This is a genomic window from Bacteroides eggerthii (assembly GCF_025146565.1).
Lineage (GTDB): Bacteria > Bacteroidota > Bacteroidia > Bacteroidales > Bacteroidaceae > Bacteroides > Bacteroides eggerthii.
This window is the reverse complement of the sequence record NZ_CP102258.1, coordinates 1-115,343: the sequence shown is the minus strand read 5'-3', so window position 1 is coordinate 115,343 and position 115,343 is coordinate 1. Positions and strand designations below refer to the sequence as shown.

Sequence of the window (115,343 nt, the reverse complement as noted above, 5' to 3'; positions counted from 1 at the left end):
CCGGAATATGAATATAATCTGCCTTATTTGTTCAATTTCTCTCCTGATGGTCTTTCTCTATGTATCAAGTCCGTACAGGGACTGAGTTTGGATCGCTTCGACGCTATTTATTTTACGATATTAGAGAAGTGGGACGATAAGTATTGTTTGTCGGATTTGCTACGACTACAGTTCAGAAAGTTGAATTGGACAAAGGCTAAGGTCGTTGTATTGGATACTCCTACAAGCTGCCAAGCAGAGACGGTGTATCAGACAATAAAGCGTGAAAATATAGAAGGGTGTATTTTTATTAAGGATGCCGATGGCTATTTTACCAGCGACTTTACTTTGTGCAATAGCATTGCAATTTATCCTCTGGATCGGCTCGAAATGGTAAATCCCGGTAATAAGAGTTATGTAGAACTAGATGACCAATTCTATATTACGAATATTATAGAAAAGAAGATAATCAGCAGATACTTTAATGCGGGCGCCTATATTTTTGAAGATAGCACTGTGTTTTGCAGGTATTTTGAAAAGCTGTCTTGTTATAAAAATCTTTTTATGTCACATGTCGTTTATTTCATGCTACTTGACAAAATACTATTCAGACCCTTTATCGTGAAAGATTTTGAAGATTGGGGAAGTAATAAAGCGTATAACTATTTTGTAACTAATAAATGATGAAGGTATTAATAACAGGTGCTGCTGGTTTTATAGGAAGCCAACTGGCGCACAGATTGTGGAAAGACGGAGTAGAACTCGTACTGATAGACAATTTCTCTTATGGTTCCGATGATAATCTTAAATTTGAGGATCATGATTTTACTGACGAGGTTTTAAAGATTGATATTAGGGATAGGGAGCAGATAGCCGGTATCTTTAGGAACGGACAGATAGACTACGCGTATAACATAGCGGGCATAGCTCCGTTGCCCGATTGTCAATTGAACCCTCAAGAGGCGATAGATGTAAATGTGACAGGGTTTGTAAATATTCTGGAGAATGCCCGTATCTATGGAGTCAAGAAAGTCATTCAGGCAAGTACAAATGCCATGTATGAGAACGAGCTAGAATTTCCTACGGTCGAGAATGAATTTAAGCAGCCTACACTTATTTATCCCAATACTAAATATTGTGCGGAACTGTTTGCCGAGTCTTATTGCAAAACTTATGGAATGAATGTCACCTGTCTTCGTTTTGCTAATGTGTATGGTCCACATATCGATTGCCTGCGTAAACAGCCGCCTTTTGTAGGATATATGATAAGGGAACTCTATTATAATCGCATTCCGGTGTTTCATTCGGATGGTAAGCAGAGACGTGACTATATTTATGTAGATGATCTTATAAACCTTGCCATATTAGTGCAAAAAACAAAAGGATTTGATTGTGTGAATGTTTCTTCAAATCAAAATTATTCCGTAAACGAAATGTATGACATCACCCGGCAAATAATGAATAAGGATATACCTGCTACCTACACTGATACAGGAAATTATTGGTGTAAATACCCGGAGCTGTATGAAGGTGCTTTCCCGATAAGGAATGAAATTCTGGAGCATGAGGTTAATAAGTATTCTTTATGTGATAATACATTGGCACGTGAGAAGTATGGATGGGTTCCTCTTGTAGATATGAAACAAGGTTTAAAAAATGTAGTAGAGTACATAGTACAACTTTTATCAACAAAAGTTGGTACCAATAGATAGCTATGAAAAATATCCCTGAAGTTGTATTGACAAATGTATCTAACAGGATTGATTATTATCAATGGTTTCTTTATGGCTTTATGCTAATGGAGAAAAAAGGGAAAATCGTCTTGAAGTACAGAACCTCAATGACGCAACGGATGCTTATGAGCAATCTCTTTTGGCCATTGGCAAAGTTGGTTTATAAATTGCGTTTTATCGTAATGAAGAGGCTGGGAAAATATGATCCGAAAAATAAAAGTTTGTTGAGGGGGTATGTAAAGATTAGAGATGAAAGAAAGTCTTTTTGTATAGATTCTGCTGATGCTCCGTTTTTATTTTCAAGTAAAGATCTGAGGGAAAGAGATATATATTTCAAGATACAGTGCCCTGAAGAATTTAGTAAAGAGGGCTTTTATTTGGGTAATGTATGTATTCCTTGGACTGATTATGATTATGTAGAGGGGATAAATAAATATTCTTTAAGAGGTGAACGAAAAAAATGTCCTGAGGTTATAGTATATAAGAATAAGATAAAACCATTACTTTTAGCAGTGAGGAGTATGGGGCGAGGGAGTTCTTTCAAGGCTCTTGATGCTGCGTACAAAAATCTTTTAGCGGCACGTAATGTTCCACAATCAGGTAAAGCAATGTGCTATTTTGGAAATGCTAAAGGGCCGGAACCTTCAGGGTGTAAAAAGAATCCGGATTTTGATTGGGAAGCAGATATTCTTTCGGTTTATGGCGAAAGGATGAACCATCCCAATGAGAAACGGGCAAAAATAGCTACCATACTGGAGGCCTTGGGTGAAGGTTATGACGCCCGAATTATAGAGCGTGGCTTTTCGGACAAGGGGAACAAGATACAGTCATCACTTGTGATTCCTTTTGAGGATTTTTCTAAACATGTGGCAAAGTTTCAGTATAATATTAATATTTCAGGTTACCGCATGAGTATTCCTGGACGTTTCATGGACAGTTTCGTATGTGGTACGGCCATTGCTACAGATAATCTTTCCGTTAAGTGGTATCGCCCATTTGGTGATGAAGTAGTGGAAATGGGGGCTATGGGATATTTACCTGATGCTGAAGTTGACTATGATGCCATAAAAGAAAGGATTAAGTCACTTCCTCCTATTAGAAAGCAAGCTATTATTGATAAATATGAAGAATATTGGGCACCGGAAAAATGTGCTGAATATATTGTGGAAATGGCATGCATGAGATAATTGCCAGATTAAATAATAGGGAGCTTTTTTAAAGCCCCCTATATTCCGTCACCGCATCGAAGCAAGGACATTCTTTCATCGGATTCAAGTCGTGATGTCCCACCACCAACACATTCGGAAACATTTGTTTCAGCTCGCGCAGCAGAGCTACCAGTGAGGCTTTCTGCGGTAGTGTGCGGGTGTCGGAGGGTTTATGGTTGCTGTCCAGTCCTCCTTCGTAGCAGATACCTATCGAATGTCTGTTGTGACCTTGGCAATGCGCACCGATTTTGTCCAACGGACGTCCGCGGTGAATTTCTCCGTCGCGTGTCAGGTAGAAGTGATAGCCGATGTCGCGGAAGTTGCGGTGGAAGATGTGGTCGTGGCGGCAATCTTCAAAGCTCAGGCTCACGCCCTGAGGCGTGGCCGAACAATGAATGATGATAAGCGTGATGATTCTCATCGGCCCATGCAGGAAGTAAGACCGAATACTCCGGCCAGCGCGGTAGCCACTGCTATGATAGATTTGAGGACGATGCCCCATACTGATTTTGATTTTGTTGCCATAATGATTTGATTTATAAATTATAAACTATTGTATGCTACGTTTGTCCTAAGGACGGAAGGCCTATCCCAGCGGATTTTCTTCTTCTTCACCGTTCCCGCCGGGGGTGCTTCCGCCGTTTCCGGAACCGTTGTCCGCGTTGTATTTGAAGGCCTCTTTCAGTTGGCCTTCCAGATTGATTTGGGCGTTGCTCAATTCGCCGGTGGCACGTGCGCGGAGTTTCAGCCCTTTCACGTTGTTGGCGAGGGTGAATTCGGCAGCCGAGGCGGCGCCTTTCTTGCTGACGATGCCTACGGAGAAGATGGCGAGGTCGTCCAGTTTCACGTTTTTGCCGTCCAGAATAAGTTCTTTGGTACAGGCAATCATGTCGGTGAGCACCCCTTTGATTAATCCTGCCGAGTAGGGAGTGTTGTGGTTTGCCATGTGTTTGGCAAGCATTTCGGTGTCGAAGGTTTCTTCAATGACGGGACGGGCATACCACAAACCTTTCAACGGGTGGTTTTCGCCGGTAAATTGATACTTTTTGTAACGAATCATGTTCTTTCGGTTTTTAAATTTCAGTTCTTGGTTTTCAATTCTTTTGTGATCACGATGCGAAGATACAACGGGGTGCAAGCCGGGTTGTCCGTAATGGTTCGTTACGGTTCGTTTCTATCTGTTATATACGCATATAGTGGCTGAAATGTGAATATTTTTGCCTATCTTTGTGACACTAAGAACTTCAAAAACAAAGAGAAATGGAACCTTTCAAAATACGCACTTACGGACGAACGGAACTCGCCCAACTCTATTGTCCGGGACTTTGTCCGCAAGCCGCTTTCCGCAAGCTGAACCAATGGATAGATTTTCATCCCACATTGCGGAGCGAGCTTCATGCGCTGGTTCCTTCGGACAAGGTGCGGACATATACTCCTGCACAGGTGCAACTCATCTACAATGCACTGGGAGAACCATATTGAATGGAGGATCGGGAGTTCTAAAGTTCTACTTCCGGATTGTGGAATAGAACTTTAGAATTGTAGAATGGAACTTTGCGGAAACATGCCTGTGATGCGAAAAAATGCACCCGATGCAGAAAATGCAGTGCAGACGTTTTCTCACACACGCACGTACGCGTTATATAATAATAGCCTGTCCGCGCTGCATAGCATCAGGTTTTGCGATAATGGCCTTTGCTTGCCATTTCTTGCACTGCACCATGTTTCAGTAGGCGATGCAGCCAGCTTTGTGCGGTGTTGGCGTTGATGCCCGTCTCCGTAGCATGTTCCAACAGTTCCGCACGACTGAAGGTGGGCGGCATGCCGTTGAAGAAACTGTCGCGGTCGGCGTTGGTACGGCGGTTTATTTCCGTTGGAGGCAGGAAGGAAAGGATGTGTGCGGCATGGATGTAGAGAGGTTCCACAAGTCCGATTACGGCTTTGAAGTCGGCAGGAGAGAGGTGGATGTCCCAACGGGTAACGATGCCGTCTTTCAGGTTGTCGGCGGACAGTTCGGCATCGGGGGTGAGGTCTCCCCGCAATAGCCCTACAATGGTGGCTATGCGGCAGATGTTTACTGCCATGCGTGCTACGGAGCTGCTCATTTCATCGTTTTGGTTTGTATGGGCATGCAGGAAAAGGGCGGAGAAGAGTTTGTTGAACTCATTTTGTTGCTCTTCGGTGAACTTCAGGGTGTAGAGCCCTCCTTGTTTCAGCGCATCCAGTTGACGTTTCCATTCTTCGCCCATAGCGGTAAACAGTTTTTCCATGTCGGTGTTGTGCGTACCAAACTGGTCCTGCCACTCGTGTATGGCGGGCATGTAGTAGAAGATCTGGCGGGAGAACAGGCCGTTCTCTGCCGAGGGTATGAGCGGCTTCACCTGCGCCGGAGTACCGGAAATGAGGATGGAAAGATAGGACTTCTTGACTTCGCGGTATTCTTGGTCCGTACGTCGGTTGTACGAGAGGAAGTCATGGTCGAAAGCCCTGCGCAGCGTGTGGCTCCAATGGCCGTAGTCGGTGCCGATGGCGGTGGATATGGTGTCCGCTTCCGTTTCAAAGATGATTCCCGTTCCGTTGGAATCCATGATATTCTGCAGGATGCCTGTACCTGTGTTGTTGCCCGATATGATGAACATCCTGTTGGGCGGCATCTCCGGTTCTTCCACCTTGCTGCGCTCCTTGCCCATGGCATTGTAACTGCTTTTCGCCTTTTTGTAGGCGCTCATTTGTTGTTCCACTTGCCGGCGTATCTCGTCGTGTATGGGCTCTATCAGCAGACGCACAAAGCCCAGTATGCCCTTGCCGGCTGCGGACGGGGCTACGACGAATGTCTGGAGACAGGGCGACTGCATCTTTCCGCCGTAAAGGCAGCGGGCGTTGCGCTCCATGCAGGCTCCTAAGACGGTGAGCGCTCCGAGCAGGAGCACGTCGCGCTGTGCTCCTGTGGCGCCGTAGCTGCGGATGTGTTGCAGGGGCTCCGGCCATTCGGCTTCGGGCAGCAGTGGAAGAGGGAGCAGCGGTTCGCTTCCTGAAAGTTTCTCTTCCCGGCAATCCGCAGTGTCGGTTGTGTCCGGTTGTCCGTTTCCGTCCGCATTATAAGATACGTGTGCGTGTGTGTGAGAAAACGGCGGTACTGCATTCTCTGCATCGAGTGCATTTTTTGTGTCTTTTGCCCGCTTTTCTTCGCGGATGTCCACACCTGCTGTTTGGGCCAGGTGAAATGCTGTGCCCAGGTGCACGTTGCCATGTCCGTTTTTCAGGGCGTTGGTGTAGAGACGGTCGGCATGCGACGACTGGTACTTGGGTGAGAAGCTGCAGATGCGGTGGAAGTCGGCCCGGCCGCCTTCGCCGCAGTCGGTGGCTATCGCCATGGCGAGTTGTACGTATTCGGCATAGGAGGGCGCAATGTCTGCGCAGGCTGCTTCGACGGCAGCCGTAAGTTTTTCTAATGATTCAAACATGTTGTGATTTATAAGTTGTGATTTATGGGGCATGGAAGAGGGTTTTTCTGTTCTCTGAACAAGGCTTCGGGATCATGGCACAGGAAACAGGCACGCACGATGTCCTTGCCCGAAGTGTCCACGCCTTTGCCTGTGGGCTTGTCTTGCGTATCGCCTCCGTAGGCCATCTCTACGTAGTTCATTGCCCAATACATGCTTTCTGCGGCATTTTGTGCGGCATCGGCGGCATGTTCCTGCCGATAGGGCACAAAGGCTTTCACTCCCCGTCCGCCGGGACTTACAAAGCAGAGTACGGGACATAGGAACGGATCATCGAAGAGTGTCCGGCGCATCTGCTCGGCCTCTTGGAGGGAGTCCAAATGGTCGATGTCCACCACTACCAGTCCGGAGATTTTCAGCAACGAGCGGCAGTTGCGGCGGGTGAATACGCCGCAGGGAGTGACGTAGGGCAACAGGGAGGCTTTGGCGGCGCGTATGTCGGCGGCGTTCCGCACCTGTAAGGTGGCAAGGCGCAACGGTTCGTTGCAGGTGATGAGTTGATACACATCGGCAGGAGTCACCTCCATGGCGGGAGTCAGTGTGGCAGCTTTTAGGATTCGTCCCTGCGGGTCTCGCTGGGGTGCGATGGGGTTTTGGAACAGTGACATTTTACATTCGTTCATTATTTCTTTTGGTTTTGAAATTTCCGGCGAAGTTAGAGAGAATAATCCGTAGTGGATTACACGTATAGGTGTAATCCTGATACAATAATTTATTATAATTTAATAACGTTAACATGAAACAACTAACAAATGATGTCATTACCCCTCTTAACTGGGGAAAAAAGATTGAAGCAGTGCGTAACCGTTTGGGTATTCACCAGATTGACTTATGCATAGAAGCAGGGATAAGTCCCTACACCTACCAAAAAATAAAAAGGGAAGAGGGTCGAGGCACGACAGCCTGCTGCGACTTTTGGCATGCCTGCGCCGCGCAATGACGGAAGAAGAATTCAGGGAGTTCTGGATGGGGCTGGTAAAGGGATAGCGATAACTGCGAAAAAAGATAGATTGATTGTAAATGGAATTGTGATGCTATGATACCTAAAGTTATTCATTATTGTTGGTTCGGAAGAAATCCTCTTCCACCGTTTGCAGTGAAGTGCATTGAGTCGTGGAAGAAGTTCCTTCCCGGTTATGAGATAAAAGAGTGGAACGAAGATAATTTCGATGTAAACATCATCCCCTATACCCAAGAGGCTTATGAAGCCCGGAAGTATGCTTTTGTGAGTGATTATGCAAGGTTCTATATTTTGTATCATCATGGTGGAATATATTTCGATACGGATGTGGAGGTGATTAAATCTATTGATGATATTATAGAACGTGGAGCGTTTATGGGGTGCGAGAATGAAGCGAAGCCCGGAGCGACTGCGTTAGCAGTCGCTCCGGGCCTTGGCCTGGGCTGCAATCCGGGCCTTGGCCTGGGCTGCAATCCGGGCCTTGGCCTGTATGCGGAAATCCTCGGCCTGTATGCCGGACTTCATTTCTTGCGTTCCAATGGAGGGCTGAATCTCAAGACAGTGGTAGAATATACAACGGAATTGCTCTCGGCAAAGGGGCTGAAGAATGTGAATGAAATGCAATGTGTGGCGGATGTGTGGATTTATCCGAAAGAATATTTTTGTCCGGTAAACTATCAAACAAATGAGATGAATATCACTGACAATACGCGGTCTATTCATCATTATGCGGCATCGTGGCATGGTACAAGGCAAATACTTTTTAAACTTGTGTCAAAGATTGTGGGAAAGGATGTTGCACATAAGATTTCTGCTATTGTAAAATCTTTTAATCTGATCAAGTAAGGGTGGAATCATTCCGATTATCGCTATGTGTTTTTTCTCTTTGCTTGCTGAATGTTAGAACTTTTGTAGGTGGCATAGGAGATAATGATACGCTTATTCTGACACTTACCATAAATTTGTTGCTTCTTTTGGCAATAGATTATAGCCATTACCTGAAAAAATTCCTTTTTGTTGGGTTATTGTTTCCTATAATGATATACAATAGGGAAATCTTGGCATTGTTGGATATATTCCTTTGTGTTTATCTTTTTCGTAAATTTCCGATTAAAACTCTTGCATTCATAAATTTGTCATTACTGTTAATTGGCTTTTTGTTTTTGACATTGTTGAGAGAATTGGATATTCTGACTATCAATCAAGAAATTTGGTATTTAACCGGAAAAGGTGCTGCCCGAACTTATGGCTTTAATAATCCTAATACATTTGGCGGATTTATATTTTCATTGATAGTAAACGCTTATATCATCTTTATAAGTTTTAAGAGAAATTCTCTGTTAGTATTATTTTTACTTTGGATAGCTATCATCTCCTATAATTACTGCTTATCACGAATGATGTTGATAGGGAGTATTGTTTTGATATTGGTTCATTTTATGGTAAAATGGAGAATATTTAAAAAGTGGATGCGTTATTGTGTAGCATTTCTGCCGGTGTTGTTTTTTCTTGTCAATTTTTATTTGATAGCAAATTTGTCTGATTTTAAAGATATAGATGTCCTTACCTCTGGCAGACTTGGCATATATGCCGGTGTCTTGGGAATGATGACAAAATTGAACTGGTTGATAGGAGTACAGCTTCCGGATGGGCCTATGGATGGTTCTTTATGGATGCTTTTTTTTACAGGAGGAATTACAGGACTATTATTCTTTTTTGTCAATTTCTATTTTAGCGTCACTCGCTGCTTTAAAGAACTATACATCTACTTTCCCGTCATTTTAGCTGTTTTGGTTAGTGGGTTTGTAGAAAACACATTCTCGTCTGTTGGTGGTGTGTCTATTATTTTTTGGTTATTAGTATGTCGTTTCTACACTCAAAAATCCTATAATTTATGAATTTAGAAGTTTTGCTCTCTTGTATGTATCAAGAGGACATGAGCATTGCTTTGCGCACACGTATTCAGTCTGACTTATTGATTATAAATCAATGTAATAAAGATGAATCTGTGGAAAATATATGTGACGGACACCGCATCCGTATGATCTCATCAACAGAACGGGGGCTCTCCAAAAGCCGCAATATGGCATTGGAGAATGCTTGCGGTGACATTTGCCTGATTTGCGATGATGATGAACGCTTAGTTGATAATTATAGCGGAATAATATTAGATGCTTTTGAAGCTCATCCTGATGCAGATATAATTGCTTTCAACTTTAAGAATCCTTATCGCACGTTTCCTTTGAAACAAAAGAGAATAGGATATATAGGAGCTTTACGGTTGGCGAGTTGGCAAATTGCATTTAGGAAAAAATCTATTATAGATAATCACATCAGGTTTGATGAAACGATGGGGGCAGGAGTCACTATGGGCGGTGGAGAAGAAAATAAATTCCTGCTGGATTGCCTGAAAAAAGGTCTTTCGATCATTTATCTTCCCATTTATATAGGTTCTGTCAGTCAGGAGGCGTCTACTTGGGATTTGACTAAAGAAAATGCTGTTTCTTACTTCCAAGATAGAGGGGAAGCCTACGGAAAAATTATGGGGAAGTGGTTGGGAGCTGCGTATATTATCTATTCTTCTATTCGTAAATATGGTTATTATACTCAATATGTCAGCTTTATGAATGCTTTTATCTTGCAGTTCAAAGGGCTTTATAGATAATCCTTGAATATGAAATACACTATTGTTATTTTGACTAAAAACGAAAATGATATTATATCGAAATGTTTGGATGCCATACCGTACGGGGTCGATTGTTTTGTTTTGGATTCAGGAAGTACAGATGGTACAAAGGAGACTGTTCTTTCTAAAGGCTTTCATTATTCGGAACATTTAATGTCTGAATTTATAATTTCTGAACAAAGAAATTGGGCGTTGAGAAATTTGGAAATAAAGACTGAATGGGTGTTGTTCTTGGATGCGGATGAGTATATCTCTAATGAGTTGCATGAGAAAATATTGTCTGTGATAGAGAATGGTACGTTTAATGCTTATAGGTTGACCCCTAAGTTTATTTTTTGGGGGAAATGGATGAAGAGGTTGCAAGGCTATCCTAATTGGCATGATCGTTTATTGAAAAAAGATGAGGTCTCTATTGTTGGAGGAGTATGGGAATCATTTGACCAGTCCGCCAAAGTCGGATATATTGATATTCCTTATGATCATCATGCTAATATAAAAGGCTTTAAATACTGGTTGGAAAAGCATGATAGATATTCATCGTGGGATGCCCAGAATACGTATAAATTCCTTTATGAGGGAAAGGAATTTAGTACAACTCGGAAAGTTAGAATGCGGAGAATGGCTGCCCGGTTATGGTGGATAAGACCATGGGGTAGATGTTTTTATATGTACTTTATCCGTTTGGGGTTTCTCGAAGGGTGGAGGGCTTTTTATCTCGTATTATTATACTTCATCTATGAGTATATGATTGTGATTAAAATCATAGAACTGAAAAGATTGAATTCTCATAAAGATTTATAGTTTAAAGTGGTTTCTATTATTACTCCTTCATATAATTCTTCTGCATTTATTTCCCAAACGATAGAGTCGGTGTTGGCCCAAACATTCATGGACTGGGAGATGCTGATTGTAGACGACTGTTCTACGGATATTTCTCCGGCAATTATAATGGAATATGCGAAAAGGGACAAGCGTATCCGTCTTTTGCAGACAGAGCAGCCTTCGGGGAGTCCCGCAGTTCCTCGCAATATTGGAATTATGAGTGCGCAAGGCCGCTATATTGCTTTCTTGGATAGTGACGATGTATGGCTACCGAATAAATTGGAAGAACAATTAAAGTTGTTTGAAGATGCGGACACAGCCATTGTGTATTCCAATTATGAGAAAATCAATGAAGACGGAGAACGGGGACAACGAATTGTGACAGTTCCGCCACAGGTTTCCTATATGGAGCTGTTGAAAGGAAATGTGATAGGCAATCTGACCGGAATCTATGATACGGAGAAAGTAGGTAAGGTTTATTGCTCTAAGATACACCATGAAGATTATGTATTGTGGTTGTCTATTTTGAAGAAAGGGTTTGTCGCGAGGAATACGAATGTGGTTCATGCGTTGTATAGAGTGAGAAAGCAGTCTGTGTCTGCCAACAAATTAGCTGTTATTTCTTGGCAATGGAATATCTACAGGAATGTTGAAAAAATAGGCTTTTTAAAGGCTTGCTATTATTTTATTCATTATGCTTGGCGTGCATTGTTGAAAAGTAAAAAATAAAGGAATATGGATTACAAAGCTATTGACACCCGGAGAATTATTGATTATATCTACTCTTTTCCCGGTTCGGTTATTGGAGTGGAAGATATTATTCAGAATGCCGGTGCGGACAAACTGCGGGTATATCCCGCCTTGTTTGAACTGGAACAGGCCGGATATATCGAAGTAGTGGAGTGTGAGGAACTCGGAGCGCCGTTGGCGGTACGCAGGAGAAGAGACGCTTCACAATTTCTGCATGACAGTATGTGAGCGCAATACGAAATTGATAAACGACAGATAACAGCGGTTATTTTGTTTTAGGCGCAGCCGGGATTGCTTGATGAAGCGGTCCCGGCTGTTTTATTTTAGATTCAAGCTCTCTTGCTTTTTCAAATATCTCAATGATAATTCTATAAAATGAATGTTGGAGTAAACTCAATACCCAAAGCACGAGCAATACGAAAGAAGCTTGACATTGATAATATGACATTACTGTTATCAATCGCAAATAGCACCGTCCGATATTCATTTGAACAAACAGATACACGCATCTCATACAAGTTTGTTTTTATATACTTTACAGGTAAAGCATATACAGTTTGTACAAGTCCAAATGTATATTCAAACTTATCCTTTACTCTTGTATTCAGACTATTGTAGATTTTTTCAAATTCTTCTGTTCTGAATATGATTCTTACATCGGTGGTTTTACCGTCAACTGATGTTATTGCATAAATATAACTAATTAGTTATAATGTGGCAGCAAACAACTTATCTATTTATATATTTAATCATTGCTTAGTTTGAGCGGTTACGCAATATCATTTTGTAATATTAATACATGACTTTTGGTGCCGGACCAGCACAGCTTTTCATGTTGCCAGGCAAAGGCTTGCCACCTGGAACGAGACAGGCGTGCTGCAAGGTGTAGCGCACCCGCTCGGCCTGTTGGGGTGTGATACCCGAGTAGATCACGATGTCGTAGTCCATCACGTTGAGCGCCGTATAAGGCTCTGCGGAAGCATCGATCGGATAGCGCAAATAGGTGTCGATACCCGGAATGTACTGTTCTGTGCGGTACCGTGCCCGGTCGTACTGCGGAGTGTCGTCACACCAGTCCTCCTCGAACACATGGTCTAGGCCCAGGTAGTGTCCCGCTTCGTGGGCAAACACGACTATCCCGGAATTGCAGTACCCGTTACCTACTACCTCCTCCAGGTTCAAGAATATACCGCTGAAACAGCCCGGGACAGCGGTATTGCACCCTTGCAGCATCTCCTCCGGAGCGAAATAAGGCAGGAAGGTGAATCCCGCTGTACGAGTATCTTCGGAAACGATATCGTCGTTAATGAAGGGAGATACCCATACATTGATAACCTCGGTCATTTCCCACAGGTTGTCGCCGACCCATTGCCTCAGCTCTTCGTAGGATATATCGCGGTCCAGTTCGTAACGCTCGTCAAGATAGTGTATACCCGGTGTGGACAGTGCAGTACCGTCGGGGGTGTGAGTGGCCGGGACGAACCGGATGCCGGCGTCGGCTAGCCCCGGCAGGGGCCAGACGTTCCGGTACAGGCGGTTGGCGCACGCGAGCATCTCGTCAAAAAAGTAGGGATGCGGATAGGTGCCGTCCTTACGAGGCATGACATGGAACACGACCGGTAGCACCCGGTCCTGCGGACCCGGCGTGTAACCGGGCAACCCGTCCGTATTTATCGTTACGGTATTGGAGTAATAAACCGCCTTGTTGGTTCGGACTACACCCTTGAAATAATAGGTCTTGCCGGGAATTGGCAGGTCGATCCATCCGGCCGAATAGATCAACTCCTGCGTCCAGTCCCACCCTTGGATCAGCTCGTCGTCGGCGCAATCGTGGATGAACGTATAGTCCGATCCGTCGGGATTGGGGTTCTCCGGGGAGTAATAGCCTCCGAAGGCGAGCAGTTTTTCGCCTTCGGGCAAGCCGCTCATCACTAAGTAAGGAACAAACAGGGAGGGCCCCTGAGGATAGCTGTCGAAATAGGTTTCGTGGATCACGTTGTCGATCCGCACCTTAAAGGTCGAAGGCGGCGTATCTGGCCCTAGTTCCGGGTCTTTGGAGCATGAGGCGAATACACTCAGCAAAAAGATAAATAATAAATTGCGATATTTCATAACTTAATTAAGTTTCTTCCAAAATCCTGTTATCTAACATCCGCCCCCCACATCATCTTATTCCGCAGTGTATCGAAAAAGATGTGATTGAAGCGTTTCACCACCTTTATGGAATAGTCTGCGCGTGAGATCGTGAGTTGTGTGGTTTCTTTGCATGACTCACTCCGCCCGTCAATGGCGACGAGGAAGTTGTGGCTGCGGCTTTCTACATCGAGCGTGATTTCCCAGTCGTCGCAGATGACGATGGGCCGTACGTTCAGGCTATGAGGGGCAACGGGTGTAATGGCAATCGTTTTGCTGTGGGGAACGATGACCGGACCGCCGACGCTCAGGGAGTAAGCCGTAGACCCGGTGGGAGTGGCTATGACCAGGCCGTCGGCCTGATAGGTTGTGAGATGCGCTCCGTTGATGGCGGTATGGATGCTGATCATGGACGAACTGTCGCGTTTCAACACTGCTATTTCATTAAGGGCGTATGGAGACGCCATTAGTTTCTCGTCGTCACACTTCAGCTGCAACACGCTGCGTTCCTCTACCTTATAGTGGTTGTTGTAAATTTCGTCAATCGTTTCTTCCATTTCTTCGGGCGATATGTCGGCCAGAAAACCGAGACGTCCGGTGTTGATGCCCAAGATGGGAATGTTCTTTTTGCCCACGCGGCTGGCAGCTTTCAGGAATGTGCCGTCGCCTCCGATGCTGATGACCATATCTGCGCAGAAATCGTTGCCGTCGAACAAATCGGCGGCGGGAATGTTGAGGTGCAGGTCGGAGGTCAGGAAATTGTAGAACTCGCGGCAGACACAAAGTTGTGCTTTGCGTCCGGCAAGCAGGCGGAAAAGATTTTCGGCATGCGATGACTTTTTCGCCTGATAGGTATTTCCAAATATGGCAAATTTCATAATTGATTTCTGTTTTTGTAGGTTGCAAAAATAGTTTTTTTCTCAGAATACTGCCAACATATTGCTATTATTTGTACTTTTGCCCCAAACTATAGGCCGATTTATGACTAAATTAAGTGTAAATATCAATAAAGTAGCAACGTTACGTAACGCACGTGGAGGAGAGGTCCCTAATGTTGTGAAAGTAGCGCTGGATTGCGAGAACTTTGGCGCCGACGGCATAACGGTGCATCCGCGCCCCGACGAAAGGCATATCCGCAGGAGTGATGTCTATGATTTGCGTCCGTTGTTACGTACGGAGTTCAATATAGAAGGGTATCCCGCACCCGAATTTATCGACTTGGTGCTGAAGGTGAAACCGCATCAGGTGACACTGGTGCCGGATAGTCCTACGCAACTGACCTCCAATTCGGGGTGGGACACGAAAAACAATCTGGAGTTCCTGACCGAGGTGCTGGATACATTCAATAATGCAGGTATCCGTACATCCGTATTCGTGTCTACCGACGTGGAAATGATAGAATATGCAGCCAAAGCCGGTGCGGATCGCGTAGAACTCTATACCGAGCCCTATGCTACGGCTTTCCCTAAAGGACGGGAAGCTGCGGTGGCTCCTTTCGTGGAAGCAGCCAAGATGGCACGAAGCTTGGGACTGGGACTGAATGCCGGCCATGACCTGAGTCTGGAGAATCTGAATTATTTCTATACAAACATACCCTGGCTGGATGAGGTTTCTATCGGTCATGCATTGATTAGCGATGCATTGTATCTGGGATTGGAACGCACCATTCAGGAATATAAAAATTGTCTCCGCTGATGAATCTTATGTTATTATTAGCCCAAGTGGCTCCGGCGTTGGCCGATTCTATTGCCGGTGCCAATCCGGTACTTACTCCCGTTGCTGCTCCCGATGAAATGAATCTGTGGAGCATGGCTGTCAAGGGCGGTTGGATTATGGTGGTTCTCGGAGTGCTCTCCGTTGTCTGCTTCTATATCCTGTTTGAGCGTAATTATGTTATCCGTAAGGCGGGCAAAGAAGACCCGATGTTCATGGATAAGATCAAGGACTATATTCTGGGGGGCGAGATTAAGGCGGCCATTGCCTATTGCCGTAGTGTCAACACGCCCTCTGCTCGTATGATAGAAAAAGGCATCAGCCGTTTGGGACGCCCGATGAACGATGTACAGGCAGCCATAGAGAATGTCGGTAATATTGAGGTGGCAAAGTTGGAGAAAGGATTGACTATCATGGCCACTATCTCCGGTGGCGCACCGATGATTGGGTTCTTGGGTACGGTGACCGGTATGGTGCGTGCCTTCTTTGAAATGGCGAACGCCGGCAATAATATTGATATAACACTGCTTTCGGGCGGTATATACGAGGCTATGATTACGACGGTAGGCGGCTTGATTGTGGGTATCATTGCCATGTTTGCCTATAACTATCTAGTGACTCTGGTGGATGGCGTGGTCAATAAAATGGAATCCAAAACAATGGCATTCATGGACCTGCTGAACGAACCCGCTAAATAATAATAAGTAAATTAGTAATTGAAAAGTGTTACAACGTAGAGCCAAAATATCGCCTAATTTCAGTATGGCATCCATGACGGATGTTATATTTCTGCTGTTGATTTTCTTCATGATAACGTCTACGGTAGTATCACCGAATGCAATCAAGGTATTGCTTCCGCAGGGGAAACAGCAGACATCTGCCAAACCGCTGACAAGGGTCATCATCGACAAGGATTTGAATTATTATGCTGCTTTCGGCAATGACAAGGAGCAAGCCTTGACTTTGGACAGACTGACACCTTTCCTGCAATCGTGTGCGGCGAAAGAACCCGAAATGTATGTGGCTTTGTATGCCGATGAATCAGTTCCCTACCGGGAAATAGTGAAAGTGCTGAATATCGCTAATGAGAATCACTTCAAAATGGTGCTGGCCACACGTCCGCCCGAAGGTAAGTGAGCGCAGTCATAAACAGCTAAAATCGTAAATCGAAACAGTGGATCGGAAGAAGAAAGGAAAATACGTAGGATTGGCAGGGGCGCTGTTGGTGCACGTGGTTGTCATTGCCCTTTTGATACTGGTGGGATTTACGTTGCCCGAACAGTCCGAGGAAGGTGGTGTGCCTGTGATGATGGGTGAGGTGCCCGATGCATGGGGAGCTGCCGATCCTTCTTTGGTGGAAGTGGATGTGATGCCGGAAGAAACCGCCCCGGAAATGCCGGAGGAGGTGGAGCAGGACATGCTGACACAGGAGGAGGAAGAAACAGTTGCCATAAAGCCTAAGGCTGAAGAAAAAAAGAAAGAAGCGAAGAAGCCGGAGAAGACCGCAGCGGAAAAAGCAGAGGAGGCCAGAAAGCTGGCTGCCGAGAAAGCGGAACGTGAACGGAAGGCTGCGGAGGAAGCTGCCCGCAAACGTGTTGCGGGAGCCTTTGGCAAGGGTGCGCAGATGGGAAGTAAGGGCACTACGGAAGGGGAAGGTGTGCAAGGAAGCCCTACCGGAAATTCTTCGTCCGGAGCGACTGCCGGAACCGGGGGATATGGAACTTTTAATCTTGGCGGACGTTCTATAGGGGAAGGCGGATTGCCACGCCCTGTATATAATGTGCAGGATGAGGGGAAAGTGGTGGTTACCATTACTGTGAATCCGGCAGGACAGGTCATTGCAACCAGCATCAACCGACAGACCAATACGGTGAATCCCGCTTTGCGGAAGGCTGCGGAAGATGCGGCAAAGAAAGCGCGGTTCAATACGGTAAGTGGCTTGAACAACCAGACAGGAACGATTACGTATTATTTTAATTTAAAATAAGAGGAGATATTTTTATGGGTACAGTTTATGTGTTTTTTGCAGACGGATTTGAAGAGATAGAGGCTTTCACTTCTGTTGATGTGATGAGACGTGCAGGATTGAAGGTCGAGATGATTACGGTGACTCCTGACGAGATTGTGACGGGTGCTCATGGCGTACCGGTGCTGTGCGATAAGAATATTGTGAACTGTGATTTCTTCGACGCCGATCTGATAGTGCTTCCGGGCGGTATGCCAGGTGCGGCTACTTTGGGAGAGTGTGATGATTTGCGGAAATTGATTGTACGTTTCGCGGAAGAAAACAAACCTATTGCCGCCATTTGCGCCGCTCCTATGGTGCTTGGCAAGTTGGGACTGCTGAAAGGCAGGAAAGCTACTTGCTATCCGGGCTTTGATAACTTTTTGGAAGGTGCTGAATACACCGCGGCAATGGTGGAAAAAGACGGTAATATCATCACAGGCAAAGGCCCGGGCGCTGCAATGGAGTTTGCTTTGGCTGTGGTGGAACTGCTGCAAGGCAAGGATAAGGTCGCTGAGTTGAGAAAAGCGATGATTGTTTAATTATGAATGAAGAACCGTTCGTAATTCAAAATTAAAAAAACAAAATGGTTCAGTATGCTCTGATTGTTGCCGGTGGTAAAGGGTTACGCATGGGATGTGAACTTCCCAAGCAGTTTCTTCCGATAGGGGGGAAGCCTGTGCTGATGCGTACCATAGAAGCCTTTTATGCTTACAATGCGGAGATACGGATAATACTGGTGCTTCCGTATAGCCAGCAGGCCTACTGGAATGAGCTATGCAGGAAGCATCATTTTTTAATTCCTCATCATATTGCAAACGGTGGGGAAACACGCTTCCATTCGGTGAAGAACGGACTGGCATTTGTTACAACGCCGGGGTTGGTCGGGGTGCACGACGGCGTACGCCCTTTTGTGGCCCGGGAAGTTATAGCCCGTTGCTATTCGCTGGCTGCCGAAAAACAGGCGGTGGTTCCTGTGACAGATGTGGTGGAGACGGTGCGCCATTTGGTCGGGGAGGGAAGCGAGACGGTTAGCCGCGACGAATATAAACTGGTGCAGACTCCGCAGGTGTTTGATGCGGATTTGCTGAAACAGGCTTACGAACAGCCTTATACCTCGCACTTCACAGACGATGCTTCGGTTGTTGAAGCATTGGGCAAGTCTGTTTATCTGACAGAAGGTAACCGGGAAAATATTAAAATAACAACTCCTTTTGATTTAAAAATAGCTACCGCCCTTTTGGAATCATGTTCGATCTGACTACGCGTGACATAAAATATTTGTCGGGCGTCGGGCCGCAACGTGCTTCGGTGCTTAATAAGGAACTGGGCATCTTTTCCTTTCACGACCTGTTGTATTACTTCCCTTACAAATATGTGGACCGTAGCCGTATCTATTACATTCAGGAGATTGACGGGACGATGCCGTATATTCAGTTGAAAGGCGAGATACTGGGTTTTGAAACGGCGGGCGAAGGACGACAGAGAAGGTTGATAGCCCATTTCTCGGACGGAACGGGTGTGGTTGACCTGATTTGGTTTCAAGGCATCAAATATCTGATTGGGAAGTACAAGGTCCATCAGGAATATATCGTATTCGGCAAGCCTTCTGTCTTTAATGGCAGGATAAATATAGCTCATCCGGATATCGACCCGGCTTCCGAATTGAAACTGTCGGCTATGGGGCTGCAACCCTATTACAATACGACGGAGAAGATGAAGCGGAGTTCGCTCAATTCGCATGCCATAGAGAAGATGATGAAAAACATCGTTCGGCAGTTGGATGAACCTTTGCCCGAAACGCTTTCTCCCGCTTTGCTGGCAGAACACCACCTGATGCCTCTGACGGAGGCTTTGATGAATATCCATTTTCCGGTCAGTCCGGATGTACTGCGGAAAGCGGAGTACCGCCTGAAATTTGAAGAATTGTTTTATGTCCAGTTGAACATTCTGCGCTATGCCAAAGACAGACAACGCAAATATCGAGGGTATGTCTTTGAGAAAGTGGGTGATACGTTCAACGGTTTTTATTCCCGTAACCTTCCTTTTGAGTTGACGAATGCCCAAAAACGCGTCCTGAAGGAGATACGCCGGGATTTAGGTTCGGGCAGGCAGATGAACCGTCTGTTGCAGGGGGATGTAGGGAGTGGAAAAACATTGGTTGCCCTGATGAGCATGCTGATGGCACTTGATAACGGTTATCAGGCGTGCATGATGGCGCCTACCGAGATATTGGCGAATCAGCACTACGACACAATTCGTGAACTGCTGTATGGAATGGATGTGCGGGTTGAACTGCTGACCGGTTCGATAAAGGGAAAACGACGGGAAGCCATTCTTTCCGGTTTGCTGACGGGGGATGTACAGATACTTATCGGTACGCATGCGGTGATTGAAGATACGGTGAATTTTGCATCGTTGGGCTTGGTCGTGATCGACGAGCAGCATCGCTTTGGAGTGGCACAGCGCGCCCGCTTATGGGCAAAAAGCACGCAGCCGCCTCACATACTGGTGATGACGGCAACTCCCATACCGCGGACGCTGGCAATGACGCTCTATGGTGATTTGGATGTATCGGTAATTGATGAACTTCCGCCGGGAAGAAAGCCGATTGCTACTATTCATCAGTTTGACAGTCATCGTGTCAGCCTGTATCGTTCTGTGCGCAAACAGATTGAAGAAGGACGGCAGGTTTATATTGTCTATCCTTTGATCAAGGAGAGTGAGAAGATTGATCTTAAGAATTTGGAGGAAGGCTTCCTGCATATCTGTGAAGAGTTTCCCGATTGCAAGGTTTGTAAGGTGCATGGAAAAATGAAACCGGCGGAAAAGGATGCGCAGATGCAGTTGTTCGTCTCTGGTGAAGCACAGATAATGGTTGCTACTACGGTAATTGAAGTGGGCGTGAATGTGCCCAACGCTTCGGTGATGATAATAGAGAACGCCGAGCGTTTCGGTCTCTCCCAGCTCCACCAGCTCCGCGGTCGTGTGGGGCGTGGTGCGGAACAATCCTATTGTATTTTGGTCACCGGATATAAATTGGCGGAGGACACCCGCAAGCGTCTGGAAATAATGGTGCGTACGAATGACGGTTTTGAAATAGCCGAGGCGGATTTAAAGCTGCGTGGCCCTGGCGATTTGGAAGGGACGCAACAGAGCGGCATCGCTTTCGATTTGAAGATAGCGGATATAGCCCGCGACGGACAACTTTTGCAGTATGTACGTGGAGTTGCCGAAGCCATTGTGGATAAAGACCCGAATGGTGAGCTTCCCGAAAATGAAATATTGTGGCGGCAGTTGAAGGCTTTGAGGAAAACAAACATCAATTGGGCGGCCATTAGTTGAAAAACGGTTAAACATACGCTTTATTTGCGGTTTTATGTTGTTAAACATGTTTGCGGTGTAATATTCTTATTATTAATGGTTTGAAGAATGCTATTCTCCTTTTTTGATCCACCTGCTTCAAAAAAATAGTTAATGAGAAAGACGCCTTTTCGGAGAGAAATGTTACCTTTGGAAGAATTTTTGAAAATAATCTGGATATTCGCATAAGAATTAGGTGTGGTTGATGCGCCGGATATGCTCTACGGATATCAAAATGAATGACGAAACGGAATGAATTTTAATTGGATTAGAACGGCTTTATTAGCGGCAGCGGCAATGGTCAGCCTGAACTCTTTCTCTCAGGATCTGATTGCCCGTCAAGCTCCTGTTGATAGAAAACTCAAAAGTGTGGATTCATTGGCTTTGCAGAAACAGATTCGTGCGGAACAGGCTTTGTATCCGGGACTGGATTTGTATCCAAGCTGGAACAATGAATTGGTGCAGGCTTATGGCAACGCTATTGTGCCGGAAAGTTATACATTTGATTTGAAAAGTTTCTGTATGCCTACTGAACATACCCGTATCACTGATGTATTCGGTTACCGTCCTCGCAGAAGAAGAGCGCACTATGGCCTGGATATCAAGGTGTATGTAGGCGATACCATTCGCGCAGCTTTTGACGGCAAGGTGCGTATCGTCAAGAATCAGGGGCGCCGCGGATATGGAAAATATGTCGTTATTCGCCATGATAACGGTTTGGAAACAGTGTACGGACACTTGTCGAAACAGTTGGTTGATATAAACCAGTTGGTAAAGGCAGGAGAGCCGATTGCACTTGGAGGTAACACCGGACGTTCTACCGGTTCGCACCTGCATTTTGAAACCCGTTTCTTGGGAATTCCTATCAATCCTGCATTAATGTTCGATTTTGAAAAGCAAGATATTGTTGCCGACTCTTATACTTTCCGTAAGACAAAAGGTACTTCCGGTACGGCTCGCAGCATGGCATCGGGTGAAGGCTTGTTCTATAAAGTGAAGAGAGGTGATACTTTGTCTAAGATTGCAGCCCGTCAGGGGACGAGCATTGACAAGCTTTGCAAGCTGAACCGCATCACCCGGAAGACTATTCTTCGTCCGGGACAGGTGTTGCGTTGTTCATAAAAAACGAAAATACTCTCTAAACGTAAACAATCTCTATAAGGAGGGCACTTTAATATAATTTAGAGTGCCCTCTTTTCTTTTTTCTTTAATTATTCCTAACTTTGCGGTCTATTTGTAAGGATATGAAAGATACCAAGCAACAATTTGAGCATGTCATTGCTATTTGTCGTGATTTGTTCTTTAAGAAACTTCATGATTACGGTCCGGCATGGCGTATTCTTCGTCCGGCTTCCGTAACCGATCAGATATTTATTAAAGCCAATCGTATTCGGAGTATTGAAACTAAAGGGGTGACTTTGGTGGACGAAGGTATTCGTTCGGAGTTCATAGCCATTGTCAATTACGGTATTATCGGTTTGATACAGTTGGAATTGGGCTATGCCGAGGCGGCGGATATCACGAATGAAGAGGCAATGGCCTTGTATGATAAGTATGCAAAAGAGTCGCTGGAACTGATGCTTGCCAAAAACCATGATTATGATGAGGCTTGGCGTAGCATGCGTATCAGTTCGTATACGGACTTGATACTGATGAAGATTTATCGTACGAAGCAAATTGAGAGTCTGTCCGGTCAGACGTTGGTTTCGGAAGGTGTTGATGCCAATTATATGGACATGATTAATTATTCGGTCTTTGGTTTGATTAAGTTGGAGTTTGGAGACTGAGAGAAAACATATCATAAAGCTTGTCTGGGTCAATGCCTGCCGTTTTTTATTGGCTGCGCTGTTTATTTTCTCCGGATTTGTGAAGGCTGTCGATCCGCTCGGCTCTTTTTATAAGATTCAGGATTATCTGACGGCATTCGGTATGATTTCATGGTTTCCTACATACCTGCCGTTGCTTTTCGCCATAATTTTATCATCGGCAGAGTTTTGTGTAGGCGTTTTCCTCTTTTTTGGCGTACGCCGGAAGGTTGCATCTACATTGGCACTCTTTCTTATGGGAGTAATGACTCCGTTGACTCTTTACCTTGCTTTGGCAAATCCCGTATCCGACTGCGGATGCTTTGGCGATGCCTGGGTATTGACGAACTGGCAGACATTCGGGAAAAACATCATATTGCTGATTGCGGCTGTAATCGTATTCAAAGAGCGGAAACTCATTATCCGTTTTATCACTTTGAAAATGGAGTGGATGGTGTCTTTATATACCATATTGTTTGTCTTTGCACTCTCTTTTTATTGCTTGGAGTATTTGCCGGTGCTGGATTTCAGGCCCTATAAGATTGGCGTGAATATAAAAGCGGGTATGGAGATACCCGAAGGTGCGAAGCCGAGTGTTTTTGAAAGTCGTTTTGTCTTGGAAAAAGACGGCAGGCAGCAGGAATTCACATTGGATAATTATCCGGACAGCACGTGGACTTTTGTTGAAACGCGTACCGTATTGAAGGAAAAAGGCTATGAACCGCCCATTCACGACTTTTCCATGATAAGTTTGAGTACGGGAGAAGATATAACCGATAGTGTGTTGACGGATAAAGGATATACTTTCCTGTTGGTAGCTCATCGGACAGAGGAAGCGGATGACAGCAATATTGATTTGATCAATGAAATCTATGATTACAGCATAGAACATGGTTATGGCTTTTATGCACTGACCTCTTCGCCGGATGAGGAAATTGAAGCATGGCGTGACAGAACCGGTGCGGAATACCCATTCTGCCAGATGGATGATATTACGCTGAAGACGATTATACGTTCCAACCCCGGTTTGCTGCTGATAAAAGACGGCACAATTCTGAATAAATGGAGCGATAGCCAATTTCCCGATGAATATGTACTGAACGATAGTCTGGACAAGCTGGAATTGGGACAGCAAAAACAGGAAAACAATTTGCATACTATCGGTTACGTGTTATTATGGTTTATCGTACCTTTGATGCTGGTTCTCGGTGTAGATATTCTGGTAATCAAACGCAGGGAGAAAAAGAATAAGAGTGATTAATGATTTGTTGATAATGTGAGTTGCGCTATTATGCTGAGAGGCTGTGCAAATCACCAGTCATTAACCGCCAATAACTAAAAACATACATTAACCCTTTTAATAATTAAAACAAAATGAGAAAGAACATTGTTGCAGGAAACTGGAAAATGAACAAGACCCTTCAAGAGGGTATTGCTCTTGCAAAAGAACTGAATGAAGCGTTGGCTAACGAAAAGCCTAATTGTGATGTAGTTATCTGTACCCCGTTTATTCACCTTGCATCTGTTACTCCGCTGGTGGATGCCGCTAAGATCGGTGTAGGTGCAGAAAACTGTGCAGATAAGGAATCAGGTGCATATACCGGTGAGGTATCGGCAGCTATGGTTGCTTCAACCGGTGCCAAGTATGTAATCCTCGGCCACTCTGAACGTCGCGCTTATTACGGTGAAACAGTGGAAATCCTGGAAGAAAAGGTGAAACTGGCTTTGGCCAACGGACTGACTCCGATTTTCTGTATCGGTGAGGTTTTGGAAGAACGCGAAGCTAACAAGCAGAATGAAGTGGTTGCCGCCCAGTTGGCATCTGTATTCTCTTTGTCTGCTGAAGATTTTTCTAAGATTATCTTGGCATACGAACCGGTTTGGGCCATTGGCACCGGTAAGACTGCTACTCCGGCACAGGCACAGGAAATCCATGCATTCATCCGTTCTGCCGTTGAAGCAAAGTATGGTAAGGAAATCGCAGAAAACTGCTCTATCCTTTATGGTGGTAGCTGCAAGCCTTCCAATGCAAAGGAATTGTTTGCAAATCCTGATGTGGACGGTGGCCTGATTGGTGGTGCTGCTCTGAAAGTTGCCGACTTCAAGGGTATCATTGACGCGTTCAATTAATAAATAACAGAGAGTTGGAGGTTGTTGCATCCGATATGATGCAGCCAACTTCCAACTCTTGATGCTTAAACCTTGGTGTGGACCATTCGGTTCTCAGCTTCAAGGATTTAAAATCTGTTTTTTAAAACTGTATAAAGACACCCTTTTATGAAGAAACTTGGTTTGCTTTTAATTGCATGTTTTTCTTTTACCCTTGTATCCGTAGCGCAGAATAACATCGTAAAGAGTTTGGAGCGTAATGTACCGGGACAAGGCAAGGTATCCATTCATCAGGATGCCCGCATTGAAGCGCTGATAGGTTCAGAGTATATTCCTACCGGTTCGGAAGACCAGAAGGTGATTAAGAGTTCGGGTTATCGCGTACAGGTGTATGCCGGTAATAATACCCGTCAGGCCAAGAACGAAGCCTATTCGGTAGCTTCCGATATAAAAGAGCGTTTTCCTGATCTTCCCGTTTATACATCTTTCAATCCGCCCCGCTGGTTGTGTCGTGCGGGTGACTTCCGAAGCATTGAGGAAGCGGATGCCATGATGCGCCAGCTGCGTGCAACCGGTGTCTTTAAGGAAGTGTCAATTGTGAAAGACCAGATCAACATTCCTCTATAATTCATAACTCATAAATCATAAATCTTCGCATGTTAGGAAAAGAAGAAATCGTATCTCCTTCATTGGACGAACTGAAAGAACATTATCACCGTATATTGACTTTGTTGGGTGAAGACCCCGAACGCGAGGGCTTGCTGAAAACCCCGGAACGAGTGGCAAAAGCTATGCTGACGCTGACTAAGGGCTATTCCATGGATCCGCACGAAGTGCTCCGTTCCGCAAAATTCAAGGAAGATTATAATCAGATGGTGATTGTGAAAGACATTGATTTCTTTTCTCTCTGCGAACACCACATGCTGCCATTCTATGGAAAAGCGCACGTGGCCTATATTCCCAATGGCTATATTACCGGCTTAAGCAAGATTGCCCGCGTGGTGGATATTTTCTCTCACCGCCTGCAAGTGCAGGAACGCATGACGCTGCAGATAAAAGAATGTATTCAGGAAACACTGAATCCTTTGGGCGTGATGGTGGTGGTAGAGGCCAAACACATGTGCATGCAAATGCGCGGTGTGGAAAAACAGAATTCAATAACTACTACGTCCGACTTTACGGGAGCTTTCAATCAGGCTAAAACGCGCGAGGAGTTCATGAACCTTATCCGTCATAATTCATAATTGTCAGGGGAGCACCACCCGGTCTCCCAATCGTTTTGCCATAATTCTTTGCACTTCACGCATTTCGCTGTAACGCTTCATGATAGCATTGCATTTCTCTTCGTTGTTGGCTACGGCGGGGTCTTGCAAGGCGGACATCATGTGCTTCAACTCTTCGCTGACGATGGCATATTTGAAATTAATCATTAATGCCGGGACCAGTTCATAAAGACGTTCCTCGTCCGTTACTATCTTCTGGCTTTTTGAATGGTACTTGCTCAGTTGATAGCGGTTGCTGATGAGTTCCACACTTAGTTTGCTGATAGCTGCCTCAGGATGTGCCAGAAAATAGCGTTCGGCAGTGAAGCCCTCGTCATGTATATGGACGGCGGCTTCCGTCAGTATCTGGCGGTGCAGCGGGTTATGGAATGACAGTTCGTCCTCTTTCAGGTCGTTGATGACGTATTCAATCACACTGATAGGGACTTCCTGTCCCTCGTCATTGGTGGCGTTACACATAATCTTTTCACCATAGCGCACAATCATCTGGAGAATCAACCGTTCGTATTTATAGAACTCTTGCCCTTCTTTTCCCTCTTGCGGGATGAAGGAAATATAATTGTCTTCCGGTGGAAAAGGTGCATTCGTGTCATATCCGGCGGCTTCTCCGGTGGGTAATGCAGTTCCGTTTGTTGTTGTCGGGGTAGCGGGATTCGAACCTTCAACTTTTGGCGTATTGGGTGCACCCTCTGCCGACCTCACCGCATTTCTGCGCTCACGTTCTGTTTGTTCGGCGCGTTTTTCGGCTTGCATCTCACGCCGCTTGGCAACTTCCGAAACCAGCAGTTTGTCTTCTACGCGCAGCAGTTGGGCGCATTCTTTGATGTAAACGTCGCGTACAATCGCTTCGGGGATGACCGAGATGCTTTGTACAAGGTTGCCGATCAGTTCGGCGCGCTTGATGGGGTCTTTGCCGGCATCTTCCAGCAACAGGTTGGTTTTGAAACGGATAAAGTCGGTTTCATGTTCTTGTATGAACTGCTGGAACTCGGTAGAGTTGTGCTTGCGGGCAAAAGAGTCGGGGTCGTCACCGTCGGGCAGGAGACAGACTTTGATGTTCATGCCTTCTTCCAACAGCATGTCAATTCCCCGGATAGAAGCCTTGATACCGGCTGCATCACCATCGTAGAGCACAGTCATATTATTGGTGAAGCGATGAATCAGACGGATTTGTCCCGGTGTCAGTGCGGTGCCCGAAGAAGCCACTACATTTTCTATGCCGGACTGGTGCATGGATATAACGTCCGTATAACCTTCCACTAAGAAGCAACGGTCTTGCTTTACAATGGCTTGTTTGGCAAAGTAGATGCCATACAGCTCATTGCTCTTATGGTAGATTTCCGATTCGGGTGAGTTGACGTACTTTACTTTCACCCCTTTGGTGGCGCTGGCAAGCACACGACCTCCGAATGCCACTACCTTGCCCGACAGCGTGTGCACAGGGAAGATGACACGTCCCCAAAAGCGGTCGCGCAGGCGATGATCGTCCGTCTCGTAGCAAAGTCCGGTCTTGATGAGGAATTCTTTCTTATATCCTTTTTTCAGCGCCTCTTGCGCCATGGCATCGTGGCTTTCGGTGCAATAGCCCAGTTGGAATTTCTCGATGATGTCGTCGCGAAAACCGCGGTTGCGGAAGTAGGCCATACCGATGCTACGGCCGTCTACGTGGTTGCGCAGGATATCCTGGAAATAATCGCGGGCAAACTGATTGACAATGAAGAGGCTTTCGCGTTCGCCCTGAACCAGTTTTTCTTCGTTGGACAGTTCCCGTTCCTTGATTTCGATACCGTATTTTTTGGCAAGGTATTTCAAGGCTTCGGGATAGGACATCTGCTCGTGCTCCATGATGAAGTGTACGACATTGCCGCCTTTTCCGCAGGCGAAGCACTTGCACAATCCTTTGGCAGGCGATACGTAGAACGACGGTGTTTTGTCGTCATGGAACGGGCATAGACCTACATAGTTCACCCCGCGCTTTCGCAGGGTGACAAAGTCCGATACCACATCAACGATTTGTGCGGCATCAAGTATGCGGTCTATGGTGGCTTGGTCTATCATAATTCGAACACAAAGTTACCTATAAAAAATGAAGAACTAAAAAAAAATAGTTCTTCATTAAAGGGCTGTTTAAAATTAGCCCTGTATTGTCCTGAAGGAAAACCCCGGCAAGAGTGCTTATTTAATCTTTTCCCTGATTTTCGTCAGGTATTTCTTCATCCCTTCGGCATCCTTATTGGTGATAATCTCCAACAGCCGTTTCAGTTCCAGGCGGATGTTCTCCACCTGTCCGGGGGTGCGGGGATTGAACAGGATTTCCTGAAGCAGGTAGTCGTCCTCGCTCAGCAGACCTTTGGCGATGGCCATGTGCTTTTTGAAGGTTGTTCCCGGAGCTTCCTGATGTTTCATGACTGCTGCAAACACAAAGGTCGAAACGAAAGGAATGGACAGGGAGTATGCCACCGTCTCATCGTGTTCGTCGAAGGTGTACTCAAAGATATTGAGTTTCATGGTCTGGTATAGATCCTTAAAGAAGATTTTTCCCAGATGGTCTCCTTCGCTGATGATAATGGCATTTTCCGTATTCAGATTGCTCAGGCTGGCAAATGTGGGTCCGAACATGGGATGTGTCGAGACATAACGGAAACCGCTTTCTTCATAGAACTTCTTCAAGCTTGTCTTTACCGAAGCGATGTCGCTGATGATGCAGTCTTTGGGTAGCACAGGCAACACCTGGCGGAAGGCCTCAAGGGTGTATTTCACCGTAACGGCATTGATTACCAGCTCCGGTTCAAATTCCTTGATTTCCTCCAGCGTGGTGAAACGGTAGGTGTTGTAGACAAAACGCAACTGGTGCGGGTTGACGTCAAACACTGCCGTCTCGTGTTGAAAACTTAAAGTATCCGTAAAGAAAGAGCCCATTTTGCCGGCTCCGAGTATTAATATTCGCATAATTCAAAAATTAATCATCATTTGTTGATTATCTCCATTTGTTGTCTCACACTCTCTTCGTGTATTGCCTCGAAAACTTTCTTGATGAACTCCGGATCCATGCCGCAGAGTGCGCCTTGCGAACCGCGTTTTTCGAGGATTTCGTTGTAGCGTCCTGTTTGCAGAATCGTCATATCGTGTTCTTTCTTGTATGTGCCGATTTCGCGTGCCACACGCATCCTCTTGGCTAATTCCTGAATGAGGTTGTTGTCGCATTCGTCAATCTGCTTGCGCAATTCGCTGAGGTTTTCGGTGCTTTGCGTGTCCTTGCGTATCACGAGCAGGTTGAGGATGTAATCCAGCACATCCGGTGTGACTTGCTGGGCGGCATCGCTCCATGCGCAGTCCGGATTGCAGTGGCTCTCCACAATCAGCCCGTTGAATCCTAAGTCCATTGCCTGCTGGCAGAGGGGTGCAACCAGTTCGCGCTTTCCGCCGATGTGGCTTGGGTCGCAGATGATGGGCAGGTTGGGGATGCGGCGGCGCAATTCAATGGGGATGTGCCATTGGGGCAGGTTGCGGTAGAGCTTTTTGTCGTAGCTGCTGAAGCCGCGGTGAATGGCTCCCAGACGCTTCAGTCCGGCGTTGTTGATACGTTCCAAAGCGCCGATCCACAGTTCCAGGTCGGGATTTACAGGGTTCTTCACCAATACCGGAATGTCCACGCCTTTCAGGGCATCGGCTATTTCCTGTACGGCAAAGGGATTGGCGGTGGTGCGGGCACCCACCCAGAGTATGTCTATTCCGGCTTTCAGACATTCATATACGTGTTTGGCAGTGGCCACTTCGGTGGATACGTACATGCCTGTTTCCTTTTTCACTTCTTTGAGCCAGGACAAGCCTTCTACGCCGATGCCTTCGAAGCCGCCCGGTTTGGTGCGGGGTTTCCAGATTCCTGCGCGGAATATCTTCATTCCTTTAGCAGACAATTGCTTGGCTGTGTCCATTACTTGTTCTTCTGTCTCGGCACTGCATGGGCCGGCAATGACTAAGGGACGTTTCTCCTCGATGCCCGGCAATAAAATAGATTCTAATTGAAGTTCCATATTCTTGATTTGTTTAATTATATTCTTTCTGTATAAATGTTTCTCGGTCTTTCTTCTCCCAGTGAAGAGTCCTTCCTGAGCCCGGTTGCGGAATTTACTAAAACGGGACGGACGTTTTAGTAAATCTTTGCCGGAGTTTTAGTAAATCTCCGGGTCTGTTTTAGTAAAACGGATACCGCCTTTATCCGGACAGAGACCTTCTGTAAAGATATTACTTCATCTCCTTGATGCGCTTCAACGCTTCTGCCAGCTTGCCGTCCTTGCAGCAAAGCGAGATGCGGATGTATCTCCTGCCATTGCTGCCGAAGATGAATCCCGGAGTGATGAACACGCGGGCTTCATGCAATACGCGTTCGGTCAGTTCCTCTACATCGGCGTAGCTGTCGGGAATCTTTCCCCAAAGGAACATGCCCACTTGGTTTTCGTCGTAGGTGCATCCCAGCTCGTGCATAATCTCGCCTGCCAGCCGGCGGCGTCCGCGATAGTTCCTGTTGTTGCCTTCGTACCATTCTTCACCGGCTTCGAGGGCAGTGGCGGCGGCCAGTTGCATGGCGCGGAACATGCCGCTGTCTATGTTGCTCTTCACTTTCAGTATCCATTGGACGAAGTCGGCATTGGAGGCGAGCATGCCGATGCGCCAGCCCGGCATATTGTGGCTTTTGCTCATGGAGTTGAACTCGATGCAGCATTCCTTTGCGCCCGGCACACTGAGGATGCTGAGGGGGTGTTCGTTCAGGATGAAGCTGTACGGGTTGTCGTTGACGATGACAATGTCCTTGCGGCGTGCAAAGTCCACCAGTTTCCGGTAAAGTTCCGGCGTTGCGTTTGCTCCTGTGGGCATGTTGGGATAGTTGGTCCACATCAGTTTGACGCGGCTCATATCCATCTTCTCCAGTTCGTCGAAGTCGGGCATCCAGCCGTTTTCTTCTTTCAGGTTGTAGTTGATGACTTCGGCCCCCAATATTTTGCTCAATGACGTATAGGTGGGATAGCCGGGGTTGGGAACCAGCACCTGCTCGCCGGGGTTGACGAAAGCCAGTGTGACGTGCAGGATACCTTCTTTGGAACCGATGAGCGGCTGTATCTCCGTATTGGAGTCCAGCTCCACGCCGTACCATTTTCTGTACCAGCCGGCAAAGCTGCGGCGCAGTTCGGGAATGCCTACATAGGGCTGGTAGCCATGCCCGTCGGGGTTGCGTGCCGCATCGCAAAGTGTCTGTATCGTATTCTCCGAAGGCGGCATGTCGGGGCTGCCGATGCCCAGGCTGATGACATCCTTGCCTTCGGCGTTCATCCGGGCCACTTCTTTCAGTTTCTTGGAGAAGTAGTATTCGCTTACGCTTGCCAGCCGGTCGGCGGGCTTTATTTTAGATATTTGATTTTCCATCTTCATATTCTCCTAATATTTTAAGTTCTTTGGTCAGTGGGGTGATAGCCACGATGGACTGTTTATACTTCAGTACATTGTCGAAAACTACGTCTACGTAGAATTGGTATTCCCATTCGCGTCCGATGATGGGAAGTGATTGTATCTTTGTCAGGTTGATGCGGTAGAAAGACAGAATGGACAATACCTGCGAGAGGCTTCCTTCCGTATGCGGAAGTGTGAATACCATGCTTGCCTTGTTGACCTCTTTGTTGCGGTGGCGGTTCAACTCGTCCACTTGCCAGGGATCGGCCACAACCAGAAAGCGGGTGAAGTTGTGCTTGTTTGTTTCGATGCCTTCCTGCAACACTTTCATGCCATAGCGTTCGGCAGCGGCTTTGGAGCAGATGGCGGCATGTCCTCTCAGGTTCTCTTTTTTGATGATCTCCGCACTGAGGGCGGTGTCTTCGCCTTCCACCACTTTGATGTGGGGATGCTGTCCGAGGAACTCGCGGCATTGCATCAGGGCGATGGGGTGGGAGTTCACTTCCGTAATGTCGTCCCAGTCTTCTTCGGGCAGGCAAACGAAGCTGTGGGAGATGCGCAACTTGTATTCGCCCACAATCTGTGCACCGCTTTGGCGGAGCAGTTCGTTGTTGTGCAGCAAGCTGCCTGCAATCGTATTTTCGATTGCCAGCATACCTATGGTCTGGCTGTCTTTCTTGACAGCGGCAAACACATCTTCGAAGTTGGCGCAGCAGATCAGCTGTATTTCCTCTCCTTCGAAGTACTTGTGTGCGGCAATGTCGTGATACGAACCTAATGTTCCTTGAATGGCTACCTTTTTCATTCCTGACTATCTTTTTTCTTGGTTTATGCTATAAAAAAATCCCGCTTCCATACAATGGAGCGGGATTCTATATATTACTTAGTTCTCTATTCAGTCCTTAAGCATCACTGTCACTTGATACATACAAACTCCCGCTCTACTTTCTGGCTAAAGTAAAAGTAAAAAAAGAAGTAATATGCATAAGTAAATGATTTCATTCTTGCTTTTCGTTTTGAATTACGCGACAAAAGTAACACTTTTCTTTTATATGCAAATAAAAAACGATGTTTTTTTTGATATTTGCGTCAATTTATAGAAAACTTCCCTATAACCCTAATATATTTGTCGTATTATTGCCGGGTTGGTTGGCATATTGTCCGTTGAATTCTTGTATGTCTTTGGGATTCAGCTCCAGCCCGCGTTTCATGTCTGCCACAGAACCTTCTTTGTCACCGTTCAGCAGCTTGGCCCGGCCGCGCTCATGGTAGGCTTGGGCAAAGTTGGGGTTCAGTTCGATGGCTTCGTCAAACAGTTCGATGGCTTCGGTCAGCTTTTTCTGGCTGATGTACAGTTGCCCCAGATAGAGGAACGCCTGTTCGTTGAAGGGGTTCAGCTCTGTGATATGGAGATAGTCGGCTTCCGCTTCGCCCTCGGTGCCGGTTGCTTCTTTTATTTTTCCGCGGAGCAGTATGGCGCTTTCGTCGTCCGGGTCTTGGGCGAGTATGGCGTCGATGTCTTCCATCGCTTCTTTGTATTGGTGCATCTTCGTCAGGGCTTCGGCACGCAGAAGACGGGCTTCGGTAAAGTCGTCTTTCAGCACGATGGCTTTTGTGAGATGGGCGATGCACATGATGCCGTTGTTTTGCCCGTTGCCGGCTTTGCCCAGCAGATAGTGCGCCATGGCGTTGCCTTCTTCAATGGCAATGGCTTTTTGGGCGGCTTCTGCCATGGCAGTGTAGTCTTCTTGCATGTAGCAGACATTGGCAAGGGTCAGTAGGGTGGAGGTGTGTTCCGGTTCTATCCGGATCATGCGCTCCAGCAGTTGGTGCGCTTCGTCCAGCTCGTTGGACTGGATATACACCTGTGCGAGATACCCCATTGTCTCAAAGTCCTCTTGCAGCGCCAGGGCTTCGGTGAAGCACTTTATGGCATAGTCGGCGCGTCCCATGCGTTGGGCGCGCATACCGTCGTACTTGAATATCTCGAAGTTTTTCTGATTATTTTTTTGTTTTTCCTCTTCCGGGTTTGCCGGTTTGCCGGAGAAAAAAGATTTAAAGAATCCCATGGTTGTGATGTTGTTTTAGTTATGTTGTTTAATCGTTTGACAGAATTGATGTGTCGTCAATGCACCGTACAAAAATAATGATTTATTTTTTGATTTGCAGTATTCCGTCGACGACAATAATTTTCCCTTCATCCAAGAGCCGGTGTAATGCTTCGGTCAAAAGCTCTTTTTCTATCGGAAGCTGTTCGAGCAGTCCGGCGGGAGTTTGCGGGGCGCCGGACAGTATCTCATGGATCTTTTCATAAAGTTCTTCTCTGTCCGGTTGGCAGGTTGCCGTTTGTTTACGTAAACCGATGCAGGTGTCGCATAGCCCGCAGTTGTGTTCGTTTTTCTCTCCGAAGTAGTCCAGCAGCATGCGGCTGCGGCATAGGGTGTCGTTGGTCACATACTCCAGCATGGCGTTGATGCGTGTTTCATAACGGGCTTTCCGTTCTTCATAGATTTCCGGGGAGATGTGGATGAGTTGTGCTTCTATCCGTTCGCGCGTGTATATTATATAAGGTGTCTTTTTGCGGGGAATGTAGCTCACGATGCGCAGTTTGGCGAGGTGAACCAGCTGTTCGTAGATTTGCCGGCGGGTGAGCCCTGTGCGTATGGCAAGTGAATCTTCGTTGATGTAGGTGTAGTCTGTGAATACGCCTGTGTAGGAACGGAGGACGGTTTGGATGAGCTTGTCCATGTCATCACCCATTTCGCGCAGCCTGTAAAGTTCGTCCCGTTGTATGGTGAAGAGGAGGCGCGAGGTGTTGTCCTGTTCGCCGGTATATTCCAGGTATCCTGCTTGCGTCAGGATTTTCAGTGCGCTGTCCACCGGGACGGGAAAATACTTGAATTTGCGGCAGAAGTCTTCGATGTTGAATTCGCGTACGCAGTCCAAGCCGTCTCCCATTGCCATTTGGTAGTAGTATTGAAGGTGCTCGTACACGTCTTTGATATATTCTTTTTCAGGAAATGTATCCGGTATGCGCTTGTGCAGCGTGGTCTTGTCTGCCTTGGCATATAAAATGACGGCATAGGCTTTTTGTCCGTCGCGCCCTGCCCTCCCGGCTTCCTGAAAGTAGGCTTCTATGGAATCGGGCAAGTCCATGTGGATGACGATGCGCACGTCCGGCTTGTCTATTCCCATGCCGAAAGCGTTGGTGGCCACCATGACGCGGCTCCCGCCGGATTGCCAGCGGTGCTGGCGGATGTCTTTGGTGGCATCGTCCAGTCCGGCATGGTAGAAGTCGGCTGTTATGTCTTCGTTGTTCAGCAGTTCGGTGATTTCTTTGGTACGTCGTCGGTTGCGCACGTACACGATGGCACTGCCGGGCATGCTGCGCAGGATGTGTAGCAGTTCGCCGGTCTTGTTGTCGGTCTTGCGGACAATGTAGGCAAGGTTGCTCCGTTCAAAGCTCATGCGGAAAACGTTCTCCCGGCGGAAATGCAGGCGGGCCTGGATGTCTTTCACTACTTCCGGGGTGGCGGTGGCGGTCAGGGCCAGAACGGGGACGTCCGGCAGCAATTCACGTATTTCTGCGATTTTCAGGTAGGCGGGACGAAAGTCATATCCCCATTGTGAGATGCAGTGGCTTTCGTCTACCGTAATCATGCTGACCTTCATCTTCCGGAGTTTGGTGCGGAAGATCTCCGTATCCAACCGTTCGGGGGAGATGTAGAGGAATTTGTAGTTGCCGAAGATGCAGTTCTCCAGGGTGGTGATGATGTCTTGCCGGCTCATGCCGGAATAGATGGAGAGTGCTTTGATTCCCCGCTTTCTCAGATTCTGGACCTGGTCTTTCATTAGGGCTATCAGGGGGGTGATGACGAGGCACAGACCGTCTTTGGCAAGTGCCGGAACCTGAAAGGTTATGGACTTTCCGCCGCCGGTAGGCATCAGTCCCAATGTGTCTTTGTTCTCGCTGATGCTGTTGATGATCTCCTCTTGGATGCCCCGGAAGCTGTCATATCCCCAGTACTGCTTCAAGAGTTGGGCGTTGAGTGTTGAAAGCTGGGAGTTGTCGGATTGAGCGGGCATGATTGTAAAGTTGAAAAATGAAGAGGATGTGCCAGTTCGGATTTCCGGCACATCCTTTCACGCTTAGTTAGGTTTTATATCTTCAATCTGCAACTGCACTTCTCCACGTTTGTGGGTGTTTTCTTCAATGGTATAGCAAATGTCGAACGAACGCTTGGTCTTGATGTAGCGGACGTGGGAGCTTTGCCCGAAGGCAATGCCGTTCATGACGTTGTTCGATTTGTTATCCACCAATTCCAGTTTGATGTGCTCCTGGTCGCGTCCCACCACTTTGCTGGTTCCGTAGTCGTAGACATTATGGGTGCAGAACACAGGTTTGGTATTGTCGGGGCCGAACGGGTTGAACTTCTTCAGGTCGTTACAGAATTTCGGGGTGATGTCCCGGAAATCAATCTCGGCATTGATGTCGATTACGGCGCTGGTCTGCTCCGGCAGGATGTGCCGGGACACGAACTCTTCAAAACGTTGGGTGAAAGCGGGAACATTTTCCACTTTCATGGACAATCCGGCTGCATAGGTGTGACCGCCGAAGTTTTCCAGTAAATCCCGGCAGTATTCAATGGCTTTGTACACATCGAACCCGGAGACAGAGCGTGCCGAACCGGTTGCCATGTCGTCGGTGCGCGTCAGCACTACGGCGGGACGGTAATATACCTCCGTAAGACGGGAAGCGACGATACCGATGACTCCTTTGTGCCAGTCTTCGTTGTACAGGACGATGGAACGGCGGTCGGCAAGCCCTTCCAGTCCGGCAACAATCTGGTTGGCCTCTTCGGTCATGGTTTTGTCGAGATCTTTGCGGGTTTCGTTATACTGGTTGATTTGTCCTGCCTTTTCCAAAGCAAGCAAGAAGTCTTTCTCCGTCAGCAGGTCTACTGCTTCCTTGCCGTTTTGGATGCGTCCCGAAGCGTTGATTCGCGGACCTATCTTGAATACGATGTCGCTGACGGTAATCTCTTTTTCCGCCAGCCCGCATACGTCGATAATGGCTTTCAACCCCACGCTCGGATTGCTGTTGAGTTGCTTCAAGCCATGATAGGCAAGGATGCGGTTCTCTCCCATAATCGGTACAATGTCCGAGGCTATGCTGACTGCAACCAGGTCTAATAAAGGTATCAGATGATGAAACTCGATGCCGTTGCTGATGGCGAATGCCTGCATGAATTTAAAACCTACTCCGCAACCTGAGAGGTGCTCGTAGGGATAGGTGTTGTCTTCGCGCTTGGCGTTCAGTATGGCTACGGCGGGAGGGAGAACTTCATCGGGCACGTGGTGGTCGCAGATGATGAAATCAATGCCTTTTTCTTTGGCGTATGCTATTTCGTCTACGGCTTTGATGCCGCAGTCCAGCACTATAATCAGGCCTACACCGGTTTCGGTGGCATAGTCCACGCCTTTGGTCGAAACTCCATACCCTTCATTGTAGCGGTCGGGTATGTAATAGTCTATATTAGAATAGAACTGTTGAATGAACTTGTAGACCAGCGCTACGGCAGTAGTTCCGTCCACATCGTAATCTCCATAAACCAGAATACGCTCTTTCTTTCCCATTGCCTTGTTCAGGCGTTCTACGGCCACGTCCATATCCTTCATGAGGAACGGGTCGTACAAATCCGGTAGTTGCGGGCGGAAAAACTTCTTGGCAGCAGCAGCTGTCGTTATTCCCCGTTCCACCAGCAATTCCCCAAGTATCGGGCTAATCCCTAATTCTTGGGCCAGTCGTTGGCTTGCTTCTGTCTGTTCGGATGTAATGGGTAAATAATTCCATTTGTGAGTCATTTTATATATTATTTTTTCTTTTTCTATCGCAAAATGCCGGAGAATGAAAGGGGATTTTCGCTATCCGCTTGCTATATGCTATTTCTCCAACAAGCTGTAAAGGTATGAAAAACTCTTGAAATCGGCGTGAATTATATAGAAAATATTCTTAACGATGTGTATTCTCTCCCAAAAACCTTTTATTTTTGTATTGTCTAAGAGCCTGTCTGAACTTTTCTCCAAACTTGCTTTCAAGATAATGCCGGATGAAATCCCAACAGGTTCTGAAGTAAATAAATATGCCTATGCTCACTTTTATCTCTTGTGCCAAAACCATGGCATCGCGTTGCTCTTTGGATGTACCCGAAATGACGGTTCCGCATTTTGAGGCGGAAGCTGTGCGGAATGTGTTGGAAATGTCGCAGATGCCTGTTGCGGAACTGGAAAAAATCTTGAGGGTGAACGCAAAGATTGCAGCGGAAAACAGACTGCGTTTTCATGACTTCTGCTCGGAAGACAATCGTCCCATGCCGGCAATCGGCGCGTATACGGGGGCTGTCTTCAAACGTATTTTGCCGAAAGATTTTACTGCCGATGATTTTCGTTATGCGCAGGAACATCTCCGTATAACTTCTTTTCTTTATGGTTTGCTTCGTCCGTTGGACGGTATCAAGCCTTATCGTCTGGAGGGTGATGTGTGTCTGCCCGAAAAAGGGGGAGTGTCCATGTTCGATTATTGGAAACCGCTGTTGACAGACTGTTTCATTGCGGAAATCAAGCGTCAGGGAGGTGTGCTGGTGAATCTGGCAAGTGGCGAGATGAAAGATTTGTTTGATTGGAAACGGGTGGAAAAGGAAGTGCGGGTTGTCACTCCTGAGTTCCGGATTTGGAAAGATGGTGGGCTGAAGACCGTTGTCATTTATGCAAAGATGTGCCGGGGAGAAATGGTGCGCTATATAATTAAAGAGCGTGTGGATTCTCCCGAAGGTTTGAGGGGCTTTTCATGGGAAGGCTTTGCTTTCGATGAAAAACGCAGTACGGACGATCATTTGCTGTTTACGCCGGGATAAGATTCCGCTGTTATGATTTTTTGCGCAAATCTCGCCCTTCGTATTTGCAGATAGCCTCAATCCATTCTTCCGTCAGCGGTTTGGATTCGTGTTTGCTAAGGTCGTAAGTCACCATGACGGAGGTGCAGGTGCATTTCACTTCCTGCGTCTCTGTATCAATAACGCGTTGCGCAAGATTGAAACTCTTTGTGCCGATCTTAGTCACAGCAGTCTGTACGGCAATGTGGTCGGAACCGTAAATCTGTGCAAGAAAATCAGCTTCTATATGGACTACGACAATTCCGTCTTTCTGCCAATCGACGTGCGGGCATACGGAAGCAAAATATTCTGTCTTGCCTAAATCGTAGAAAGAGAAGTAAACGGTATTGTTGACATGACCGAATTTGTCGACGTCGTTAAAGCGCAGTTGTATGGGTAATGTGTGGTTAAATTTAATCTCTTCTTCCATTGTTTTCTCTTAAACCTTGTTTGTCATATCTGTTGTGCAAAAGGCAAAGTTTGCCGTTTGCGAAAATAGAAATAATCAATGTCTTAAAAAGACGACAAAAGCATATTGCTAATTTTGAGCAAAGATAGAGCTTTTTTGTGAGTAATTATATCTGTGGGAACCAAAAAATATTAGCTGCTTGGGCTTTTGTCATTTGTGCGTGCGGATAAAGGTTTGTCTATACCGCTCTCCTTTCTATGAAATGGGAAAGAAGCGTTTATTTGCCGGTTTTTAAGTATATTTAGTGAATGATGTAACAACGGGAAATAAATGTGTAACATGATCCTTAAACCGATAAGGGGTAATGCCGTACATTTGCGACATAATATTTACATACTTATTAATTATCATGAAAAACAAATCGGTAATATTGCTTTTATTTTTGGCTATATGCGGACTCACGGAGGCAAAAGCAGTAGCTAATGACGAGGGGGCAAACACCTCTAATTTCATTTACCGGGGAACGGGCAATCCGTATCTGCCGTTGTGGGAACATCTGCCTGATGGCGAGCCGCGCGTTTTTGAAGATCCCGATAATCCGGGAAAATACCGCGCTTATATCATCGGTTCGCATGATGTCCGCTTTAAGAGCTATTGCGGGGCTGATATAAGAATGTGGTCGGCACCTGTGGAGGACTTGTCCGCTTGGCGTGACGAAGGACCGATTTTTACGTATCAGATAGGCGGGAAGTGGGATGTAATGTATGCACCCGATCTTGTTGAGGTGAGAAGAAAAGACGGTAAGAAGGAATATTATCTGTATCCTCATAGCCGCGGCAGACACCGGGAAGCGATGGTCGCTAAGGGAGAGCGTCCCGACGGACCTTTCACTCCTATCAACCTGACAGCCGACGGAACGAAGACTTTGCCCGGAAGTATCATGGGTTTTGACCCTTCTGTTTACATTGAATATGTTACGGATCCGGATGATCCTGACTATGAAATCGGTTTTAGGGCATACGGCTACTGGGGATTCCAACGTTCGTTGGCAGCGCAGTTGGACCAAAAGACAATGTATTCCGTACGTCCCGGCACTGATGTCATTCCATATTTTATGCCGGCAGGCCGCAGAAACGGAATGGTGCGCGATTCGATTTCATATCCGCACATTTATCCGGGGGAAGATCTTGGAGCGTTTAACTTCTTTGAGGCTTCTTCCATCCGTAAGATCGGGAATAAGTATGTCACGATTTACAGCGGATATTCCGGACGCGAATATGGACTGGGCATGACCAACTCCACTTTGCGCTATGCCTATGGCGATTCACCGTTGGGCCCCTGGAAAAGCGGGGGAGTATTGGTGGATTCACGCGCACCGGTGCTGAATCAGGACGGCACCCATTTGGAAACAAGCAATGCCGCTCATAATACCCATGGCAGTATAGAGCAGATCAACGGACAGTGGTATGTGTTTTATCACCGCCCACCCCGGGGATTCGGAAATGCACGCCAGGCAATGGTGGCTCCGATCCATGTGGAATGGGATGAAAAGGCTGTGTCGGAAGGAGGAAAAGTCTCTATCAAGGGGTATGACCCGTATGCAAAAGATGGCATTTGGACAGCTAAGGATGCGCAGGGAAACGAATATAAGGGTGCAGAAGTCACTTCGGAAGGATTCCATATTTTCGGCCTTGATCCTTATCAATATTATTCGGCAGGATTTGCATGTTATCTTTCCGATGTAGCTCTTCAGCAAGATGCATGGGATATTTGGAATAACCATGCATCCATCACAAATGTAAAGAATGGTAATATAATAGGATACAAATATTTCGGGTTCGGCGGCTTGGATAAAGATAAGTTGGGCTTGAAAGCGTTTAAGGGGACTCAAAAAGGGAATAAGACCGCATTTAATCTTTTCCTCACACCGAAAACATCAAAAGCGTTCAAGGTTAACGTATGGTTGGATGGCCCATGGAGCAATGCGGTTTGGAAAGGAACAAAAATAGGTGAGATAAGCGTTCCGGGTAATTCGGCACAGGAGATAACCCGGTTTACGGTTGATGTATCTAAGTTCGTCGACCACCTGGATAAGAAACATGCCATTTTCCTTGTTGCCGAAGGCGAAGGGGGAGAAGAACTTTTTGATCTGATCGGTTTAGGGTTTAGCTCAAAAAAGAAAGATATAGCCCGTCCGGTTGTTCCCGAAGTGAACATAGCTGTTAATGGGAAACAGATTGAGTTGCCGGCAACTCCCGTACGTTCTACTGAAAGCAACGGTGTTTTGGGATATGACCTGTACGAAACGGTTTATGAACTTCCGTCAAATGCAGCCGGCTTGCCGAAAGTGTCGGCTACAGCAACGGATAAGAGTGTGAAAACAACGATTACACAGGCCGATTCGAACTCAAAGACAGCTGTTGTGAAATTTGATTATAAGGGTTTGGTGAAAACCTATAAGATTAAATTTAACGCCTCCATGCCGTAAAGCTCGTTGAGTCACAGCATGAATGGTTAGTTTCATGGAAAGCGGCCTGCTCCGTTGGGAGGGGCCGTTTGTTTGTTGGTTTTGTCTCCTTTCTAAATTAAATAGGTGTTTGATAGGTAATAGCAAAATAAAAAATACTACTTTTGCGTATTAATCACTGTATTTATATATCAAGAAATGATAGAAGACATTAAAAAAGCCTGCCAAGTGATGCGGGAGGGCGGGGTGATTTTATATCCCACCGATACCATTTGGGGAATCGGTTGTGACGCTACCAATGAAGATGCGGTGCGTCGTGTATATGAAATAAAGCAACGTCAGGACAGCAAGGCGATGCTTGTGTTGGTGGATTCTTCCGTAAAAGTGGATTTCTACGTTCAGGATGTGCCGGAAGTGGCGTGGGACTTGATAGACTTGGCAGACAAACCGTTGACTATTATTTATTCGGGTGCACGTAATCTGGCGGCAAACTTGCTGGCGGAAGACGGCAGTGTGGGCATCAGGGTGACAAACGAGGATTTCTCGAAACGCCTTTGTCAACAGTTCCGCAAAGCTGTTGTTTCCACCTCAGCTAATATAAGCGGGCAGCCCTCTCCGAGAAATTTCAGTGAGATAAGTGAGGAAGTCAAGTCGGCGGTAGATTATATTGTGGGCTATCGTCAGGAAGAGATGAGTAATCCGAAGCCCTCCAGCATAATAAAGTTGGATAAGGGTGGTGTGATTAAAATAATCCGCGAATAAAGAAGATGGTTGGAGAAGAAAGAGGGTGGTTGCAGCGCTTTATCATTTGGCGTGAGAGGAATATTAAGGAGAAACGGTTTATCCTGCTCCTTAGTTTCTTGGTTGGCATCTTTACGGCATTTGCTGCATTGATATTGAAAGTGTTGATACACTGGATACAGAATTTTCTTACGGAGAACTTTGATACGACGGAAGCTAATTACCAGTATCTGATATATCCGGTGGTAGGAATCTTTTTGGCAGGGCTGTTTGTGCGCTATGTCGTAAAAGATGATATCAGTCATGGGGTCACCAAAATACTGTATGCCATATCCCGTAGGCAAGGGCGCATCAAGCGGCATAATACGTGGTCGTCCATTATAGCCAGTTCCATAACAATCGGGTTCGGTGGTTCGGTCGGGGCAGAGGCACCGATTGTGCTCACCGGTTCGGCTATCGGTTCCAATCTGGGAAGTTTGTTCAGGATGGAGCATCGCACGCTTATGTTGTTGGTGGGGTGTGGCGCTGCCGGCGCTGTGGCGGGCATCTTTAAAGCTCCGATTGCGGGACTTGTGTTTACGCTGGAAGTGTTGATGATCGATTTGACCATGTCTTCACTGCTTCCGCTGCTGATTTCGGCGGTGACGGCGGCAACTGTCTCATATATCGTGACAGGTACGGAAGCTATGTTTAAGTTTCATCTCGATCAGGCTTTTGAATTGGAGCGTATTCCGTATGTGATTATGCTGGGAATTTTCTGTGGACTGGTTTCCCTCTACTTTACTCGTGCCATGAATTCGGTGGAAGGGTTGTTCGGCAAATTGAAACTCCCTTATAAGAAACTGCTGGTAGGCGGTTCCATGTTGAGTATCCTGATATTCCTTTTCCCACCGCTTTATGGTGAAGGCTATGACACGATAGAACTGCTGTTGAACGGTACCAGCAATGTGGAGTGGGATACAGTGATGAACAACTCCTTCTTCTACGGACATAGCCAATTGCTGTTGTTGTATCTGATACTGATAATCTTGTTTAAGGTATTCGCATCGAGTGCGACAAATGGCGGTGGCGGTTGCGGCGGTATTTTTGCGCCTTCTCTGTACTTGGGATGTATTGCCGGATTCGTATTCTCCCACTTTAGCAATGATTTTGAGATGACCGCTTTCTTGCCCGAAAAGAATTTCGCACTGTTGGGCATGGCAGGGGTGATGAGTGGTGTCATGCATGCACCGTTGACGGGAGTATTTCTGATTGCCGAGCTGACGGGAGGCTACGATTTGTTCCTTCCGTTGATGATTGTTGCGGTCAGTTCCTATCTGACGATTATTGTTTTCGAACCACATAGCATCTACTCTATGCGTCTGGCAAAGAAAGGAGAGTTGCTGACGCACCATAAGGATAAGGCGGTGTTGACACTGATGAAAATGGAAAACGTGGTGGAGAAAGACTTTGTGGCGGTACATCCGGAAATGGATCTTGCCGAATTGGTGAAAGCGATCTCCGCTTCGCACCGTAATATTTTTCCGGTGACGGACAAGGAAGATAAACTGATAGGTATCGTCTTGCTGGACGATATACGAAATATCATGTTCCGGCAGGAATTGTATCATCGCTTTACGGTAGGTAAGCTGATGACTTCTGTTCCGGCACGTCTTTATGATACGGACAGCATGGAGCAGGTGATGCGTACTTTCGATGATACGAAAGTGTGGAACTTGCCGGTAGTGGATACGGAAGGCAAATATCTCGGATTCGTTTCCAAGTCAAAGATATTCAATTCGTACCGTCAGGTACTGGTGCATTTTTCAGAAGATTAATAAAGAGATGGTTATGAGAAAAGAAGATTTGCGGATTGTATATATGGGTACTCCTGAGTTTGCGGTGGAACCTTTGCGTTGTCTCGTAGAAGGAGGATATAATATAGCAGGAGTGATTACCATGCCCGACAAACCGGCAGGACGTGGGCATAAGGTACAATTTTCCCCGGTGAAACAATATGCACTGGAGCATGGCCTGCCGCTTCTCCAGCCGGAGAAACTGAAGGATGAAACCTTTGTTGAGGCTTTGCGTGCCTTGAATGCGGATTTGCAGATTGTGGTCGCTTTCAGGATGTTGCCGGAGGTGGTATGGAATATGCCGCGGCTGGGGACTTTCAATTTGCATGCTTCGTTGTTGCCGCAGTACCGGGGGGCTGCACCTATCAATTGGGCGGTGATCAATGGTGATACGGAAACGGGTATCACTACTTTTTTCTTGAAGCATGAAATAGATACGGGCGAGGTCATTCAGCAGGTGCGCGTGCCGATTGCCGATACGGACAATGTGGGTATTGTGCATGATAAGTTGATGATGCTTGGCGGTCGTTTGGTTGTGGAGACGGTGGATGCCATTATTGCCGGTAAGGTGAAACCTGTTCCGCAGGAGGAAATGGCGGTAGTGGGCGAGTTGCGTCCGGCTCCCAAAATATTCAAGGACACTTGCCGTATTGATTGGAACATGCCTGTCAAACGGATTTATGATTTTATCCGCGGTTTGTCTCCTTACCCGGCTGCATGGACGGAACTGGTGCAACCGGACGGAACGGTGGTGGTACTGAAAATCTTTGAGACGGAGAAAATGGAACAGCCGCATCGGTTTTCTCCGGGAACTTTGCAGACCGACGGTAAGACATACATCCGCATATCCGGTACGGACGGCTGGATTAGTGTGCGTGCATTGCAGCTTCCCGGCAAGAAACGGCTGAAAACCGACGAACTGTTGCGTGGCTTTAAATTGACCGAAGATTACAAGGTGCGTTAATTACTTATCTGAAATCTTTTCGCTATATTTGTTTGTTGTAATTCATGTAACCTGATAGAGTATAACTGTTATGAAACCTATAATATCGCCTTCCATACTGTCTGCCAACTTTGCATATTTGGCAAATGATATTGAAATGATTAACGGTAGTGAAGCCGGCTGGGTGCACATCGACATTATGGACGGTGTGTTTGTGCCCAACATATCTTTCGGCTTCCCTGTGCTGAAATATGTGGCAAAGCTGGCGGAAAAGCCGTTGGATGTACATCTGATGATAGTACAGCCGGAGAAGTTCATTCCTGAAGTAAAGGCTTTGGGTGCGCGTATAATGAATGTACACTATGAGGCCTGCCCGCATCTTCACCGGGTGGTGCAGCAGATTCGTGAAGCGGGAATGTTGCCTGCGGTTACTATCAACCCGGCTACTCCGGTGGCTATGTTAAGAGATATCATAAATGATGTCTATATGGTGTTGGTGATGAGTGTGAATCCGGGATTTGGCGGTCAGAAGTTTATTGAGCATACCATTGATAAGGTACGTGAATTGCGTGAATTGATAACGGTGACCGGTTCGGAAGCTCTGATAGAGGTTGACGGAGGTGTAAACTTGGAGACCGGCGCCCGTCTGGTAGCGGCCGGAGCTGATGTTTTGGTGGCCGGTAATGCAATTTTCTCTGCTCCCGACCCGGTAGAAGCGATCCATGCTTTGAGAAATCTGTAATATTTATTGATAACAGACAGCTTACAGCGGCATCCTTTCCTGCGACTCCTGATGCCGTTGGCGGGTGGAATAGTATATGGGGACAAATATCCTTATATATTACCTGTCGGCTTGTGGGTGGCAGGAGCTTTATTGTTGATAGGGGCGTATATCCTTAGCCGGAGGTATTATGTCCTTTGCCGGTTTTATGGAGTTGTCGTGTTCTTTTCTCTTTTTGTCTTGGGAGGGGCTTTAGTCAGCTTGCAGTTAAAACAGGCTGAATACCAGTTTCCGGATACGGAAACCCTTTCCGTCTATCAGGTTTCTCTTGCTGCGAAGCCTGAAATCAAGGCAAACAGCATTTTGTTTCGTGCAGTCTTGAAAGGAGAAGTGCGGGACGATACACTTTTGCACACTTCTTCTGAAAAGGTCTTCTTATTCTATTTTCCTAAAGATTCGGCGGCGGATTCCCTGAAGAGAGGGGACGAGCTGCTGGTACGTACTCGTTTGTCTGCACCGGTAAGCAATGGAAATCCGGATGAGTTTGATTATGCCCGCTATTTGCTTCGGAAGGGAGTGTGCGGAACTGCTTATGTGCATGCCGGGCGATGGCGGGTGATTGGTTGTGACAGCTCTTCTACTTTTCGTCAACAGGCTTTGGACTGTCGGGACATGGTAGCCGGTTTATATCGGGATATGGGTTTGCAAGGAGATGAACTGGCCGTACTTTCTGCACTGACAGTGGGCGATAAGGAGGAATTGAGTGAGCATATAATTGAAACCTACTCGGTTGCCGGAGCCAGTCATGTACTGGCGCTTTCCGGACTGCATATTGGCTTCATTTCCGCCTTGCTGCTGTTTTTCCTTTCTCCATTGTGGAACAGATGGCGGGGCTTGAAACCACTTCTGCTGTTAATGGTAATCGTATTCTTATGGGGATTTGCCTTCCTTACGGGGTTGTCTCCTTCTGTGATACGTGCCGTTATCATGTGTTCGTTTTGGTTGCTCTCCACTCTTTTTTCAGCTTGCGGCAAGATGGCTTTGAACACATTGGGGGCTACGGCTTTTCTGATGTTGTTGTTCAAGCCCGTATGGTTGTTTGATGTAGGTTTTCAACTGTCTTTTTCGGCTGTTGCGGCAATCTTGCTTCTGCAACCCGGACTGTACGGATTGGTGTCGGTCAAGAATACGGTTCTACGGAAAATATGGGGGCTGGCAACTGTTTCTGTTGCTGCTCAGGTAGGGACGGCGCCTTTGGTTATGTTCTATTTCTCTCGATTCTCTACTCATTTTCTTTTGACTAACCTTTGGGTGATCCCGTTGGTGTCATTGATTGTATATGCAGCTGTCGTACTGCTTGTACTGACTCCTTTTCCCGGTTTGCAACAAGTTGTTGCGGATATGGTGGAAGGATTGGTTCGGGTGCAGAATCTGTCGCTCCGTTGGATCGAGCAACTCCCTTGGGCTTCTATTGATCATGTTTGGGTTGATATGTGGGACGTCGTTCTGTTTTATTTTTGCCTGTTGCTGGTCTGCCGCGTTTGGGCAAGGCGTACGGCGCTGAATGTTTACATTGCTTTGTCAGGCTTGCTGCTTGGCGCTGCTTATCATTCGTATTCATTCGTAGCGGATGCTCCCCGACGCAGTATTGTTTTTTATAATGTCCGCGGATGTCCTTCCGTACATTGCCTGGCGGATAATTCCCGTTCATGGCTGGTCTGCGCCGACAGCTTGTCCGATACGTCCTATTTGCAGCGTGCACTTTCTCCCTATTGGAATCGCCTGCATCTGGAGTGCCCTGCCGTTATTGCAGGGGATTATTCGGCTCCGGATATTTCCGTTCGTAACCGGATAGTCTTTTATGCCGGAAAACGCATCTGTTTGCTGTGCGATGACCGTTGGCGCAATAAAGTGTCCGGTGCAACAGTCACCATTGACTATCTGCATGTGTCCCAAGGATATAAAGGAAGCATAAGAGAGTTTGTTTCTTTATTTGACGTGGGTACGGTAGTGGCCGATTCATCTCTTTCCGGTTATTATCGGAACAGGCTGATTGATGATTGCATCAGTTTGGGAATTCCTTATCTTCTTCTTTCGGAAAAAGGTTCTGTCCGCATATTATTATAAATCATAAACTTTTTCGTACTTTTGCCTTTCCAATTGTTATGGATAATCGGAACTTTTCCGTTTGTTCTGAACGTAAAATCGTAAAGTAGCAGATAAACTATATGTTGACAAAAGTAATAGAGCAATCTAAGATAGACCACTTTGCCAAGTGGATGGAGCGTGCGGATAAAATTGTAATTGTTGCTCATGTGGGCCCCGATGGAGATGCAATCGGTTCCTCTTTGGGATTATGGCATTTCCTCAATACGCAGGACAAGGATGTGAACATCATTGTCCCCAATGCTTTCCCTGATTTCTTGCGTTGGATGCCCGGTAGTAAAGACATACTTTTGTATGATCGTTATAAAGAGTTTGCCGATAAGTTGATAGCGGAAGCGGACGTGATATGTTGTCTGGATTTCAATGCTATCAGCCGTATTGATGCTATGGCTGAGGCCGTATTGGCGTCTCCGGCGCGCAAGATTCTGATCGATCATCATTTGAACCCGGAAGACTTCTGCAGAATTATCATTTCCCATCCCGAAATATCTTCCACTTCGGAGCTTGTTTTCCGTTTGATTTGCCGTATGGGATATTTCGATGATATCACGAAGTCGGGGGCGGAGTGTATCTATACCGGTATGATGACCGATACGGGTGGTTTCACCTACAACTCCAATAATCGTGAAATATACTTTATAATCAGTGAGTTATTGTCAAAAGGCATTGATAAGGATGATATTTACCGGAAGGTATATAATACTTATTCCGAGAGCCGCTTGCGTCTCATGGGACATGTGCTGTCGCAGATGAAGGTGTATCCGGACCATCGTGCAGCTTTGATTACGCTGACAAAGAAAGAACAGAGTCATTTCAATTATATTCGCGGAGACAGTGAGGGGTTTGTGAACATTCCATTGAGCATCAAGAACGTCGTTTTCTCTTGTTTCTTGCGTGAAGATACGGAGAAACCTATGATAAAGGTATCCTTGCGTTCGGTTGGAAGTTTCCCTTGCAACCGGTTGGCAGCTGAATTCTTTAACGGCGGTGGACACTTGAACGCTTCCGGCGGGGAATTTTATGGAACGCTGGGGGAGGCTAAAAAAGTATTGGAACTTGCCTTGGAGAAGTTCAAACCGCTGCTTAACGCCAAAGGCTGAAAGCGACAGTTGAAACGGAGATATCCTTAAGTGAAAAGATTGAAATCCCTTGATTTAACTTTCCGTTTGCATACGGAAAAGTAAATCAAGGGATTTCATTTGAACAGATTATAATAATATGTACGGACAGGCTACAACTCATAACTGAGTGTACGCTTCCGACCGTTTACGTTTACTTCTACTTTCATTCTATCTGTAGTTGCATTCTTGATGGATGCCGATATTTTCATAGACTTCTTCACCTGCTCCTGCGGATAAATAACAGTGACATAGCGGATGGTTTCACCGGTGCTCTTTTCTGCATTGAATGTCACTGCTGGCCGTTTTGTGCGCTGGCGGTAGGCAATGGAGTACCAGCCTTCTTCTTCCTCTATCTGTAAGTTGTCTGGGCCAAAGCAACGGAGTACTACATTGCTATTGCCCGGGTAGCGTGTGCAGAGTAGCCCTTTAGACTTGTCAAGTTCTACTTTACCATCGCAGAGTTGATAGTGAAGGTTCACAATGCCGAGAGCATTTCCAATGGCTTCGTCTACGATGACAAAATAGCTGTTGTCTACAAAAAATACGGAACGGCGGTGTGTCAGGTCCTTATAACTTGAATTTTCGGTTACAAGTACTTGGGCATCGGGCAGTGTCTTCCATAACTTGGTGACGGACTGGGTGGTTTCAATGTTTTTGTTGTCAAGCGTTAGCGTGTTGTGCACTGCTGTCTGACGAAACCAGTTGCGTTGTTTCCACACTTCTTCATCACCACCATAGATGAACGCGCCTGAGTCTGGAAAGAGGTTTTTGCCGTTGAACCATAGTTCGAAGGTACCGTTGTCCGGTTGACAATGCCATTCAGCTTTAGGACCTGCTTTCAATATCATTACGGTGGCATCTTGTCCCCAACCATTGCGGAAAGTGAAAAAACCGGAGTTGGCGGAAGCATGGCAGAGCCAAGTGGGTTGTTTGCCTTTCTTGCCTTGTGTGGCAAAATAACGCAGTTGCTCATCCTCGGGGAAGAGTTCTGACCAACGCTGATAGTTGCGCACAAGGCTGAACGGTTTTGCGCGTTTGGCATCGCTGAAACAAGGAAAAGTATAGTCGGGGAAATAGGTGTTTATTGAGAACATCATCATTTTTTTTATGGTGTTGGCATAAGAATCGGGAAACTCTTTACCATAGCCATTCACTTTAGCCATGTTGAGCGCATTGCTGAAAATGCCGATGCAGCCTCCATGGTAGCCTAAATCCAGTTCATACTGTCCGCCATCATCGTACACTTGTTTCTTTATCTCGCGGTTTAGTATGTCAATACCGCTTTTGCGCCAGTTGGGAGCTTCGATAAACTCAGGAAAGAAAATCCCTGCACAAAGTACATATTCGGCCTCAAACAGAAGGTGGTTGCCTTGTTGTGAGTAGTTGGCTATGGTGTGGTGGGCATGTTTGGAATAATTTACCAAAAAGTCTGTAAGGAACGCAGGGGTAAACGCCTGAGAATGCAGAAAAAGAGTAAACTGATTCATTTGGTCTTGTAAACGGCCGCTCGTTTCCAATGGGCGCCATGCGAAGCGCACGTTTTCTGCTGGACCTTTCACACCGTCTATGTCATAAACTTCGTAAAGTACGGGGTCAATCTGTTGCAGAGGATTTTTCTTTATCCAGTCAAGATACTGATAGACCCATTCCTTGGCATACTTCTCGTCCTTCGTCAGCCAATAGGCTTTTCCCATAGGGGTGAACCATTTATGCCGATGAAGTTGCCAGCGCAGTTCGTTGTCTCTCACCGGCCAGTATTGCCAGTCGATGTCTTTTCCGTAATTATACGACGGTTGATAACCTTTATGAACGAAGAAAGTATGCTGCATGGCGTCATCCGCCCATCCTTGTTCGATCGGGGTGATGGTGACATTTGCTAAATCAAGGAAAGGATTGACTACGTGTGTCCGCTTGCGGTAGTACTTCAGCAACTCATTAGCGGCTGTTTCCAATTTGTCTTCATAATAAGCCCTCTTTACCTGCTCCAAACCGGGATAATTCAGGTTAAGCAAGTTGAAAACCTCTTTATTAAGTATTTGAGCTTGCACAATCGCGCAATATAAAAAACTAACGAATAGAATGATTGTACTCTTCATAATCTGTTGCATTGTTCCAATTTACTTCTTTTGGGATTCTTTATCGGCATCTACTATTTCGTAGTTGCTTTGGTTCATTGGCCTGATTTTAAATCGGGGAAGCTGCTTGTCGAATTCAACCTTTATTACCGACACATACTTGTCTGGAGCGTATTTCGGAAGATCAATGTAAATGCCATCATGGGTGTTTTTAAACTTTAAAGTTTGTCCGTTGTGTAATAATTTGGCGGATATAGCCTTTTCATACAGACGGAACAGTAACTGTTGGTCTTCCGGCCAATCAATTACGTGCAGGTAAACATAGGTTTTGTTTCCTACGATTTTCTGTGTACAGCGTCCCCACATCGGCTGAGATGTCTTTACACGTTCTGTTTCATAAATTGACTCTCCGTATTTTTTCATCCAGTTTCCTATCTCTTTCAGTCGGTGGTAATTTATTTCAGGAATTCCTCCCTCACCGTCCGGAGCAATATTTAGTAGGTAGTTTCCCCCTTTAGACACTATATCTACTAGGTTAAGAATCAGGGTCTCCGATGTTTTCCATACACAACCTCGTTTCTTGTATCCCCAACTGTCATTTAAAGTCATGTTGGTTTCCCAGTCGGTACCGTCAAGTTGCTTGACGGTGGGAATTATTTGTTCAGGAGTCTTATAATCACCAGTATATTTTTTGCTACCTCTGATTAGGCGGTCATTGGTAATGATGTGCGGATAATCTTTAAAGAGATCATTTATTTTTTTTGCATACTCTTCTGTCATTCCTGTAGGGGTGTCCCAAAAGAATATAGCAATGTCTCCATAATTGGTGAGCAATTCTTTGATTTGGGGAATAGCTATATTGTTGAAGTATTCTTTGCGAGTAGCCGTTTGTTGTAAAGGATCCCAACTACCATTGTGTGCTTGGGTATACTCATCTATTTCGTTTGCTTTCGGATTGGGCCATCCTTGGTCCATGGTTCTTCGACCGGTAGTTCCTCCCGGATTATTCCAATCCTGTATTTGTGAATAGTAGAAACCTAATTTCATATCGTGTTTACGGCACGCCTTTGCTAAAGCATCTAGCACATCTTTACCATATGGAGTAAAATCTACAATATTATATTTGCTGGCTTTAGTTTTAAACAAGGCAAAACCATCGTGATGCTTGGCAGTGATTACTAAATATTTCATGCCGGCATCTTTCGCCATTTTTACCCACGCTTCAGCATCATATTTCACTGGATTGAATGTTTTGGTTATTTCCTGATATTCTTTTACAGGAATTTTGCATCGATTCATTATCCATTCTGTACCTCCTACTCGTTGTAGATAGTCATTATAAACTCCTCCTAAAATAGAATATGGTCCCCAATGGATAAACATTCCGAAACGTGCTTCGCGCCACCACTTCATTTTTCTGTCATGTTCTTCGGTTTGTGTGAAACCATTTTGCAGAAATAATGTAAGTGTCAATAATAATAGTATTTTTTTCTTCATGTTGATTATTATGTTTTATTGGTTATACAATACTGTACATTTACAGGAAAGATATCGTAATAGTTTACCTATGCATCTGTTCTGGATATTGATTGTAACAAATTTGTTTTTTTGTAGTATCTTTCAGTATTGTTTTTGTAGGTTGAACATCGAGGGACGTTTTTGTCGTTTTGATATTCATTTTTGCAGGTTTAGTTGGACTCATTTCTGCAGAAATTGTAATATCTCCTAATCTTATTTCTCCTTTATGATTAGGGTGGATAGGTGTTAATTTATCCCCATTCTCTCCTAGTTGCAAAATAGCAAGGTAACGCATTCTTTTAGACTTTTTAGCTGTTTTATAACTTATGTGATATTGATTGGGAACTTCTTTATACTTTTTCTTAAAATCAATGGCTGGAGAAAAGAACTGGTTTGTGCAAAAAGGTTGTATGAATGAGGAACCAAAAACATTGACACAAGCGGTATTTAGAGGAGTAACTACACGCAAAGTGCCTGATTTCTCAATTGTGGGTTGCTGATCTTTCATGGTATGTAACAGAAAGGTCCAATTACAATCTTGTTCTGACTCTAATACATCATAGATGACTATTAGATTTGGGCGAATGAAGGCTAAATGCCGTTCAAAAAGTTTTAATTTTGAATCACCTACTCCATATGCTTGGGTCTCTTTTATACCGTTTTCGGCATTCATCGTTAGAAACTGTTTGTCCGTAGTAGGTTTATAAGCCGCAGTGGCATCACCGCAAACATAAGTTATTTCTTTACCGGCAAGAAAACGTTTGATAAATCCGTATCCTTCATGCCCAAAAGCTTGTCCGCAATCATTTACTAAAATGGTATTAGATGCCCGAGTGTTTCGATAAGAAGTCATCGAATGTGGATCTGCAAAAGATGTATAATATCCACTGGAATAAAAAATTCGTTCTCCTTTCCTTGCTATGTTAAAACTATTTTGGTTGGCATGCATGTGCCCTTTGGCTCCAAAGGGAGAAGAACGGAAATAGACAGATGTTCCTTTATCTACATTTTTTATGTCCGTATGCATTGCTGCTAAACCGGTACTGTAAAACACTTTTTCATTGGGCATTGAGTCAGGAAGTACCAGCTTTTCAGAATTAAACTGTATGGAATTTACCATCTGATACCAAGGTTCAATACTATTAAAGAAAGTGGATTTATTTTCTGCTGCCTTAAATTGAGACAGTAATCGATAATTAGCAGATGGATAATGGGATTCACACGATAATATAAATGAAATCGAAGTTCCCTCTTTATTTCCATTTTCCTTGCGTTCATGTGAATCTCCAAAACCTTCTATCTGCCCATTTACAGGAGCAAAGTATATGTAATAATCGGACAATTTTTTATACCAAGGCATATGAAAAACATCTACACCTGCAATTTTTTTCATCCATAATGCCATATTAATTATACAACTGTTATTTACTGCAAAGTATCCCATTCCTTCAGCCCATCCACCATCATATTTGGTTGATAGATTTGGGAAACGTGCTATAAATAACTCATATGTGTATTTTAACATCTCTTTTGCTATTTCTGAATCATGAATAGTAGCGAGAGCCGCACAAAAATTGCCAGAGATTTCCATTTGCCAAAAGTGATTTTCTACTTGTTTTGTTTCTATTACTCCTGGCCATTTTTCCAAGCCACTACACATTTGCTGCTCAATTTTTTGTAATATCTGTTTTTTCAAGTTTGCAGGTAATTCATTGTATAAGGCGTCATAACCTAAAGATAAAGCTGTTAATACCTGAGAACCCAGCAAATCATGAGTAGGCCAAGTTAATAAGATATTAATTCTTGATAATAGATTATCTAAAAGTTTTTCTTCTCCAGTGAGTACATAACATTGTAATATGTCATGATAACGTTTAAATTCAATGGAATGTATCTTTTGTAATCTTTTTTCAACGGCAGGGTTCTCGTCATAGTATGGCCCTTGATATACTTCGAATTCTAACGCATTCATGGCGTTATTCACAATCGTATTATATGCCGGGTAATTTTTCATCTGTTTCCGAACAGAGTTAATATCATTACCTTGGTTCATTATACGAGGATGATTTTTACTGATATTATTTGCAAAATCAGTAAAACAAGGGGATTCGAAAGTAATGGTTTTTGGTGGGACAACAAAGGAATATATCCCCTTAGTTTCAATTTTATCTTTATCTACAATATCATATTTCCAATACCAAATGCCGGCATCCAATATTTTGTGAGGATTATAAAAACATGTTCTTTGATTTTTGCTAACAAAAGTTGTAGTTTCGGGAAATAGGGAATCGCGACTTAAATAGACATTGTACACAACATCTCTTCCTTCCCAATATTTTACTGATGGCCATAGTAGCTCTGTCGGGTTTATTTTAATTTCTTTGTTATTTATAGGAGAAGATACTTTTCTAAAATCCTCATATAATCTTTGGGGATATATTACATGTTGAGATTGGATATGACTGATACAACAAATAGACAAGTACGATAAAAGTACACACCTTATTACATTATTCATAACTTTGTATTTTATATTATTCTGATTTTATTCCTAGAGGAGCTTCAGGGATAGCACCTGCCCGATATCGTTTTTCAATCAGCTCAGGGTCTTCTCCTAATTTACATATTAGTTCTTGATGTAAATCCTGGATTAGCATCTTGTATTGATTATCCCGAGCCAAATTGGTTAACTCTTCTGGGTCATTATCCATATCGTATAATTCGATTTCCGGACCATGGTTTTCATCCATTCTTGCATGATAGACATACTTCCATTTACCTTGGCGATACATCGTTATTCCGGAAGCTATATAACCTGCGTAATATTCACAGATTGCAAAGTCTTTCCAGTTATAGGTTGAGTCCTCTAAAAGAGGTAACATGGACTCGCCGTCCCAATCGTTTGGCACTTTTGTACCCCCTAAATCGGCTATTGTCTGAACCAAATCTACTGATTCTGTGTTTTTGCTTCTTGTTTGTTTTCCTTTCCAACGTTTAGGGTTACTAATGATTAATGGAACTTTGGCAGAACAATCATATAGACAGTTTTTCCACCAAAGACCATGTTCTCCCAGATTTTCCCCATGGTCACTTGTATATATTATGATTGTGTTATCTGCCATTGGAGATTCGTTTATTGTTTTGATAATCTTACCGATTTGGCTATCTGCCCATTCTACGCGTGCATAGTAGCATTCTCTTGCTTTTTTGACAATCTCTTTTGGTACATTCTCAAGCTTACGCGTGTTTCTTAAGTGCTTATAGTTTAGTGGTAAGTTTTCTATATATCCTTTGGGAATTTTGGGCATAGGAATTTTATCTTTATATTTATCAACCAGTTCCTGCGTAGCTTGCAACGGATAATGCGGAGCCATCAATCCGACAAGTAAGAAAAAAGGTTGTTTTACATGAGCTCTATTCTTTATGTATGCTATTGCATCCTGGCTTCTTTGTATGTCTGTAAATAAATTCATGTCAGTAGCTCCCATTGGAGTAAACTCTTTGCCTATATCTTCCTTGTTATTCACAAATACTCCGGCCTTTATACGTTCACGTTTTTGGGCTATGTCAGTGCCCGCCTTTTTTTTCTTATCATATGCTATTTTATATCCGTCGTTTGCTTTATATGAGTTCCATCCATAATTCAATCCGTTATATTTCATACCTCCAGTTAATACGGTTTCATAACCTTGCTGTTGCATGATGCGAGGTAATGACGTAATATCATTAGGACATCCGACCGTATTCCCCCACACATTATGATGTGATACATATTTTCCAGTAGTAAGAGATTGGCGTGACGGACCGGAAATCGGTGAAGCACAATAATGAGATTTAAACAGTATACCGTTTTCAGCCAACGCATCTAAATTAGGAGTATGTATATACGGATCCCCCATACATCCCATTATATTTCCATTATGTTCATCCGAAATTATTAATACTATGTTGGGACGGCAGTTTTCCTGTTTCGCGTTTTGGGCAATAAGATCGATAGTTCCTCCGATTGTATATCCTAGAATACTTATGCCAATCTTTATACCCATCTTTTGGGTAAAATAAGAATGTAAGACATTTTTCATAAAGGTAAAAAGATAAATTAATAAAAAGGCTGTCCAAAAGTCTAATAGATATGGCATCAGCTTTTCTCAAAATGACAAGACAGAGTGTTAGCTGATTTTGGCTTTTGAACAGCCCTTTGTGTTTTAAAAGTTTTCACTCTTCATTAAAAAGACCGAATTTTAGTCATAGCCAGGGTTGTTCTGATTTTCTAATGCAGCATTGGACTGTATTTCTGCCAAAGGAATAGGATACAGTTCATGTTTGCCATCCACAAAAGTATGTCCAGCTACATAGTTGCTTGAGGCCCAAGTAACTGGATTCCAAGTGTCTAATGTACCTTGATCAATATGTTCTTCCGGCCCTGGTTGCCAAGTTTCAAGATATGACTGGGTAGCCCTTAGTGCATCACCCAGAATGCCCCAACGTAGTAAGTCATATTTACGTTGACCTTCATAACAGAGTTCAAAAGCGCGTTCCCAATAGAGAGCAGTACGGAATTTTCCGGCGTCATCCCCATCCGCTATGAATGGTAAATCATATACTTTGGGGGCTTTAAGCAAACTTGCATAGTTTGAATTGTTGATGGGTGTCGCTTTAGCACGTCTACGTACATCATTCAATAAATTCCAGGCTTCCGGTGTGTTTCCGGTTTCGTTATAGGCCTCGGCTGCCATTAACACCACATCAGCATAACGTAGCGGACAGTAATTGACACCAGTGTTGTTAGGGTTGACAAATCCAAGCGCCATCCATTCTCTGCGCCATTTACCAGGATATCTTCTCAAACTTTTTGCTATTTCATCGCATGTATATGATTTATAGTGCATTTCAGAATTTTTATCCCATTTATAGAAATAATCCACAAAATTTACATCACGACGTATATCTTTGGAAGTATTGTTTGCATTAGACTCATAAAAGGATTTCCAATACGGCAATACTATAATATAACCGTTGGCACGCCCCATATAGTTGCTTGTTCCGGAATACTTTCCGGGCGCATCTACTTCGGGTCCCATCCACGTTGCCCATGCACCTGAGTTATCGGCTTCCCCTTGGTTTGGTTCAAATGCAATCTCCCACAAACTTTCCTGATTGTTTAATACCAATTGAGAATAGTTTTTAAAGAGCTGCTCATATCCACCATTATAGAAATTGTGATAATTCTCTGTTTTAAAAGTTTTCCATTCTTTTATTACTGCCTCAAAATAAGTTTTGCGTTCGGTATCTGACGGACGAGTTAATGTACGAGTCTTACGATCTAAACTATATCCTGCCCGCTGAAGATAGATACGCATTAATAATGCACGGGCTGCACCCTGACAGGGGATTTCAGAGGAAGCCATATCGTTTCCTGGCTTCAGATGTGTTTTGGCAAAATCTAAATCATTAATGATCTGATCATAAATTAGTTCACGATCGGTACGGGGTTTTGAGGTCATGTCATAACCACTGGTAGGTTCCGTAGTAAAAGGTACGTCTCCCCAAAATTTGATCAAATCAAAAGTAATGAAAGCACGAAGAAATTTGGCTTGTGCCACCAGTTCTTTCAAAATCTCGTTCTCCTCGTACCCTACCATTTTTTCAATGTTGGTTATAGCCAAATTGGCACGATCAATTCCCTGATAGGCATATTGCCAAATCGTAGTAAGCCAGGTATTGGATGCGGAACACTTATAATGGGAAATATCTCGCCGGGTACCATCGGATCCCACTCCCTTTATCATAAAAATATCATCAGAACCAAAGCAGGCCATTGCATATTGTCCATAATACTTGCCTGTTTCCAAACAGTCGTATATACTCACTACTGCCATTCGGGCTTTCTCCTCTGTGGTAAAATAAGTATCCTTTTCATATTTTGAATCAGGATTTTCCGTAAGTTCACAAGAAGCGAATCCTACTGTTATCAGTGCGCAAAGCGCATATATCAGTTTATTTTTCATTGTATTCTCTTTTTTAAGTCTGATTAAAATGCTACGTTAATACCAAATACAAAAGAACGACTTTTAGGATAAGCTCCAAAGTCAACACCCGGTGTCAAGGCACTGCCCATAGTGGAAACTTCCGGGTCGAATCCGGTATAAGGTGTCCAAGTCAAAAGGTTATTGCCTGTAGCATACAAGCGTAATTTACTTAAACCAATTTTACTGATAACCTGTTTTGGGAATGTGTAACCTAATGTGATATTACTCAACTTTAGGAACGAAGCGTCCTCTACCCCCCAAGAATGTATATAGGTATTATTCATATCACCAAAATGAGCAATCGTCTTTCCTCGGTTTACGGCATCCAATTCATCAGGATTGGTGATCCTTTCTCCATTGTTGTTAATTGTCACCCAACGGTTAGCCTCATTAGCTATAGCTAAAACATTTTTGTTGGTATTAGCGGTTTTTGTATTGGTCATTTTGGTTGCATTCAGTACTTCTGCACCATAACTATAAGTTAGGAAAATACTTAAATCGAGGTTTTTCCATGTGAAAGTATTATTAATACCGCCATAGAAAGAAGGGGAAGCATTGCCAATTACTGTTTTGTCATTTTCCGTAATTAAGTTGTCTTCACTTCCATCTACATTTTTAAATTTCCAATATCCAGGTTGAACGTTGGACTTATCACCACGATAAGGTATGCCATCCTTTAATGTATATTTATTAGAGGTTGCATCATAATTAAAGTCACTGATTTGATACAATCCGTCTGTTACATAACCATAAAACTGTCCGACAGGTTGGCCAACACCAATCTGATGTGAGGCACCGGCACCATCATATCCAAAATTGGCTAAATATAGTTGAACATCTTCACCTGTGAGTTTGTTAACTTTATTCTTATTATGCGAGAAAGTTACAGAAGTTCCCCATGTAAAGTTTTTATTGGTTATATTGATTGTATTAACGGTCAAATCAATACCTATATTTTCAGTTTCACCTGCATTAATCACCATGCTCTTGTAACCGGAAGAGTAGGGCAATTTGGCATCCAGTAATAAATTACTGCTACGATTGATATAAAATTCAGGAGAAAAAGTGATACGTTGATTCAAGAAACCAAAATCCAATCCTAAGTTAAATGTCTTATTTGCTTCCCATTTCAAATCGGGGTTGGGAACTTGGCTTGATGCGTAACCAGCCTGTGCTCCATTGGCATTAGCGGCGGTAACCGAGCTCATAATAGCCAAACTTTGATAGCTGTTTATCCGGTTATTACCGGATAAACCATAACCTATACGGAGTTTTAAATCAGAGAATATATTTAAATCCTTAATGAACTCTTCTTCACTTAAACGCCAAGCCGCAGAAAAAGCGGGAAAGTATCCCCATTTGTTATTTTTTCCGAATTTAGAAGAACCATCGGTACGTAAGGAAGCTGTAAATAGATATTTGTCCATCAAACTGTAATTCACGCGCGCAAAGAAAGACAGCAATTTATCATCGTAATTCTCGTTAGAAGTAGGAGTACTCGGAGTTCCTAAAGAAAGGTCACCTAGCCCAATCTCATCATTTGGAAACTGATTTGCACTGGCAGAGAAATTACGTATCCATTTAGTTACATATTCATGTCCCATCATTGCGGTTATATCATGAATTTTGTTTTTCCACGCATAAGTTAGGACATTGGAAGTCTGGAAACTGTTGCTTTCAATATTGGTGATAGAACCATAGATACTACTGCGCTTAGCAGTTATGGATTCATCTCCATAAAACACATCATTACGACGGGTTTGATAACGCATACCTACTGTCGAACGGAAAGACAGCCCTTTTAACAATTTTATTGTCGCACCGGCATTTGCTTGAAAAGTACGCCATTCACGATCATTGGTTTCTTCCGCAGCCGAAATCAACGGGTTCTGCATTACATTTCCTGAATCATCTATAAACAACGGATCTTCAGAGGCAAGTAAATCGGCATCTACTCCTTGAATACCGATTGTCGGACGATACTGCAATATATGCTGCATTTTATTGAAACGATCTCCACCCTCAGAAGTTCCCATGCCTTCTATACGCATTTGGTCATAACTGATACGAGAGTTTATTGTTAGCCATTTGTTTACTTCATGATTCATATTGAAAGAGATGTTGTGCTTTTGATTGCCACTGTAGACCATGGCTCCCTCTTCATTAAAATATGAATAAGCCAAGCTATAATTTATCTTCTCTGTCTTTCCGGAAACTGCTACACGATAATTTTGGGTTAATGCAGTACGTCCCAATGTTTCGTCCTGCCAATTGATCCCTTTACGACTGAGATAATTGGATGCTATATCGTTATATTTCCCATATCTGCTTTCCCAAATATCCATGCCATTGACATCAGCGTCACCTGTACTCATTCTCCATAAAGTACGCTCATAGTCCAGTTTCACAAACTCATAAGGAGAAAGCACATCCAGTTCGTTCGCTATCTTCTTAATTCCGACATAGCTGTCGAATGTCACGGTAGCCTTACCGCCGGCCTTACTCCCGTTTTTGGTAGTTATGACCACAACGCCATTAGCACCACGAGCACCATAAATAGCCGTGGCAGATGCATCTTTCAATACATCAATGGTCTCAATTTCGGCAGGATCAAGTGTAGACATTCCATCTTCACTTGGAAAACCGTCGATCACATAAAGAGGTTCATTACTTTGGGTAATGGAGATACCGCCACGCACGCGAATAGAGACAGAAGACCCGGGGGCTCCCTCACTTTGTTGCACCATTACACCCGCCATACGTCCAGACAAGGCCTGCGTGACATCACTAACAGGTATTTTGGACAGTTCCTGACTGCCGACAGAAGCAACAGAACCAGTTAAATCTTTGCGTTTGACGGTAGCATAACCAATTGCAACTACCTCATCCAGCATTACTGCGTCAGCCTTCAATGTTACATTAATTATACTTTTACCATTGACTTTTATTTCTTGAGAAGTCATACCTACGTACGAAAAGACCAATACATCCTTGAATGCATCATTTACTTTCAAAGAATAGTTACCATTTACATCTGTAACAGTTCCTGTACCGGGGATACCTTTAACGGTAATACTGCCACCGATAACCTCATATCCATCGCTATCAATGACTTTACCAGTGACGGTCAAACTTTGCGCATATGCAGATATGCTCGCAAAGGCGAGGATAAACACCAAAATGTAGTTTCTAATTCCCATAATAAATATATTTAAGGTTCTTTTTATGTAAAAGTTTGCTATTTGTTTTTAGAAAATATTAAAATTCAATAGTTGTTAGAACTTCATAGTCTATTTTATTGAAATTCTACTTTATATACTATCGATACTTTATTAGGAATTTCTGGTACATTCAGTATCAATCCATTCCTATCCATTTTCCAATTTACAGTCTTAGTACTACCTAAAATTGTTACACGTTGGATTTTTGGTACTTCTGCCATTTGTTTAGAAACTAAAGATTTCAATAAGATATTAGAACCAACGTTAAGTTCTCCCATAGTCAATACATACACAGTATTCCCCTTTCGAGTGAAACGATAATCCAGGGAAGTATATTCAAGAGAATCAAATAGTTTGCGGTTTTTGAGGCTCCCTTCAGGTTCCTTTGTTGGTCCTTCGCCATAGGTATACCAGGGACGGGTATTATAAATGGCCTCTCCATTCTGCTTTAACCATTCTCCTATTTCAAGCAATACCTTCTGTTGGTCGGCAGGTATCTCGCCGGAAGCTCGTGGCGAAACATTAAGTAATAACACACCATTTTTACTCACAATATCAATCAGTTCATGAATGAGATGTTTCGATGGTTTTATTTTTAAATCTGTGGTGTAGGACCAACTGCCATAGCTCACCGTTTCATCCGTTTCCCAAACTACCGGATGTAAATTACTTTTGCGTGAGTTTTCCAAATTCTCTACACTGACGGAAAGGGGGAGATCGTTTTGTTTGCGTACAATAACCACCTCTTTATTACGTTCTTTGGACTTACGTAAATAATAGTCACAGAACTCATAACGATATTGTTCCGGAATTTCATCCAACCAAGAGTCAAACCAAATAATATCAGGCTCGTACTTATCTATCACTTCTTTCAGTTTTCCAAACCATATTTCCCGATTCCATTTTTCGGCCGGCATATTACCATATAAATATTGTAACTTTGGATCATTGGAAGCAGGATGTGTTCCCGGATAATAAGGGAAGTGACTACGATAAAAGCGTCTGCGTTCGGCAGGAAGTTTCTTTGCCAATTCTGCTTTTAGTATATCGGGATCGGAATAACGTTGGAAATTACGTGCATGGTGGAAAGTGGTGATAAATTTTAAATCTTGGTTTCGTACTTCTCTTGCTATTTCACCTACAATATCCTTTTTAGGTCCCATATTTACTGCATTCCAAGGTGTACATTTGCTATCCCACATGGAAAATCCATCATGATGTTCAGCTACTGGTCCTACGAAACGGGCACCGGCCTTTTTGAATAATGATACCCATTCTTTGGCATTAAATTTTTCAGCCTTAAAGAGTGGAATCAAATCATGATAACCGAATTTAGAGACAGGACCATAGGTCTTTTCGTGATGCTTATGTACATCAGACCACGGAAAGTAAAGATAGCGGGGATACCATTCCGTTTGAAATTCGGGAACGGAATACACCCCCCAATGGAAATAAATACCGAATTTTGCATCTTGAAACCATTCGGGAACTTTGTAGTCGGATAAAGTTTCCCAATTCGTTTTATTTTCTTGCGCTGATGCGATACACGACATCAATGAGAGTAGGATAGTAATAAATAATTTCATAATATTTGATTTTAAGTATGGTTTATTCAATAAAGATATCAGTATAAATAGAACATCCGTTCCATCCGTTTCCATTTTTCACTAGCATTGGCATCAGGCTCACAGATTTGGAAACACGACATATACTCTTCCCATTTAGCCTGATGGGGGAGTGTAGACAGGCGTTTCATTGCTGTATCCCAATCAAAATCCAAAGGTGTTTCTACGATCATGAACAGATGATTCTTGAATATGTAAATTTCCATCTCCAGAATTCCTGTTTCTCGAATTTCCTTGCGGATTTCCGGCCAGTGTTCCTCTTTGCTGTGACGTTTTCGGTATTCTGCTATTAGTTCCGGATTATCTTTTAGGTCCAAAGTCTGACAATAACGTTTTGTAGGAATGTCATAAGGATGCATGCAATAACCGTAATTGGTTTGAATAGCTTCTTTGGTCTTCTTCTCTGCCATCTTTTTTCATTGATTTAATTTGAAGCAAAATTAACGATGTTATAATAATAAAGATAGGACTAAAGATTGTATTATGCGACAAAAACGATAACTTTGTATATCTAGTATTTTTATTATAGGACGAAACCGATTATTATAGTATTTCAAAGATGTGTAAATAATATAATTTGCAGGAACGTTTATAAAATCCTATTTTTGAGGTGGCTAATACGTTGAAGAATATGAATTTGCAAGTAGAACAATTACATCCATTGGTCCTGAATGTGGGAAAGGCTGTTCATGACGCAGACTGGAATTGGAAGAATGTCAGTAGTCCGTTTACCCGGCTGTATTATGTTGAGGCTGGAACGGCGAGGATAGAACTTCCAGACGGTGTACACGTTTTGTCTCCCGGATATATGTATTTTATTCCGGCTTTTACGAAACACAGTAATATCTGTGATTCTCATTTTGTTCATTACTATCTGCATATTTATGAAGAATACCATTTGGATGAAAATTGGTTAGATCAGTTAGATATTCCATTTGAAATTCAGGCAAGTAAGTTGGACTATTTTTTGTTTGAACGGTTATGTGAGATTAACTCGCACATGAGCTTGAAACAGTCCGATCCGGTTACTTATGATAATAATCCCACTCTGATGAAAAATCTGTTGGTAAATAAGCAGCGTACGTTCTATGATAAAATAGAGTCGCGTGGTATCGTATTCCAGTTACTGTCTCATTTCTTTAGACAAGCACAGAGTAAAGTGGAAATTAAAGATCAAAGAATTAGGAAAGCAGTTTTTTATATACGCCAACATATTCATGAGAATATTGATTTGGACGCATTGGTTGCGAAGTCCTGTTTGTCAAAAGACCATTTTATTCGTTTGTTTAAAAAAGAAACAGGAATTCCACCTTTGCAATATATCAATCAGAGAAAGATAGAGAAGGCTCAATTGATTTTAGTAACAGAAACTCTGACGGTTAAGGAAATTGCATATAGTCTGGCCTTTGAGGACTATTCATATTTTAATCGCCTGTTCAAGAAAATTACAGGAGTAACTCCACAGCAGTACCGGTATTCATATCAATAGCCGGCTCCTTCAAAAAATATTTCAATCCCTTGATTTAACTTTCTGTTTGCATACGGAAAAGTAAATCAAGGGATTTCATTTGAACAGATTATAATTGAACCAATATCCGGAACACCTTTCCGGGGGCTGCTGCCCATTCTTCCATTGCATTCAATGCGTTTTCGGGAGATACAATTTTGGAAATCAGTTCCTCTATCGGACAGTTGCCCGATTTCATATAGTTGATTACTGCGCGGAAGTCTGCCGGCAATGCATTGCGTGAACCGCGAATATCAATCTCCTTTTGGACGAAGTACTTAGTCTGGAAAGCAACTTCGCTTTTGGCATAACCGATGCAGACTACCCTTCCTGTGAAAGCGACTTCATCCACTGCCATTACGTATGTCACAGGGCTTCCGACAGCTTCTATGACTACGTCAGCGCCAAAACCTTCTGTTATGTCCAGCATGCGTTCGTGCACATTCTCTGTTTTGGAGTTGATGACATAAGAAGCGCCCACCCTTTTGGCGAGTTCGAGTTTTTCATTGTCCAAGTCCACTGCGATGACTTTTGCTCCCCTCAGAGCTGCGCGAACAATGGCGCCGATGCCGATCATGCCGCAGCCGATAACCATGACATACTCATTGTCTGTGATTTGTCCTCTGGATACGGCATGGAAGCCTACGCTCATCGGCTCTATCAATGCACAATCGCGAGGAGTGATATCACCTGCCGGGATAATTTTGCTCCAAGGCAATACTGCGTATTCGCACATTACTCCGTTGCGCTGTACTCCCAGTGTTTCGTTATGCTCGCAGGCATTGACGCGTCCCGAACGGCAGGAAGCACATTTTCCGCAGTTGGTGTAGGGATTCAGGGTCACATTCATGCCTTTCTTTAATTCCGCGGGAACGCCCGGTCCCACCTCTTCGATGATAGCGCCTACTTCGTGTCCCGGAATGACGGGGAGCTTTACCATAGGGTTGCGTCCGGCAAATGTATTCAGGTCCGAGCCGCAAAAGCCCACATATTTTATTTTTACTAATACTTCTCCGGCACTTACCGCCGGTTTTTCTACCTCAACCACCCTCATCTCAGAAGGGGCTGTAATTTGAACTGCTTTCATTTTATTATATAGTAATAATTAGACACTGTAATTAAGTAATAATCAGACACTGCTTAACTTTTCAGTCAACAACCTTGTATTTCTTCCATCCGTAGTATGCGCAGAATACGAAGCACAGCATAGGGATGACATATGCCAGGTGATAGACCTCTTCATTTACGTGCATGAAGTAGGCGGTCAGCTGAGGCAGGCATGCGTTGCCTACGATGGACATTACCAGAAAGGCGGAACCGCTTTTGGTCTGGTTGCCGAGTCCGGTAAGTGCCAGCGAGAACTGTGTGGGATACATAATGGACATGAAGAAGGAGATGAGCAACATGGCATATAGTCCTACCATACCGCCGAAGATAGCCACCACCCCGCATAATATGATGTTGATTACGGCATAGACCGCCAACATGTCCTGAGGGCGGAATTTCACCATGAGTCCTGTACCGATCCACCGTCCCAGCAGGAAGGCGAGCATATAAAGCCCGAAGAATGTGGTGGCGGTATCTTCCTCCAGTCCGGCATAGGAGCAGCAGTACACCAGAAAGAGACTGTTGATAGCCGTCTGTCCTCCGTTATAGAAGAATTGTGCGATGACACCCCAGCGCAGATGCGAATGTTTCAACACTCCGAAGTCAATCAGTTTCTCCCCGGATGCGTTTGCCTTGTTCTCTTCGTCGCCTATTTTCGGCAGTTTGGAGAACACGAATATTACGGCTATGGCAATCAGTAACAGGGCCAGTACCAGATAGGGGAATTTCATGGCGTCTGTTTCCACCTGTATATAGGCTTGCCAGCCGCCCGGATAATCCATTGGAAGCGTCTCACGCGTGTAATGCGTTCCGCTGAGAATGAGTTTGCTCAGGAACATGGCGGAGATGAATGCTCCGAGTCCGTTGAACGACTGTGCCAGGTTCAGGCGGCGGGGGGCTGTTTTCGGGTCTCCCAACGCGGTTACATATGGGTTGGCAGCCGTTTCGAGGAAGCACATTCCGGTGGCGATGATAAAGAAAATACAGAGATAGGCCCAGTATTCTTTCAGCATGGCTGCCGGGAAAAAGAGCAGTCCGCCGCCTGCTGCCAGGAGCAGTCCGAATATGATACCGGCTTTGTAGCTGTATTTCTTCATAAACATGGCAATCGGTATGGGGAATATGAAATAGGCCAGCCAATAGGCGGTTTCGGTGAACGATGCTTCGAACGTGTTCAGTTCGCAGGTTTTCATCAATTGCCGGATCATGGTAGGCAGCAGGTTGCTGCTGATGGCCCACAGGAAGAAGAGGCTGAAAACCAGTATGAGTGGAACGATGTATTTATTTTTTTTCATGGTATTACTTTTATTTACTCGGACATGTTCTTGATATAAGGCAGAGTGCGCAAGTTGCTGAAGCCGTAAAAGTTACGGGCGTTCTCTCCTAAGAAGAGGGCTTTCTCCGACTCTGTCAGTTCGGGAGATTTCGTGATGAAATCGTAAGACATTTTGTAGGTGATGGCGGTAATCGTGCGCGGATAGTCCGACCCCCACATCAGTTTCTCCATTCCTACCAGGTCGGCTGCTTCGCGGATGGCCTTCACTGCTCCTTTGAAGGGATAGAACTCTTCGTTGAAAAGCCATGTGATGCCGCCCGATTCGATCATTATGTTGGGATGGCGTGCCAGCAGGATCTGCTGTTTCCATTCGGGCAGGGTGACCATGCCGAAGTGTCCGATTGCAATCTTCAGGCGGGGATATTGTGCGATGATCTCCTCCATTTCGGCAATCTGGGTGCTTCCTTCCGCGAGGTCTATGGACAGGATGATGTTCCGTTCTTCCATCAATCCGAACATCTGCATCATTTCTTCGCAGTTCAGCATCACCCGTCCCTCTTTGAGCAACAGGCGGTGTGCAGGAATCTTGATGGCCTTGAAGTTGTTGTCTATCAGCTGTTCGGCTTGTTTAAAATAGCCGGGCTTGCGGAACTCGCACATGCCGCAGACGAAAAAGCGGTCGGGATAGCGGGTGGCAACCTCCTTGAGATAGTCATTTTGTATGCCGTCGATGAATTCTTGCGTGATTACTGCGGCGGATACTTGCGCATAGTCCATGTTTGAGAGGAAAACCTCTGCGCTGTTCACCCCGTCCACCATGAAAGGGGGAAGCATTTGGCGTATTTCGCCCATGAACAGGGAACGGCCGTTCTCCAGCGTCCGAATGGGGAGGCCATCCACTGTTGTGTCCTGTCGCAGCCACAAGTGGGCATGTGCGTCGATGATTGTGTAGTTCATGATGAGCCTGTATTAAGAGTTTGCCCAACTTACCCGTTGCTGGTCTCCGATAATCTCTCTGACTTCGCGCACCAGTTCCTCGTCCATCGGAGCTTCGATGAATGCGATGTTGTTCTTCACATTTTGAGGATTGGCGGTGCTGAACAGGGTGGTTGCTATACGCGGGTTGCTGACGGAGAATTGCATGGCGAGCTTTTCTATCGGATAGTTCTTTGCCTTGCAATGCTGCACCGCTTTCCGGCAGGCGGCGGCCAACGACTTGGGAGCCGGATGCCAGGCAGGAGCGCCGCGTTCGGTCAGTAGTCCCATGGAGAGTGGGGAAGCGTTTATTATGCCGATTCCTTTTTCCTCGAAATAATCCAGAAAGTCCACCAACTTGTCATCGCACAGGCAGTAGTGGCAGAAGTTGAGTACGGACTCCACCGTTCCGGCGGGGGAATGGTCTATCACCCATTTCAGATTCTCCAGTTGTAAATCTGTGATGCCGACATGCCCTACGACTCCTTTCTCACGCAGTTCCACCAATGCCGGCAGGGTTTCGCTGACCACCTGATTCAGGTCGGCAAACTCAATGTCGTGCACGTTAATCAGGTCGATGAAGTCGATGTTCAGCCGTTCCATGCTTTCGTAGACGCTTTCCGTTGCGCGTTTGGCGGAATAGTCCCAGGTATTGACTCCGTCTTTCCCGTATCGTCCCACTTTGGTTGAAAGATAGTAGCGGTCGCGTGGAATGTCTTTCAAGGCTTTTCCCAAAACAGTCTCGGCTTTGTAGTGTCCGTAGTAAGGGGATACATCGATGAAGTTGATGCCTGATTCGATTGCTGTGAATACGGCTGTGATGCCTTCTTTTTCTTTGATATCGTGGAAAACCCCTCCCAAAGAAGAAGCTCCGAAACTGAGGGAAGAAACTTTCATCCCTGTTTTTCCAATTTCATGGTATTGCATAACTTTGTGTTTTAAGATTATGCGACAAATGTATGCAGTAAATGAACCGGGTCGCCCTTGGACACTCCTGAAAAAGCACGTAATGGTTTACGTAAATAGTTGTTCGCTTGCTCTGCCTGCCCTTTTTCGGGACATGATAACGGTAGGCTTGCCAGCTGAAGGCGATGCACAGCGTTCCTTGTGTTTTTAATCCTAAGCTAAGTGCTTGTGTGACAGTAGCAAGGTAGTCCCATCTACTTTTCATATGCTGGGACTATAACTCCCGCTGTCTTTAGTATGCGAGGGAACCATGTTCCCAATACAAGTGAAAGGGGTTCCCAATACGACCGAACCGCATTCCCAATACGACTGAAACAGGCTCCCATTACGACTGTAATAATCTGCATCGCTTCTCTCTGTGATGAAGTGTCCGGCGTTGGCGGTGGAGGGTTGAATAGTGAATAAAAGTAACTTTTGCCAATCAATTGTAATCTAAATTTAAGCTTTTGTAAACTGTGGGAAGAATTTGTAAGGAAATACCGTCGGATAAAAAAGAAATATTATCTTTGCCACGTTTTAACTCAGATTACATAAGTGCGGTTTGAAATAAACGTTATGAGTGTGCAGATAATCTGTACGTGAACCGGGCCGTACATTTTTACGAAATTACTAAATAATAGAAATGAAGAAACTTACTTTATTCTTTTTGTCCTTATTGGCACTCAGTTTGGGCTTTCAGGCCTGTGACAACAGCAAAACCTATGCAGAGATGCTGGAAGAGGAAAAAGACGGTATAAATGATTTTATCAAAGACCGGAACATAAAGGTGATCTCGCAGTCGGAGTTCTACGGGCAAGATTCCACGACAAAGTGCAAGGACAGGGGAGATGCTGTGGATGAGTATGTGCAGCTCACCAGCGGGGTGTACATGCAGATTGTTGATAAGGGATCGGAAAACAAGGCTGATACGGTGAAGAGCAACGACCAGGTGCTGGTGCGCTTCATGGAATATAGCATTCTTGACAAAGACACCACATTGTCCAATCTGGCTGCCGCAGAGACGGTAGACGAGTTCCGCTATACGGTGACCTCATCATCCATTGCGGGGACTTTCCTGCAAGGATATATGATGACCTATTACTCTTCGCCGGCCGTTCCGGCAGGGTGGCTCGTGCCGTTGAGCTATGTTCGTGATATGGCTCATGTGCGACTGATTGTTCCTTCCAAAATGGGACACCAGACGGCCATGCAGTATGTCTATCCTTATTATTACGATATCCGGAAATATCAGATCTGGAAATAACTAACCAAAATTTAAATTATTAACCTATGACTCTAATCAAATCTATCTCTGGAATCCGCGGAACCATTGGCGGCAGTGCAGGCGAGGGATTGAATCCGCTCGACATCGTGAAATTCACTTCGGCATACGCCACTCTTATCCGTAAAACGTGTACCGTAAAAAGCAACAAAATCGTAGTGGGCCGCGATGCCCGCATCTCAGGCGAAATGGTGAAGAACGTAGTAGTGGGTACTCTTATGGGTATGGGCTGGGATGTTGTGGACATCGACCTGGCATCTACTCCTACCACTGAATTGGCAGTGACCATGGAAGGAGCCAGCGGGGGTATCATACTGACCGCTTCCCACAACCCCAAGCAATGGAATGCCTTGAAACTCCTGAATGAAAAGGGGGAATTCCTGAATAAGGAGGAAGGGAATGAGGTGCTCCGTATCGCTGAGGCCGAAGCCTTTGACTTTGCCGAAGTGGATAAACTCGGCTCCTATCGCAAAGACCTGACGTATAATCAGAAACATATCGACAGTGTGCTGGCACTCGACTTGGTGGATGTGGAAGCCATCAGGAAAGCCGGTTTCCGCGTAGCCATTGACTGTGTCAATTCTGTCGGAGGAATCATTCTTCCGCAACTGTTGGAGCAACTTGGAGTGCAGCATGTGGAAAAACTCTACTGCGAGCCCACCGGTAACTTCCAGCATAATCCCGAACCTTTGGAGAAGAACTTGGGCGACATTATGGAGCTGATGAAAGGCGGTAAAGCCGATGTAGCTTTTGTCGTTGATCCGGATGTGGACCGTCTGGCCATGATTTGCGAAGACGGCAAGATGTATGGCGAAGAATATACGTTGGTCACCGTAGCCGACTATGTGCTGAAGCACACTCCGGGCAATACGGTTTCCAATTTGAGTTCCACTCGTGCACTGCGTGATGTGACCCGCAAATACGGCCGGGAATATTATGCTTCTGCCGTAGGCGAAGTGAATGTAACCACCAAGATGAAAGAAGTGGGCGCCGTCATCGGTGGCGAAGGCAATGGCGGAGTGATCTATCCTGCCAGCCACTACGGACGTGATGCTTTGGTGGGTATCGCGCTTTTCCTGAGCCATTTGGCGCATGAGGGCAAGAAGGTAAGCGAGCTGCGTGCCACTTATCCGGCTTATTTCATGGCGAAGAACCGCGTAGATCTGACACCGGAGACGGACGTTGATGCTATTCTCGCAAAAGTAAAGGAAATCTATAAGAATGAAGAAATCAATGATATTGACGGCGTGAAGATTGACTTCCCCGACAAGTGGGTGCATTTGCGCAAGAGCAATACCGAACCGATTATTCGTGTTTATAGTGAAGCTGCCACACCGGAGGCTGCCGAAGAGATCGGCCGGCAGATTATGAAAGTAATTGAGGACTTGGCGAAATAGGCCGGTTGCTTAAAGATATATTATAACGGAGGGGGGCTGTGTCTCATTTTGACGCAGCCCCCTCTTTTTTTATTTCATGTGTCTCCTTCAGCGGCTGCTTGCCGAGGCGGTTTGCAACCGGCATAGATATTCCCTTGCTCTTACAGTTTGACGACTTTCTCTATCTCTCCCTCGAAGTTGGGAGTGAATACCCCTTTGCCTATATTTTCTTTAATCTCCTCCATGCTCCAGAAGCGTCCGCCGTCCAGTTCGTCACTGGGGCGTACCTCTCCGTCATATACGGTTTTGTGCACAAAGACAAGCTCTTTCTCGCGTGCGGATTCAAATACATAACGGGTGACCGCTTCCGGGGTGAAGCCGGTGATTCCCAGCTCTTCACGCACTTCCCGTTTCAATGCCATTTCCACGCTTTCGCCTAAGTCCACGTGTCCGCCCACTGACGTATCCCATTTGCCGGGTTGTATGTCTTTCCATTCAGGACGTTTTTGCAGGTATAATTCTCCTTGTGAGTTGAATACATGCAGGTGTACTACGGGATGCAAAAGTTTGCTTCCGCTGTGGCACTCGCCGCGGGTGGCTGCGCCTATGATGTTTCCTTGTTCATCGACAAGGGGAAACATTTCCTGATTATTGTCACTGTTCATTTTGTTAGGGTATTAATAAGGATGAGTCGCCGTAGCTCAAGAACCGGAAGTCATGAGCGAGCGCATAGTCGTAAATCTTTCGCCAGTCTCCGCGCAGGAATGCCGAGACAAGCAGCAGCAATGTGCTTTGCGGCTGGTGGAAGTTGGTCACTATGGCTTTTACGATTTTATATTCGTACCCCGGGGCAATGATGATTTGCGTGCTGGTGTGCAGGGTTTCCATATTGTGCCGGTTGAGGTAGGCCACAATCGCTTGCAGGGCATCGACGGGCGAAACGGACGCCATTTCGGGAGTCAGCTCATAGGGTTGCCATTGCTTTACGTGCAATTCCTCTTCTGTGGCGTCGGGACTGTTTAAAAGAGTGACGCCTATGTGGTAGAGGCTCTCCAGAGTACGTACGGAGGTCGTTCCCACTGCAACGGCTTTTCCCTCATGGGCTATCAGCTTTTCCAGCGTGTTGCGGCTGACGGATATGTATTCTGTGTGCATCTCGTGCCCTTCTATCTCTTCACTTTTGACCGGCTTGAAGGTTCCGGCCCCTACGTGCAGGGTCAGTTCTTCCAGTTCCACACCTTTCTTGCGCAAGGCGTCCAGAACGCGTGGCGTGAAGTGCAGTCCGGCTGTCGGGGCGGCCACCGAGCCTTTAATTTTGGAGTAAACGGTCTGGTAGGTCTCCTTGTCACTCTCCTGCGTCTCCCGGTTCAGGTAGGGGGGGATGGGCAGTTCTCCGAACACTTCGAGAATATCGGCAAATGTTATTTCCGGATTGTTCCAGCGGAAATCCACCCAATGGCTGGTTCCATGGCAGGCCCCGCGCTCGGCGGTCAGCGTAAGCGGCTTGCCTTTTACGACCATCTCACGTTTCAGCACTCCTTCTTTCCATTTCTTCAGATTTCCTATCATGCAAAGCCAGGCGGCATGTTCCGTTTGCTGGAAATTGAGGGCATAGTCATTGGGACGGATAGGTTCGAGACAGAACACCTCGATGAGTGCTCCCGTCTCTTTGTGGAAATGCAGGCGTGCCTGGATGACTTTGGTGTTATTGAAAATCATCAGGCTGTCTGCCGGCAGGTAGTCGGGCAGGGATGTGAACACATCTTCGGAAACCTCGCCATGCCGGTATAACAGCAGCTTGGACTGGTCGCGCACCGGCAGCGGGAATTTGGCGATGCGTTCATCCGGCAGCGGGTAATTGAATTCGCTGATTCTAATATGTCTGGGATCTTCTTTCATATCTTTCTTGAATTAGAGACTGCAAAGGTACGGATATTTGGCAAGATTCGGATAATGAGCGGACAATTAATGATTGTTCAGCCGAAGCGCCCGGATAGTTTGCCGGGTTACTATGAAGTCTTAAAATCAAAGCTTTATTCGTAGGAATTAAAGTTTAATTCTTAGAAACAGAACTTTAATTCCTACGAATAAAGCTTTGATTCTTAGACTGCGTAGCAAGAATGAAAACTTTGCAATACAAAAAAAGTATGTTTGCGTGTAATCATTAAATAATTCCTAACTTTGCGAGAGATAACAGAGGACGCCGCGACAGTGTGCCTGTCATGGTTTTGAGGCATCCTCCGGATAATGTATAATGAAAAACAGATATAGGAGATTATGAAAATCGGAGATAAAGTGCGCTTCCTCAGCGAAGTAGGCGGCGGTGTTGTGACGGGATTTCAGGAAAAAGACATTGTATTGGTGGAAGATGCCGACGGCTTTGACATTCCGATGCCGGTGCGTGAGTGTGTGGTGATTGAAACGGACGACTATAATGTTCCCACTCCGGCTGCCAGGGCTGCCAAGAAAAGATTGGAGAATCAATCGGCGGCGCGTACGGATGCCGCAACAACGGAAGCATCCTCTTCCGCTCTTGGTTCCGGGTGGAAAGCAGAGCATCCGGTGAAGCCGCAGGTGTCCGTTTATCGGCAACCGGAAGTGAAAGGCGGCGATGTGCTGAATGTATATCTTGCATTTGTTCCGGAAGATATCAAAGCGGTGAGCACTACCCCGTTCGAGGCTTATCTGGTGAACGATAGCAATTATTATATGTATTATACGTATTTGAGTGCTGAGGGTAAATCGTGGACTACCCGTTCTCATGGACTGTTGGAACCGAATACGAAGTTCCTGTTGGAGGAATTCGAGAAGTCGGAACTGAATGACAGGGAGCACGTGGCTGTGCAGTTGGTCGCTTTCAAGGATAATCGTGCTTTTGCCATGAAGCCGGCTGTCAATGTGGAGATTCGTATTGATACGGTGAAGTTCTATAAACTGCATACTTTCCGGCAGACTGATTTCTTTGAGACTCCGGCGCTGATGTACGATGTGGTGAAGAATGATCTTCCCGCCAAGCAGGTCTATGTCTCGGCCGAGGATTTGCAGGATGCCCTGATGAAAAAGAAAACAGTGGAACATCCTTCCGCCCCCCGGACTATCGTTAAGCGGGGAGGGAAAAATGAGATTATCGAAGTGGATTTGCACATCGGTGAGTTGCTGGATGATACGCATGGCATGAGCAATAGGGAGATGCTGAACTACCAGTTGGACAAGTTTCGTGAAGTAATGGAACAGTACAAGAATAAACGTGAGCAGCGCATCGTCTTTATTCATGGAAAGGGAGACGGCGTACTCCGCAAGGCATTGTTGGATGAGATGAAACGGAAATATTCGGCTTGCAAAACGCAAGATGCTTCTTTTCAGGAGTATGGTTTCGGAGCAACGATGGTTACTATAAAATAAAAAAAAGAGGGGCGCTGAATATCATATTCAGCACCCCCTCACTTATCTTTTTTTATACATTTCCTGCATTTAGAGGAAGAAGTGAGTGTTATTTCACTTCAATTCCTTTGTTTTGCAACGTAACATTCAGCACTTTTGCATAATCAGCATATTGCTTCTCGCTCAAAGTCTTTTTCATCAATTTCAAGTTGCCGTACACTGCATTGCGTACTAACTTTTCCTGACTTTTCTTTGAACTTGCGGCACGTGACATCTGTTCGTTGAAGTAGTCGCAAATGTTTGTAACTTCTTCCTGCTGATTGGCAGACAAATTCAGATATTTACCCAGTTTGTTTACGTTGATGTTACCTTCCCATTTTGCAGTTGTAGGCTGGTTTCCTGCTGCAAATGCACCGGCAGTCAGGCATACTGCTGCCACTAATGTTAATCCTAAACGTTTCATAATACCTACTTTTTAATCGTTATACCTAAAAACTAATCTAATATAAAGCTAATACCTACTGAAAACTAATTTTGGTTTAGCTTTTCTTTTTACCTGTGCAAATATAGGAATATGTTTTATAACACAAAAATGAATTAGAGGAAAAGTATCTTTTAAACTAACACTTTTTGACTTAAATCAATTTTATGATGTAAAAATGCTTATCCTAACCTTTTTTTGTAATACGAATGTAATATCATGCAGTGTTGGCGTTTCTTAATGTTTGGCTGTCGTTCTGCTTTTTATAGTTGGAAATAGTTCTTAAAAATGTGTTTTTTATTGCATTAACATAATTATAATGTAACTCTTGGCTGATGTCTTCTGCAATTGCCTCATATTTAACGGTCGGTTGTTGCCGGGTTATTATTGTCGGTTATCTCGTCGGGCAACTTCAAGATCACTCTCGTTTCGGAACTGGCGCCGACGAATCCGAGGCCGTTTTTGACATTGCTGGGGATGATGACAGGCTCCACTAATGCGCTTTCGTAGTCATCCGACTCTATGAAATTCAGTGCTTTTAAATAACGGTATTCAGCTTCGGTAATGCTCAGTAGGCGAACGGTAAACGTCTTGCTACGGCGGGATACATTATGGATATGAGGCGGTTCGTTGTTGTTATACAGGGATGTATATACTTTCAGTGTACAACCAGTGTCGGTAAACCGGCTGTCATTGAATACATTATACTTATTTTTAATGTCTGTGCCGAAAAAATCGTTATTGTCATTGTCGCTACTTATCGGGTTGCCGTCGGTCAATATGATGTCTTCCCGGTTGATAAATTCTGTGTTGCGCATATATATAATCGTATCTTTGCCGGCAATGTCTTGTCCGTAAACGGTGATGTCCTGCCGGATATCCAAGCGGTAGTAATTCTTTTCTCCCTTGCGGTCTTGCATGTTGATTTTAAATTGGAGGTAAGCGTTCCAACTGCCATAACTCTTGAGAAGTATACGTGTGGTGTCCACATGGATGGTACTTATGGGCTGGGGAACGTTCACTTCCGCTGACACGTGGTATTTACTTTTTTCAGCCACAGCTTCCAGACGGACGACATCACCCGGCTGAAGTGCCGTATGTATACGAAACTTTTTACGTTTGTTTATTTCGGGAATAAAGTTAAGAGGATTATCGGAGTCCGGATTGCCAACCGGTTTGAGTGGGGGAAGCTCTTCCAAAGTCTCAGTGACCTTCCCGTTAACGGTAAGGGTGACGGTCGCATCGTCCACATGGCCGATACCTCCCGTTCCGCTTAGGTTCAGATAGACAAAATTTTCTGTTTCACCAGCGTCGAGCAGGGCGTTCATGATTAGTAGGGGGGCTTTCTGCTCCGGATTATAGGGGATTTCATTCTCGCAAGAGGACAAGCTGCCGGTGATGCAGGCATATATAATGAAGTGGAAGATTGTTTGTTTCATACAAAGTCTCATTTGGTTTAGAATTTATAAGTGTACGTTACGGAAGGAATACAGGGCAGCAGTGTCAGCTTTTTGATGATAATCTTTTTTTTATCCGGGGTTGCCATATAGGTGCCGTCGTTATAATAATACCGGTTCTCTTCCGGCCTTTGTGTGGCGTATACCAATGTCGGGTTCATAGCGTTATAGGCATTGTAAAGGCTGATATTCCATGTGCGCGTCCCATGTTTGGTTTGCTTGTGGAAATTGATGCCGAGATTCAGCCTGTGACTGGCAGGCAGCCGGTAGTTATTCCGGTGAGAAATATAACCGGTATGTTCGATGCTTCCGTCGGGTTTCAGGATAACGGTTTGCTGTTCGGGTATGGTGGCGGCCCCGCCACTGCTGAATATCCATGAGGCGCCAATGTCAATGCGATTGCTGAACTTATGATTAATGCAGAAATTGATGCTGTGCCTGCGGTCGTACTTATACGGAAACCGTTCTCCATTATTGATAGTGCCGTCCTTGAATTGGCGGTCGGATCTGGATAAAGTATAAGATATCCAGCCGGTGGTCTTTCCTGTAATTTTCTGTGCCATGAACTCTATGCCCATTGAACGGCCTTTCCCCATTTCGACCTTTTCCTCCCAATTGGTGGAAGTGCCGAGGAAGCTGACACCATCCTGATATTCCAATACATTGCGCATTTGCTTGTAATAGCCTTCCAATGAAAATTCCCAATTCGTGAGCCCGTTGTAATATCCTCCGACCGAATATTGGTTGGAATACATCGGGCGTATATTCTTTGTGATAGGCACCCAAAGGTCTGTTGGCATGGCAAGTGGAGTAGAAGATAACAAATGTACATATTGAGCCATTTGCGAGAATGATGCCTTGACGGAAAATCCTTGGTTGAGTTGATAACGCGCCGATAGCCGGGGTTGTGCCGAAAAATAGTTTTTCCCCTGCGTATGAAATAGGGAGAAATGTATGCCCGCATTTATGCTGAGGCGGCTGCCGATGTCAAAATTGTCTTCTGCATAAAGAGAGACTTCATGCCCTTTCAAGTGACTGTTTGAAAGGTTATGGTACAATGTGTCCTGCTCTATTTTATCTCCTTCAGTCTCCTTTATTTTTGAAACGGTTGTCTCCGGCCGGAAAGTATGGTAAAGATATTCCATGCCGAATTTGATATGGTGGGAAGGTACAGGAGTATAATCGAAATCCGTTCGATAGCTCCAGTCGCGAATGCCAGAACGGTATTGCGAGTCGTACTGGTATACATAAGGTACACTGCTGCTTCGGGTTTCATGATTATTGCTGTTCAGAATCATCCGGTAACTGTTGAAAGCAATTGTTGTGTTGCTGAACAGTTTGTTACTAAACACATAATTCCAGCGTCCGGCTACAATCGTATTTCCCCAGTTCAAACTGTTTTTATCTTTATAGACGCGATTATAAGCGTTCTCGTTTTCAGCGGTATATTGGTAGTTTTCATCAATATTGAAATGATAGTGATCCTTTCCATGATAGAAGCTGAGGAAAACACGACTGCGGTCATTGAATTTATGGTTTACCTTGGCGTTAAGGTCATAAAAGTAGTAGTTGTAGCTTTCGTTGTCAGTTTTGAAGATGCCGGAAAGAAAGGCTGTATGGGTGCTGCGTGCACTGATTGAGAAAGCGGTGCGATTCTTTATAATGGGGCCTTCAAAGTGGAGTTTGCTGGTTAGTGTACCTATGCTGATGGTTCCATGGTAATGTTTCATGTTTCCATCATTGGTACGTACATCGACTATGGACGAGAGTCGTCCGCCATAACGGGCGGGGAAAGAGCTCTTGAACAAAGTAACTTTCTTGACAGCTTCGGGGGCAAAGATAGAGAATACTCCCAGCAGGTGATCTGCGTTGTAGACGGGGATTCCGTCCAGTAATATAAGATTTTGGTCCGGCCCTCCTCCACGTACATAAAGTCCGGAGAAACCTTCCACACCGGCTTGCACTCCAGGCATTAGCTGGATCGTTTTCAATAAGTCCGCCTCTCCCAGTACGGTAGGCGTATTCCGGATTTGTGCCATCGGTATCTCGTGCGCTCCCATAGAAGTGCTTTGTATGCCGGCTTCTTGTTTGTCCGAGAGGATTACCACTTCGGCCAACTGATTGCTGCTGGTCAGTTGTACGTTCAGCAAAGTATCTTTTGTCAGTGTAAAACGCTTATGCAGGGTTTCGTAGCCTAAGTATGAGAAAGTCAATTCGAGATTTCCTTCGGGCAGTGTCAATGTGTAAAAACCGTAAGGATTGGTAGCAGTACCTATGGAACGACGACTCTCAAGGATATTTGCTCCAATCAGCGTCTCGAAAGACGCTCCGTCAGTCACATATCCGCTGATAGTGAACTTACGGCTTACGGTTTTTTGCGGCACAGGCCGCTTGTGCAATACTATGTGCTTTCCGGATATTTCGAATTTTACAGGTTCATCCCCGAAAACGCGTTGCAATATTTCACTGATTGTTTGTTGCTTGGCTTCCAGGGTGATAGGCCGGAGTATTTTTACATCTTCCCCATAAATGAAAGTAAAGTCGGTAGCACTCTCCGTTTGTTTGACAAAACTGTCCAGTGTAGCATTACGGATGCTAAGGCTGAGGAGCTTTTCTTTCATTTGTGCGTGGAGCGAGTTGCTTAGAAGCACCACGCACACCAGAAGCACTGCTCTGATGTGATGGTGTGAACAGATAGTGGAATCTTTCATTGCGTTAGTTAAGTTTAGTAATGATTATTGTATCGTTGGATTCTTTATACTCAAAGTGTCCCGTTCCTTTTAGTAAGTCAAGAATTTCTCTCAGACTTTCCTCCGGTCCGAAAGTTGCTGTTATCCGGTAATTCTTTAAGGTGTCATTGTTGATTTGGATTACCTTATGGAATGTTTTTGAAAGCTGAAGGGCGATTTCTTCCAGTGGTTGTTGTCGGAATGTCATTATTTCTCTCTGTTCGGACGGAGCTATGGTTTCCATTTCCGCAGAAACCGGGACGGATGATGCCGATTCGAAAGATAAAGCATGATAAGTAGCCCAGCTTGCCACGCATAGGAATACTACTGCAGCGGCACTTACAGCACGCAATCGGAATCTTCTTTTTATCCGTCGGATAAATAGTCTGTTTTCCAGTAGTTGCCAACTGTTTTCAGCCAGGTATTTCCCTTTGGGCGAACGGGTGGAGGCGATTAGCTTATCCAATGTCCTTTCAAGATTCTCGTTATTGTCTTTCATCCTTATGCCTATTTGAGGAATAACTTTATTGTCAGTTGCGACCGTTTTATTTCCTTATCCTTGGGAGTGCAGATAATACGTATCTCTTGGGTGCGCTTTATTTGTTTGGGATAAATGCGAATGCGGGCAGTGGCTGATTTCTTTTTGGCAGGAATAATGATTTGGGTATCCAGCAGCTTGAATGCCGGCTGTGTACCGGGTTTCCAGTGACTACTTAATGTCACTTCTCTGTCTTTAGAGCTTTTCTCAGCCGTAATTATCTTGATGTTGATATCCTGCTCTGCTGATTGCCGGTTGACGGTGTAACTTTCGATACCTTTGCCGAAGCCGACATAGTTTTTCGGATAATTACTCTTGTTGTCATCGCATGCGCTCAGGATGAGTAAGATGAATAATATACTTGTTCCGATTGTGCATAAATTCTTCATAAGTCTTTCTTATTTTTGGGTTTTCATAAGTAAAGACAGTTTTTCTTTGAAAACTCCCTATGCACATACGTATTTTTTTTTATCCATGAAGAAAATTATGGGAATAGCATCTCTCTTAAGCGGGTAAGTGCCTTTTGTAACTGTGCATCTACGGTTTTTACGCTGATGCCCAATTCATCGGCTACCTGGGCATAACTTTGTTTCTCTTCGCGTATTCGGATAAATACTTCCCGGCAACGTTCCGGTAAACGGTCGAGGGCTTTGACATAGCGGGCAAAAAGTTCATCGCTGATAAGTGTTTCTTCGGGAGAATCGGTATGGGAGGTGGACTCGGACAACTGTCCGGAAGATTGGGGCATGTGCTTTGCTTCTTTTTCCAGATAGTTGAGGGAAGCGTTCTTGGTGAGGATGAAACAGTAATCTTCGATATTGTTTATTTCCGGTAACTTTTTACGCTGGTCCCAAAGACGCATAAAGACATCCAGTACAATTTCCTGTGCCCACTCTTCACGCTTGACATAATAATATGCGATACGGAAAAGGCGGTCGTAGGTCAAATCATAGAATCCCCGGAAAGCTTGTTCTGAACTTTCGTCTTTCATTTGGCGTAAATATCGCCTGACTTCCTGTTCGGTCATGTCATTTTATTCTTCTATAAACATTAAATCACTCATAATGCCGTCCGATACAAAGATCCCCTTGCGGGTGAGGCAAAGGTGGTTGTCGCGTATCTCCAGTTTCCCGTCGTTCAGGTGCGGAAGCGCCATATCCATGCAATATTGCCATAACTCCCTGCCGAATCTCTGTTCCACAATGTCCATCGGCACTCCCCACCGGGTTCGTATGGAAGTCATTATACATTCATTGTAGCGGGTAGTCCGGTTCAAATGTTCATTCTCAAACCGGCGGCAGTTGTTTTCGATGGAATGTATGTAGTCCTCCAATGAAGAGATGTTCCATTCTCTGCTGTCCCCGTTGAATGAATGGGCGGAAGGTCCGCATCCCAAGTAAGGAATCCCTTTCCAGTAGGACGTGTTGTGCCGGGAGTACATTCCGGGACGGCAGAAGTTGGATATTTCGTAGTGCTCGTAGCCGGCATTGTCAAGCGTGTCCATCAGGGTGGAGAAGAAACGGACACTGCTTTCTTCGTCTACCTCATGGATGCGGTGTGCCTGCAGCAGCTCGTAGATGCGGGTACCCTCTTCGTAGGTCAGGTGATAGGCGGAGATATGTTCCACGCCGAGACTGACAGCTTGTTGCAAATCACGTTTCCACCGCTCGTCTGTTTCGCCGGGCAGTCCGTAGATGAGGTCGATGCTTATGTTGTTGAAACCGGCACGCCGGCAGTGATGTACGGCCTTGACGGCCTGTTCTGCATCGTGGCGGCGGTTCAGCAGCTTCAGGGTGGCATCGTCAAAAGTCTGTATCCCCATGCTGATACGGTTGAAAGGCAACTGTTGCAGCATGGCAGTATATTCCTCCGTCAAATCGTCAGGATTGGCTTCAAGGGTGATTTCCCGGCAGTGTTCCATACCGTAATATTTCCGGATGGTTTCAAAGACTTCCCGGAAATCTTCTTCTGCAAGCTGTGAGGGGGTGCCGCCGCCAAAGTAGACCGTTTCGACAGGCTCTCCCCGCAGGTATTCTTTACGCATTTGCAGCTCTTTGCATAAAGCATGGATATAACGGCTCTTCAGCTCACTGCGCGTAGTGGAGTAGAAGTCGCAATAGATGCAGCGTGTCTTGCAAAAAGGAATATGGATATAAATACCTGCCATGGTCCTGTAATTTAGTTGGGACGCAAAGGTACGCTTTTTTTCTGTTATCTTCCTTTTTCGGGCAATAGAAAGGATTTGATGTCTTTTTTGACAGATGTTGGATTTATAAAAAGAACAAGTGTATATGTTACACAACATGTACACTTGTTTGTTGTATCTTCGGAAAAAGGTGTTATTTTTACACTCTCTAACCTCCTTGATATAAAATAATTATGGAGAAGATGAAAGAACTTTATTTAATACTGATACACACCATGAAAAAAAGATTGAAACTGTTGCTGCTGTTGCTGGCAGCTACTTTGCCATTGAAGGCGCAAGATGTGATAGTGAAAGGACCGGACGGAAATCTGCAAGTGGCGGTTACGTGCATAGGGGGCGGAAAGGTTGTCTATTCCGTCTCTTATAAAGACAAACAAATGTTGGAAAATTCTCCGTTGGGCATGGAAACCAACGTGGGCGACTTTGCAAAAGGCCTGAAGCTGACCGGACATGAAGTGAACAAGATTGACAGCCGGTATTCACTGAACCGTATCAAGACCTCGCAAGTGCACTACCGGGCTAACGAATTGAACTGTTTTTTCGATAATGCCAAAGGACAGAAGATGCAGATTACTTTCCGGGTGAGTAACAATGATGTGGCATTCCGCTATACTTTGTTCCGCCAGGGCGATACGGGCAGTGTGCGTGTGATGAATGAGAATACAGGTTTTGCTTTTCCGGAAAAGACCACTACGTTCCTTTGCCCGCAGAGCAATGCCATGATAGGCTGGAAACGCACGAAGCCCAGTTATGAAGAAGGATATAAAGTGGATGCGCCGATGAATGAACGTTCGCACTACGGTCATGGCTATACCTTCCCCTGTCTGTTCAAAGTAGGCGAAGATGGCTGGGTACTGGTCAGTGAGACCGGTGTGGACAGCCGTTACTGTGCTTCCCGCCTTAGCGATGCGGATAACGGAGTGTACAACGTTGAATTTCCTATGCCGGAAGAGAATAATGGCAATGGTACGATAGAGCCTGCTTTTGCCTTGCCCGGCAACACACCCTGGCGTACCGTTACGGTGGGTGAAACGTTGAAACCGATTGTGGAAACAACCGTTCCTTGGGATGTGGTTGAACCGCGCTACGCAACAGAGCATGACTACAAACCGGGACGCGGCACTTGGAGTTGGATTCTTTGGCAAGATGGCAGCATCAATTACGATGACCAGGTGCGGTATGTCGATTTGGCGGCTGCTATGGGGTATGAATATGTTTTGGTTGACAACTGGTGGGATAAGTATATTGGTCGTGAACGTATGGAGCAGCTCATCAAGTACGCCCGCAGTAAAGGGGTGGAAGTGTTCTTGTGGTACAGTTCCAGCGGCTACTGGAATGACATAGAGCAAGGCCCGGTCAACAAAATGGACAACTCCATTGCCCGCAAGCAGGAAATGCGCTGGATGCAGAGTATGGGCGTAAAGGGAATAAAGGTGGACTTCTTTGGAGGTGACAAGCAGGAGACGATGCGCTTGTATGAGGAAATCCTGAGCGATGCCGATGATCATGGGCTGATGGTGATCTTTCATGGCTGTACGCTGCCCCGCGGGTGGGAACGGATGTATCCCAATTATGCAGGCAGTGAAGCGGTGCTGGCATCCGAGAATCTCATATTCAGTCAGCATGCCTGCGATAATGAAGCGTTTAATGCCACGTTGCATCCTTTCATCCGCAATGCTGTGGGATGTATGGAGTTTGGAGGCGTATTCCTGAACAAACGCCTGAATCGTGGCAACGATGGCGGTACTACCCGTCGTACAACGGATATATTCCAGCTGGCAACGGCGGTACTTTTCCAGAACCCTATACAAAACTTTGCATTGGCTCCCAATAATCTGGCGGATGCTCCGGGCGTGTGCGTCGACTTCATGAAACAAGTGCCTACTACATGGGATGAGACCCGTTTCATCGACGGTTATCCCGGCCGCTATGTGGTTTTGGCACGTCGTCATGGTGATGTGTGGTATGTAGCTGCCGTCAATGCTACGGCAGAACCATTGAAACTGAAACTTTCGCTTCCGATGCTGCCGGCAGGAGATGTTGTTTCTGTTTATCTGGACGATAAGAAACTTCAACCGCAACAGAAAGAACAGAAAATCAAAACGGACGGAACGTTACAGCTCACTGTGCAGCCTATGGGGGGAGCGGTGATTGTGAAATAGGACCGGGTGGCTTGAAGTTTGCCTGAAGTCCCGATAATAGGATATGGCTTGGTGGGCAACTGTAATTGCTCCTATAATATAATAAGGTGAATAAACGTCTGTGTTATATAACATTGTTTAGTAACACAGGCGTTTTATTGCTTTTCTTTCGATTAATTTCTAATTTGCGGCTCACTAAAATAATGGCATACGGAAGCATGCTGAGTATTCACTTTAAATCTTATATATCATGAAAGTATATCAGACGAATGAAATTAAGAACATTGCCCTCCTTGGCAATGACGGCTCGGGTAAAACCACTCTCACAGAAGCGCTGCTCTTTGAGAGTGGTATTATAAAACGTCGCGGCAGAATTACTGCCAAGAATACAGTCAGCGATTACTTCCCGGTGGAGCAGGAATATGGATATTCTGTGTTTTCCACCGTTTATCATGTGGAATGGAACGGTAAGAAACTGAACATAATAGACTGTCCGGGTAGTGACGACTTTGTGGGGGCGGCAATGACGGCGCTTAATGTAACTGATACGGCCATTTTGCTGCTGAACGGACAATATGGTCCCGAAGTAGGTACTCAAAACCATTTTCGTTACACCGAGAAGCTGGGCAAGCCGGTTATTTTCCTTGTGAACCAGCTCGATCATGAAAAGTGCGATTATGATATGGTGCTGGAACAGTTGAAGTCAATCTACGGTTCTAAGGTGGTTCCCGTTCAATATCCGTTGGCTACCGGACCGAATTTCAATTCGTTGATAGACGTGCTTCTGATGAAGAAATACTCGTGGGGGCCGGAAGGCGGAGCGCCTACGATTGAAGATGTTCCCGCAGAGGAAATGGAGAAGGCGACTGCCCTGCATAAGGCATTGGTGGAAGCTGCTGCCGAACATGATGAGACTTTAATGGAGAAGTTCTTCGAGCAGGATTCTTTGACCGAGGACGAAATGCGTGAGGGTATCCGTAAGGGATTGGCTTCTCGCGGCATGTTCCCTGTGTTCTGCGTTTGTGCAGGCAAGGATATGGGTGTGCGCCGTTTGATGGAGTTCTTGGGTAATGTTGTTCCGTTCGTAGACGAAATGCCGCCGGTGCATAATACGCGTGGTGAGGTTGTGAAACCCGATGCAAACGGGCCTACTTCCTTGTATTTCTTTAAAACGGCTGTTGAACCGCATATCGGTGATGTTCAATATTTCAAGGTGATGAGCGGTAAAGTGCACGAGGGAGACGATTTCACCAATGCCGATCGTGGTTCCAAGGAGCGTATCGCCCAGATCTATACGTGTGCGGGTGCCAATCGTATCAAGGTGGAAGAAATGGTAGCCGGTGACATCGGCTGTACTGTGAAATTGAAAGATGTGCATACCGGCAATACGCTGAATGGCAAGGGATCGGAGAACCGCTTTAATTTCATTAAATATCCGAATTCCAAATATTCTCGTGCTATCAAACCATTGAACGAAGCCGATACGGAAAAGATGATGGCTATTTTGAACCGTATGCGTGAGGAAGATCCGACATGGGTCATTGATCAGTCTAAGGAATTGCGCCAGACAATTGTGCATGGACAGGGCGAATTCCATTTGCGTACGTTGAAGTGGCGTTTGGAGAACAATGAGAAATTGCAGGTTAAGTTTGAAGAACCGAGAATACCCTATCGTGAGACTATAACGAAAGCTGCCCGTGCCGACTATCGTCATAAGAAACAGTCCGGTGGTGCGGGTCAGTTCGGTGAAGTTCACCTGATTGTGGAACCTTATTATGAAGGAATGCCGATGCCGGATACTTATAAGTTCAATGGACAAGAGTTCAAGATGAATGTGAAAGGCGTGGAGGAAGTTCCATTGGAATGGGGCGGTAAACTGGTGTTTGTGAACAGTATTGTGGGCGGTTCTATTGATGCCCGCTTTATGCCGGCCATTTTGAAGGGTATTATGTCACGCATGGAGCAAGGACCGCTGACCGGTTCGTATGCTCGTGATGTACGTGTCATCGTATACGACGGAAAGATGCATCCGGTAGATTCCAATGAAATCTCCTTTATGCTGGCAGGCCGCAATGCGTTCAGCGAGGCATTTAAAAATGCCGGCCCGAAGATTTTGGAACCTATTTATGATGTGGAGGTATTTGTTCCTTCCGATAAGATGGGTGATGTAATGGGCGATCTGCAAGGACGTCGCGCCATGATTATGGGTATGAGTAGTGAAGCCGGCTATGAAAAGCTGAGTGCTAAGGTTCCTTTGAAGGAGATGTCTTCCTATTCTACGGCTCTGAGTTCTTTAACCGGTGGGCGTGCTTCGTTCATTATGAAGTTTGCCAGCTATGAACTTGTTCCGAGTGATGTACAGGATAAACTTATCAAGGAATTTGAAACAAAACAAGCTGAAGAATAGACTTTTTAATAAATAGTAAAAGCCGTTGTTCGCTCATCGTGAGGAATGACGGCTTTTTTATTAACACTGATTAAGAATATGGGGAAATGTGAATGTTAATATTTAATTTTTTATTAAATTTGCAAACCAAAGGTGTTTCATTTTGTTGTAATGTGCGTAATGCAACTTAAAAAACATTCTACGGTTAATTAACGAGAACACCCGGTTAAATCAGGTTAATTTGTTAGGAGTGTTAATTAGTGAGTGTTAATTTTGTGACTATGAAAAAGTCGACAATATGGATATTAGGCGTCGTTATGGGCCTTTCTTTCATCAGTTTACTGTATCTGCAGATCAGTTATATTGAGGAAATGGTGAAGATGCGTAACGAGCAATTTGATGAATCGGTGAAGCGTGCTTTAATGGCTGCTTCAAAGGATGTGGAGTCCGCAGAGGTTGACCGTTGGTTGCGGGAAGATATATCCGAAGCGGAAAAGAGAGCGTGGGAGCAGAGCTCGCAAGGCAAAGGAGTGGTGCAGACACAGCGTTTTACGGTGACAGCACCGGATGGAACAAAATATTCGGCTATCGAACTGAAAACGTTTAGCAATGAAGCATCGGAATTGCCGAGGGCTATGATTTCACGTAAGCATGGAACGAAGACGATACCTCAGACATCACGTTCGCTGGCAGATGCCATAAAGAACCGTTATCTGTATCAGAGGGCTTTGCTGGATGAGGTGGCTTGGCAGATGATTTATCGTGCCAGTGACAAGGCGATAGAAGAACGGGTCAATTTTAAGAATTTGGACCAGTATCTGAAATCGGGATTGATTGATAACGGTATTGAGCTGAACTATCACTTTAAAGTGATAGACCGGGACGGCAGGGAAGTCTATCGTTGTTCGGACTACAGCGATGAAGGCAGTGAGAGTTCTTATTCCCAACCCTTGTTCCTAAATGATCCGCCGGCACGTATGAGTATCGTCAAGATACATTTTCCGGGTAAGCAGGATTATATTTTCGACTCGGTCAGCTTTATGATTCCGTCGATGATCTTTACCTTTGTTCTGTTGATAACATTCATTTTCACGATTTATATCGTGTTCCGCCAGAAGAAGTTGACGGAGATGAAGAATGATTTTATAAATAATATGACGCACGAGTTCAAAACGCCGATTTCAACAATTTCGTTGGCGGCGCAGATGTTGAAGGACCCGGCAGTAGGCAAGTCGCCGGCAATGTTCCAGCACATATCGGGCGTTATTAATGATGAGACGAAACGACTCAGGTTCCAGGTGGAGAAAGTTCTCCAGATGTCAATGTTCGACCGGCAGAAGGCAACGTTGAAAATGAAAGAACTGGATGCCAATGAACTGATAACCGGGGTAGTGAATACGTTTGCTTTGAAAGTGGAGCGCTACAACGGAAAGATAGAGTCGGAATTGAAAGCGACTGACCCGATTATTTTTGCAGATGAAATGCATATAACGAATGTGATTTTCAATCTCATGGATAATGCGGTGAAGTATAAAAGACCGGATGTGGACTTGCAGTTAATGGTGAAGACCTGGAATGAACCGGGCAAGCTGATGATCTCTGTACAGGACAACGGTATAGGTATTAAGAAAGAAAACTTGAAAAAGATATTTGATAAGTTCTATCGCGTGCATACAGGTAATCTGCACGATGTAAAAGGCTTCGGGCTTGGTTTGGCTTATGTAAGAAAGATTATTCAGGATCATAAGGGAACTATCCGGGCAGAGAGTGAGCTGAATGTTGGAACTAAATTTATTATTGCATTACCTTTATTAAAAAATTGATTGATATGGATGAGAAACTGCGTATTTTATTGTGCGAAGATGATGAGAATCTTGGCATGCTTTTAAGAGAATATTTACAGGCTAAGGGTTATGCTGCCGAGTTATATCCCGATGGAGAAGCAGGATACAAGGCTTTCCTGAAGAATAAATATGACTTGTGCGTGTTTGACGTAATGATGCCGAAGAAAGACGGTTTTACACTGGCGCAAGAAGTTCGTGCCGCCAATGCGGAAATCCCCGTTATCTTCTTGACGGCTAAAACACTGAAGGAAGATATTCTGGAGGGCTTTAAAATTGGTGCGGACGATTATATCACGAAACCGTTCAGTATGGAAGAGCTGACTTTCAGAATTGAAGCTATCTTGAGACGTGTACGTGGCAAGAAGAACAAAGAAAGCAGCATTTACAAGATTGGCAAGTTTACGTTTGATACCCAGAAACAGATTTTGTCAACACCCGATAAGCAAACGAAGTTGACTACAAAAGAGTCGGAATTGCTGGGTCTGCTTTGTGCACATGCCAATGAAATCCTTCAACGCGATTTTGCATTGAAGACGATTTGGATTGATGATAACTACTTTAACGCACGTAGCATGGATGTGTATATCACCAAGTTGCGTAAGCACCTGAAAGAAGATGAATCTATCGAGATCATCAATATTCATGGAAAAGGATATAAACTGATCACTCCGGAAGCTGATGCCTAAACGGCTTGCTTCCCGGGTGGAACGGACAATAAAAAAAGACGGTTGCATTGCAACCGTCTTTTTTTATTTCTTTTTCTCGGTATTAATCCGCAATTCTTTTGTTGATAAGGATGTAAGAAATCAATCCTATTACAACTAATACAGCGCTGGTTCCCAAAATCGCGTTGTTATTTACATTGCCGGTAAAAGAACATGCAACCAAGATTACAGCTCCTACCAAGATTAATATCAATCCCAGATTTTTTAATAAGCCTTTCATGTGTGTGTATTTTAATAGATTATTATTTTCATATTCTTGTTACAAAGAAAAGCATAATTCTTTAACAAGCGAAATTATTTTTGCAAAAAAACTATTATTCAACCTAATTTAATGAAGAATGAGGAATATCCTAATCTTTCGTGTTGAAAAATATTTTTCTCAAGACTTCCTGACTAACGCTTAACTCTTCAAGGGTGATGCCTTGCAATGCTTCTTTTAGCGTTTGATTGGCAATGATGCGGGCGCGTTCTTCCAGCTCCTTGCCATCTTTGGTGAGGTGTATCAAGTTGGTGCGGCGGTCTTTTTTGTCGGAGATGCGTACAACAAGATGTTGCCGTTCCATATTGTCTATGAGGCGGGTCATGCTGGGCTTGTCCTTAAAAGTTGCATTGCACAATTCTTGCTGTGTCACCCCGTCTTTTTCCCATAAGAAGATGAGGACTGTCCATTGTTCGGGGGTGATTTCCAAACCGTTCTGCCTGAAGTTGCGCGATAATTTGCGGTTGATGGCAGCAGATACTTTGCCATTGAGTATGGCAAATATCAGCCGGATATCAAAGTTGAATTGCTCTATCATGAAATTATTGTTTAAACAACTTTGCAAATATAGCATAAGTTGGATACAATACAAAATAAGTCCGCTTATTTTTGCAGTTCAAAATAAAATGTCTACCTTTGCACCCGCATTTAATAAACAAATAATTTATTTATTTAATTAAACGAGTATGAATCAATACGAAACCGTTTTCATTTTGACTCCCGTTTTGTCTGATGTTCAGATGAAGGAAGCGGTAGAAAAATTCAAAGGCATCCTTACTGCTGAAGGTGCTGAGATTGTAAATGAAGAAAACTGGGGACTGAAAAAGCTGGCTTATCCAATCCAGAAGAAGTCAACCGGTTTCTATCAGCTGATTGAGTTCAATGCAGAACCTACTGTAATTGAGAAATTGGAATTAAACTTCCGTCGTGACGAGCGCGTTATCCGCTTCTTGACTTTCAAGCAAGACAAGTACGCTGCTGAATACGCTGCGAAGAGAAGAAGTGTTAAATCAACTAAAAAGGAGGATTAATCATGGCACAACAAGTTCAATCAGAAATCAGATATTTAACTCCGCCCTCAGTAGACGTTAAGAAGAAAAAATACTGCCGTTTCAAAAAGAGCGGTATTAAGTACATCGACTACAAAGATCCTGAATTCTTGAAGAAATTCTTGAATGAGCAAGGTAAGATCCTTCCGCGTCGTATTACCGGTACTTCTTTGAAGTTCCAACGTCGTGTAGCTCAAGCTGTGAAGAGAGCGCGTCACTTGGCGTTGCTGCCTTATGTAACTGACATGATGAAATAATAGGAGGAGGAAAGTATGGAAATTATATTGAAAGAAGACATAGTAAACTTGGGTTATAAGAACGATATCGTAACCGTTAAGTCCGGTTATGGTCGTAACTACCTCATCCCGACAGGAAAAGCTGTCATTGCTTCTCCTTCTGCAAAGAAAATGTTGGCCGAAGAGCTGAAACAGCGTGCCCACAAGCTGGAGAAGATCAGAAAAGATGCTGAAGAACTGGCTGCTAAGCTGGAAGGCGTATCTTTGAAGATCGCTACTAAGGTTAGTGCAACAGGTACTATCTTCGGTTCGGTTGGTAACATTCAGATTGCTGAGGAGCTGGCTAAATTGGGTCATAACATCGATCGTAAGATTATCGTTGTTAAAGACGCAGTGAAAGAAGTTGGTAGCTACAAAGCTATTGTTAAACTGCACAAGGAAGTTTCTGTAGAAATTCCTTTCGAAGTAGTTGCTGAAGAAGCATAATTAATCCTTCGTATATATTGGGAAGCCCGATTCTATTTGGATAGAGTCGGGCTTTTTTTATATCAACCTGCCATTGCAATGAAGTTAATAAAATGCAGGCTTGATGTTAACTTCCTGTCCGGAGTGTGTTAACTTCTTAGAGTCACGATGTAAACTCTTTATGCGATGGAGAAGTAAGGACATAAAAAAAGTCTGTCCGTACTTTCCGTACGTCAGACTTTCAATTCTCTCTAATGTTGTTCTGAAATTATTCAGCTACAACTGCTGCGCTATCTACTGCAGTAGTGTCAGCTACTGATGCTGCTGCTTCAGCTGCTGCTGCTTCTACAGCTGCGATTGAGTCAGCGATACGGATTGAGTCAGCTGTTGCTTGTTCTGCGTTAGCTGCTTTGTTACCACAAGATGCGAAAGATACTGCTACGATAGCTACGGCCATCAAAACTAATTTTTTCATTTTCTTTACTTTTAAAACGTAATACAATCAATTGCTTTATTAAAACGATGCAAAGGTATGCACTTTTTAGATACGTTGTTCTCCAAAACCCAACTTTTTTTATATTTTTTTTGGAGGAAAGCCCGTTTTTCTCGCTTTTGATATGTTCTACAACATGTTAATCTTCTGCAATGCTGTTATATAAATACCTTTTGATGCTTCTTTTGGGTGTTTTCTCAAATTCTGTCGGGTAAAGCTGTATTTGACTGATCTTTTCGTAAGCAGCAACGCTATTGTTCAGGTTCTTGAGATTTTCGTCCATAATGGTCTTTATATTCTCCGGATTGTTCAGCCCTAAGGAATCCAATGCCTCATAATCAGCGTAGACTAAGGCTACCAGTTTCTTATTGCGTTCAATCACAAGACTTTCCAGAACAAACGGCATGTTGTTGAGACGTGCCTCTATTTCTTCCGGAAAAATGTTTTGTCCGCTGGAGCTAAGGATCATGGTCTTGCTTCGTCCGCGTATGTAGAGGTTGTTATTTTCATCCAGCGTGCCTAAGTCGCCGGTGCGCAGCCAGCCGTCTTCGGTGAATACTTCCTTGGTGGCTTCCGGGTTTTTATAATAACCCACCATTACGTTTTCGCCGCGTACCTGTATTTCGCCGAGCCGGTCGTCCGGATTTTCCTTGTAGATACGTGCTTCCATGATGTCGAGTACCCGTCCGGAAGAGGTGGGCACGAATTCGTTCCAGGGAGCGTAGCTGATCAGCGGTCCGCATTCCGTCATGCCGTAACCTATGTTGAACGGGAATTTGATGCGGTGGAAGAACTCTTCCACTTCCGGGTTCATTGCGGCTCCTCCGATAATCACTTCTTTGAACCGGCCGCCCAGTGCGTCCACCAGTTTCTTACGGATTTGTCCGTATATCTGTCCGTCCAGCAACGGGATGCTGAGGGCCCATTTCATGGACTTTTTGTTGATGATGGGTTGAATGACATTCTTGTATATCTTTTCGATAACGAGGGGGACGGTGATTATCAGGTTTGGTTTTACTTCTTCGAACGCTTTCATCAGAATTTTTGGCGAGGGCACTTTGCCCAACAATGTGACGTGCGTACCCACAGCCGTAGCGGTCAGGAAGTCGAAGGCGCAACCATAGGCATGCGCCAGGGGCAGGAAAGACAGCACCTTGTCTCCTTTTTTCAGTAATCCGGTGCGAATGCCGAAAGTGACGTTACCTGCAAGGTTGTTGCCTGTCAGCATAACGCCTTTGCTGAATCCCGTTGTGCCGGAGGTATAGTTCAGCAACATTACTTTGTCGTTGGAAAGATCCGTATAAACTACATCTTCCTGCCGGAACCCTTTCGGATAGGTCTTGTGCATCTCGTTGTCCAAGTGTTTGAGAAAACGTTGGATGGTTTCTCCGTCGCGCTGGTACAAGCAGCGGAAGTCGTTGAGTGAGAAAACGCCGCGCAGCCCGGTGAGCCGTTCTTCTTCCAGATGTTCCCAAATGCTGTCGCTGGTGAAAAGGAAGACGGATTCCGAATGGTTGACGATGTGGTGCACATCATTGGGATTGAAATCCTGCAAGATGGGCACTACGATGCCGCCGTAGGTGATGGTGGCCATATATGCAATGCACCAGCGGGCGTTGTTTTTGCCGATAACCGTTATTTTGTCGCCGCGGCGCAGGCTGCAATGCTTGAATAGCAGATGCAACTTGGCTATTTCTTGCGCTACTTCTCCATAAGTATAGCTTTCGTTTTCTCCGTAATCGGTGTAGCAGGGGAGGTCCCAATTCTCGCGGAAACTATGTTCGTATAGCTTGATAAAGTTTTCTTGTATCATTGCACGTTTTTTGATGAATTGTGCAAAAGTAGGAAAAATATAATAATAATGTGTACCTTTGCCCCGAAAATCTGATTTAGGCTCATGATAGATACCAATATATTTCAAGATAAGACGGCGGTTTACTATACGTTGGGGTGCAAGCTGAATTTCTCGGAGACCTCGACTATCGGTAAGATCCTGCGGGAGGCAGGAGTGCGTACGGCACGCAAAGGAGAGAAAGCGGATATATGTGTGGTAAACACCTGTTCGGTCACCGAGGTGGCCGATAAGAAATGCCGCCAGGCCATTCATCGGCTGGTGAAGCAGCATCCGGGCGCTTTTGTGGTGGTGACGGGATGTTATGCCCAGTTGAAGCCGGATGTGGTGGCAAAGATAGAAGGTGTGGATGTTGTGCTTGGGGCGGAACAGAAGAAAGACCTGCTCCGGTATCTGGGCGATTTGCAGAAGCATGAAACGGGTGAAGCCTATACTTCCGCTTTGAAGGATATCCGTTCGTTTGCTCCGTCGTGTTCGCGTGGCGACCGCACCCGTTTTTTCCTGAAAGTACAGGACGGTTGCGACTATTATTGTTCCTATTGCACCATTCCCTTTGCCAGAGGACGCAGCCGCAACGGAAGCGTTGCTTCTTTGGTGGAACAGGCCCGTCAGGCGGCAGCCGAAGGTGGAAAGGAGATTGTGCTGACGGGGGTCAATATCGGTGATTTCGGCAAGACGACGGGAGAGACTTTCTTTGATTTGGTCAAGGCATTGGATGAGGTGGAGGGCATTGAGCGTTACCGCATATCTTCCATTGAGCCTAATCTGCTGACGGACGAAATCATAGAGTTCGTGTCCCGTTCCAAGCGGTTCATGCCTCACTTCCACATCCCGTTGCAGTCGGGCAGCGATGAAGTGCTGAAGCTGATGCGCAGGCGGTATGACACAGCACTGTTTGCTTCTAAGGTGAAGAAGATAAAGGAAGTGATGCCCGACGCGTTTATCGGAGTGGACGTGATTGTAGGCACGCGTGGGGAGACGGAAGAGTATTTTGAACAGGCATACCGCTTCATTCAGGGGCTGGATGTGACGCAACTTCATGTGTTCAGCTATTCCGAACGTCCGGGTACGCAGGCCTTGAAAATAGAGCATGTGGTATCCTCCGAGGAAAAACACAGACGCAGCCAACTTCTGCTGGAATTGTCGGAGGAAAAAACGCGTTCGTTCTATGCCCGCCATATCGGACAGACGATGCCCGTTCTCTTGGAACGCTCCAAGCCGGGGACGCCGATGCATGGCTTCACTCCGAACTACATCCGGGTGGAGGTTCCGCACGATGATGCGCTGGACAACCGCGTGGTTCCGGCGCGTATGGGAGAGTTCAATGAAGACGGTACGGCTCTTCTGGGTCTGTTGGGCGATGCCGGCGGCCGGTAACTGATAGCCGTAATTAATGATCGGAATTAGTAATTTGAAATTGACAGAGTGAAATCAAGATTAATCTATTGGCTGACTTATGCCGGTATGTGGCTGTTGGCGTTATTGCCTTTCAGGGCGCTTTATGTGCTGTCCGACGGATTTTGCTTTCTGATGCATCACATTGTGCACTACCGGCGCAGGGTGGTACGCAATAACCTGCGCAACGCATTCCCCGAGAAGTCCGAAGCGGAGCTGAGGGAGATAGAGCGCAAGTTCTACCGTTACATCTGCGACTATATGCTGGAGGAGGTGAAGATGCTGCGCATGTCTTTCAAGGAGCTTTGCTGTCGCATGGAATATGACAATAAGGAAGAATTTCTTGCCATGATTGAAAGGCATGGCGGGATAGTGCTCCTCATTCCCCATTATGCAAACTTCGAATGGATCATAGGCATGGGGGCTATCATGCAGGAGGGCGACATACCGGTGCAAATCTACAAACCGCTGCACAACCGATATATGGATGCGATGTTCAAGCGTATACGCGCCCGTTTTGGCGGTTACAATGTGCCGAAACATTCTACGGCGCGCGAAATCATCAGGTTGTGTCGCGACAATAAGCGTGTGGCAGTGGGAATGATAACCGACCAATCCCCCAATATCAACGAGGCTCATCATTGGACTACTTTCCTGAATCAGGACACCGGCTTTATGGACGGCGCCGAACGCATAGCCAAGCTGATGGATTTCCCCGTATTCTATTGTGAATTGAAGAAGCAGCGCAGGGGATATTGCAGGGTGGAGTTCGACTTGATAACCGAAACTCCCAAAGAAACGGCCGACGGAGAGATAACCGAACTGTTTGCCCGAAGGCTGGAACAGACCATTCGCAGGGAACCGGCTTATTGGTTCTGGTCGCATAAGCGCTGGAAACTGAAACGCGAAGATGTGGTGCGGCATGGATAAGGTGGCTGTTGTCATATTGAACTGGAACGGCTGTGAGATGCTACGTTCGTTTCTGCCGTCCGTAGTGCGCTGTTCGGATACGGAGGGCACGGAGATTTATGTGGCGGACAACGGTTCGACGGATGCTTCCGTTGAGATGCTCCGCCAAGAGTTTCCTTCCGTACACCTTATTATATTAGACAAAAACCGGGGCTTTGCCGAAGGCTATAACCTTGCTTTGCAGCAGGTGTCTGCCGAATATGTGGTGCTGCTGAACTCCGATGTGGAGGTTACCGGGCATTGGCTTGCGCCGCTGGTGGACTATATGGATGCCCATCCGGAGGTTGCGGCGTGCCAGCCCAAAATCCGGAGTTGGCGGTACAAGGAACGGTTTGAATATGCAGGCGCCGCCGGCGGGTTCATAGACCGTTACGGCTATCCTTTCTGCCGCGGGCGGATAATGGGAGTGGTGGAGGAGGACAACGGGCAGTATGACACCGTTGTTCCGGTGTTCTGGGCTACGGGAGCTGCCTTGTTCATACGCCTGAAGGACTATCAGGATGCCGGCGGACTGGACGGACGTTTTTTTGCCCACATGGAAGAGATCGACCTGTGTTGGCGGCTTCGTGCCCGCGGGCGGATGCTGGTTTGTGTACCCCAAAGCACCGTCTACCATGTGGGGGGCGCCACCCTGAAGAAAGAGAATCCCCATAAGACTTTTCTCAATTTCCGCAACAATCTTGTAATGTTGTATAAGAATCTGCCGGAAGAAGAACTGGGCTATGTGATGCGTGTGCGGACGGTGCTCGATTGTGTGGCTGCCCTGAGTTTCCTGTTGAAAGGCCAGTTTGCCAATATGTGGGCGGTGCTTCGTGCACGCCGCGCTTTTCATTCACTCCGCCCCCTGTTTGCGGCTGATCGTGAAGAGAATCTGAAAAAAACATCCCTTCCGGTTATTCCCGAACGGACAAAAAGCAGTATCTTGGTGCAGTTTTATTTACATGGGAAGAAGTTCTTTTCCCGCTTGTAAGAACTGTTCTCTTTTTCTAAAATTATTGTATCATTAAAAGTTATTGTTTTATGGACAAATTGGTAAGGAAGATCGGGTTGGTGGCGCATGATGCCATGAAGAAAGACCTCATAGAGTGGGCGCTTTGGAATTCGGAGTTGCTTATGGGACATAAATTCTACTGTACGGGCACTACGGGAACACTTATTCTGGAAGCGCTGAAGGAGAAGCATCCCGATGTCGAATGGGATTTCACAATTCTTAAATCCGGCCCTTTGGGCGGCGACCAGCAGATGGGTTCGCGCATTGTGGATGGGGAAATAGATTATCTCTTCTTCTTTACAGATCCCATGACCTTGCAGCCGCACGATACGGATGTCAAAGCCTTGACACGTCTGGCTGGTGTGGAGAATATTGTTTTCTGCTGCAATCGCAGTACGGCCGACCACATCATTTCGAGCCCTCTCTTTCTTGATCCTACTTACGAGCGTACCGTTCCCGATTACAGCAACTATGCCAAGCGCTTCGAGAATAAACCGGTCGTTGCCGAAGCCGTTGAGTCGGCAAAGAAGAGGAAGAAAAGAAAATAATGTTGATATTTATTAATGAGAATGCGGTGCTTTGCAATCTCATGATTATCAAGATGTAATATAACAGCCTATCTCAGTCCCATACAGAGGCTACCTTAGTCCTATACTGAGACAGTCTTTGTATGGGACTGAGATAGGCTATGTATGCGATCGTCTTTTGAAAAAACTCGTTTTGTAAAGGAAACGGAATGCCCGTATAATATTGCTACCGTTTCATTCACTGCTGCTGCCTGGAAGTATGAATCTCTATTCCTGCCGCTTCTATGTCCGCTCCCATTGGCGGATTGCGTTTTGACAGTTTCAGTTCGATGTCCTCTATTGGGGGAAAGTCTCCGAACAACCGTTTCACAATACGTCCTCCGACGTGCTCCAACAGCTTGGAGGGAATTTCCATCTCCTTCTTCACAGTTTCATATACTTCCGCATAGCTTACGGTGTCTGTTACATCATCACTCTGCATGGCATGCTCGATGTCTACTTTCAGTCGCAAACTGACGACGAACTCATTGCCGACTAAGGTCTCTTGTCGGCCCACGCCATGATGGGCGAAGAAACGTATCCGATCCAAAAATATATAACTGCTCATAATGAAAAGATAATAGTCTTTCATGCAAACTTATGGATAATATCTTTGTTCTACAAGTCTTGGAACGCGATTTTTGTACTTTTCAGGAAAAAAGGACGTGAAAATTTTTATTCTAATTATATTTCTATAACTTTGCATTGAAGTTCGGTGGCGACTGTGGCTTGATTTTTTTTAATAAAATATAATTAGAAGCGTTGTGCTTTGTCCTCTAAATGGAAACCTAGGAAATTTTCATTATTTAGCGAAGGACAGCACAGTGGATTCTCACGTTTATAGCGTGGGACTGCTGTCTGTTTTCGTTAAAGGGCTATTCCTAGGGCCTCCATTTAGAAACAGCACGCAGCTCCACGTTTCTGTTTCTAACCGGTCCTTTTCGGAGTTTGGAGGACGCATGCTTCCGGTCTGCCTGTGCAGATAGAAGTTTATAAGACGTTTATGCAAATAAGAATATTGTTGGTTCTATTGTGCGTACTTTTCATGACTCCGAATGGCGTGTATGCGAAAGCGGGTAATGGGGAAAATACCCCGCACCATGCCAAGCGAATATTCAATCCGGACTCACGCACCGGGCGCAATAACCATTCATTGCTGCTGAAAACGAATGTGGCGGCGTGGGGAATGGCAATTATGAACGCAGCGGTGGAATATGACATCTCGCCTGCTGTTTCTGTCCTTTTACCTTTTTATTACTCTTCTGTCGATTATCTTACTTCTTCCCGCAAGTTCTGCACTTTCTGCGTGCAGCCCGAAGTGCGTTACTGGTTCAGACAAGTGGACGGACTCTTCACCGGTGTACATGTCGGGGTGGCCTCTTATAATTATGCCCTTAAGAACAATACCTACCGCTATCAGAACAGTGATACGGGTGCCCCGTTGCTGAATGTGGGACTTGCTGCCGGCTACCGTCTCCCGCTTGGAAAGGGCGGGCGCTGGTGTGTGGAGTTTTCGTTGGGAGTGGGGTATGCTTATCTGGATTATGACCGTTTCTTCAACATTCCCAACGGCGCTTATGTGGATACACGCCATAGGAATTTTTTCGGCATAGACCACGTAGGCATCTCGTTGGGCTACCGCATTGATTGGAAAGGAGGCCGGCGATGAAAAAACTGTTGATAGCTGTCTGCAGCTTGTTGTCCATATCCCTGCTGGGAGGATGCAGCGTGCGCGAATTGCCGGAGGACGGCGGAGTAGACCCTACGATTGTGCATACCGAAATAGTCCTGTTGCCCGGTGCGGACATGACCCCGTTCGATGTTCCGGAATTCTCCACCCGCGCCGCCGACCCTCGTGAATACAAGGTGCGTTACATCGTGGAAGTCTATGCCGATGATAAGTTCGACCAAAGCCTGCAATTTCGCCGCCAACTCATTTGTGATGAGGGAGATACGGAGGATGTGACTTTGGAATGTGACCTTCATGCACGCAACTACCGGGTGGTGGCATGGCGCGACTTTGTGCTTGCTTCCGGAGTTTCCGGCAATGTTGCCGACGACTGTTTTTATACTACCTCTGATTTCTCTGCCGTCAAACTGAAAGGAGACTATACGGGCGGAACCGACTATAAGGATGTGTTCTGCGGGCAAGCTGCCCTTGACCTTTCACCCTATCGCTGCCAATCGGAAGCCGGACACCGCGAGGAGATGCAACTGGAGCGTCCGTTGGCAAAGGTGGAGTTGATTACCACCGACATTGTCAAGTACCTCAACAAGCTGGAGCAAACGAAAAGTATCCGGGACGCAGCCATAGATGATTTTACGGTGCAGGTGCTTTATACCGGATATTTCCCCGTAGGCTTTAATGTTGTCTCCAACCGCCCCAATGAGGCGGTTATGGGCATAAAGTTCACTTCCAACCTTCTCGTCCTTTCAGACAATGAAGCCTGTCTGGCTTTCGACTACGTGCTGGTGAACGGCGAAGAATCTTCCGTCACCTTAGAAATGATCATTTACAACGAGGAGGGACAGGAGGTGAATCGCGTCACCGGGGTGGAAGTGCCTCTCAAGCGGAACAAGATAACCATGGTGCGCGATGAGTTCCTTACTCGTGAATTTGCTCCCGGCATCGGTATTGACCCTGGTTTTGACGGAGAGATAAACGTGGTGGTTCCTTAATTTTCTTATTCAAAAAAATAATATATGTCTCACTCAAACAAAACTAATATGAAAAAGTATTTCTCACTACTGGCAGGTCTTATCCTGTTGGTTTTCACAGCCTGTCAGAGTGACGAGCTGGTGAATGGTGGAAGAAACGGCGAAGTGGCCGCTTCTTTCAGTGTACAGTTGCCGGATGACGGCCATTCTGCTGTCACCCGCGCTGCCGGTGACGGTGTGCAGGTGAACCGTTGCATCATGGAAATCTATCTGAATGACGAATTGTATAAGCGTGAAGTCAGTGCCGTTCAGGCGGATGGGCTGACAGCTAAATTCGATGTCCGTCTGGTTACGTCACAAACGTATAACTTCGTATTCTGGGCAGACCATGTGGCGTCTGCTGAAGGTGAGGATATTAAAACCGATTTGCATTACAACACTGCTGACCTTCGTAACATAGCTATGATAGGCACTTACAATGGGAGTAGCAAGGATGATACGCGTGATGCTTTCTCTGCTAGTCTGGAGAAGCTGGTTACAAATGCTTTTTCTGAAAGTGTGGAGTTGACTCGTCCGTTCGGACAGTTGAATATCAAGACGGAAGATTTGGCTTTGATTCCTGAAAATCAAAGAGAGGCATTGACTCCGACAACTGCTACCTTGTCGTTCAAGAACCTTTATACCGGCTTTAATGCTGCTACGGGGGATTTGATTGGCGAACCGATAACTTTGGCTTACGAAAAAGCGGCAGATGTGGTGGATGCTACCGGTAATCTGACTGTGGATTATCTTTTTGCACCGAAAGCTGTAGGCGAGCAACATTTGGTAAATATGACACTTGCCGTAAACAATGCTGCCGGTAAGCTGATTACTACGAAAGATTTGAATACTATACCTGTTCAGCGCAATTATAAGACAAATGTAACGGGCAATTTGCTGACGGTTGACGGTAAGGTTAAGGTAACAGTAAAGCCTACGTTTTCTTCTCCTGATTTAAGTGAGACAGTGAAAGAAGTAGCGCTCGTAAGTGAAGTCACTGAAGCCTTAAAAACCAATACTAACGTTGTCGTTACGACACCTCCGACGCAGGCGGAAACCATTTCATTACCTAAATATGAGGAAGAAGATGTAGCGGTGTCCATAACATTGCCTGAAACAGCTCAGGATATTACTATTAATTATTCATCGGAAGGCGGTGAAGAGAGCAAAAATGCTCCTAAGGAATTGAAAATAACGACCCCTTCTGCTAGTAAGGTAATTATTAAGGCGGAAAAGTCTACCGTAACATTGAATGGACAGTCTTATACAGCAGTTGAGGCTGCTACGGCGGAGAATACCTTGATTGTGGAAAGTGGTGTTACTATCGGAACACTGACGTTGAAGAAAGGTAATGTTAAGCTTTATGGAAAGATAACTGCTGCTGTGACGAAGGAGACGGGTTGGAACGGAACTATCATCCGCTGCCTTGATAATCAACAAAGTTATGATAACTTGATAACCGATGCTATTTCAGGGTATACCGGCATTTTGATTGAACGTGAAGCTACATTCGATGCGGCCAAAGTATCTGCCAATTCTTCGGCAACCGTAGGGAAACCAATGAAAATTGCTGCTAACGCCACCATCTCCAACCTGAAAATACATGTAGATCAGGCTGCCGTATCTCCTATCGAGATAATCGACGGAGCTGCCAATGTTACATTTGATAACTTGACAGTATCTTCTACCAATGAATATCCATTGGTGAAAGTATTAGGAACCAATCAGAAAATTACTGTCCGTAACAGTTCTTTATTGCTGACTTCCGGTAAGTCTAATCAGTCTGGTTTCAACATTCAGAACGGCGGTACCGGTAATGTGATTACAGCTTTACTGGAGAATTCCTATATTGGCTTTGGAGCCACGAAGTTGAATGTGGATAAGTCGCAGGATTATGATTATACGAGCGAGAAGAGCGATAATTTTAAAAACTCTTCTTATTCGAGAGCGATTACAGTAGGACGTAATAGTAATAAAGCGTATGATGGAACGGCTGTGACAAACCTGACTGTAAACGATTGTGTTTTTGAAGGAGTGTACTATGCTATTAATACATTGCATAATGTATCGTTGAATATCAATGTGGATAACTCCATTCTTGACGGGCGTGCTGCTTTCAATATTTGGTCTACTGCAAATGCCGGCTCTGTTTTTAATGTGAAGAATTCTAAGCTGATAGGGCGTAACTGTTTTTCTGGTCCTACGGAAGTATTTGCCACTGTTGTGTTGAATGACTATAATGCCACCGATGCCGCACCAGTTAAGTATGTGCGTAACAATACAATAACGTTGGATAACTGTGATGTAGTGAGTGATAATGTTCCACAGACAGAAACCAACTATCAGTATGGTGTAAGCATGCGTTCTCCTTATTATAATAAACTGATATTGAAGAATAATACAAAGTTCCGTGAAACCCGGACGCCGCGTTTGCCGCATGTGGTAGATTTCAATGCCAATGCTTGGCGCAATGAAGTGGTTGATGATGGCTCGATAAATCTTGACGGATGTGCAACGGGTGCAACAGTGTTGCCAAGCCATAAATGGAGTGGACACAGTTATGCTTCCGTAGGAACCGTTGCTGATGACGGTAAGATTTACATAGGTGATCCGGATGTGTTGGCCGGCTTTATTCAAAGCGGAGCCGATGGAAAGAGTGTGGAAGTGGTGCTTGTCCGCGATTTGGATATGGGTAGCCATAATATCACATTGAGCACTTCGTTTGAAAGTATAAGTAATTGTACTTTCAACGGAAATAATCATACCATTGCCAATTATACTTTGTCGAACAAGCAATATGCAGGCTTGTTACCTAATGCCATTCGTGTGACTGTCAAGAACCTTACTCTGAAGAATGCGAATATTACAGCAGTTAATGATGGCAGTAACAATGCTTATGCCGGCGGATTTATCGGTCGTGCCTATGGTACGAACGTGGTAGAGAATTGTACACTCGAAAATAGTATCGTGCAGGGTATCAATAAAGTGGGTGGCATAGCCGGTTTCCAGGCTGAGAATGGTATCAGCATCAGAAAATGTACTGTGAAAGGTTCGACGATTAAGGTAGATACCGAGAATCAGGAGTATGGTCAGTGTGGCGGTATTTTAGGTTATATCGGTTCAGTGGCGGTTGCCAATGAAGTAAGCGGAAATTTCATCATCAATACCAAAGTAGAAGCTCCGGCTAATACGAATATCGGTGAGGAGCATCGTAAGAGCAGCATTTGTGTAGGTACATTGCAAGGTGTGAAAGGTCAGTCTTTGGTTATCGATATGCCGTTCAGCTATATTCAAAGTTCAACCTTTAATGGTAAGACGATCGATAAAACAGAATATATGGGGCTGCTGGGAGGAATACGATACGAGGAAACCCAGCCTTCGCTGACTATTAACGGTACGAGATTTTAGGAATGTCTTTCTATTCTAAAACATTATTAATATGAAAAAGAGTTTTTTACTGCTGGCGGGTCTTATCCTGTTGGCTTTCACAGCCTGTCAGAATGACGAGTTGGTGAATGGTGGAAGTGGCAACGAGACTGCTGTATCTTTCAGTGTGCAGTTGCCGGGTGCTAATGCTCCTTCTACCCGCGCGGCGGGCGACGGTACACAGGTGAACCGTTGTATCATGGAGATTTATTTGGGTGACAAACTTTATGGTGAGCGTCAGGTGGTGCCTGTGGCGGGTAATAAAACTGCGACCTTCAACGTGAGGCTGGTAACTTCACAAACCTATGACTTTGTGTTCTGGGCGGATGTTTCCGGAGAGGGAGGCATTAAGACCGACAGACATTACCAGACTACTAATGGTTTACAGAATATTTCTCTTCTCGGAAATTATGCCGGAAACGATGACTCTCGCGATGCCTTTACGGGCGTATTGCTGAGTAAGTTGGTGACCGGAGCCTTCAATGAGGCAGTGGAATTGACCCGCCCCTTTGGTCAGTTGAATATTAAGACCACAGACCTTGGGAGTATTCCCACAGATAGAACGGCGCTTATTCCTGCCACTGCATCGTTGGCGTTCAAAGGGGTATATAAGGGCTTTAATGCTCATACAGGCGCAGTGACAGGTGATTTGGCCGCACTTTCTTACAACGAAAATGCTGCTGTTGTAGATGGTGATGGTGCACTGACCATGGATTATCTTTTTGCTCCGAAAGAGGGACAATTGCTGACGAATATGGTGTTGACAATGAATAATGCCGCTGGAGAGAAGATTACCGATAAGGAATTGAGTAATATTCCTGTTCAGCGTAACTACAAGACGAATGTGACAGGCAGCATGCTGACTGTGTCGGGCCAGTTTGTCGCAACCTTAGAACCGGCGTTCACAGGTGATTTGGATAAGAAGATTGTGGAAGTAGCTAATATTGCAGACGTAGCCGATGCGTTGAAAACCTGTGATAATGTAGTTGTTACAACTGCTCCGGCGCAAGATGCAACCATTGAGTTACCTAAATATACGGCAACGGATAAGGCTGTTTCCATTACATTGCCGGAAACAACGAATAAGACGGTGACGATTAATTATACCAATGATGCAGGAAATTCAAATCCTCCGAAAGAACTTACTATCATAGCTCCGCAAACCAAAAAACTGGTCATTGACGCAAAGCAGACAACCGTCTATCTGAATGGAACGAAGTATGATGAGATAGAAGCCGGTACTGCCGAAAATACGTTGGTAATCAATGACGGGGTGACTGTTGACAAACTGACAGTGAATGCCGGTAATGTAAAGGTGTTTGGTAAAGGTACGATTACTACAATTCTAAAGAGCACCGAAAACACCGGCATTACATATATTTATGCTTCAAATCAGGCACAGCTTCCCGCCACCTTGCCGCAAGGCTTTGAAAAGGTGTCTTTGGAAGCGGAGAACCTCAAAGAGGCTATGGCTGAAGGCGGCGTATATCAGTTGAAAGAAGATGTTGACATAACAGGTAGAAGCATTGAGATTCCTGCCAATAAGACGGCTACCTTAGACCTGAACGGCAACACCATTACAGCAGCCAATCGGGGAGTAGACGGAATTGCGGTATATGGAAATCTGACACTGAAAGACAGCAAGGGAAACGGCCGGATTATTGCAAATAAGGATTATACAGGCGGCGCTTATGGTGCAGGCTTGATCCGTATTATAGGTGAAAATGCGGCTATGATTATGCAGAGCGGCACTATTTATGCCGCCAGAGAAAATGCTACAAATAATGGGCAGTATGGTGTGGCTGTTTATGAAGGTGGCGATTTCACCATAACCGGCGGTAAGATCGAAGCAGGCTGGTCTGCGGTGTTAGGTAATGGTAAGTACAAAACGCAAAATAGTGTAATCAGGATTGAAGGCGGTGAGCTGATTTCTACTTCCGATTATGCAGTGTACTTGCCGCAATCCGGCACAACCACCATTAGTGGCGGTAAGGTGTATGGTGTAGGCGGTGGTGTATGCATCAACCGCGGTACACTGAATGTTGAAGGCACAGCCTTGATCACCAGTAAGGGTACAGGCGATACCGGAGATTGGGGCGACGGTACCGGCAATATGGAAAGTGCGGCAATCAATGTAGCTGCCAAATATGGCGATTGTGTCGTGAACATCAAAGGCGGTACACTGACAGCAGAGGCTAATGCGCTTGTTTCTACGGGCAATGCCGGCTACACACCGGCTATCAACGTCAGTGGCGGTACATTCTCCGATCCGAGTCTGCTCGGCCATCTGTCTGCCGGGGCCAATGTGAAAGTCAAACTTCTGAAGGACTATGAGGGTCCGGGACTGGGCATTTTCTATGGTAAAGATAAAAATAATAAAGAGGAAAACGGTAGCCGGGCTACGGTTGAGATAGACTTGAACCAACATGCATGGAATCTTACCAATGATCCGTTATTTGGTTCTACCGGATACCAGAACCAATACTTCCATCTTGAAAAAGATGCTTTTGTTACTTTCAGGAATGGTACTGTTCAGCCCAAAGAGGTGGCGTCAGGCAGGATGCTTATACAGAATTACTGTCATCTGACACTGGACAAAGTCAAACTGATTGGCGGAAGTTCTTGTAAGTATGTTATCTCCAATAATAACGGAAGCTGTACGATTTCAAACTCTACCATTACTGCTGCAGCAGGACAATGTGCGTTCGATGTTTACTCCTACAAGCCTTATCCGGGAGGGGTAACGGTCACTGTCAATGGCCAAAGCGTCATTAATGGCCGCGTAGAGTTTGACGGTGATAGCGGTAAGAAGAACGGTAATCTTGTCATTAATGGTGGTACTATCAATGGTAACTTGAGTGCGAATAATGATTATTATGACAGCATAAACAAGAACATTATCATCAAGGAAGGCGTTACATTTGGCGCAGACGTTACCGGATGGGACGACTATAAATAACTATGGTAATGCGGCGGATGCCGCTTGCCGGAAATATATAGAAACATCCAGTTTGCATGGAAAACAGTTGGAAAGTGTTCCGTTTCCATGCTATACTGTTTGTATTTGTTTGTTTGTTTTCCCTGCGTTGTGAAACGCGGGGAAATTTTTTATATGATTTGGCTTTGTAAGCTCTCAATTTAGTACGTCAATCCGAATAACCATAGCGGAATTTCATTACGGAAGCCCACTTCGATATTATTCAATGCCAGGTAGCCTTTTTCCACACCGGCCAATTGTTGCTGTGTCTTGTTTTTTATAAAATACAAAAGCGGTGGAGTTTTGTATTCTATAAAATACAAAAATAACAGAAAATTGCATCTTGGAGAATACAATTAACAGGAAAGCGGTGGAGACTTCTCAAAAGTTTTCCACCGCTTTCTTATTAATTATCAGTTTAAATGCACTTGTCTTATCGTCCGTTTTGTGCGATAAGTTCTTTTATCTTTTCATTCAGGCTTTCGGCTTTCATCAGTTGCTCCAGCGTCAGGTGCATGCGCCAGCGCCAGTAGTGACGTGGGTTGGCTGGCACATTAATGCGCTCTTCCTGTGCGTTGGGGTTGCGCCATTTGCCGTCCATGGACATCCAGTCTTGCAGGGAGAGGATGGCGAGTATGGAGTTGCTTTGCAGATGCTTGCGCACCACCTCTTCGCAAAGCTCGGGAGTGGCAGTTGCGGGGGCAGCGCCATAGTGTCCGAGCATCGTGTTGTAGTAACGTTGCGTTTGCTGAAAGTCTTCTTCCCACCAGCCGCGCAGTGTGGACATGTCGTGGGTGGATATGGTGCAGACTGAGCGGTATGGATACCACTCCGGATGCCCGAACTCCTGTGTGGGGTCTTTGGGCATGCGCTGTATCTCCAGTGAGAGGATACGCAGATCGTTCATCACCCATGCCACGCAATCGGGAATCATACCCAAGTCCTCACCGCATACCAACATTCGGGTGGACTGTGTCAGTTGAGGCAGCTTGTTCATGGCTTGCTCGCGCCAGAACTCGTTGTGGCGGTGGTAGTAGTAGTGGTCGTACAGGCGGTTGAAGGCCGATTTCTCCCAATCATTCAGGGAGCGGTACACATAGTCGTGTTGCACGCCGATACGGGGATGATATTTGTACGGGTCGTGGCGGTCGGGTACAAACAGTACGTCGCTGATGAGCGCATACAAGCCGTCGCGCACCCAAATGCTGTCTTCGTCCGTCTTGCCGGCAAAGTAGGCTTCTACCTTACGTTGGGTGTCAAACTCCGGACGCATCCGGTAGATTTCCCACGTGTCCGTCGGTTCGATGAAGGTTTGCTTCACGTAGTCGGTGTGCGGACCGAACATCTGTCCGAGGAAATATTCGTGTATATACGGTTTCAGGAACTCATCGCGAAAGGGGAGTCCGTAGCTTTCTATCTCTTCACGTGTCATGGGTAGGGCGGGTACAAACTGCCCCAGCAGGCCATGTACGGCGTGCATCGGGATTTCCCAGATGCGGAAGAAGCCGAGGATGTGGTCGATGCGATAGGCGTCGAAGTATTCCGCCATTTTGCGGAAGCGCTTCATCCACCATGCATAACCGTCTTTTTCCATGACATCCCAGTTATAGGTGGGGAAGCCCCAGTTTTGTCCATTCACCGAGAAATCGTCGGGTGGTGCGCCGGCTTGTCCGTTCAGGTTGAAATAATGGGGTTCTGTCCATGCTTCTACGCTGTTGCGACTGATGCCGATGGGGATGTCGCCTTTCAGTACGACGCCGTTGGCGCGTGCGTGTTCAGTGGCGGCGAGTAGCTGCCGGTGCAGGTTGAACTGGATGTAATAATAGATGGCGATATGCGGATAATCCGCCGATTCCGGCTGGCAGAGTTTCTCTATCTCTTGGATGTCGTAGCTGCTGTACTTCGGCCACTCGCGGAAGTTGGGCGTTTTATAGGCGTCACGCAGATAGCTGAAAACGGCATACGGTTGTAACCATTCCTTGTTCGACTCGAAAAACTCATGGAAGGCTGCCGAGGCCAGCACCTTCTCTCCCTCTTGCTTGAAGATGAGGTGGAAGTATTCCCATTTGGTTTTGTTGACTGCCTCATAATCGACGGAGGGCAGGGCATTCAGTTCCTTCTGACGTTTGTTGAACGCAGCCATAAGTTTCTTGTCTTTCAATGCACCCAGTTGTTTCAAGTCTGTGTACATCGGGTGGAAAGCATAGATGGAGATGCTGTTATAAGGATAGGAGTCTGTCCACGTATGTGTCATGGTGGTGTCGTTGATCGGCAGAATCTGTACGGCTTTCTGCCGGGTGCTGACGGCCCAGTCGATCATGCGTTTTAAATCGCCGAAATCGCCTACACCGAAACTTTTCTCGGAACGGAGTGAGAATACGGGTACGGCAACACCCGAACCTTTCCAGACGGGAAGGTTGAAATATACATAACGGTCACCGATAACCAGTGTCTCGTTTGCACCGCTTTGCGGGTCCGCCATATACCGGTTCGGATTGTTTTCCCAGCATACGGCGCGGCGTTCTTTCTTGTTGTATAGAATGAATTTGTATTCCAACGGAAAATGGATTTTGGAGGCATCTGCCTCTATTTGCCATTCAGGGAAGTTGGCATCACTCATAAGTACGGCCTTGTCCGGATTCCAGTTTCCGAAGATCGGCTGGTTTCCGCAGATGCCCAGACAGTGGTCACTGTCGATGCAGGGGGCATACGCTTTTATCAGCAGGCCTTTTTTATGCCCCTTAGGAGCAGCACTGCGTTCGCGGTGTGCCAGAAGGGATTCCGTAAAGGCGGAGGTGTAGAAATATTGCTGCTCCGGCAGGTTCTTCCAGCAATCTTGTATCCGGTAGGTTTTCTTGGAGTTTCCGGAGAGGTAAAGAGTGCGGGGCAGGCTGTTCCACTCGACACGTATAGGGTGCCCGTCGCGGAAAATATAGTAGCTGTATAGGACGTATCCGCTTTCCGGCACTGCAATGTCTGCTTCCGCAGCCCAATGGATGCCGTCTATGGTTTGTAGCGGAAATGCTTTGGAGGGATGTCCGTTTCCAAGTTCCGGGATGGAGCCTGAAACTCTGACTTCTTCACCCCAATTGGTTCTGTACTCGATATTAAATGATAAGGTCATATATATTAGATTTAGAAATAGCAATAGCTGCAATGATTATGCAAGTATAAAAAATATTCTTCATAATCATGCAGCTATTGTCTGCTATCTCGTTTAAAATCCTATGCAAACGTTTGCTCTTCCGATTATCCGCAGCGGGATGCACCGCAAGTGGTGCAGATGAGACAACCTTCCTGATAGACAAGGGTTTCGTTGCCGCAGTTCGGGCATTTTTTGCCTTTGGCCTCTGTGCCGTCTGTGACGTACTTCTTCAGAGCGCGTTCCACACCGTTCTTCCAAGTATTGATGTTTTCGCTATCCAGCTGGAGTGAGCTTACCAGTTTCATTACCTGCTCGATAGGCATGCGGTAACGCAATACGCCGGAGATGAGCTTGGCGTAATTCCAATATTCCTTGTTGAATTTCTCGGACAGTCCCTCGATAGTGACCTTGTAACCGCGTTTGTTCTCAAACTGGAAGTCGTAACGCTTGTTCCCGTTCTCATCGACGTTCTTGATGATATGTCCTGTTGAAACATTCTTCGGGAGGATGATGCCTTCGTCGTCATCTTGAAGACCGGTGAATATCTCGTAGGGATGTCCGTCCAGCAATCCGACGAATGCCACCCATTTTTCCTTATTGTTCTGGAAACGCACAACGTCTGCTTCAAGCACTTTCGGACGTGTCTCGACAACCGTAGGCGGCTTGCATGGCGGGAGTTCGTTTTTCTTGTCGCTCTTGGTGGAGATGAGTACGCCGGAACGCGAACCGTCACGATACACCGTACAGCCTTTACAGCCCGATTTCCATGCTTCGACGTACAGGCGGTTTACCAGTTCCTCGTCCACATCGTTCGGTAGGTTAATGGTTACATCAGCCAGTCTACATCGTTGGAAGTCGCTTTATAATAAGGTGACTTCTCAACCAGTGCATCTATTTCTTCTTGCGTATAGCGTTTGGCTGGGTCGTAACCTTCTGCCTCCATCCATGTCACGAATTTGGGGTGGAATACGATGTATTCTTCAAAAGCGTCTCCGGTTTCGTCGACAAAGTCGATATGTACGTTGGAATCGTTCGGGTTGACTTTGCGGCGGCGTTTGTAGACGGGCAGGAATACGGGTTCGATGCCGGAAGTGGTCTGTGTCATCAAACTTGTTGTACCTGTCGGCGCAATGGTGAGACAGGCAATGTTACGACGGCCGTATTTCTTCATTTCCTCATACAGTTCGGGGTCGGCCTCGCGCAAACGGTTGATGAACGGGTTGTTCTTCTCACGTTCGCTGTCGTAAACTTCAAAAGCACCACGCTCTTTTGCCATTACCACAGACGAGCGGTAGGCACTCAGCGCTACTGTCTTATGCACTTGTTCGGCGAATTCGGTCGCTTCTTCAGTGCCGTAACGCAATCCCAGTGCTGCAAGCATATCGCCTTCGGCGGTGATTCCCACACCGGTACGGCGACCCTGACCGCTTTTCTTATATATCTTCTGCCACAATACGCTTTCAGTATGTTTCACGTCTTCGCTTTCCGGATCGGCATCAATCTTGGCCATGATGCGTTCTATCTTTTCCAACTCCAGATCGATGATATCGTCCATGATGCGCTGGGCCAATGCAACGTGCTTCTTGAAGAGGTCGAAATCGAAGTAAGCGTCCGGCTTGAACGGATTGACTACATAGGAATATAGGTTGATAGCCAGCAAGCGGCAAGAGTCGTAGGGGCATAAAGGTATCTCACCGCAAGGGTTGGTGGATACGGTGCGGTAACCCAAGTCTGCATAGCAATCGGGTACAGACTCTTTTAGAATGGTATCCCAGAAAAGCACACCGGGTTCGGCGGACTTCCATGCGTTGTGCACAATTTTTTTCCACAGATCGGTGGCATTGATTTCTTTCTTGAATACAGGATCGGTGGCGTCAATCGGGTATTGCTGTACGTATGGTTTGCCATCAATGGCTGCTTGCATAAATGCATCGGTCAGTTTGACGGAAACATTGGCGCCTGTCACCTTGCCTTCTGTCATTTTTGCATCGATGAACGCTTCCGAATCCGGATGCTTGATGGACACGCTTAACATGAGCGCACCCCGACGACCGTCTTGGGCCACTTCACGAGTAGAGTTGGAGTAGCGTTCCATGAAAGGAACCAGTCCGGTGGAAGTCAAAGCGGAATTTTTTACCGGAGAACCTTTTGGGCGGATGTGTGATAAGTCGTGTCCTACTCCGCCGCGGCGTTTCATCAGTTGTACCTGCTCTTCGTCCACTTTGAAGATGGCGCCATAAGAATCGGCTTCACCGTCCACACCTATAACAAAACAGTTGGAAAGGGAAGCCACCTGATAGTTGTTACCGATCCCGGTCATCGGACTTCCTTGCGGAACGATGTATTTGAAGTGGTTGAACAACCCGAAGAGTTCTTCGGAACTCAGTGCGTTAGGATACTTGGCCTCAATGCGTGCCACTTCGTTGGCTATTCTCCAGTGCATGTCTTCCGGAGACTTTTCGTAAATATTCCCGAAAGAATCCTTAACTGCATATTTGTTTACCCAAACCCTTGCAGCCAGCTCGTCACCTTGAAAGTATCGTAAAGATTCTTCGTAGGCTTCGTCATAAGAATAAATTTTCTTTTCCACGATGCAATATCTCTTAGATTTAATTGTAAATAAGTAAATGTGTAGAAGTTGTACTTATCGCTAACAAATGTGATTGCAAATCTATGAATGTTTTTTATTATAGCAAAATAAAAAGGTGGAATTTTATTAACCGTATGTAAGTTTTCCAATTTAATTTATTAATTGATTGATTTATATGAGAATATCTTTTTGTGATGAATGAAAAGTTTTCCAAAAAGAAAATTGTGCCTTAACTTATTGCTTGATGGAATTATTCTTTTGGAAAACATGGGAGAATATATTTAGGCCTATTAAACATGTACTCTGTGTTTCTTTCACTATATTTGCAAAAAAAAGAAAGAATGGAAAGCTTAAAACAAAGGAGAACAATTCGTAAGTATCAGCAGAAAGATATTTCTTCTGATTTGTTAAATGATTTGCTTGAAACCGCTTGTCGTGCTTCTACGGTTGGAAACATGCAGGTTTATAGCGTAATTGTAACTCGTGATGCTGACCGCAAAGCTAAATTGGCGCCGGCGCATTTCAATCAGCCTATGGTGCAGACTGCGCCGGTGGTTCTTACTTTTTGCATTGATCTGCGTCGTTTCAGCAAATGGTGTGTGCAGCGCAAGGCGGAACCGGGATATAATAATTTTGAATGGTTTGTCACCGGGGCTGTTGATGCTTTATTGGCAGCGCAAACATTCTGTGTTGCAGCTGAGGAAAAAGGTTTAGGCATTTGCTATTTGGGTACCACTACCTATAATCCTCAAATGATTATTGAGGCACTGGAACTGCCCGAATTGGTTTTTCCTATTACTACCGTTACTGTGGGATGGCCTGCTGAGGTTCCGGCGCAAGTAGACCGCTTGCCTTTGGAAGCCGTTGTCCATGAAGAAATCTATCATGATTATACATCTGAGGATATTGATCGCTTGTATGCTTACAAAGAGTCGTTGTCGGAAAATATACGATTTATAATAGAAAACAATAAGGAAACACTGGCTCAAGTGTTTACGGACGTGCGTTATACGAAGAAAGATAGCGAGGCAATGTCTGAGAACCTTTGGAAAGTGATGAAAGAACAGGGCTTTTAGATTGAAAGGTTAGGTATAATTTATATATAAGGTATAGAGTATGAACTTGCTATATGGAAAGGCAAATGTAACTATACTCTATACCTTATAATTGTTATTCGGGAGTTAGTTCCCTTTTTTCAAGGCTGTTTGGATCTCGTCGATCTCGGCGCGAAATGATTTATCCACTTCTTTTAACTGCTTGATTGTTTTGCAGGCATGCAATACGGTAGCATGATCTTTGTTGCCGATTAGCGTGCCGATCTTTGCAGTAGAGAAATCGGTATGGTTTTTCGCTAAATACATGGCTATCTGCCGCGCCTGCACCACTTCTCGTTTGCGCGATTTGGTATGTATAGCGGCATTCTCCAATCCGAAGTGCTTACATACAGTGGTGATGATATCGTCAATGGTTATGGACTTACTTTCGCAGTTCACAACCTTGCGTACAATGCGTTGTGCCAGTTCCAGGTCGATCTCTTTGTTGTATATAGTGGAATGGGCCATAATGGAGATGACAATACCTTCCAGGTCGCGAACGCTGTTGCCCACATTCTCGGCTATGTAGTCAATGACCTCCGGTGGGAATTGCAAACCGTCGCGGTGTATTTTGTTGCGCAGAATGTTTTTGCGTAATTCTACGGTCGGCTTTTCCAACTCGGCTACCATTCCCCATTTGAAGCGTGTAATCAAGCGCTCTTCCATACCTTGAAGCAATACAGGGGCGCGGTCGGAGGTCAGGATCAGCTGTTTGCCGTTCTGATGCAGATGATTGAAGATATGGAAGAATGTGTTTTGTGTTTTTGTAACACCTGCGAATTCCTGAATATCATCAATAATCAATATATCAATTGTCTGGTAGAAGTTAATAAAGTCGTTGGTCGTGTTGTTACGTACGGAATCGGTGTATTGAACCTGAAATAGATGTGCGGATACATACAATACCCGTTTTTCGGGGTATAGTTCCTTGATTTTTGTACCGATGGCATTGGCAAGGTGGGTTTTTCCCACACCTGACGCTCCGTATAGGAACAACGGGTTGAATATCGTTTTGGCGGGATTGAGTGCCACTGCCTCTGCAACACTGCGAGAAAGCTTATTGCTATATCCTTCAATAAATGTGTCGAAGTTGTATTCCGGATTCAGATGTGGGTCTAAATCAGGAACAGGAATCTGCGGGATAGCTTTGTCTATCGTCGGTTTTTGCGGGATGATAGTACGATGGGTGGATTCGTAGTTTACGGTCTTTTCCGGCCGCGAACTTTTGTCCACCATGACATTATACATCAACTTTGTTCCCTCGCCGATTACCTTGTAAAGAGTCTTACGCAATAGGTCTACAAATTTATCCTCCAGAAACTCATAAAAGAACTGGCTGGGAACTTGTACAACAAGCGTTTTGTCCTCATATTTTAAAGGAATAATGGGGAGAAACCAAGTTTTATATGTCTGTTCAGGAACATTGTCTCTGATAATTTCAAGACAGCGGTTCCACAATCCGACATGATCCTGTTCACTCAT

Annotated in this window: 97 protein-coding genes and 1 pseudogene (1 of these 98 running past the window's edge); 52 read left to right on the top strand and 46 right to left on the bottom strand. The window is 45.3% G+C overall.

Going from position 1 to position 115,343, the window contains the following annotated elements:
* The 3 genes in view from NQ546_RS00490 to NQ546_RS00480 are tightly spaced (at most 2 nt apart) and all read left to right on the top strand, a layout consistent with a single transcriptional unit that may run on beyond the window.
* Window positions 1–663, top strand: the 3' portion of a protein-coding gene (locus NQ546_RS00490; RefSeq protein ID WP_004288352.1) for a glycosyltransferase family protein. The gene continues 39 nt to the left of window position 1, outside the view; only the last 663 of its 702 coding nucleotides appear in the window; the start codon falls outside the window, past its left edge; it ends in the stop codon at window positions 661–663.
* Complete coding sequence (locus tag NQ546_RS00485) at window positions 660–1,691, top strand: NAD-dependent epimerase/dehydratase family protein (RefSeq protein WP_004288353.1); 1,032 nt, start codon at window positions 660–662, stop codon at window positions 1,689–1,691. The genes NQ546_RS00490 and NQ546_RS00485 overlap by 4 nt, the downstream gene beginning before the upstream one ends.
* A gap of 2 nt (window positions 1,692–1,693) precedes the next feature.
* Window positions 1,694–2,899: a hypothetical protein gene (locus tag NQ546_RS00480; RefSeq protein ID WP_004288354.1), complete on the top strand. Its 1,206-nt coding sequence runs from the start codon at window positions 1,694–1,696 to the stop codon at window positions 2,897–2,899.
* 28 nt (window positions 2,900–2,927) lie between these two features.
* Here the strand turns inward: NQ546_RS00480 and NQ546_RS00475 are convergent, their stop codons facing one another.
* The 3 genes from NQ546_RS00475 to NQ546_RS00465 form a co-directional block, all read right to left on the bottom strand.
* Window positions 2,928–3,341, bottom strand: coding sequence for an N-acetylmuramoyl-L-alanine amidase (locus tag NQ546_RS00475; RefSeq protein WP_039952887.1), 414 nt, complete (start codon window positions 3,339–3,341; stop codon window positions 2,928–2,930).
* On the bottom strand, window positions 3,338–3,445 hold the full coding sequence (locus tag NQ546_RS00470) for a smalltalk protein (RefSeq protein ID WP_171031154.1): 108 nt from the start codon (window positions 3,443–3,445) through the stop codon (window positions 3,338–3,340). The genes NQ546_RS00475 and NQ546_RS00470 overlap by 4 nt, the downstream gene beginning before the upstream one ends.
* 61 nt (window positions 3,446–3,506) lie before the next feature.
* Window positions 3,507–3,980, bottom strand: a complete 474-nt coding sequence (locus NQ546_RS00465; RefSeq protein WP_004288356.1) for an HU family DNA-binding protein — start codon at window positions 3,978–3,980, stop codon at window positions 3,507–3,509.
* A gap of 200 nt (window positions 3,981–4,180) precedes the next feature.
* Between NQ546_RS00465 and NQ546_RS00460 the strand changes: the two genes are divergently transcribed.
* Entirely contained in the window at window positions 4,181–4,402 is a 222-nt protein-coding gene (locus NQ546_RS00460) for a DUF4248 domain-containing protein (protein ID WP_004288357.1), read from the top strand.
* Window positions 4,403–4,593: 191 nt separating this feature from the next.
* On the opposite strand, the gene NQ546_RS00455 is transcribed toward NQ546_RS00460, so the two are convergent.
* Entirely contained in the window at window positions 4,594–6,417 is a 1,824-nt protein-coding gene (locus NQ546_RS00455; protein WP_004288359.1) for a DUF3987 domain-containing protein, read from the bottom strand.
* Entirely contained in the window at window positions 6,393–7,046 is a 654-nt protein-coding gene (locus tag NQ546_RS00450) for a BT4734/BF3469 family protein (RefSeq protein WP_004288360.1), read from the bottom strand. Before NQ546_RS00450 ends, NQ546_RS00455 begins: the two co-directional genes overlap by 25 nt.
* A gap of 113 nt (window positions 7,047–7,159) precedes the next feature.
* Between NQ546_RS00450 and NQ546_RS00445 the strand changes: the two genes are divergently transcribed.
* The 7 genes from NQ546_RS00445 to NQ546_RS00415 all read left to right on the top strand — a co-directional run bounded on the left by NQ546_RS00445 (window position 7,160) and on the right by NQ546_RS00415 (window position 11,870).
* On the top strand, window positions 7,160–7,363 hold the full coding sequence (locus NQ546_RS00445; protein ID WP_004294065.1) for a hypothetical protein: 204 nt from the start codon (window positions 7,160–7,162) through the stop codon (window positions 7,361–7,363).
* A 96-nt stretch (window positions 7,364–7,459) separates the two neighbouring features.
* Window positions 7,460–8,230: a glycosyltransferase family 32 protein gene (locus NQ546_RS00440; protein WP_004288363.1), complete on the top strand. Its 771-nt coding sequence runs from the start codon at window positions 7,460–7,462 to the stop codon at window positions 8,228–8,230.
* Window positions 8,231–8,565: 335 nt separating this feature from the next.
* The gene (locus NQ546_RS00435; protein ID WP_181986452.1) at window positions 8,566–9,282 is read left to right on the top strand and encodes a hypothetical protein; all 717 of its coding nucleotides are present in this window, start codon (window positions 8,566–8,568) and stop codon (window positions 9,280–9,282) included.
* Entirely contained in the window at window positions 9,279–10,049 is a 771-nt protein-coding gene (locus NQ546_RS00430; RefSeq protein WP_004288365.1) for a glycosyltransferase family A protein, read from the top strand. The genes NQ546_RS00435 and NQ546_RS00430 overlap by 4 nt, the downstream gene beginning before the upstream one ends.
* 9 nt (window positions 10,050–10,058) lie before the next feature.
* On the top strand, window positions 10,059–10,871 hold the full coding sequence (locus tag NQ546_RS00425) for a glycosyltransferase family 2 protein (protein WP_004288366.1): 813 nt from the start codon (window positions 10,059–10,061) through the stop codon (window positions 10,869–10,871).
* A 6-nt stretch (window positions 10,872–10,877) separates the two neighbouring features.
* Window positions 10,878–11,621 (top strand): glycosyltransferase family 2 protein, encoded by a 744-nt coding sequence (locus NQ546_RS00420; protein ID WP_039952889.1) that lies wholly within the window; start codon window positions 10,878–10,880, stop codon window positions 11,619–11,621.
* Window positions 11,622–11,627: 6 nt separating this feature from the next.
* Window positions 11,628–11,870, top strand: coding sequence for a hypothetical protein (locus tag NQ546_RS00415; protein ID WP_004288368.1), 243 nt, complete (start codon window positions 11,628–11,630; stop codon window positions 11,868–11,870).
* Between the two features lie 564 nt (window positions 11,871–12,434).
* Here NQ546_RS00415 and NQ546_RS00410 read toward each other — a convergent pair.
* Window positions 12,435–13,754, bottom strand: a complete 1,320-nt coding sequence (locus tag NQ546_RS00410) for a M43 family zinc metalloprotease (RefSeq protein ID WP_004288369.1) — start codon at window positions 13,752–13,754, stop codon at window positions 12,435–12,437.
* Between the two features lie 29 nt (window positions 13,755–13,783).
* The gene (locus NQ546_RS00405) at window positions 13,784–14,653 is read right to left on the bottom strand and encodes an NAD kinase (protein WP_004288370.1); all 870 of its coding nucleotides are present in this window, start codon (window positions 14,651–14,653) and stop codon (window positions 13,784–13,786) included.
* A gap of 103 nt (window positions 14,654–14,756) precedes the next feature.
* On the opposite strand from NQ546_RS00405, the gene NQ546_RS00400 reads away from it, so the two are divergent.
* The 13 genes from NQ546_RS00400 (at window position 14,757) to folE (ending at window position 26,014) form a co-directional block, all read left to right on the top strand.
* The gene (locus tag NQ546_RS00400; protein WP_004288371.1) at window positions 14,757–15,470 is read left to right on the top strand and encodes a pyridoxine 5'-phosphate synthase; all 714 of its coding nucleotides are present in this window, start codon (window positions 14,757–14,759) and stop codon (window positions 15,468–15,470) included.
* Entirely contained in the window at window positions 15,470–16,186 is a 717-nt protein-coding gene (locus NQ546_RS00395) for a MotA/TolQ/ExbB proton channel family protein (protein WP_004288372.1), read from the top strand. The genes NQ546_RS00400 and NQ546_RS00395 overlap by 1 nt, the downstream gene beginning before the upstream one ends.
* 64 nt (window positions 16,187–16,250) lie before the next feature.
* Window positions 16,251–16,625 (top strand): ExbD/TolR family protein, encoded by a 375-nt coding sequence (locus NQ546_RS00390; protein ID WP_004288373.1) that lies wholly within the window; start codon window positions 16,251–16,253, stop codon window positions 16,623–16,625.
* A gap of 37 nt (window positions 16,626–16,662) precedes the next feature.
* Entirely contained in the window at window positions 16,663–17,475 is an 813-nt protein-coding gene (locus NQ546_RS00385) for a cell envelope integrity protein TolA (RefSeq protein ID WP_004288374.1), read from the top strand.
* A gap of 14 nt (window positions 17,476–17,489) precedes the next feature.
* The gene (locus NQ546_RS00380; protein WP_004288375.1) at window positions 17,490–18,035 is read left to right on the top strand and encodes a DJ-1 family glyoxalase III; all 546 of its coding nucleotides are present in this window, start codon (window positions 17,490–17,492) and stop codon (window positions 18,033–18,035) included.
* Window positions 18,036–18,079: 44 nt separating this feature from the next.
* Complete coding sequence (locus NQ546_RS00375; RefSeq protein ID WP_004288376.1) at window positions 18,080–18,754, top strand: 2-C-methyl-D-erythritol 4-phosphate cytidylyltransferase; 675 nt, start codon at window positions 18,080–18,082, stop codon at window positions 18,752–18,754.
* Complete coding sequence (recG, locus tag NQ546_RS00370; RefSeq protein ID WP_004288377.1) at window positions 18,742–20,838, top strand: ATP-dependent DNA helicase RecG; 2,097 nt, start codon at window positions 18,742–18,744, stop codon at window positions 20,836–20,838. Before NQ546_RS00375 ends, recG begins: the two co-directional genes overlap by 13 nt.
* A 270-nt stretch (window positions 20,839–21,108) precedes the next feature.
* The gene (locus NQ546_RS00365) at window positions 21,109–21,978 is read left to right on the top strand and encodes a M23 family metallopeptidase (RefSeq protein ID WP_004288378.1); all 870 of its coding nucleotides are present in this window, start codon (window positions 21,109–21,111) and stop codon (window positions 21,976–21,978) included.
* 122 nt (window positions 21,979–22,100) lie between these two features.
* Complete coding sequence (locus tag NQ546_RS00360; protein ID WP_004288379.1) at window positions 22,101–22,643, top strand: DUF1599 domain-containing protein; 543 nt, start codon at window positions 22,101–22,103, stop codon at window positions 22,641–22,643.
* The gene (locus NQ546_RS00355; RefSeq protein WP_004288380.1) at window positions 22,633–23,922 is read left to right on the top strand and encodes a BT_3928 family protein; all 1,290 of its coding nucleotides are present in this window, start codon (window positions 22,633–22,635) and stop codon (window positions 23,920–23,922) included. The genes NQ546_RS00360 and NQ546_RS00355 overlap by 11 nt, the downstream gene beginning before the upstream one ends.
* Before the next feature lie 113 nt (window positions 23,923–24,035).
* Complete coding sequence (tpiA, locus tag NQ546_RS00350; protein WP_004288381.1) at window positions 24,036–24,791, top strand: triose-phosphate isomerase; 756 nt, start codon at window positions 24,036–24,038, stop codon at window positions 24,789–24,791.
* Window positions 24,792–24,938: 147 nt separating this feature from the next.
* Window positions 24,939–25,397: an SPOR domain-containing protein gene (locus NQ546_RS00345; RefSeq protein WP_004288382.1), complete on the top strand. Its 459-nt coding sequence runs from the start codon at window positions 24,939–24,941 to the stop codon at window positions 25,395–25,397.
* Between the two features lie 29 nt (window positions 25,398–25,426).
* Window positions 25,427–26,014 (top strand): GTP cyclohydrolase I FolE, encoded by a 588-nt coding sequence (gene folE / locus NQ546_RS00340; protein ID WP_004288383.1) that lies wholly within the window; start codon window positions 25,427–25,429, stop codon window positions 26,012–26,014.
* 3 nt (window positions 26,015–26,017) lie between these two features.
* Here folE and dnaG read toward each other — a convergent pair whose 3' ends face one another.
* The 8 genes from dnaG to recJ form a co-directional block, all read right to left on the bottom strand.
* Complete coding sequence (gene dnaG, locus NQ546_RS00335; RefSeq protein ID WP_004288384.1) at window positions 26,018–28,111, bottom strand: DNA primase; 2,094 nt, start codon at window positions 28,109–28,111, stop codon at window positions 26,018–26,020.
* 117 nt (window positions 28,112–28,228) lie between these two features.
* Window positions 28,229–29,002 (bottom strand): prephenate dehydrogenase, encoded by a 774-nt coding sequence (locus tag NQ546_RS00330; RefSeq protein WP_004288385.1) that lies wholly within the window; start codon window positions 29,000–29,002, stop codon window positions 28,229–28,231.
* A gap of 17 nt (window positions 29,003–29,019) precedes the next feature.
* Entirely contained in the window at window positions 29,020–30,087 is a 1,068-nt protein-coding gene (locus NQ546_RS00325; RefSeq protein WP_004288386.1) for a bifunctional 3-deoxy-7-phosphoheptulonate synthase/chorismate mutase type II, read from the bottom strand.
* A gap of 211 nt (window positions 30,088–30,298) precedes the next feature.
* Complete coding sequence (locus tag NQ546_RS00320) at window positions 30,299–31,480, bottom strand: pyridoxal phosphate-dependent aminotransferase (protein WP_004288387.1); 1,182 nt, start codon at window positions 31,478–31,480, stop codon at window positions 30,299–30,301.
* Window positions 31,455–32,303 carry a prephenate dehydratase gene (locus tag NQ546_RS00315; protein WP_004288388.1) on the bottom strand — a complete coding sequence of 283 codons (849 nt, stop codon included), beginning with the start codon at window positions 32,301–32,303 and terminating at the stop codon, window positions 31,455–31,457. Before NQ546_RS00315 ends, NQ546_RS00320 begins: the two co-directional genes overlap by 26 nt.
* Window positions 32,304–32,607: 304 nt before the next feature.
* Window positions 32,608–33,567, bottom strand: coding sequence for a tetratricopeptide repeat protein (locus NQ546_RS00310; protein WP_004288390.1), 960 nt, complete (start codon window positions 33,565–33,567; stop codon window positions 32,608–32,610).
* An 82-nt stretch (window positions 33,568–33,649) separates the two neighbouring features.
* Window positions 33,650–35,584 (bottom strand): RecQ family ATP-dependent DNA helicase, encoded by a 1,935-nt coding sequence (locus NQ546_RS00305; RefSeq protein WP_004288391.1) that lies wholly within the window; start codon window positions 35,582–35,584, stop codon window positions 33,650–33,652.
* 63 nt (window positions 35,585–35,647) lie between these two features.
* Window positions 35,648–37,363 (bottom strand): single-stranded-DNA-specific exonuclease RecJ, encoded by a 1,716-nt coding sequence (gene recJ / locus NQ546_RS00300; RefSeq protein ID WP_004288392.1) that lies wholly within the window; start codon window positions 37,361–37,363, stop codon window positions 35,648–35,650.
* Between the two features lie 284 nt (window positions 37,364–37,647).
* Here recJ and yaaA point away from each other — a divergent pair, with 284 nt between their 5' ends.
* The gene (yaaA, locus tag NQ546_RS00295; protein ID WP_081446740.1) at window positions 37,648–38,412 is read left to right on the top strand and encodes a peroxide stress protein YaaA; all 765 of its coding nucleotides are present in this window, start codon (window positions 37,648–37,650) and stop codon (window positions 38,410–38,412) included.
* A 10-nt stretch (window positions 38,413–38,422) separates the two neighbouring features.
* Here yaaA and NQ546_RS00290 read toward each other — a convergent pair whose 3' ends face one another.
* Window positions 38,423–38,860 (bottom strand): acyl-CoA thioesterase, encoded by a 438-nt coding sequence (locus NQ546_RS00290; protein WP_004288395.1) that lies wholly within the window; start codon window positions 38,858–38,860, stop codon window positions 38,423–38,425.
* Between the two features lie 388 nt (window positions 38,861–39,248).
* Here NQ546_RS00290 and NQ546_RS00285 point away from each other — a divergent pair, with 388 nt between their 5' ends.
* From NQ546_RS00285 to NQ546_RS00255, 7 genes are all read left to right on the top strand, one after another.
* Complete coding sequence (locus tag NQ546_RS00285) at window positions 39,249–41,327, top strand: hypothetical protein (RefSeq protein WP_004288396.1); 2,079 nt, start codon at window positions 39,249–39,251, stop codon at window positions 41,325–41,327.
* Between the two features lie 177 nt (window positions 41,328–41,504).
* Entirely contained in the window at window positions 41,505–42,068 is a 564-nt protein-coding gene (locus NQ546_RS00280) for an L-threonylcarbamoyladenylate synthase (RefSeq protein ID WP_004288397.1), read from the top strand.
* 5 nt (window positions 42,069–42,073) lie between these two features.
* Window positions 42,074–43,864: a chloride channel protein gene (locus tag NQ546_RS00275; RefSeq protein ID WP_004288398.1), complete on the top strand. Its 1,791-nt coding sequence runs from the start codon at window positions 42,074–42,076 to the stop codon at window positions 43,862–43,864.
* 7 nt (window positions 43,865–43,871) lie between these two features.
* Window positions 43,872–44,846, top strand: a complete 975-nt coding sequence (gene fmt / locus NQ546_RS00270) for a methionyl-tRNA formyltransferase (protein WP_004288399.1) — start codon at window positions 43,872–43,874, stop codon at window positions 44,844–44,846.
* A 70-nt stretch (window positions 44,847–44,916) separates the two neighbouring features.
* Window positions 44,917–45,567 (top strand): ribulose-phosphate 3-epimerase, encoded by a 651-nt coding sequence (rpe, locus tag NQ546_RS00265; protein WP_004288400.1) that lies wholly within the window; start codon window positions 44,917–44,919, stop codon window positions 45,565–45,567.
* A gap of 51 nt (window positions 45,568–45,618) precedes the next feature.
* On the top strand, window positions 45,619–47,673 hold the full coding sequence (locus tag NQ546_RS00260; RefSeq protein ID WP_004288401.1) for a ComEC/Rec2 family competence protein: 2,055 nt from the start codon (window positions 45,619–45,621) through the stop codon (window positions 47,671–47,673).
* Window positions 47,674–47,774: 101 nt separating this feature from the next.
* A complete protein-coding gene (locus tag NQ546_RS00255; protein ID WP_004288402.1) occupies window positions 47,775–48,812 on the top strand; it encodes a DHH family phosphoesterase in 1,038 nt (345 codons plus the stop codon).
* A 131-nt stretch (window positions 48,813–48,943) separates the two neighbouring features.
* Here the strand turns inward: NQ546_RS00255 and hepC are convergent, their stop codons facing one another.
* From hepC to NQ546_RS00215, 8 genes are all read right to left on the bottom strand, one after another.
* Entirely contained in the window at window positions 48,944–50,929 is a 1,986-nt protein-coding gene (gene hepC / locus NQ546_RS00250) for a heparin-sulfate lyase HepC (protein WP_039952984.1), read from the bottom strand.
* Between the two features lie 21 nt (window positions 50,930–50,950).
* Complete coding sequence (locus tag NQ546_RS00245) at window positions 50,951–52,405, bottom strand: alpha-L-fucosidase (protein WP_004288404.1); 1,455 nt, start codon at window positions 52,403–52,405, stop codon at window positions 50,951–50,953.
* A gap of 64 nt (window positions 52,406–52,469) precedes the next feature.
* Window positions 52,470–54,944 (bottom strand): DUF4962 domain-containing protein, encoded by a 2,475-nt coding sequence (locus NQ546_RS00240; RefSeq protein ID WP_081446741.1) that lies wholly within the window; start codon window positions 54,942–54,944, stop codon window positions 52,470–52,472.
* A 16-nt stretch (window positions 54,945–54,960) separates the two neighbouring features.
* Window positions 54,961–56,565, bottom strand: a complete 1,605-nt coding sequence (locus tag NQ546_RS00235; RefSeq protein ID WP_004288406.1) for a sulfatase-like hydrolase/transferase — start codon at window positions 56,563–56,565, stop codon at window positions 54,961–54,963.
* Window positions 56,566–56,667: 102 nt separating this feature from the next.
* A complete protein-coding gene (locus NQ546_RS00230; protein WP_004288407.1) occupies window positions 56,668–58,434 on the bottom strand; it encodes a RagB/SusD family nutrient uptake outer membrane protein in 1,767 nt (588 codons plus the stop codon).
* A 23-nt stretch (window positions 58,435–58,457) separates the two neighbouring features.
* Window positions 58,458–61,655, bottom strand: coding sequence for a SusC/RagA family TonB-linked outer membrane protein (locus NQ546_RS00225; protein ID WP_004288408.1), 3,198 nt, complete (start codon window positions 61,653–61,655; stop codon window positions 58,458–58,460).
* Window positions 61,656–61,750: 95 nt separating this feature from the next.
* A complete protein-coding gene (locus tag NQ546_RS00220; protein ID WP_039952893.1) occupies window positions 61,751–63,262 on the bottom strand; it encodes an alpha-L-fucosidase in 1,512 nt (503 codons plus the stop codon).
* A gap of 38 nt (window positions 63,263–63,300) precedes the next feature.
* The gene (locus NQ546_RS00215; protein WP_004288410.1) at window positions 63,301–63,711 is read right to left on the bottom strand and encodes an L-rhamnose mutarotase; all 411 of its coding nucleotides are present in this window, start codon (window positions 63,709–63,711) and stop codon (window positions 63,301–63,303) included.
* A 221-nt stretch (window positions 63,712–63,932) separates the two neighbouring features.
* On the opposite strand from NQ546_RS00215, the gene NQ546_RS00210 reads away from it, so the two are divergent.
* Window positions 63,933–64,790: an AraC family transcriptional regulator gene (locus tag NQ546_RS00210; protein WP_004288411.1), complete on the top strand. Its 858-nt coding sequence runs from the start codon at window positions 63,933–63,935 to the stop codon at window positions 64,788–64,790.
* Window positions 64,791–64,878: 88 nt separating this feature from the next.
* Here NQ546_RS00210 and NQ546_RS00205 read toward each other — a convergent pair whose 3' ends face one another.
* From NQ546_RS00205 to NQ546_RS00190, 4 genes are all read right to left on the bottom strand, one after another.
* Window positions 64,879–65,895 (bottom strand): zinc-binding alcohol dehydrogenase family protein, encoded by a 1,017-nt coding sequence (locus NQ546_RS00205; protein WP_004288412.1) that lies wholly within the window; start codon window positions 65,893–65,895, stop codon window positions 64,879–64,881.
* Window positions 65,896–65,956: 61 nt separating this feature from the next.
* Complete coding sequence (gene fucP / locus NQ546_RS00200; RefSeq protein ID WP_004288413.1) at window positions 65,957–67,210, bottom strand: L-fucose:H+ symporter permease; 1,254 nt, start codon at window positions 67,208–67,210, stop codon at window positions 65,957–65,959.
* 14 nt (window positions 67,211–67,224) lie between these two features.
* A complete protein-coding gene (locus NQ546_RS00195) occupies window positions 67,225–68,148 on the bottom strand; it encodes an amidohydrolase family protein (protein ID WP_004288414.1) in 924 nt (307 codons plus the stop codon).
* Between the two features lie 12 nt (window positions 68,149–68,160).
* A complete protein-coding gene (locus tag NQ546_RS00190) occupies window positions 68,161–69,093 on the bottom strand; it encodes an aldo/keto reductase (RefSeq protein ID WP_004288415.1) in 933 nt (310 codons plus the stop codon).
* Between the two features lie 661 nt (window positions 69,094–69,754).
* Between NQ546_RS00190 and NQ546_RS00185 the strand changes: the two genes are divergently transcribed.
* Together NQ546_RS00185 and glmM are read left to right on the top strand one after the other, a co-directional pair.
* Entirely contained in the window at window positions 69,755–70,375 is a 621-nt protein-coding gene (locus tag NQ546_RS00185; RefSeq protein WP_004288416.1) for a DUF4827 domain-containing protein, read from the top strand.
* Window positions 70,376–70,401: 26 nt separating this feature from the next.
* Window positions 70,402–71,790: a phosphoglucosamine mutase gene (gene glmM / locus NQ546_RS00180; protein WP_004288417.1), complete on the top strand. Its 1,389-nt coding sequence runs from the start codon at window positions 70,402–70,404 to the stop codon at window positions 71,788–71,790.
* Window positions 71,791–71,930: 140 nt separating this feature from the next.
* Here glmM and NQ546_RS00175 read toward each other — a convergent pair whose 3' ends face one another.
* Both NQ546_RS00175 and NQ546_RS00170 read right to left on the bottom strand, forming a co-directional pair.
* Window positions 71,931–72,434: an NUDIX hydrolase gene (locus NQ546_RS00175; protein WP_004288418.1), complete on the bottom strand. Its 504-nt coding sequence runs from the start codon at window positions 72,432–72,434 to the stop codon at window positions 71,931–71,933.
* A 4-nt stretch (window positions 72,435–72,438) separates the two neighbouring features.
* Entirely contained in the window at window positions 72,439–73,668 is a 1,230-nt protein-coding gene (locus tag NQ546_RS00170) for an S-adenosylmethionine:tRNA ribosyltransferase-isomerase (RefSeq protein ID WP_004288420.1), read from the bottom strand.
* Window positions 73,669–74,046: 378 nt separating this feature from the next.
* On the opposite strand from NQ546_RS00170, the gene NQ546_RS00165 reads away from it, so the two are divergent.
* Window positions 74,047–75,171: a DUF2027 domain-containing protein gene (locus NQ546_RS00165; protein WP_004288422.1), complete on the top strand. Its 1,125-nt coding sequence runs from the start codon at window positions 74,047–74,049 to the stop codon at window positions 75,169–75,171.
* 88 nt (window positions 75,172–75,259) lie between these two features.
* Here NQ546_RS00165 and NQ546_RS00160 read toward each other — a convergent pair whose 3' ends face one another.
* The 7 genes from NQ546_RS00160 to hemW form a co-directional block, all read right to left on the bottom strand.
* Window positions 75,260–75,613 carry a hypothetical protein gene (locus NQ546_RS00160; protein ID WP_004288423.1) on the bottom strand — a complete coding sequence of 118 codons (354 nt, stop codon included), beginning with the start codon at window positions 75,611–75,613 and terminating at the stop codon, window positions 75,260–75,262.
* Window positions 75,614–75,990: 377 nt separating this feature from the next.
* Window positions 75,991–77,070, bottom strand: a complete 1,080-nt coding sequence (locus NQ546_RS00155) for a DUF4249 domain-containing protein (RefSeq protein WP_004288424.1) — start codon at window positions 77,068–77,070, stop codon at window positions 75,991–75,993.
* Window positions 77,071–77,087: 17 nt separating this feature from the next.
* Window positions 77,088–79,799: a TonB-dependent receptor gene (locus tag NQ546_RS00150; protein WP_039952894.1), complete on the bottom strand. Its 2,712-nt coding sequence runs from the start codon at window positions 79,797–79,799 to the stop codon at window positions 77,088–77,090.
* A gap of 4 nt (window positions 79,800–79,803) precedes the next feature.
* The gene (locus NQ546_RS00145; protein ID WP_004288426.1) at window positions 79,804–80,316 is read right to left on the bottom strand and encodes a DUF4974 domain-containing protein; all 513 of its coding nucleotides are present in this window, start codon (window positions 80,314–80,316) and stop codon (window positions 79,804–79,806) included.
* 8 nt (window positions 80,317–80,324) lie between these two features.
* The gene (locus tag NQ546_RS00140; protein WP_004288427.1) at window positions 80,325–80,744 is read right to left on the bottom strand and encodes a hypothetical protein; all 420 of its coding nucleotides are present in this window, start codon (window positions 80,742–80,744) and stop codon (window positions 80,325–80,327) included.
* 95 nt (window positions 80,745–80,839) lie between these two features.
* Window positions 80,840–81,382, bottom strand: a complete 543-nt coding sequence (locus NQ546_RS00135) for an RNA polymerase sigma-70 factor (RefSeq protein WP_004288428.1) — start codon at window positions 81,380–81,382, stop codon at window positions 80,840–80,842.
* Window positions 81,383–81,388: 6 nt separating this feature from the next.
* Window positions 81,389–82,522, bottom strand: a complete 1,134-nt coding sequence (gene hemW, locus NQ546_RS00130; protein ID WP_039952896.1) for a radical SAM family heme chaperone HemW — start codon at window positions 82,520–82,522, stop codon at window positions 81,389–81,391.
* A gap of 254 nt (window positions 82,523–82,776) precedes the next feature.
* Here hemW and NQ546_RS00125 point away from each other — a divergent pair, with 254 nt between their 5' ends.
* The 4 genes from NQ546_RS00125 to rprY all read left to right on the top strand — a co-directional run bounded on the left by NQ546_RS00125 (window position 82,777) and on the right by rprY (window position 89,618).
* Window positions 82,777–84,723, top strand: a complete 1,947-nt coding sequence (locus NQ546_RS00125) for a glycoside hydrolase family 97 protein (RefSeq protein ID WP_039952987.1) — start codon at window positions 82,777–82,779, stop codon at window positions 84,721–84,723.
* A 229-nt stretch (window positions 84,724–84,952) separates the two neighbouring features.
* Entirely contained in the window at window positions 84,953–87,109 is a 2,157-nt protein-coding gene (locus NQ546_RS00120; RefSeq protein WP_004288435.1) for an elongation factor G, read from the top strand.
* A gap of 260 nt (window positions 87,110–87,369) precedes the next feature.
* Window positions 87,370–88,911, top strand: a complete 1,542-nt coding sequence (locus tag NQ546_RS00115; protein WP_004288436.1) for a sensor histidine kinase — start codon at window positions 87,370–87,372, stop codon at window positions 88,909–88,911.
* A 5-nt stretch (window positions 88,912–88,916) separates the two neighbouring features.
* On the top strand, window positions 88,917–89,618 hold the full coding sequence (gene rprY / locus NQ546_RS00110) for a response regulator transcription factor RprY (RefSeq protein WP_004288437.1): 702 nt from the start codon (window positions 88,917–88,919) through the stop codon (window positions 89,616–89,618).
* A gap of 82 nt (window positions 89,619–89,700) precedes the next feature.
* On the opposite strand, the gene NQ546_RS00105 is transcribed toward rprY, so the two are convergent.
* Together NQ546_RS00105 and NQ546_RS00100 are read right to left on the bottom strand one after the other, a co-directional pair.
* On the bottom strand, window positions 89,701–89,877 hold the full coding sequence (locus NQ546_RS00105; protein ID WP_004288438.1) for a hypothetical protein: 177 nt from the start codon (window positions 89,875–89,877) through the stop codon (window positions 89,701–89,703).
* 130 nt (window positions 89,878–90,007) lie between these two features.
* Entirely contained in the window at window positions 90,008–90,454 is a 447-nt protein-coding gene (locus tag NQ546_RS00100) for a MarR family winged helix-turn-helix transcriptional regulator (RefSeq protein ID WP_004288439.1), read from the bottom strand.
* 148 nt (window positions 90,455–90,602) lie between these two features.
* Here NQ546_RS00100 and rpsF point away from each other — a divergent pair, with 148 nt between their 5' ends.
* The 3 genes from rpsF to rplI are packed head-to-tail and all read left to right on the top strand — an operon-like array spanning window position 90,603 to window position 91,687.
* Window positions 90,603–90,947, top strand: coding sequence for a 30S ribosomal protein S6 (gene rpsF, locus NQ546_RS00095; RefSeq protein ID WP_004288441.1), 345 nt, complete (start codon window positions 90,603–90,605; stop codon window positions 90,945–90,947).
* 2 nt (window positions 90,948–90,949) lie between these two features.
* Entirely contained in the window at window positions 90,950–91,222 is a 273-nt protein-coding gene (rpsR, locus tag NQ546_RS00090) for a 30S ribosomal protein S18 (protein WP_004288442.1), read from the top strand.
* A gap of 15 nt (window positions 91,223–91,237) precedes the next feature.
* Window positions 91,238–91,687, top strand: a complete 450-nt coding sequence (rplI, locus tag NQ546_RS00085; RefSeq protein ID WP_004288443.1) for a 50S ribosomal protein L9 — start codon at window positions 91,238–91,240, stop codon at window positions 91,685–91,687.
* A gap of 247 nt (window positions 91,688–91,934) precedes the next feature.
* Here rplI and NQ546_RS00080 read toward each other — a convergent pair whose 3' ends face one another.
* Together NQ546_RS00080 and NQ546_RS00075 are read right to left on the bottom strand one after the other, a co-directional pair.
* Window positions 91,935–92,141 carry a hypothetical protein gene (locus NQ546_RS00080; RefSeq protein WP_004288444.1) on the bottom strand — a complete coding sequence of 69 codons (207 nt, stop codon included), beginning with the start codon at window positions 92,139–92,141 and terminating at the stop codon, window positions 91,935–91,937.
* 157 nt (window positions 92,142–92,298) lie between these two features.
* Window positions 92,299–93,972, bottom strand: a complete 1,674-nt coding sequence (locus NQ546_RS00075; RefSeq protein ID WP_004288445.1) for a long-chain fatty acid--CoA ligase — start codon at window positions 93,970–93,972, stop codon at window positions 92,299–92,301.
* Between the two features lie 84 nt (window positions 93,973–94,056).
* Between NQ546_RS00075 and mtaB the strand changes: the two genes are divergently transcribed.
* Genes mtaB through NQ546_RS00055 form a run of 4 tightly spaced genes read left to right on the top strand, consistent with a single transcriptional unit; the run spans window position 94,057 to window position 97,914 of the window.
* Window positions 94,057–95,388, top strand: a complete 1,332-nt coding sequence (mtaB, locus tag NQ546_RS00070) for a tRNA (N(6)-L-threonylcarbamoyladenosine(37)-C(2))-methylthiotransferase MtaB (protein ID WP_004288446.1) — start codon at window positions 94,057–94,059, stop codon at window positions 95,386–95,388.
* 48 nt (window positions 95,389–95,436) lie between these two features.
* A complete protein-coding gene (locus NQ546_RS00065; RefSeq protein ID WP_004294019.1) occupies window positions 95,437–96,336 on the top strand; it encodes a lysophospholipid acyltransferase family protein in 900 nt (299 codons plus the stop codon).
* Complete coding sequence (locus NQ546_RS00060; RefSeq protein WP_004288448.1) at window positions 96,329–97,345, top strand: glycosyltransferase family 2 protein; 1,017 nt, start codon at window positions 96,329–96,331, stop codon at window positions 97,343–97,345. Before NQ546_RS00065 ends, NQ546_RS00060 begins: the two co-directional genes overlap by 8 nt.
* 50 nt (window positions 97,346–97,395) lie before the next feature.
* Window positions 97,396–97,914, top strand: a complete 519-nt coding sequence (locus NQ546_RS00055; RefSeq protein WP_004288449.1) for a methylglyoxal synthase — start codon at window positions 97,396–97,398, stop codon at window positions 97,912–97,914.
* A gap of 217 nt (window positions 97,915–98,131) precedes the next feature.
* Here NQ546_RS00055 and folB read toward each other — a convergent pair whose 3' ends face one another.
* Window positions 98,132–98,500: a dihydroneopterin aldolase gene (gene folB, locus NQ546_RS00050; RefSeq protein WP_039952989.1), complete on the bottom strand. Its 369-nt coding sequence runs from the start codon at window positions 98,498–98,500 to the stop codon at window positions 98,132–98,134.
* Between the two features lie 435 nt (window positions 98,501–98,935).
* Here folB and NQ546_RS00045 point away from each other — a divergent pair, with 435 nt between their 5' ends.
* Genes NQ546_RS00045 through NQ546_RS00030 form a run of 4 tightly spaced genes read left to right on the top strand, consistent with a single transcriptional unit; the run spans window position 98,936 to window position 107,014 of the window.
* Window positions 98,936–99,601: a DUF3575 domain-containing protein gene (locus tag NQ546_RS00045; RefSeq protein ID WP_229094534.1), complete on the top strand. Its 666-nt coding sequence runs from the start codon at window positions 98,936–98,938 to the stop codon at window positions 99,599–99,601.
* Window positions 99,598–100,611, top strand: coding sequence for a DUF6562 domain-containing protein (locus NQ546_RS00040; protein ID WP_004288452.1), 1,014 nt, complete (start codon window positions 99,598–99,600; stop codon window positions 100,609–100,611). Before NQ546_RS00045 ends, NQ546_RS00040 begins: the two co-directional genes overlap by 4 nt.
* Before the next feature lie 48 nt (window positions 100,612–100,659).
* The gene (locus NQ546_RS00035; RefSeq protein ID WP_004288453.1) at window positions 100,660–104,037 is read left to right on the top strand and encodes a DUF6562 domain-containing protein; all 3,378 of its coding nucleotides are present in this window, start codon (window positions 100,660–100,662) and stop codon (window positions 104,035–104,037) included.
* 31 nt (window positions 104,038–104,068) lie between these two features.
* Entirely contained in the window at window positions 104,069–107,014 is a 2,946-nt protein-coding gene (locus NQ546_RS00030) for a DUF6562 domain-containing protein (RefSeq protein WP_004288454.1), read from the top strand.
* A gap of 179 nt (window positions 107,015–107,193) precedes the next feature.
* Here NQ546_RS00030 and NQ546_RS00025 read toward each other — a convergent pair whose 3' ends face one another.
* From NQ546_RS00025 to NQ546_RS00015, 3 genes and pseudogenes are all read right to left on the bottom strand, one after another.
* A complete protein-coding gene (locus NQ546_RS00025; protein WP_004288455.1) occupies window positions 107,194–107,322 on the bottom strand; it encodes a hypothetical protein in 129 nt (42 codons plus the stop codon).
* A 143-nt stretch (window positions 107,323–107,465) separates the two neighbouring features.
* A complete protein-coding gene (locus tag NQ546_RS00020; protein ID WP_004288457.1) occupies window positions 107,466–110,156 on the bottom strand; it encodes a 4-alpha-glucanotransferase in 2,691 nt (896 codons plus the stop codon).
* A gap of 125 nt (window positions 110,157–110,281) precedes the next feature.
* A pseudogene (locus tag NQ546_RS00015) lies at window positions 110,282–112,767 on the bottom strand (adenosylcobalamin-dependent ribonucleoside-diphosphate reductase).
* Between the two features lie 341 nt (window positions 112,768–113,108).
* Between NQ546_RS00015 and NQ546_RS00010 the strand changes: the two are divergent.
* Window positions 113,109–113,843, top strand: coding sequence for an NADPH-dependent oxidoreductase (locus NQ546_RS00010; RefSeq protein WP_172556401.1), 735 nt, complete (start codon window positions 113,109–113,111; stop codon window positions 113,841–113,843).
* Window positions 113,844–113,948: 105 nt separating this feature from the next.
* Here NQ546_RS00010 and dnaA read toward each other — a convergent pair whose 3' ends face one another.
* Entirely contained in the window at window positions 113,949–115,343 is a 1,395-nt protein-coding gene (gene dnaA / locus NQ546_RS00005; protein ID WP_004288466.1) for a chromosomal replication initiator protein DnaA, read from the bottom strand.

What these genes read in the sequence shown, in the direction of transcription:
- NQ546_RS00360 (WP_004288379.1), top strand. Translation starts at nt 22,101, where the DNA reads ATGAAAGATACCAAGCAACAATTTGAGCATGTCATTGCTATTTGTCGT.
- NQ546_RS00115 (WP_004288436.1), top strand. Translation starts at nt 87,370, where the DNA reads ATGAAAAAGTCGACAATATGGATATTAGGCGTCGTTATGGGCCTTTCT.
- NQ546_RS00330 (WP_004288385.1), bottom strand. Translation starts at nt 29,002, where the DNA reads ATGCGAATATTAATACTCGGAGCCGGCAAAATGGGCTCTTTCTTTACG.
- fmt (WP_004288399.1), top strand. Translation starts at nt 43,872, where the DNA reads ATGGTTATGAGAAAAGAAGATTTGCGGATTGTATATATGGGTACTCCT.
- NQ546_RS00220 (WP_039952893.1), bottom strand. Translation starts at nt 63,262, where the DNA reads ATGAAATTATTTATTACTATCCTACTCTCATTGATGTCGTGTATCGCA.
- NQ546_RS00280 (WP_004288397.1), top strand. Translation starts at nt 41,505, where the DNA reads ATGATAGAAGACATTAAAAAAGCCTGCCAAGTGATGCGGGAGGGCGGG.
- NQ546_RS00105 (WP_004288438.1), bottom strand. Translation starts at nt 89,877, where the DNA reads ATGAAAGGCTTATTAAAAAATCTGGGATTGATATTAATCTTGGTAGGA.
- NQ546_RS00120 (WP_004288435.1), top strand. Translation starts at nt 84,953, where the DNA reads ATGAAAGTATATCAGACGAATGAAATTAAGAACATTGCCCTCCTTGGC.
- folB (WP_039952989.1), bottom strand. Translation starts at nt 98,500, where the DNA reads ATGAGCAGTTATATATTTTTGGATCGGATACGTTTCTTCGCCCATCAT.
- NQ546_RS00390 (WP_004288373.1), top strand. Translation starts at nt 16,251, where the DNA reads ATGGCATCCATGACGGATGTTATATTTCTGCTGTTGATTTTCTTCATG.
- recJ (WP_004288392.1), bottom strand. Translation starts at nt 37,363, where the DNA reads ATGACTCACAAATGGAATTATTTACCCATTACATCCGAACAGACAGAA.
- rprY (WP_004288437.1), top strand. Translation starts at nt 88,917, where the DNA reads ATGGATGAGAAACTGCGTATTTTATTGTGCGAAGATGATGAGAATCTT.
- NQ546_RS00320 (WP_004288387.1), bottom strand. Translation starts at nt 31,480, where the DNA reads ATGAAGATGGAAAATCAAATATCTAAAATAAAGCCCGCCGACCGGCTG.
- NQ546_RS00020 (WP_004288457.1), bottom strand. Translation starts at nt 110,156, where the DNA reads ATGACCTTATCATTTAATATCGAGTACAGAACCAATTGGGGTGAAGAA.
- NQ546_RS00185 (WP_004288416.1), top strand. Translation starts at nt 69,755, where the DNA reads ATGAAGAAACTTACTTTATTCTTTTTGTCCTTATTGGCACTCAGTTTG.
- NQ546_RS00450 (WP_004288360.1), bottom strand. Translation starts at nt 7,046, where the DNA reads ATGAACGAATGTAAAATGTCACTGTTCCAAAACCCCATCGCACCCCAG.
- mtaB (WP_004288446.1), top strand. Translation starts at nt 94,057, where the DNA reads ATGATAGATACCAATATATTTCAAGATAAGACGGCGGTTTACTATACG.
- NQ546_RS00345 (WP_004288382.1), top strand. Translation starts at nt 24,939, where the DNA reads ATGAAGAAACTTGGTTTGCTTTTAATTGCATGTTTTTCTTTTACCCTT.
- NQ546_RS00150 (WP_039952894.1), bottom strand. Translation starts at nt 79,799, where the DNA reads ATGAAAGATTCCACTATCTGTTCACACCATCACATCAGAGCAGTGCTT.
- NQ546_RS00170 (WP_004288420.1), bottom strand. Translation starts at nt 73,668, where the DNA reads ATGAAAGAAGATCCCAGACATATTAGAATCAGCGAATTCAATTACCCG.
- tpiA (WP_004288381.1), top strand. Translation starts at nt 24,036, where the DNA reads ATGAGAAAGAACATTGTTGCAGGAAACTGGAAAATGAACAAGACCCTT.
- NQ546_RS00255 (WP_004288402.1), top strand. Translation starts at nt 47,775, where the DNA reads ATGTTGACAAAAGTAATAGAGCAATCTAAGATAGACCACTTTGCCAAG.
- NQ546_RS00175 (WP_004288418.1), bottom strand. Translation starts at nt 72,434, where the DNA reads ATGAACAGTGACAATAATCAGGAAATGTTTCCCCTTGTCGATGAACAA.
- yaaA (WP_081446740.1), top strand. Translation starts at nt 37,648, where the DNA reads ATGCTCACTTTTATCTCTTGTGCCAAAACCATGGCATCGCGTTGCTCT.
- NQ546_RS00225 (WP_004288408.1), bottom strand. Translation starts at nt 61,655, where the DNA reads ATGGGAATTAGAAACTACATTTTGGTGTTTATCCTCGCCTTTGCGAGC.
- NQ546_RS00160 (WP_004288423.1), bottom strand. Translation starts at nt 75,613, where the DNA reads ATGAAACGTTTAGGATTAACATTAGTGGCAGCAGTATGCCTGACTGCC.
- NQ546_RS00125 (WP_039952987.1), top strand. Translation starts at nt 82,777, where the DNA reads ATGAAAAAAAGATTGAAACTGTTGCTGCTGTTGCTGGCAGCTACTTTG.
- NQ546_RS00380 (WP_004288375.1), top strand. Translation starts at nt 17,490, where the DNA reads ATGGGTACAGTTTATGTGTTTTTTGCAGACGGATTTGAAGAGATAGAG.
- NQ546_RS00245 (WP_004288404.1), bottom strand. Translation starts at nt 52,405, where the DNA reads ATGAAGAAAAAAATACTATTATTATTGACACTTACATTATTTCTGCAA.
- NQ546_RS00205 (WP_004288412.1), bottom strand. Translation starts at nt 65,895, where the DNA reads ATGAAAGCAGTTCAAATTACAGCCCCTTCTGAGATGAGGGTGGTTGAG.
- NQ546_RS00485 (WP_004288353.1), top strand. Translation starts at nt 660, where the DNA reads ATGATGAAGGTATTAATAACAGGTGCTGCTGGTTTTATAGGAAGCCAA.
- NQ546_RS00310 (WP_004288390.1), bottom strand. Translation starts at nt 33,567, where the DNA reads ATGGGATTCTTTAAATCTTTTTTCTCCGGCAAACCGGCAAACCCGGAA.
- NQ546_RS00480 (WP_004288354.1), top strand. Translation starts at nt 1,694, where the DNA reads ATGAAAAATATCCCTGAAGTTGTATTGACAAATGTATCTAACAGGATT.
- NQ546_RS00325 (WP_004288386.1), bottom strand. Translation starts at nt 30,087, where the DNA reads ATGGAACTTCAATTAGAATCTATTTTATTGCCGGGCATCGAGGAGAAA.
- NQ546_RS00455 (WP_004288359.1), bottom strand. Translation starts at nt 6,417, where the DNA reads ATGCCCCATAAATCACAACTTATAAATCACAACATGTTTGAATCATTA.
- NQ546_RS00035 (WP_004288453.1), top strand. Translation starts at nt 100,660, where the DNA reads ATGAAAAAGTATTTCTCACTACTGGCAGGTCTTATCCTGTTGGTTTTC.
- fucP (WP_004288413.1), bottom strand. Translation starts at nt 67,210, where the DNA reads ATGAAAAAAAATAAATACATCGTTCCACTCATACTGGTTTTCAGCCTC.
- NQ546_RS00290 (WP_004288395.1), bottom strand. Translation starts at nt 38,860, where the DNA reads ATGGAAGAAGAGATTAAATTTAACCACACATTACCCATACAACTGCGC.
- NQ546_RS00235 (WP_004288406.1), bottom strand. Translation starts at nt 56,565, where the DNA reads ATGCCATATCTATTAGACTTTTGGACAGCCTTTTTATTAATTTATCTT.
- rplI (WP_004288443.1), top strand. Translation starts at nt 91,238, where the DNA reads ATGGAAATTATATTGAAAGAAGACATAGTAAACTTGGGTTATAAGAAC.
- NQ546_RS00055 (WP_004288449.1), top strand. Translation starts at nt 97,396, where the DNA reads ATGGACAAATTGGTAAGGAAGATCGGGTTGGTGGCGCATGATGCCATG.
- NQ546_RS00440 (WP_004288363.1), top strand. Translation starts at nt 7,460, where the DNA reads ATGATACCTAAAGTTATTCATTATTGTTGGTTCGGAAGAAATCCTCTT.
- NQ546_RS00165 (WP_004288422.1), top strand. Translation starts at nt 74,047, where the DNA reads ATGAAAATCGGAGATAAAGTGCGCTTCCTCAGCGAAGTAGGCGGCGGT.
- NQ546_RS00240 (WP_081446741.1), bottom strand. Translation starts at nt 54,944, where the DNA reads ATGAATAATGTAATAAGGTGTGTACTTTTATCGTACTTGTCTATTTGT.
- NQ546_RS00190 (WP_004288415.1), bottom strand. Translation starts at nt 69,093, where the DNA reads ATGCAATACCATGAAATTGGAAAAACAGGGATGAAAGTTTCTTCCCTC.
- NQ546_RS00400 (WP_004288371.1), top strand. Translation starts at nt 14,757, where the DNA reads ATGACTAAATTAAGTGTAAATATCAATAAAGTAGCAACGTTACGTAAC.
- NQ546_RS00465 (WP_004288356.1), bottom strand. Translation starts at nt 3,980, where the DNA reads ATGATTCGTTACAAAAAGTATCAATTTACCGGCGAAAACCACCCGTTG.
- NQ546_RS00405 (WP_004288370.1), bottom strand. Translation starts at nt 14,653, where the DNA reads ATGAAATTTGCCATATTTGGAAATACCTATCAGGCGAAAAAGTCATCG.
- NQ546_RS00010 (WP_172556401.1), top strand. Translation starts at nt 113,109, where the DNA reads ATGGAAAGCTTAAAACAAAGGAGAACAATTCGTAAGTATCAGCAGAAA.
- NQ546_RS00100 (WP_004288439.1), bottom strand. Translation starts at nt 90,454, where the DNA reads ATGATAGAGCAATTCAACTTTGATATCCGGCTGATATTTGCCATACTC.
- NQ546_RS00045 (WP_229094534.1), top strand. Translation starts at nt 98,936, where the DNA reads ATGCAAATAAGAATATTGTTGGTTCTATTGTGCGTACTTTTCATGACT.
- NQ546_RS00425 (WP_004288366.1), top strand. Translation starts at nt 10,059, where the DNA reads ATGAAATACACTATTGTTATTTTGACTAAAAACGAAAATGATATTATA.
- NQ546_RS00315 (WP_004288388.1), bottom strand. Translation starts at nt 32,303, where the DNA reads ATGAAAAAGGTAGCCATTCAAGGAACATTAGGTTCGTATCACGACATT.
- NQ546_RS00395 (WP_004288372.1), top strand. Translation starts at nt 15,470, where the DNA reads ATGAATCTTATGTTATTATTAGCCCAAGTGGCTCCGGCGTTGGCCGAT.
- NQ546_RS00260 (WP_004288401.1), top strand. Translation starts at nt 45,619, where the DNA reads ATGCCGTTGGCGGGTGGAATAGTATATGGGGACAAATATCCTTATATA.
- NQ546_RS00210 (WP_004288411.1), top strand. Translation starts at nt 63,933, where the DNA reads ATGAATTTGCAAGTAGAACAATTACATCCATTGGTCCTGAATGTGGGA.
- dnaG (WP_004288384.1), bottom strand. Translation starts at nt 28,111, where the DNA reads ATGATAGACCAAGCCACCATAGACCGCATACTTGATGCCGCACAAATC.
- NQ546_RS00460 (WP_004288357.1), top strand. Translation starts at nt 4,181, where the DNA reads ATGGAACCTTTCAAAATACGCACTTACGGACGAACGGAACTCGCCCAA.
- NQ546_RS00040 (WP_004288452.1), top strand. Translation starts at nt 99,598, where the DNA reads ATGAAAAAACTGTTGATAGCTGTCTGCAGCTTGTTGTCCATATCCCTG.
- NQ546_RS00195 (WP_004288414.1), bottom strand. Translation starts at nt 68,148, where the DNA reads ATGAACTACACAATCATCGACGCACATGCCCACTTGTGGCTGCGACAG.
- recG (WP_004288377.1), top strand. Translation starts at nt 18,742, where the DNA reads ATGTTCGATCTGACTACGCGTGACATAAAATATTTGTCGGGCGTCGGG.
- NQ546_RS00375 (WP_004288376.1), top strand. Translation starts at nt 18,080, where the DNA reads ATGGTTCAGTATGCTCTGATTGTTGCCGGTGGTAAAGGGTTACGCATG.
- NQ546_RS00305 (WP_004288391.1), bottom strand. Translation starts at nt 35,584, where the DNA reads ATGCCCGCTCAATCCGACAACTCCCAGCTTTCAACACTCAACGCCCAA.
- NQ546_RS00470 (WP_171031154.1), bottom strand. Translation starts at nt 3,445, where the DNA reads ATGGCAACAAAATCAAAATCAGTATGGGGCATCGTCCTCAAATCTATC.
- NQ546_RS00215 (WP_004288410.1), bottom strand. Translation starts at nt 63,711, where the DNA reads ATGGCAGAGAAGAAGACCAAAGAAGCTATTCAAACCAATTACGGTTAT.
- NQ546_RS00410 (WP_004288369.1), bottom strand. Translation starts at nt 13,754, where the DNA reads ATGAAATATCGCAATTTATTATTTATCTTTTTGCTGAGTGTATTCGCC.
- rpe (WP_004288400.1), top strand. Translation starts at nt 44,917, where the DNA reads ATGAAACCTATAATATCGCCTTCCATACTGTCTGCCAACTTTGCATAT.
- NQ546_RS00275 (WP_004288398.1), top strand. Translation starts at nt 42,074, where the DNA reads ATGGTTGGAGAAGAAAGAGGGTGGTTGCAGCGCTTTATCATTTGGCGT.
- hemW (WP_039952896.1), bottom strand. Translation starts at nt 82,522, where the DNA reads ATGGCAGGTATTTATATCCATATTCCTTTTTGCAAGACACGCTGCATC.
- NQ546_RS00145 (WP_004288426.1), bottom strand. Translation starts at nt 80,316, where the DNA reads ATGAAAGACAATAACGAGAATCTTGAAAGGACATTGGATAAGCTAATC.
- NQ546_RS00430 (WP_004288365.1), top strand. Translation starts at nt 9,279, where the DNA reads ATGAATTTAGAAGTTTTGCTCTCTTGTATGTATCAAGAGGACATGAGC.
- glmM (WP_004288417.1), top strand. Translation starts at nt 70,402, where the DNA reads ATGACTCTAATCAAATCTATCTCTGGAATCCGCGGAACCATTGGCGGC.
- NQ546_RS00060 (WP_004288448.1), top strand. Translation starts at nt 96,329, where the DNA reads ATGGATAAGGTGGCTGTTGTCATATTGAACTGGAACGGCTGTGAGATG.
- NQ546_RS00075 (WP_004288445.1), bottom strand. Translation starts at nt 93,972, where the DNA reads ATGATACAAGAAAACTTTATCAAGCTATACGAACATAGTTTCCGCGAG.
- rpsF (WP_004288441.1), top strand. Translation starts at nt 90,603, where the DNA reads ATGAATCAATACGAAACCGTTTTCATTTTGACTCCCGTTTTGTCTGAT.
- dnaA (WP_004288466.1), bottom strand. Translation starts at nt 115,343, where the DNA reads ATGAGTGAACAGGATCATGTCGGATTGTGGAACCGCTGTCTTGAAATT.
- NQ546_RS00365 (WP_004288378.1), top strand. Translation starts at nt 21,109, where the DNA reads ATGAATTTTAATTGGATTAGAACGGCTTTATTAGCGGCAGCGGCAATG.
- hepC (WP_039952984.1), bottom strand. Translation starts at nt 50,929, where the DNA reads ATGAAGAGTACAATCATTCTATTCGTTAGTTTTTTATATTGCGCGATT.
- NQ546_RS00155 (WP_004288424.1), bottom strand. Translation starts at nt 77,070, where the DNA reads ATGAAACAAACAATCTTCCACTTCATTATATATGCCTGCATCACCGGC.
- NQ546_RS00135 (WP_004288428.1), bottom strand. Translation starts at nt 81,382, where the DNA reads ATGACCGAACAGGAAGTCAGGCGATATTTACGCCAAATGAAAGACGAA.
- NQ546_RS00080 (WP_004288444.1), bottom strand. Translation starts at nt 92,141, where the DNA reads ATGAAAAAATTAGTTTTGATGGCCGTAGCTATCGTAGCAGTATCTTTC.
- NQ546_RS00230 (WP_004288407.1), bottom strand. Translation starts at nt 58,434, where the DNA reads ATGAAAAATAAACTGATATATGCGCTTTGCGCACTGATAACAGTAGGA.
- NQ546_RS00475 (WP_039952887.1), bottom strand. Translation starts at nt 3,341, where the DNA reads ATGAGAATCATCACGCTTATCATCATTCATTGTTCGGCCACGCCTCAG.
- folE (WP_004288383.1), top strand. Translation starts at nt 25,427, where the DNA reads ATGTTAGGAAAAGAAGAAATCGTATCTCCTTCATTGGACGAACTGAAA.
- NQ546_RS00285 (WP_004288396.1), top strand. Translation starts at nt 39,249, where the DNA reads ATGAAAAACAAATCGGTAATATTGCTTTTATTTTTGGCTATATGCGGA.
- NQ546_RS00140 (WP_004288427.1), bottom strand. Translation starts at nt 80,744, where the DNA reads ATGAAGAATTTATGCACAATCGGAACAAGTATATTATTCATCTTACTC.
- NQ546_RS00030 (WP_004288454.1), top strand. Translation starts at nt 104,069, where the DNA reads ATGAAAAAGAGTTTTTTACTGCTGGCGGGTCTTATCCTGTTGGCTTTC.
- NQ546_RS00415 (WP_004288368.1), top strand. Translation starts at nt 11,628, where the DNA reads ATGGATTACAAAGCTATTGACACCCGGAGAATTATTGATTATATCTAC.
- rpsR (WP_004288442.1), top strand. Translation starts at nt 90,950, where the DNA reads ATGGCACAACAAGTTCAATCAGAAATCAGATATTTAACTCCGCCCTCA.
- NQ546_RS00445 (WP_004294065.1), top strand. Translation starts at nt 7,160, where the DNA reads ATGAAACAACTAACAAATGATGTCATTACCCCTCTTAACTGGGGAAAA.